Source organism: Mesorhizobium sp. M2E.F.Ca.ET.219.01.1.1 (assembly GCF_004016445.2).
Classification (GTDB): Bacteria; Pseudomonadota; Alphaproteobacteria; order Rhizobiales; family Rhizobiaceae; genus Mesorhizobium.
The window spans coordinates 1,635,795-1,748,004 of record NZ_SADT02000001.1 but is presented as its reverse complement, the minus strand read 5'-3'; the positions used below and the strand labels follow the sequence as shown (position 1 = coordinate 1,748,004).

Annotated in this window: 110 protein-coding genes, 4 tRNA genes and 1 pseudogene (2 of these 115 only partly in view); 53 read left to right on the top strand and 62 right to left on the bottom strand. The window is 63.3% G+C overall.

The genetic code is table 11. The annotated features are described in order from the left end of the window. The 3 genes from parE to EN862_RS08240 all read left to right on the top strand — a co-directional run. On the top strand, window positions 1-19 hold the end of the coding sequence (gene parE, locus EN862_RS08250) for a DNA topoisomerase IV subunit B (RefSeq protein WP_127863623.1). It extends 2,036 nt beyond the left edge of the window; 19 of the gene's 2,055 nt are visible here — the last part of the coding sequence; its start codon lies off the left edge, out of view; it ends in the stop codon at window positions 17-19. A 43-nt stretch (window positions 20-62) separates the two neighbouring features. Then, window positions 63-2,144, top strand: coding sequence for an FUSC family protein (locus tag EN862_RS08245; RefSeq protein ID WP_127863622.1), 2,082 nt, complete (start codon window positions 63-65; stop codon window positions 2,142-2,144). Window positions 2,145-2,231: 87 nt separating this feature from the next. Further along, window positions 2,232-2,669, top strand: coding sequence for a VOC family protein (locus EN862_RS08240; RefSeq protein WP_127863621.1), 438 nt, complete (start codon window positions 2,232-2,234; stop codon window positions 2,667-2,669). 16 nt (window positions 2,670-2,685) lie between these two features. Here the strand turns inward: EN862_RS08240 and EN862_RS08235 are convergent, their stop codons facing one another. Then, on the bottom strand, window positions 2,686-3,807 hold the full coding sequence (locus tag EN862_RS08235; RefSeq protein WP_127863620.1) for a DUF2336 domain-containing protein: 1,122 nt from the start codon (window positions 3,805-3,807) through the stop codon (window positions 2,686-2,688). A gap of 150 nt (window positions 3,808-3,957) precedes the next feature. Between EN862_RS08235 and EN862_RS08230 the strand changes: the two genes are divergently transcribed. After that, on the top strand, window positions 3,958-4,410 hold the full coding sequence (locus EN862_RS08230; RefSeq protein WP_127863619.1) for a MaoC family dehydratase: 453 nt from the start codon (window positions 3,958-3,960) through the stop codon (window positions 4,408-4,410). Further along, window positions 4,410-5,291 (top strand): CoA ester lyase, encoded by an 882-nt coding sequence (locus tag EN862_RS08225; protein WP_127863618.1) that lies wholly within the window; start codon window positions 4,410-4,412, stop codon window positions 5,289-5,291. The genes EN862_RS08230 and EN862_RS08225 overlap by 1 nt, the downstream gene beginning before the upstream one ends. Window positions 5,292-5,293: 2 nt before the next feature. Here the strand turns inward: EN862_RS08225 and EN862_RS08220 are convergent, their stop codons facing one another. Continuing rightward, window positions 5,294-5,968: an isoprenylcysteine carboxylmethyltransferase family protein gene (locus EN862_RS08220; protein ID WP_127863617.1), complete on the bottom strand. Its 675-nt coding sequence runs from the start codon at window positions 5,966-5,968 to the stop codon at window positions 5,294-5,296. 140 nt (window positions 5,969-6,108) lie between these two features. On the opposite strand from EN862_RS08220, the gene EN862_RS08215 reads away from it, so the two are divergent. Next, window positions 6,109-6,867, top strand: a complete 759-nt coding sequence (locus EN862_RS08215; RefSeq protein WP_245519523.1) for a TetR/AcrR family transcriptional regulator — start codon at window positions 6,109-6,111, stop codon at window positions 6,865-6,867. 5 nt (window positions 6,868-6,872) lie between these two features. On the opposite strand, the gene EN862_RS08210 is transcribed toward EN862_RS08215, so the two are convergent. Then, window positions 6,873-7,457 carry a nitroreductase gene (locus EN862_RS08210; protein WP_127863616.1) on the bottom strand — a complete coding sequence of 195 codons (585 nt, stop codon included), beginning with the start codon at window positions 7,455-7,457 and terminating at the stop codon, window positions 6,873-6,875. A gap of 171 nt (window positions 7,458-7,628) precedes the next feature. Between EN862_RS08210 and EN862_RS08205 the strand changes: the two genes are divergently transcribed. Continuing rightward, on the top strand, window positions 7,629-8,594 hold the full coding sequence (locus EN862_RS08205) for a hypothetical protein (RefSeq protein ID WP_127863615.1): 966 nt from the start codon (window positions 7,629-7,631) through the stop codon (window positions 8,592-8,594). A 15-nt stretch (window positions 8,595-8,609) separates the two neighbouring features. On the opposite strand, the gene EN862_RS08200 is transcribed toward EN862_RS08205, so the two are convergent. Further along, window positions 8,610-9,551 (bottom strand): 1-acyl-sn-glycerol-3-phosphate acyltransferase, encoded by a 942-nt coding sequence (locus EN862_RS08200; protein ID WP_127863614.1) that lies wholly within the window; start codon window positions 9,549-9,551, stop codon window positions 8,610-8,612. Between the two features lie 83 nt (window positions 9,552-9,634). Continuing rightward, on the bottom strand, window positions 9,635-11,611 hold the full coding sequence (gene thrS, locus EN862_RS08195) for a threonine--tRNA ligase (protein WP_127863613.1): 1,977 nt from the start codon (window positions 11,609-11,611) through the stop codon (window positions 9,635-9,637). A gap of 220 nt (window positions 11,612-11,831) precedes the next feature. Here thrS and EN862_RS08190 point away from each other — a divergent pair, with 220 nt between their 5' ends. After that, a complete protein-coding gene (locus tag EN862_RS08190; protein ID WP_245519522.1) occupies window positions 11,832-12,671 on the top strand; it encodes an SAM-dependent methyltransferase in 840 nt (279 codons plus the stop codon). 6 nt (window positions 12,672-12,677) lie between these two features. On the opposite strand, the gene blaOXA is transcribed toward EN862_RS08190, so the two are convergent. Then, complete coding sequence (gene blaOXA, locus EN862_RS08185) at window positions 12,678-13,490, bottom strand: class D beta-lactamase (protein WP_127863612.1); 813 nt, start codon at window positions 13,488-13,490, stop codon at window positions 12,678-12,680. Window positions 13,491-13,632: 142 nt separating this feature from the next. After that, complete coding sequence (gene yidD / locus EN862_RS08180; protein ID WP_127863611.1) at window positions 13,633-14,001, bottom strand: membrane protein insertion efficiency factor YidD; 369 nt, start codon at window positions 13,999-14,001, stop codon at window positions 13,633-13,635. A 309-nt stretch (window positions 14,002-14,310) separates the two neighbouring features. On the opposite strand from yidD, the gene EN862_RS08175 reads away from it, so the two are divergent. After that, entirely contained in the window at window positions 14,311-15,216 is a 906-nt protein-coding gene (locus EN862_RS08175) for a LysR substrate-binding domain-containing protein (RefSeq protein ID WP_127863610.1), read from the top strand. A 9-nt stretch (window positions 15,217-15,225) separates the two neighbouring features. Here the strand turns inward: EN862_RS08175 and EN862_RS08170 are convergent, their stop codons facing one another. Continuing rightward, window positions 15,226-15,672, bottom strand: a complete 447-nt coding sequence (locus EN862_RS08170) for an iron-sulfur cluster assembly scaffold protein (RefSeq protein ID WP_127863609.1) — start codon at window positions 15,670-15,672, stop codon at window positions 15,226-15,228. A 236-nt stretch (window positions 15,673-15,908) separates the two neighbouring features. On the opposite strand from EN862_RS08170, the gene folE reads away from it, so the two are divergent. The 3 genes from folE (at window position 15,909) to EN862_RS08155 (ending at window position 18,088) form a co-directional block, all read left to right on the top strand. After that, a complete protein-coding gene (folE, locus tag EN862_RS08165) occupies window positions 15,909-16,541 on the top strand; it encodes a GTP cyclohydrolase I FolE (protein WP_127863608.1) in 633 nt (210 codons plus the stop codon). Window positions 16,542-16,579: 38 nt separating this feature from the next. Next, window positions 16,580-17,038 carry a phosphoribosyl-AMP cyclohydrolase gene (gene hisI, locus EN862_RS08160; RefSeq protein WP_127863607.1) on the top strand — a complete coding sequence of 153 codons (459 nt, stop codon included), beginning with the start codon at window positions 16,580-16,582 and terminating at the stop codon, window positions 17,036-17,038. An 84-nt stretch (window positions 17,039-17,122) separates the two neighbouring features. Further along, window positions 17,123-18,088 carry a patatin family protein gene (locus EN862_RS08155; protein WP_127863606.1) on the top strand — a complete coding sequence of 322 codons (966 nt, stop codon included), beginning with the start codon at window positions 17,123-17,125 and terminating at the stop codon, window positions 18,086-18,088. Window positions 18,089-18,250: 162 nt separating this feature from the next. Here EN862_RS08155 and recJ read toward each other — a convergent pair whose 3' ends face one another. The 5 genes from recJ to EN862_RS08130 all read right to left on the bottom strand — a co-directional run bounded on the left by recJ (window position 18,251) and on the right by EN862_RS08130 (window position 24,375). Further along, on the bottom strand, window positions 18,251-20,035 hold the full coding sequence (gene recJ / locus EN862_RS08150; protein WP_127863605.1) for a single-stranded-DNA-specific exonuclease RecJ: 1,785 nt from the start codon (window positions 20,033-20,035) through the stop codon (window positions 18,251-18,253). A gap of 138 nt (window positions 20,036-20,173) precedes the next feature. Further along, window positions 20,174-21,157: a class II fructose-bisphosphatase gene (gene glpX / locus EN862_RS08145; protein ID WP_127863604.1), complete on the bottom strand. Its 984-nt coding sequence runs from the start codon at window positions 21,155-21,157 to the stop codon at window positions 20,174-20,176. Between the two features lie 187 nt (window positions 21,158-21,344). Beyond that, complete coding sequence (locus EN862_RS08140; RefSeq protein WP_127863603.1) at window positions 21,345-22,658, bottom strand: homoserine dehydrogenase; 1,314 nt, start codon at window positions 22,656-22,658, stop codon at window positions 21,345-21,347. Between the two features lie 43 nt (window positions 22,659-22,701). Then, complete coding sequence (locus tag EN862_RS08135; protein WP_127863602.1) at window positions 22,702-23,919, bottom strand: LL-diaminopimelate aminotransferase; 1,218 nt, start codon at window positions 23,917-23,919, stop codon at window positions 22,702-22,704. A 48-nt stretch (window positions 23,920-23,967) separates the two neighbouring features. After that, window positions 23,968-24,375 (bottom strand): hypothetical protein, encoded by a 408-nt coding sequence (locus EN862_RS08130; RefSeq protein ID WP_189400854.1) that lies wholly within the window; start codon window positions 24,373-24,375, stop codon window positions 23,968-23,970. Window positions 24,376-24,472: 97 nt separating this feature from the next. Here EN862_RS08130 and phaC point away from each other — a divergent pair, with 97 nt between their 5' ends. The 4 genes from phaC to EN862_RS08110 all read left to right on the top strand — a co-directional run bounded on the left by phaC (window position 24,473) and on the right by EN862_RS08110 (window position 28,696). Beyond that, window positions 24,473-26,308 carry a class I poly(R)-hydroxyalkanoic acid synthase gene (gene phaC / locus EN862_RS08125; protein ID WP_127863601.1) on the top strand — a complete coding sequence of 612 codons (1,836 nt, stop codon included), beginning with the start codon at window positions 24,473-24,475 and terminating at the stop codon, window positions 26,306-26,308. Between the two features lie 326 nt (window positions 26,309-26,634). Further along, complete coding sequence (locus EN862_RS08120; protein ID WP_245519549.1) at window positions 26,635-27,810, top strand: YcbK family protein; 1,176 nt, start codon at window positions 26,635-26,637, stop codon at window positions 27,808-27,810. 427 nt (window positions 27,811-28,237) lie between these two features. Then, window positions 28,238-28,312: transfer RNA gene (locus tag EN862_RS08115), tRNA-Glu, on the top strand. A gap of 138 nt (window positions 28,313-28,450) precedes the next feature. Beyond that, window positions 28,451-28,696 (top strand): hypothetical protein, encoded by a 246-nt coding sequence (locus EN862_RS08110; RefSeq protein ID WP_128192795.1) that lies wholly within the window; start codon window positions 28,451-28,453, stop codon window positions 28,694-28,696. A 107-nt stretch (window positions 28,697-28,803) separates the two neighbouring features. On the opposite strand, the gene EN862_RS08105 is transcribed toward EN862_RS08110, so the two are convergent. After that, entirely contained in the window at window positions 28,804-29,097 is a 294-nt protein-coding gene (locus EN862_RS08105) for a hypothetical protein (RefSeq protein ID WP_127863598.1), read from the bottom strand. A 198-nt stretch (window positions 29,098-29,295) separates the two neighbouring features. On the opposite strand from EN862_RS08105, the gene EN862_RS08100 reads away from it, so the two are divergent. Then, window positions 29,296-29,982 (top strand): aspartyl/asparaginyl beta-hydroxylase domain-containing protein, encoded by a 687-nt coding sequence (locus tag EN862_RS08100; protein WP_127863597.1) that lies wholly within the window; start codon window positions 29,296-29,298, stop codon window positions 29,980-29,982. Window positions 29,983-30,055: 73 nt separating this feature from the next. Here the strand turns inward: EN862_RS08100 and EN862_RS08095 are convergent, their stop codons facing one another. From EN862_RS08095 to EN862_RS08085, 3 genes are all read right to left on the bottom strand, one after another. Further along, window positions 30,056-30,355 carry a DUF982 domain-containing protein gene (locus EN862_RS08095; protein ID WP_127863596.1) on the bottom strand — a complete coding sequence of 100 codons (300 nt, stop codon included), beginning with the start codon at window positions 30,353-30,355 and terminating at the stop codon, window positions 30,056-30,058. Between the two features lie 214 nt (window positions 30,356-30,569). Then, the gene (locus EN862_RS08090) at window positions 30,570-30,806 is read right to left on the bottom strand and encodes a hypothetical protein (RefSeq protein WP_127863595.1); all 237 of its coding nucleotides are present in this window, start codon (window positions 30,804-30,806) and stop codon (window positions 30,570-30,572) included. A 113-nt stretch (window positions 30,807-30,919) separates the two neighbouring features. Continuing rightward, window positions 30,920-31,315 carry a hypothetical protein gene (locus tag EN862_RS08085; RefSeq protein WP_127863594.1) on the bottom strand — a complete coding sequence of 132 codons (396 nt, stop codon included), beginning with the start codon at window positions 31,313-31,315 and terminating at the stop codon, window positions 30,920-30,922. A gap of 170 nt (window positions 31,316-31,485) precedes the next feature. Between EN862_RS08085 and map the strand changes: the two genes are divergently transcribed. After that, window positions 31,486-32,313, top strand: a complete 828-nt coding sequence (gene map, locus EN862_RS08080; protein ID WP_127863593.1) for a type I methionyl aminopeptidase — start codon at window positions 31,486-31,488, stop codon at window positions 32,311-32,313. A gap of 320 nt (window positions 32,314-32,633) precedes the next feature. Here map and EN862_RS08075 read toward each other — a convergent pair whose 3' ends face one another. Beyond that, the gene (locus tag EN862_RS08075; RefSeq protein ID WP_127863592.1) at window positions 32,634-33,494 is read right to left on the bottom strand and encodes a LysR family transcriptional regulator; all 861 of its coding nucleotides are present in this window, start codon (window positions 33,492-33,494) and stop codon (window positions 32,634-32,636) included. A 183-nt stretch (window positions 33,495-33,677) separates the two neighbouring features. On the opposite strand from EN862_RS08075, the gene EN862_RS08070 reads away from it, so the two are divergent. The 19 genes and pseudogenes from EN862_RS08070 to EN862_RS07980 all read left to right on the top strand — a co-directional run bounded on the left by EN862_RS08070 (window position 33,678) and on the right by EN862_RS07980 (window position 50,764). Then, window positions 33,678-34,385 carry an alpha/beta hydrolase gene (locus EN862_RS08070; RefSeq protein ID WP_245519521.1) on the top strand — a complete coding sequence of 236 codons (708 nt, stop codon included), beginning with the start codon at window positions 33,678-33,680 and terminating at the stop codon, window positions 34,383-34,385. 180 nt (window positions 34,386-34,565) lie between these two features. Then, entirely contained in the window at window positions 34,566-35,390 is an 825-nt protein-coding gene (locus tag EN862_RS08065) for an oxidoreductase (RefSeq protein ID WP_127863590.1), read from the top strand. A gap of 50 nt (window positions 35,391-35,440) precedes the next feature. Further along, window positions 35,441-36,289: an alpha/beta hydrolase gene (locus EN862_RS08060; RefSeq protein WP_127863589.1), complete on the top strand. Its 849-nt coding sequence runs from the start codon at window positions 35,441-35,443 to the stop codon at window positions 36,287-36,289. 60 nt (window positions 36,290-36,349) lie between these two features. Beyond that, entirely contained in the window at window positions 36,350-36,880 is a 531-nt protein-coding gene (locus EN862_RS08055; protein WP_127863588.1) for a VOC family protein, read from the top strand. A 131-nt stretch (window positions 36,881-37,011) separates the two neighbouring features. Continuing rightward, a pseudogene (locus tag EN862_RS08050) lies at window positions 37,012-37,243 on the top strand (type I methionyl aminopeptidase); the annotation flags it as partial. Window positions 37,244-37,274: 31 nt separating this feature from the next. Further along, the gene (gene radC / locus EN862_RS08045; protein WP_127863587.1) at window positions 37,275-38,036 is read left to right on the top strand and encodes a DNA repair protein RadC; all 762 of its coding nucleotides are present in this window, start codon (window positions 37,275-37,277) and stop codon (window positions 38,034-38,036) included. Window positions 38,037-38,302: 266 nt separating this feature from the next. Continuing rightward, window positions 38,303-39,481: a PfkB family carbohydrate kinase gene (locus EN862_RS08040; protein WP_127863586.1), complete on the top strand. Its 1,179-nt coding sequence runs from the start codon at window positions 38,303-38,305 to the stop codon at window positions 39,479-39,481. A 66-nt stretch (window positions 39,482-39,547) separates the two neighbouring features. After that, entirely contained in the window at window positions 39,548-40,324 is a 777-nt protein-coding gene (locus tag EN862_RS08035) for a glutamine amidotransferase (RefSeq protein WP_127863585.1), read from the top strand. A 28-nt stretch (window positions 40,325-40,352) separates the two neighbouring features. Beyond that, window positions 40,353-41,123, top strand: a complete 771-nt coding sequence (locus EN862_RS08030; protein WP_127863584.1) for an ATP-binding cassette domain-containing protein — start codon at window positions 40,353-40,355, stop codon at window positions 41,121-41,123. 32 nt (window positions 41,124-41,155) lie between these two features. Continuing rightward, on the top strand, window positions 41,156-42,142 hold the full coding sequence (locus EN862_RS08025) for an autoinducer 2 ABC transporter substrate-binding protein (protein WP_127863583.1): 987 nt from the start codon (window positions 41,156-41,158) through the stop codon (window positions 42,140-42,142). Between the two features lie 68 nt (window positions 42,143-42,210). After that, window positions 42,211-43,137, top strand: a complete 927-nt coding sequence (locus tag EN862_RS08020) for an ABC transporter permease (protein ID WP_245519520.1) — start codon at window positions 42,211-42,213, stop codon at window positions 43,135-43,137. Then, on the top strand, window positions 43,134-44,093 hold the full coding sequence (locus tag EN862_RS08015) for an ABC transporter permease (protein ID WP_127863581.1): 960 nt from the start codon (window positions 43,134-43,136) through the stop codon (window positions 44,091-44,093). The genes EN862_RS08020 and EN862_RS08015 overlap by 4 nt, the downstream gene beginning before the upstream one ends. Continuing rightward, window positions 44,093-45,409 carry an ArgE/DapE family deacylase gene (locus EN862_RS08010; protein ID WP_127863580.1) on the top strand — a complete coding sequence of 439 codons (1,317 nt, stop codon included), beginning with the start codon at window positions 44,093-44,095 and terminating at the stop codon, window positions 45,407-45,409. The genes EN862_RS08015 and EN862_RS08010 overlap by 1 nt, the downstream gene beginning before the upstream one ends. 207 nt (window positions 45,410-45,616) lie before the next feature. Continuing rightward, window positions 45,617-46,504 (top strand): cytochrome c oxidase subunit II, encoded by an 888-nt coding sequence (locus EN862_RS08005; protein WP_127863579.1) that lies wholly within the window; start codon window positions 45,617-45,619, stop codon window positions 46,502-46,504. Window positions 46,505-46,521: 17 nt separating this feature from the next. Further along, the gene (gene ctaD, locus EN862_RS08000) at window positions 46,522-48,291 is read left to right on the top strand and encodes a cytochrome c oxidase subunit I (protein ID WP_127863578.1); all 1,770 of its coding nucleotides are present in this window, start codon (window positions 46,522-46,524) and stop codon (window positions 48,289-48,291) included. Then, window positions 48,288-48,992, top strand: a complete 705-nt coding sequence (locus tag EN862_RS07995; protein ID WP_127863577.1) for a cytochrome c oxidase subunit 3 — start codon at window positions 48,288-48,290, stop codon at window positions 48,990-48,992. The genes ctaD and EN862_RS07995 overlap by 4 nt, the downstream gene beginning before the upstream one ends. Before the next feature lie 9 nt (window positions 48,993-49,001). Beyond that, window positions 49,002-49,724 carry a heme-copper oxidase subunit III family protein gene (locus tag EN862_RS07990; RefSeq protein ID WP_127863576.1) on the top strand — a complete coding sequence of 241 codons (723 nt, stop codon included), beginning with the start codon at window positions 49,002-49,004 and terminating at the stop codon, window positions 49,722-49,724. Window positions 49,725-49,733: 9 nt separating this feature from the next. Beyond that, window positions 49,734-50,132 (top strand): cytochrome C oxidase subunit IV family protein, encoded by a 399-nt coding sequence (locus EN862_RS07985; RefSeq protein ID WP_127863575.1) that lies wholly within the window; start codon window positions 49,734-49,736, stop codon window positions 50,130-50,132. Between the two features lie 158 nt (window positions 50,133-50,290). Beyond that, window positions 50,291-50,764: an aminoacyl-tRNA deacylase gene (locus EN862_RS07980; protein ID WP_112127566.1), complete on the top strand. Its 474-nt coding sequence runs from the start codon at window positions 50,291-50,293 to the stop codon at window positions 50,762-50,764. 42 nt (window positions 50,765-50,806) lie between these two features. Here EN862_RS07980 and EN862_RS07975 read toward each other — a convergent pair whose 3' ends face one another. The 4 genes from EN862_RS07975 to tig all read right to left on the bottom strand — a co-directional run bounded on the left by EN862_RS07975 (window position 50,807) and on the right by tig (window position 55,090). Then, window positions 50,807-51,625 (bottom strand): DUF2189 domain-containing protein, encoded by an 819-nt coding sequence (locus EN862_RS07975; RefSeq protein WP_127863574.1) that lies wholly within the window; start codon window positions 51,623-51,625, stop codon window positions 50,807-50,809. A 474-nt stretch (window positions 51,626-52,099) separates the two neighbouring features. Continuing rightward, window positions 52,100-52,480 carry a cytochrome c family protein gene (locus EN862_RS07970; RefSeq protein ID WP_127863573.1) on the bottom strand — a complete coding sequence of 127 codons (381 nt, stop codon included), beginning with the start codon at window positions 52,478-52,480 and terminating at the stop codon, window positions 52,100-52,102. A gap of 370 nt (window positions 52,481-52,850) precedes the next feature. Beyond that, the gene (locus tag EN862_RS07965) at window positions 52,851-53,414 is read right to left on the bottom strand and encodes a hypothetical protein (protein WP_245519519.1); all 564 of its coding nucleotides are present in this window, start codon (window positions 53,412-53,414) and stop codon (window positions 52,851-52,853) included. Window positions 53,415-53,602: 188 nt separating this feature from the next. Next, a complete protein-coding gene (gene tig, locus EN862_RS07960) occupies window positions 53,603-55,090 on the bottom strand; it encodes a trigger factor (RefSeq protein WP_127863572.1) in 1,488 nt (495 codons plus the stop codon). 342 nt (window positions 55,091-55,432) lie between these two features. On the opposite strand from tig, the gene EN862_RS07955 reads away from it, so the two are divergent. Continuing rightward, a tRNA-Leu gene (locus EN862_RS07955) sits at window positions 55,433-55,517 on the top strand. Here EN862_RS07955 and EN862_RS07950 read toward each other — a convergent pair. The 4 genes from EN862_RS07950 to EN862_RS07935 all read right to left on the bottom strand — a co-directional run bounded on the left by EN862_RS07950 (window position 55,518) and on the right by EN862_RS07935 (window position 58,691). After that, complete coding sequence (locus EN862_RS07950; RefSeq protein ID WP_127863571.1) at window positions 55,518-55,994, bottom strand: TIGR02391 family protein; 477 nt, start codon at window positions 55,992-55,994, stop codon at window positions 55,518-55,520. It abuts the tRNA gene before it with no gap. Next, a complete protein-coding gene (locus EN862_RS07945) occupies window positions 55,991-56,521 on the bottom strand; it encodes a DUF5343 domain-containing protein (protein ID WP_281035839.1) in 531 nt (176 codons plus the stop codon). Before EN862_RS07945 ends, EN862_RS07950 begins: the two co-directional genes overlap by 4 nt. Before the next feature lie 473 nt (window positions 56,522-56,994). Then, window positions 56,995-57,576: a GDYXXLXY domain-containing protein gene (locus EN862_RS07940; protein ID WP_127863570.1), complete on the bottom strand. Its 582-nt coding sequence runs from the start codon at window positions 57,574-57,576 to the stop codon at window positions 56,995-56,997. After that, on the bottom strand, window positions 57,573-58,691 hold the full coding sequence (locus tag EN862_RS07935) for a DUF2157 domain-containing protein (protein WP_127863569.1): 1,119 nt from the start codon (window positions 58,689-58,691) through the stop codon (window positions 57,573-57,575). The genes EN862_RS07940 and EN862_RS07935 overlap by 4 nt, the downstream gene beginning before the upstream one ends. Window positions 58,692-58,925: 234 nt before the next feature. Here EN862_RS07935 and EN862_RS07930 point away from each other — a divergent pair, with 234 nt between their 5' ends. The 8 genes from EN862_RS07930 to EN862_RS07895 all read left to right on the top strand — a co-directional run bounded on the left by EN862_RS07930 (window position 58,926) and on the right by EN862_RS07895 (window position 65,757). Further along, the gene (locus EN862_RS07930) at window positions 58,926-59,066 is read left to right on the top strand and encodes a DUF1127 domain-containing protein (protein ID WP_082056373.1); all 141 of its coding nucleotides are present in this window, start codon (window positions 58,926-58,928) and stop codon (window positions 59,064-59,066) included. Window positions 59,067-59,117: 51 nt separating this feature from the next. Continuing rightward, window positions 59,118-59,258: a DUF1127 domain-containing protein gene (locus tag EN862_RS07925; protein ID WP_082056374.1), complete on the top strand. Its 141-nt coding sequence runs from the start codon at window positions 59,118-59,120 to the stop codon at window positions 59,256-59,258. Between the two features lie 419 nt (window positions 59,259-59,677). Continuing rightward, window positions 59,678-61,087: a methylenetetrahydrofolate--tRNA-(uracil(54)-C(5))-methyltransferase (FADH(2)-oxidizing) TrmFO gene (trmFO, locus tag EN862_RS07920; RefSeq protein WP_127863568.1), complete on the top strand. Its 1,410-nt coding sequence runs from the start codon at window positions 59,678-59,680 to the stop codon at window positions 61,085-61,087. Window positions 61,088-61,272: 185 nt separating this feature from the next. Next, window positions 61,273-61,704, top strand: coding sequence for a PqqD family protein (locus EN862_RS07915; RefSeq protein ID WP_127863567.1), 432 nt, complete (start codon window positions 61,273-61,275; stop codon window positions 61,702-61,704). A 5-nt stretch (window positions 61,705-61,709) separates the two neighbouring features. Further along, window positions 61,710-62,786, top strand: coding sequence for a hypothetical protein (locus tag EN862_RS07910; protein WP_127863566.1), 1,077 nt, complete (start codon window positions 61,710-61,712; stop codon window positions 62,784-62,786). After that, window positions 62,783-63,523 (top strand): glycosyltransferase, encoded by a 741-nt coding sequence (locus EN862_RS07905; protein WP_127863565.1) that lies wholly within the window; start codon window positions 62,783-62,785, stop codon window positions 63,521-63,523. The genes EN862_RS07910 and EN862_RS07905 overlap by 4 nt, the downstream gene beginning before the upstream one ends. Continuing rightward, window positions 63,524-64,258: a glycosyltransferase family A protein gene (locus EN862_RS07900; RefSeq protein WP_127863564.1), complete on the top strand. Its 735-nt coding sequence runs from the start codon at window positions 63,524-63,526 to the stop codon at window positions 64,256-64,258. 74 nt (window positions 64,259-64,332) lie between these two features. Continuing rightward, window positions 64,333-65,757 (top strand): nucleotidyltransferase family protein, encoded by a 1,425-nt coding sequence (locus EN862_RS07895; RefSeq protein WP_193771560.1) that lies wholly within the window; start codon window positions 64,333-64,335, stop codon window positions 65,755-65,757. 90 nt (window positions 65,758-65,847) lie between these two features. Here EN862_RS07895 and EN862_RS07890 read toward each other — a convergent pair whose 3' ends face one another. The 7 genes from EN862_RS07890 to yajC all read right to left on the bottom strand — a co-directional run bounded on the left by EN862_RS07890 (window position 65,848) and on the right by yajC (window position 72,734). Next, window positions 65,848-66,798, bottom strand: coding sequence for a sterol desaturase family protein (locus EN862_RS07890; RefSeq protein ID WP_189400857.1), 951 nt, complete (start codon window positions 66,796-66,798; stop codon window positions 65,848-65,850). After that, a complete protein-coding gene (locus tag EN862_RS07885) occupies window positions 66,798-67,223 on the bottom strand; it encodes a hypothetical protein (RefSeq protein ID WP_127863561.1) in 426 nt (141 codons plus the stop codon). Before EN862_RS07885 ends, EN862_RS07890 begins: the two co-directional genes overlap by 1 nt. An 81-nt stretch (window positions 67,224-67,304) precedes the next feature. Beyond that, a complete protein-coding gene (locus EN862_RS07880) occupies window positions 67,305-68,150 on the bottom strand; it encodes a phytoene/squalene synthase family protein (protein WP_245519548.1) in 846 nt (281 codons plus the stop codon). Between the two features lie 18 nt (window positions 68,151-68,168). After that, complete coding sequence (locus EN862_RS07875) at window positions 68,169-68,558, bottom strand: Mth938-like domain-containing protein (RefSeq protein ID WP_127863560.1); 390 nt, start codon at window positions 68,556-68,558, stop codon at window positions 68,169-68,171. Between the two features lie 132 nt (window positions 68,559-68,690). Beyond that, window positions 68,691-71,240: a protein translocase subunit SecDF gene (gene secDF / locus EN862_RS07870; protein ID WP_127863559.1), complete on the bottom strand. Its 2,550-nt coding sequence runs from the start codon at window positions 71,238-71,240 to the stop codon at window positions 68,691-68,693. Window positions 71,241-71,329: 89 nt separating this feature from the next. Next, window positions 71,330-72,343: a hypothetical protein gene (locus EN862_RS07865; protein ID WP_127863558.1), complete on the bottom strand. Its 1,014-nt coding sequence runs from the start codon at window positions 72,341-72,343 to the stop codon at window positions 71,330-71,332. A 52-nt stretch (window positions 72,344-72,395) separates the two neighbouring features. Next, window positions 72,396-72,734 carry a preprotein translocase subunit YajC gene (yajC, locus tag EN862_RS07860; RefSeq protein WP_041004168.1) on the bottom strand — a complete coding sequence of 113 codons (339 nt, stop codon included), beginning with the start codon at window positions 72,732-72,734 and terminating at the stop codon, window positions 72,396-72,398. A gap of 266 nt (window positions 72,735-73,000) precedes the next feature. Here yajC and EN862_RS07855 point away from each other — a divergent pair, with 266 nt between their 5' ends. Then, the gene (locus tag EN862_RS07855; RefSeq protein WP_127863557.1) at window positions 73,001-73,873 is read left to right on the top strand and encodes an ATP-binding protein; all 873 of its coding nucleotides are present in this window, start codon (window positions 73,001-73,003) and stop codon (window positions 73,871-73,873) included. A 3-nt stretch (window positions 73,874-73,876) separates the two neighbouring features. On the opposite strand, the gene EN862_RS07850 is transcribed toward EN862_RS07855, so the two are convergent. Beyond that, window positions 73,877-74,698: an AraC family transcriptional regulator gene (locus EN862_RS07850; protein WP_127863556.1), complete on the bottom strand. Its 822-nt coding sequence runs from the start codon at window positions 74,696-74,698 to the stop codon at window positions 73,877-73,879. Window positions 74,699-74,809: 111 nt separating this feature from the next. On the opposite strand from EN862_RS07850, the gene EN862_RS07845 reads away from it, so the two are divergent. Then, entirely contained in the window at window positions 74,810-75,700 is an 891-nt protein-coding gene (locus tag EN862_RS07845; protein ID WP_127863555.1) for an NAD-dependent epimerase/dehydratase family protein, read from the top strand. Window positions 75,701-75,799: 99 nt separating this feature from the next. Here the strand turns inward: EN862_RS07845 and EN862_RS07840 are convergent, their stop codons facing one another. From EN862_RS07840 to EN862_RS07780, 13 genes are all read right to left on the bottom strand, one after another. Then, window positions 75,800-77,320, bottom strand: coding sequence for a peptidoglycan DD-metalloendopeptidase family protein (locus tag EN862_RS07840; protein WP_127863554.1), 1,521 nt, complete (start codon window positions 77,318-77,320; stop codon window positions 75,800-75,802). A gap of 261 nt (window positions 77,321-77,581) precedes the next feature. Beyond that, a complete protein-coding gene (locus EN862_RS07835) occupies window positions 77,582-78,235 on the bottom strand; it encodes a protein-L-isoaspartate(D-aspartate) O-methyltransferase (protein ID WP_127863553.1) in 654 nt (217 codons plus the stop codon). Window positions 78,236-78,248: 13 nt separating this feature from the next. Next, entirely contained in the window at window positions 78,249-79,007 is a 759-nt protein-coding gene (surE, locus tag EN862_RS07830; RefSeq protein WP_127863552.1) for a 5'/3'-nucleotidase SurE, read from the bottom strand. 4 nt (window positions 79,008-79,011) lie between these two features. Then, window positions 79,012-80,316, bottom strand: coding sequence for a serine--tRNA ligase (gene serS, locus EN862_RS07825; RefSeq protein WP_127863551.1), 1,305 nt, complete (start codon window positions 80,314-80,316; stop codon window positions 79,012-79,014). Between the two features lie 205 nt (window positions 80,317-80,521). Beyond that, window positions 80,522-81,388: a twin-arginine translocase subunit TatC gene (tatC, locus tag EN862_RS07820; protein WP_127863550.1), complete on the bottom strand. Its 867-nt coding sequence runs from the start codon at window positions 81,386-81,388 to the stop codon at window positions 80,522-80,524. Next, window positions 81,385-82,095, bottom strand: a complete 711-nt coding sequence (gene tatB / locus EN862_RS07815; protein ID WP_127863549.1) for a Sec-independent protein translocase protein TatB — start codon at window positions 82,093-82,095, stop codon at window positions 81,385-81,387. Before tatB ends, tatC begins: the two co-directional genes overlap by 4 nt. Before the next feature lie 82 nt (window positions 82,096-82,177). After that, window positions 82,178-82,396 carry a twin-arginine translocase TatA/TatE family subunit gene (locus tag EN862_RS07810; RefSeq protein WP_095815328.1) on the bottom strand — a complete coding sequence of 73 codons (219 nt, stop codon included), beginning with the start codon at window positions 82,394-82,396 and terminating at the stop codon, window positions 82,178-82,180. A gap of 179 nt (window positions 82,397-82,575) precedes the next feature. Next, window positions 82,576-83,331: an SMC-Scp complex subunit ScpB gene (gene scpB / locus EN862_RS07805; RefSeq protein ID WP_127863548.1), complete on the bottom strand. Its 756-nt coding sequence runs from the start codon at window positions 83,329-83,331 to the stop codon at window positions 82,576-82,578. Then, window positions 83,328-84,128 carry a ScpA family protein gene (locus tag EN862_RS07800; RefSeq protein WP_127864020.1) on the bottom strand — a complete coding sequence of 267 codons (801 nt, stop codon included), beginning with the start codon at window positions 84,126-84,128 and terminating at the stop codon, window positions 83,328-83,330. Before EN862_RS07800 ends, scpB begins: the two co-directional genes overlap by 4 nt. Window positions 84,129-84,190: 62 nt before the next feature. After that, a complete protein-coding gene (gene nagZ / locus EN862_RS07795) occupies window positions 84,191-85,210 on the bottom strand; it encodes a beta-N-acetylhexosaminidase (RefSeq protein ID WP_127863547.1) in 1,020 nt (339 codons plus the stop codon). 132 nt (window positions 85,211-85,342) lie between these two features. Next, window positions 85,343-88,843, bottom strand: a complete 3,501-nt coding sequence (locus EN862_RS07790) for an SPOR domain-containing protein (protein WP_127863546.1) — start codon at window positions 88,841-88,843, stop codon at window positions 85,343-85,345. A 103-nt stretch (window positions 88,844-88,946) separates the two neighbouring features. After that, window positions 88,947-90,704: an arginine--tRNA ligase gene (argS, locus tag EN862_RS07785; RefSeq protein WP_127863545.1), complete on the bottom strand. Its 1,758-nt coding sequence runs from the start codon at window positions 90,702-90,704 to the stop codon at window positions 88,947-88,949. A 61-nt stretch (window positions 90,705-90,765) separates the two neighbouring features. Beyond that, window positions 90,766-91,995: a deoxyguanosinetriphosphate triphosphohydrolase gene (locus EN862_RS07780; protein WP_127863544.1), complete on the bottom strand. Its 1,230-nt coding sequence runs from the start codon at window positions 91,993-91,995 to the stop codon at window positions 90,766-90,768. A gap of 70 nt (window positions 91,996-92,065) precedes the next feature. On the opposite strand from EN862_RS07780, the gene erpA reads away from it, so the two are divergent. The 3 genes from erpA (at window position 92,066) to EN862_RS07765 (ending at window position 93,727) form a co-directional block, all read left to right on the top strand. Continuing rightward, entirely contained in the window at window positions 92,066-92,413 is a 348-nt protein-coding gene (erpA, locus tag EN862_RS07775; RefSeq protein ID WP_127863543.1) for an iron-sulfur cluster insertion protein ErpA, read from the top strand. 162 nt (window positions 92,414-92,575) lie between these two features. Continuing rightward, a complete protein-coding gene (gene xth, locus EN862_RS07770; RefSeq protein WP_127863542.1) occupies window positions 92,576-93,370 on the top strand; it encodes an exodeoxyribonuclease III in 795 nt (264 codons plus the stop codon). A 63-nt stretch (window positions 93,371-93,433) separates the two neighbouring features. Beyond that, window positions 93,434-93,727 (top strand): hypothetical protein, encoded by a 294-nt coding sequence (locus EN862_RS07765; protein WP_127863541.1) that lies wholly within the window; start codon window positions 93,434-93,436, stop codon window positions 93,725-93,727. Window positions 93,728-94,030: 303 nt separating this feature from the next. Here EN862_RS07765 and EN862_RS07760 read toward each other — a convergent pair whose 3' ends face one another. The 9 genes from EN862_RS07760 to EN862_RS07720 form a co-directional block, all read right to left on the bottom strand. Continuing rightward, window positions 94,031-94,858: a tetratricopeptide repeat protein gene (locus EN862_RS07760; RefSeq protein WP_127863540.1), complete on the bottom strand. Its 828-nt coding sequence runs from the start codon at window positions 94,856-94,858 to the stop codon at window positions 94,031-94,033. After that, entirely contained in the window at window positions 94,845-96,569 is a 1,725-nt protein-coding gene (gene ilvD, locus EN862_RS07755; RefSeq protein WP_127863539.1) for a dihydroxy-acid dehydratase, read from the bottom strand. The genes EN862_RS07760 and ilvD overlap by 14 nt, the downstream gene beginning before the upstream one ends. A gap of 291 nt (window positions 96,570-96,860) precedes the next feature. After that, window positions 96,861-98,138 (bottom strand): OmpP1/FadL family transporter, encoded by a 1,278-nt coding sequence (locus EN862_RS07750; protein ID WP_127863538.1) that lies wholly within the window; start codon window positions 98,136-98,138, stop codon window positions 96,861-96,863. Between the two features lie 361 nt (window positions 98,139-98,499). Continuing rightward, the gene (locus EN862_RS07745) at window positions 98,500-101,283 is read right to left on the bottom strand and encodes a valine--tRNA ligase (RefSeq protein WP_127863537.1); all 2,784 of its coding nucleotides are present in this window, start codon (window positions 101,281-101,283) and stop codon (window positions 98,500-98,502) included. Between the two features lie 213 nt (window positions 101,284-101,496). Continuing rightward, entirely contained in the window at window positions 101,497-102,315 is an 819-nt protein-coding gene (locus tag EN862_RS07740) for a PopZ family protein (RefSeq protein WP_127863536.1), read from the bottom strand. Window positions 102,316-102,544: 229 nt separating this feature from the next. Then, window positions 102,545-103,924 carry a TolC family outer membrane protein gene (locus EN862_RS07735; protein ID WP_127863535.1) on the bottom strand — a complete coding sequence of 460 codons (1,380 nt, stop codon included), beginning with the start codon at window positions 103,922-103,924 and terminating at the stop codon, window positions 102,545-102,547. A 185-nt stretch (window positions 103,925-104,109) separates the two neighbouring features. Continuing rightward, entirely contained in the window at window positions 104,110-104,781 is a 672-nt protein-coding gene (locus EN862_RS07730) for a protein-L-isoaspartate O-methyltransferase (protein ID WP_127863534.1), read from the bottom strand. Between the two features lie 92 nt (window positions 104,782-104,873). Next, window positions 104,874-104,947: transfer RNA gene (locus EN862_RS07725), tRNA-Cys, on the bottom strand. A 175-nt stretch (window positions 104,948-105,122) separates the two neighbouring features. Next, on the bottom strand, window positions 105,123-105,383 hold the full coding sequence (locus EN862_RS07720; RefSeq protein WP_095815344.1) for a PGPGW domain-containing protein: 261 nt from the start codon (window positions 105,381-105,383) through the stop codon (window positions 105,123-105,125). A gap of 206 nt (window positions 105,384-105,589) precedes the next feature. Here EN862_RS07720 and EN862_RS07715 point away from each other — a divergent pair. Together EN862_RS07715 and EN862_RS07710 are read left to right on the top strand one after the other, a co-directional pair. After that, window positions 105,590-105,664 (top strand) — tRNA-Asn (locus EN862_RS07715). Between the two features lie 81 nt (window positions 105,665-105,745). Continuing rightward, window positions 105,746-106,540, top strand: a complete 795-nt coding sequence (locus tag EN862_RS07710; RefSeq protein WP_127863533.1) for a hypothetical protein — start codon at window positions 105,746-105,748, stop codon at window positions 106,538-106,540. 288 nt (window positions 106,541-106,828) lie between these two features. Here EN862_RS07710 and EN862_RS37345 read toward each other — a convergent pair whose 3' ends face one another. The 6 genes in view from EN862_RS37345 to EN862_RS07685 are tightly spaced (at most 44 nt apart) and all read right to left on the bottom strand, a layout consistent with a single transcriptional unit that may run on beyond the window. Then, the gene (locus EN862_RS37345; RefSeq protein WP_281035838.1) at window positions 106,829-106,960 is read right to left on the bottom strand and encodes a hypothetical protein; all 132 of its coding nucleotides are present in this window, start codon (window positions 106,958-106,960) and stop codon (window positions 106,829-106,831) included. Window positions 106,961-106,971: 11 nt separating this feature from the next. Next, window positions 106,972-108,030, bottom strand: a complete 1,059-nt coding sequence (locus tag EN862_RS07705) for an SGNH/GDSL hydrolase family protein (protein ID WP_127863532.1) — start codon at window positions 108,028-108,030, stop codon at window positions 106,972-106,974. A gap of 33 nt (window positions 108,031-108,063) precedes the next feature. Then, window positions 108,064-109,902 (bottom strand): carbamoyltransferase, encoded by a 1,839-nt coding sequence (locus EN862_RS07700; protein WP_127863531.1) that lies wholly within the window; start codon window positions 109,900-109,902, stop codon window positions 108,064-108,066. A gap of 10 nt (window positions 109,903-109,912) precedes the next feature. Next, window positions 109,913-110,104 (bottom strand): hypothetical protein, encoded by a 192-nt coding sequence (locus EN862_RS07695; RefSeq protein WP_127863530.1) that lies wholly within the window; start codon window positions 110,102-110,104, stop codon window positions 109,913-109,915. A gap of 44 nt (window positions 110,105-110,148) precedes the next feature. After that, window positions 110,149-111,741, bottom strand: coding sequence for a hypothetical protein (locus tag EN862_RS07690; RefSeq protein WP_127863529.1), 1,593 nt, complete (start codon window positions 111,739-111,741; stop codon window positions 110,149-110,151). Continuing rightward, window positions 111,716-112,210, bottom strand: the final stretch of a protein-coding gene (locus tag EN862_RS07685) for a class I SAM-dependent methyltransferase (protein ID WP_189400864.1). The gene runs 699 nt beyond the window's last position; only the last 495 of its 1,194 coding nucleotides appear in the window; its start codon lies off the right edge, out of view; the stop codon is at window positions 111,716-111,718. The genes EN862_RS07690 and EN862_RS07685 overlap by 26 nt, the downstream gene beginning before the upstream one ends.

Here is a 112,210-nt window from a genome sequence, read left to right as displayed (position 1 = left end):
GGACGTGCTGGATATCTGAACGCCGTCCGGTCAATAACAGGCTCCGATATGGAGACGGGCATGTGACCTGGACGCGGCTCAAAGAGCTTGCCGAAGCATCGCTGAGCGGCCTGACACAGCCGACCCGTTCGGATTGGATTTTCGCACTGCGCACGGTTTCGGCGGGACTGATCGCGCTTCTTGCCGCTTACGCGCTGAGGCTCGACCATCCGCAATGGGCGATGATGACGGTGTTCATCGTCGCCCAGCCGGTGGCCGGAATGGTGTTGGCGAAGGGCTTCTACCGGCTGCTCGGCACGCTGGCCGGCGGCCTGGCCGCGATCGGTGTAACATCCCTATCCGGTACCAATCCCTGGCTGCTGGTCACTGTCCTGGCGCTCTGGGTCGGCATCTGCACGCTCGTATCCTCTCTGCTACGCAACCCGGAGGCCTATGGCGCGGCGCTTGCAGGCTACACGGCGATGATCATCAGCCTGCCGGCGCTCGGCCAACCGATTGTCGTTGTCGACCTCGCCATCGCGCGCTGCGCCGAGATCGTGCTTGGCATCCTATGCGCCGGTGTGACGAGCCGGCTGATCCTGCCGAAGCTCGCGGCTGACGCCATCATTTCCAGGCTGAAGCGCAGCATCCTCGATCTCGCGGAATATGCGTCCGGGGCTTTTTCCGGCGGCGATCCGGCAAGCCTTGCCGCGCTCCAGCGCAAGCTGATCACCGACGCCCAGACGCTCGCTGAAATGCGCACCTATGCGCGGCTGGAAGCGCCGAGTTTCGCCCCCCGCGCCCATCCGGTGAGGCGCACCATTGGTCAGCTTCTGTGGGCGCTGTCGGCGGCCCGCACGCTGCACAGCCACCGCGCGCCGAAGAATGCGGCGCTCATCCCCATGCGACGCGACTTGAAAGCCTTTGTCGGCGAGCTGGCTGCGACACCCGGCGCGCTCGACGACACGGGCCCCTGGGTGGCGCGGCTCGACGCGATCGCGAGCAAGGCCAGAGAGGTGCCGGGGCTGCCCGACGATGCCAGTACAATCGATGACGCCGAGGACAAGGTAGGCACCATCACTCGCCTCACCATTGCCGGCGATTTTGCCGAAGCGCTGAAACAGGTGTTGGACGGCCTCGAGGCGCTTCGCTCGCCCGTCTCCCGGAAATCGAATGAGGGAAGCCAGCCGGCTCTGGTCGTCCACCGCGACTATCAGGCCGCATGGCGCAACGCCGTGCGCGCCGCGCTCGCGACGCTGCTCGTTGCAGTCTTCTGGCTGACGACCAAATGGTCGGAAGCAGCCGGCACCGTTATCCTTGTCGCAGTGGTCTCCAGCCTGTTCGCGGCGCGCCCCGATCCCGTGCAATCCGCTTGGGGTTTCTTCGCCGGCACCCTTATCGCGCTGCCCTTTGCCTTTCTGGTCGGCCAGGTCGCGCTGCCGGCGCTGCCCGGCTTCGGCTGGTTCACGCTCTTCGTCGTGCCGATCCTGGTGCCTGCGGCGCTCGGCATGGCCAATCCACGTCATGTCGGCGTCGCCACCGCTTTCGCCATCAACTTCCTCGCCTTCCTCAGCCCGCATCAGCAGATGATCTATGATCCTGGACCATTCTTCGCGGGCTCGGCCTCGATCCTGGTCGGCATCCTGATCGCCATCGGCGTCTTCATCGTCGTTCTGCCTGCCGATCCGTGGGTCACCGTGGAGCGTATCTCGCAGGCGATGCGCGAGGATCTGGCGCGGCTTTGCCTGCATGAGCGGATACCTCGGCGTTCGGCTTTCGAAAGCCTCGCCTATGACCGGATCAATCAGTTGATGCCGCAGGTGCAGCGAACGGGCCGCAGGGGCGACCCCATTCTTGGCGGCAGCATCGCCGCCGTCACCGTCGGGCTGGAGGTGCTGCGGCTTCGCCATGCGCAACTGAACTCCGCCGTACCGCGCGAGACAGTCGAATCCATCGGCAATTTTCTGCGCGGCCTGGCGCGCGAATTGTTGTTCCGGCGGCCGGGCGAGCCGCAGACCGCGACCATCGCGGTGGCTAGGCAATATGCGGCCAGCATCGGCGAACGCAGCGATCGGCTCGAAATGCTGCGGATCGCCGCCTCGCTGCGCATCATCGCCGCGGCGATGGAAGACTATCCGGATTTCTTTGCCAAGGGCCGCGCTTGAACAATTCGGGGCCATGTCGCGTTTCAGGTCGGACCGGTTTGGAAATGGTTCCTTGTTGGATTGGTCGACACTTTTTAGGTTGGACACATGGCGCTCAAACGGATGGACAACGTCGGAATCGTCGTCGAAGACCTGAATGGGGCGATTGATTTCTTTCGTGAGCTCGGCCTTGAACTCGAAGGACAGGCGTTGATCGAAGGAGAATGGGCCGGACGCGTCACTGGACTGGGCGATCAGCATGTCGAGATTGCTATGATGCGCATGCCGGACGGCCACGGCCGGCTCGAGCTGTCCCGCTTCCTCAGGCCACCGGTGGTGGCGGACCATCGCAACGCCCCGGTAAACGCCCTGGGCTATCTCCGCGTCATGTTCGCCGTGGACGACATCGACGACACGCTGGAGAGGCTTCGCAAGCGTGGCGCCGAGCTCGTCGGCGAAGTCGTCCGGTACAAGGACGCGTATCGGCTCTGCTACATCCGTGGGCCTGAAGGGCTTCTCATCGGACTTGCCCAGGAACTCAGCTGAAACCTGATATGTGTCCTTAGGCCGCGGCGATCGCGAGCGCGTGTCCGCGCGCGTTTTCACGCAGCGCGTCGAGATGGATCGACTTCACCAGCCCGGCGAGATCGCCTTCGGCCGATTGGCCGCCAAGTTCCTTCAGCATCAGCCAGCTCACTTCCTGCACGCCGGCGAGACGCCGGCCATTGGCGACCTCGCGCCAGATCTTGAGCGCGCGCAGGATGACGGCATGCGTGGCCGGCGCAAGCCCGGCGCTGCGGAACAGTGCCTGCAGCGCCACGTCGTGCCCGCCGGCCAGAAGCGCCGTTACCCTCTGCTCGGACTGTCGGGCAAGCGCCACCAGCGTCGAACCGAAGAAGTCGACCTTGCCATGGGCAATGGTCCGGATGATGAAGCTGGCGGTGAGGTCGCCGCGCAGCCGCAGATGCTCGATCAACGCTGCATGCTCTTCCATGCGCGTTCCCTCGATCAGTGTTACCGAGGCCTTCACGCAGGCGTCGCGCATCACGCGATCGGCGCGCGCGGCACCCATCATCGCCAGCACAAGTGGCGACCCTTTCAGGGTCTCGCCAAGCTTGACCAGCAACATATGCCGGCAGTCGGCCGGCAGGCGCCGATCGGCGATCAGTGCCTCGCGCACCAGCGGCACGTGGCCATGCCGCTCGGCCATGCGGCGGAAGCTGAGCGAAGCGATCTCCGCGCCGCTGTTCCCGACCAGCGCCGCGCAGGCCTCCGCCTCGCCGATCTCGGCGATTGCCGCCGCCAGCGACATCGAGACGACCGGCCGGTTGGCGATCAGCTTCTGCGTCGCCTTCTGGCCGCAGGCGACGCGCTCGACAAGATCGCCATCGGTAAGCAGCGGCGAACGCGCCAGCACCAGCGCCGCCACTTCCGGCTGATCGGCGGCCAGCGCGCTGATCACCTGCGGCGGCGCGTGATGGCTCATCGACAGCGCCTCGGCGAGCGCCAGGCGCACCTTGGCGGAAGCATCATCCAGAAGCAGCGTCAGCGCCGCCTCTGCGGCACAGCGGTCCTCGAACGGCAGATCGGAATTGATATAGGCGCGCGCCAATGCGCTCGCGGCGGCGGCGCGCTCGGAAACCCTTGCCGTATCAATCCATTTTAGAAAGTGCGAAACAACCATGCCGACCTGCTACGCCCTGCCGGAATGTCCCCGGCCCCGCTGTGAACGGTAGGCTGGAAATGGTTTACGAACGGTTCACCATATTTCTTAACCGGCTTGATGGAGGCGCGGCCAACGCCTATCAAGCGGTGGAATTGGAGGAGGTCGAGCATGGCCGGGCTTTATCTGGAAGAGTTTGTTGTCGGCCACGTCTTCCACCACACGCTGCGCAAGACGGTGACCGAGAGCGACAACATGTTGTTCTCGGTGATGACGCTGAACCCGCAGCCTTTGCACATCGATTTCGACTTTGCGGCGAAAACCGAATGGGGCAAGCCGCTGGTGAATTCGCTGTTCACGCTCGGCCTGATGATCGGCATTTCGGTGAACGACATCACCGTCGGCACGACGGTCGCCAATCTCGGCATGAAGGAAACGGTGTTCCCGCACCCCGTTTTCCACGGCGACACCATCCGGGTCGAGACGACGGTCGTCTCGCTGCGCGAGTCCAAGTCGAAGCCCGATCGCGGCATCGTCGAGTTCGAGCACCGCGCCTACAATCAAAATGACGTTCTTGTCGCCAAATGCACAAGGCAGGCGATGATGCTGAAGAAGGCTGCCTGATGCGCTCGCTGCTGTTCGTGCCCGGAGATTCCGCGCGGAAGCTGGAAAAAGGCTTCACGGCCGGTGCCGACGTGGTCATCGTCGATCTCGAGGATTCCGTGGCGGCTGCCAACAAGGTTGCGGCGCGCGCGACCGCGGCTGGTTTCATCTCGAGCCAAATGCGCCAGACAGGCTCGATCGTCTATGTGCGGGTCAACGACCTTTCGACGGGTCTGACAGACGATGATCTGGCCGCGCTGGTTCCTGCAAAACCCGACGGCATCATGCTGCCCAAGTCGAACAGCGGGCAGGATGTCCAGCAACTCGCGGCAAAGCTTCGGGTCCACGAAGCCGAAAGCGGACTGCCGGACGGCGGCATAAAAATCCTACCGATCATCACTGAGACCGCGGCAGGCGTCCTGGCGGCGGCAAGCTATGCCGGCGCAAGCGCGCGGCTCGCCGGCCTGACCTGGGGCGCGGAGGATTTGTCGGCCGCGATCGGTGCGCGCACGGCCCGCGACGAGAACGGCCGCTATACCGACGTGTTCCGCCTGGCGCGCACCTTGACCATCCTGGCCGCGGGCGCGGCGGAAGTCGCTGCCATCGACACCGTCTTTCCCGATTTCCGCGACATGGCCGCCTTCGAGAAAGAATGCCGCGAGGCAGAGCGCGACGGCTTCACCGGCAAGATGGCGATCCATCCGGCGCAGGTGCCGATCATCAACGCCGCCTTCACGCCGTCGGCCGAAGCGGTCGAGCGGTCTCGGGCGATCGTCGAGGCTTTCGCGGCGGCGGGAAATCCGGGCGTCGTCGGCATCAACGGCAAGATGTATGACAGGCCGCATCTGCGGCTGGCCGAACGGCTGCTGGCCCGCGCCAAGGCGTCGGGCACATCTGCCTGAGATTACCAGACCATCGGGATGAGTTTGTAGCGCACGCGCGCGGCGTAGTCGTCATAGCCCCGCAGGCCGGTCCGCAGGGTCTTTTCCTCGACGAAGGTGCGGATGGCGAGCAGGACGATGAAGACGAGGACCAACGCCAGCCCCCACCAGGAGCCGAGCACCAGCGCCGTTCCGGCGAAATAAACTATGGCGCCCGCATACATAGGGTGGCGTACATAGCCGTATGGGCCGGTGGTGATCACCTTCTGCCCACGCTCGTCCTGGATCTTCACGACAGGCGCCGCGAAACTGTTTTCCAGCATCGTGCGATAGCAGATCCAGATGCCGACGAGCAGGACCAGCATGCCGATCGCCTGCACCCAGACGGGAGCTTCCGACCAGCCGAAACGGAAGTCGAGCCCCATCAAGACCAGCCAGGCGAAGATGCCGAGCAGCAATATGCTCAGCACTATCTTGTCGGCCGCGGTCTGGGTCTTCTGGATCGGCGGGCGAAGGCGTTCATTCATCAGGCCTGGATCGCGCCGGGCGAGCGCCACGCCCATGGAAAGGCTCAGTCCGACCATCACGACTATGTACACCCAGGCACCCCACCAGTGCAGCGTTCCTGCAGACACGAACATCAGCGCGCCCATCACACCGAACCACACGAATGTCTGGAAAACCAATCTCGAGATCATGACGAACCTTCCATGGCATGCCGCCAGCCGCGATTTGGCCGAATCCGACCGGTAGTCTATTATACCGACCGACGGTCTATAACTCAAGGTACGCCCGGCACTCTGGACGAGAACGGCCGCCGCATGCACAAGGTTTCGCTATGCCCCGCATCATCAAGCATCCGGACATCAGGCGCGAAGAACTGCTGGACCATGCCCAGGCCCTATTCCTGGCGCGTGGCTACGACAAAGCGAGCCTCAACGACGTCATCGCGGCCGCCGGCGTCTCAAAGGGCGCCTTCTATCACTACTTCGCCTCCAAGGAGGCGTTGCTGGAGGCATTGGCCGAGCGTTTCGCCAGGCAGGCACTGGCCGGTGTCCAGAAGATTCTCGACGATCCGGACCTCGATCCGCTTGGGCGCCTGAACGCGCTCCTCGCGCAGTCGCGCCAGGCCAAGATCGAAACCGCGCCGGAAGCATGGGCGCTGTTCGAGACATTGTTTCGCGCGGAAAACCTGGTGCTTTTCCACCGCATCAACCTGGCCGCGAGCAAGTCCTTCTCGCCGATCCTGGTGGAGATCATCCGCCAAGGCGTCGAAGACGGAACATTCCGGACTTTCGATCCCGAGGGCGTTGCCGACATCGTCATGCAGTTCGGCCTGGCCACCCACGATGTGGTTGCCAAGGCGTTCGCCGGCGGCAGCGATGCCGACATGGACGTCGCGATCGAGGCGCTGGAGAGGCGTGTCAGGCTCTACGAGATCGCGCTCGACCGCATTCTAGGACTGCCGGACGGCAGCATCCGGATCGGTGAGCCCGGCTACGTGCGCGCCGTCATGACAGCGCGCCGCTCCAATCCTGCCGTCGGCGCGGGCGCATCGAAGGATCGTGAGTTGGCCCACGCTCCTTCGCGGCATTAGGCCGCTCATCCCGCCCAGGGACCGGTGTAGTCGGCATAGAGCTTGGCTGGATCGGGCCGAGGCCTTTCCGGCGCCGGGCTCTGGCAGGAGCCGATATGAACGAAGCCGACGACGCGCTCCTGCGGCGAGAGCCCGAGGATCGCCCTGCCCTCCGGCACGTCGGAGTACCAGTTGCTGATCATGTTGGTGCCATAGCCCAGCGCGTTGGCCGCGATCATCAGGTTCATGGCCGCCATGCCGCCCGACAGGAACATCTCCCATTGCGGGATCTTCGGGTTCTCCTTCGGCACCGACACGACGCCGATCACCAGCGGGGCGCGCGAGAAGCGCGCCAGCTCCTGGTTGCGCCTGCCCTCCGGCAACGGCCCCTCGCGCTGCTCGGCAAGTGCTGCCAGCTTCTTGCCGATCTCGATGCGCGCCTCACCGCGATAAAGGATGAACCGCCAGGGCTCGAGCCGGCCGTGGTCGGGAACGCGCGAGGCAGCCGTGATCATCGTCGCGATCTCGGCATCGCTCGGTGCCGGTTCCTTGAGGTCGGGGATCGGCGCGGAATTGCGGGTGAGCAGGAAGTCGATGATCGGCGACGCCATGGGCGCAAGTCTCCTCAGCATTCTATAGTACTCAATTTTGAGCTGAAGCACGCCATCGGGATGTCGGGCGGCTCGGGCGGTGGCGTTTTTGCGCCGGATAAGAAGCCGCCGCGCGGCGCGGCGCGCTTCTAGGCCTTGAAATTGCCACCGGCTTGGGCTTCAACGCAAGGCATGTTTGAGGGGACACTGCGCCTTTTCGTGATCGCGCTGGTCGCCGCGTTGTTCGCGGTGCCGGTTTCCTTCGCGCTGGCCCAGAACGCCAACGATGTCGGCGACCTCAAGCTTCCAGGCATTTCGAGCTACGCGACGCCGAAGACAGGAGCACCGCTGGCGCTTGGCAATGGCGGCGCCATCACCCTGTCGGCGCAACTGACCGACAAGGGCGCCGACATCACCCGTGGCATTGTCTGGCGGGTGTTCAAACCGCAACCGTCCAGCGACGGCAAGCTTCCGATGGTGGCCTCAGCCCATGGCGGCACGGCCGTGTTCCAGCTCGACCCCGGCAGCTATCTCGTCCACGCCTCTTATGGACGCGCCGGCGCCACCAAACGCATCACCGTCGGCAAGGACGCCAGGCGCGAAAGCCTCGTCCTCGACGCCGGCGGCCTCAAGCTCGACGCAGTGACCTCCGGCGGCGCGCCCATCCAGTCGAAGAAGCTGCGCTTCTCGATCTATGAAGACCATCCCGCCGCAAATGGCGACCGCGCGCTGATCGCCCCCGACGTCGCGCCGAACACCGTGGTGCGGCTGAACGCCGGCACCTACCACGTCGTCTCCACCTATGGCGCGGTCAACGCCGTGATCCGCTCCGATATCCGCGTCGAGGCCGGCAAGCTGACCGAGGCAACCGTCGAGCACCGCGCCGCCGAGATGACGATGAAGCTGGTGCGCGAGCCCGGCGGCGAGGCCATTGCCGATACGTCCTGGTCGCTGCTCAACGAGAGCGGCGACCCGATCAAGGAAGCGGTCGGCGCCTTCGCCTCGATGGTACTGGCCGAGGGCCAGTACACGATCATCGCCAAGAACCGCGACCGCATCTACCAGAAGGATTTCACGGTCGTCGCCGGTCAGAACCAGGAAATCGAGGTTCTGGCCAATGAACAGTCCGCGATCGACCCTGAAGAAGGCGCGGACTAAAACAAGCTCACGCTTTCAGGCCGCCTTGCGTATCCGCTTCGGCAGGAACGGCACGCGGCCACGCTGCGCAGCAGGCGCAGCCAGGTCAAACACCGCGCGGTAGAGGCGGTCGAGCAGCGCCTTGCGGTCGCGCAGCGGCTCGAGGTCGCTCCATGTCAGCACATCGCCGATGCGCACCTCGATCTCCTTGCCCGACAGGCGGGCAAACTCACGGATAAGCAAGGAAAGGCGCAGCGTCAGCGATGTCCTGCCGATGAATTTGGCCACGCGGTTATCGCGCTCGGCCATGTTCATGGGGCCGCTGACGAGGTGGAACAGCCGGCCGTTCTGGCCGGAAAAGTGCATCGGGATCACAGAGGCCTTGGCCTCCTGCACCAGCTTGGCCGGGAACATCTTCCATGGCAGGTCGATGGCGCGACCGAACACCTTTGGCGCGGTGGCGACACCACCAGCGGGGAAGATTACTATAGTGACGCCTTCCTTCAGCAGCCGCACCGCTTCGTGGCGCATTGCCATGTTGTTCTTCAGTGCTTCCTTGGTTTCGGAAAAGTCGACAGGCAGCGAAAAGGGCTCCATCTCGCGGATCCTGAGCAGATCCTTGTGGATCATGACCCGGAAAGGCCGACCGATCTGCTCGACCAGCGACAGCACCGCAATGCCGTCGCCGATGCCGAAAGGATGGTTGGCGACGATGACCAGCGGTGTCTCCGGCAGCGCCGCCGGCGGCCACTGCACGGCGTTGCGGACCTTGACGTCGATCAGTTCCAGCATACGGCTGAACACGCGATCGCCGGTCGGCACCACCTGCCGGCGCCAGAAATCATAAAGCACGGCGAAGCGATCGCGCCCCGACAGGCCCTCGACGGAATGGATGAACCAGCGCGTCAGCACCGGCTGATGCAGGTTGGCATAGGAGAGCTCGGGAAAACGTCTTTCCCGCAGTTTCAATTTGAGCATGGCGGCTCGTTACAGGGCTGGCGTGACAGGCATATGAAAATGGCGGTGGACCGGCCACCGCCATTTTGGAAAGTGTTGGTATGTCAGGCTGCCGCGCGACGCTTGCGATCCGGCGAGACCGCCTCGTCGGCGAGAGCCTTCACCGCATCGCCGAGCTTCAGCGATTCCTGGTCGCGCGAGCCCAGGCGGCGGACATTGACGGTTTCCTCCTCGGCCTCGCGCTTGCCGCAGACGAGAATGACCGGCACCTTGGCGAGCGAATGCTCGCGCACCTTGTAGTTGATCTTCTCGTTGCGCAGGTCGGCCTCGGCGAGCAGCCCCGCGGCCTTCAGCCGGTCGACGACTTTCAGTGCGTATTCGTCCGCATCCGAGGTGATCGTCGCCACCACCACCTGCAGCGGCGCGAACCACAGCGGGAAATGGCCGGAATAGTTCTCGATCAGGATGCCGAGGAACCGCTCCATCGAGCCGCAGACGGCGCGATGCACCATCACCGGCTGCTTCTTTTCCGAATCCGAGCCGATATAGAAAGCGCCGAAGCGCTCCGGCAGGTTGAAGTCGACCTGCGTGGTGCCGCACTGCCATTCGCGGCCGATGGCGTCCTTCAGCACATATTCGAACTTCGGCCCGTAGAAAGCGCCCTCGCCCGGATTGATCGAGGTCTTGATGCGGTTGCCGGAGCGCGTGCGGATCGTGTCCAGCACGTTGCTCATGATCGCCTCGGCATGGTCCCAGGCCTCATCGGTGCCGACGCGCTTGTCCGGCCGCGTCGACAGCTTCACGCTGACCTCGTCGAAGCCGAAATCGGCATAGGTCGACAGGATCAGATCGTTGATGCGCAGGCATTCGGCGGCGAGCTGCTCCTCGGTGCAGAAGATATGCGCGTCGTCCTGCGTGAAGCCGCGCACGCGCATCAGCCCGTGCAGCGCGCCCGATGGCTCATAGCGATGCACATTGCCGAACTCCGCAAGTTTTACGGGCAGTTCTCGGTAAGACTTCAACCCATGCTTGAAGATCTGCACATGGCCCGGACAGTTCATCGGCTTCAGCGCGAAGACGCGGTCGTCGTCCGTGTCGTCGCCGGCGACGGTCACCTTGAACATCGCGTCACGATACCAGCCCCAGTGTCCCGAGGTCTCCCACAGGCTCTTGTCCAGAACTTGCGGCGCGTTGACTTCCTGATAGCCATGCTCGTCCAGGCGGCGGCGCATGTAGTTGATCAGGTTCTGCACCATCTTCCAGCCCTTGGCGTGCCAGAAGACGACGCCCGGGCCTTCTTCCTGGAAATGGAACAGGTCCATCTCGCGGCCGAGCTTGCGGTGGTCGCGCTTCTCGGCCTCCTCCAGCAGCGTCTGGTAGGCGTCGAGCTGCGCCTGGTCAGCCCACGCGGTGCCGTAGATGCGCGTCAGCATCGGATTGTTGGAATCACCGCGCCAGTAGGCACCGGCCACCTTCATCAGCTTGAAGGCGTTGCCGATCTGCCCGGTCGAAGCCATGTGCGGACCGCGGCAGAGGTCGAACCAGTCGCCCTGCGCGTAGATCTTGAGGTCCTGGTCTTCCGGAATGGCGTCGATCAGCTCGAGCTTGTAGCGCTCGCCCTTGTCGGCGAACACCTTTTTAGCCTTCTCGCGCGACCAGACTTCCTTGGTGAACGGCTTGTTGCGCTGGATGATCTCGCGCATCTTCTTCTCGATCACCGGGAAATCGTCCGGCGTGAACGGCTCGTTCCTGGCGAAGTCGTAGTAGAATCCGTTCTCGATCACCGGTCCGATGGTCACCTGCGTTCCCGGCCAAAGCTCCTGCACGGCCTCGGCCAGCACATGCGCCGCATCATGGCGGATGAGCTCCAGCGCGCGCGGATCCTCGCGGGTGATGATCTCGACCTTGCCGGACTTGCCGAGCGGATCGGAAAGATCGCGCAAGGTACCGTCGAGGCTGTAGGCGACAGCTTTCTTGGCCAGCGACTTGGATATCGACTCGGCAAGCGCCGCGCCGGTCAGCGCCGCGTCGTAGTCGCGGACCGAGCCATCGGGAAATGTCAGGGAAACGGAATTCGGCATCAGGGTTCTCCTATCCAGTCCCGCAAACGAGCGCGGGTGGTGAAATGCATGTCGCAGGATGCTTTGCCGCATGCAGAGGGTTAGCCGGAGGCGTCCGGCAAGCGGCGCGGTTTTAGAGGCAGTGTCGCGCCAGGTAAAGAGCGGCTCGTCAGGAAATGTCGCCAGTGATGTCGCGAGCGCTTCGCGCGGGCTTGTGAACGCCGCGCGGCGCGGCTTGTATATGGACATGGAAGACGCATCACCCAGCCGAACCGCCCTGCGCGTCGCGCGCTTGCGGGCTCTTCATCAATTTTCACCGCAGGCGGCGCTGTTTCGCGATCCCTATGCGCTTGCGATTCTGGGCGAGGCCGCGCCGAGCGCCGGGGAACTCTCGCAGGAAGACGAGCATGGCCGTCGCATGCGCCTATTCGTTACATCACGCGCCCGCCTTGCCGAAGACTGGCTGGTGGCGGCGGTGCGGCGCGGCGTCCGCCAGGTCGTGGTGCTTGGCGCCGGCCTCGACACCTTCTCGCTGCGCAATCCATATCCGGACGTCACAGTGTTCGAGGTCGATCATCCGGCCACACAGGCCTGGAAACGCCAACGCATCGCCGAGGCCGGTCTTGCCGAGCCGGCCGGCGCCGCCTTCGTGCCGGTCAATTTCGAACACCAGAGCCTGGCAGGGGAACTGGCGGCGGCGGGCCTGAAGCCGGATGAGCCGAGCTTCTTCATCTGGCTGGGAGTCGTGCCCTACCTGACGCGCGAAGCGATTTTTGCAACGCTTGGCTACATTGCCGGCGTCGCCGGCTCGGAAGTCGTCTTCGACTACAGCGAGCCGGCCGGGAACCGCGACGCCGCGGGCCGGGCGACGCTTGCCTTCTACGCGGCGCGCGTCGCGGCGATCGGCGAGCCCTGGATCAGTCTCTTTGTTCCCGATGAGTTGGCGAAGGCCCTCGCCGATCTCGGCTTCAATGATATCGAGGATCTCGACAGCGGCGACATCACCGCCCGTTTTGCCAGGTCCCCGAGCACGAAAAGCAATTCCGGCGGACACATCCTGCGCGCCCGCCGCAGCATCTGAGAAAAACTACTTCAGCAGTTGCGGCAGGTCTTTGAGAAAGCTTGCTCGCGTCGCGAGACCCTTCGGCATGTCGGTACGCTTGGCATCGACGACCAGCCTTGCAAAGACAATGCGACGGTCATTTTTCTCGGCCCAGCCGACGAACCAGCCGAGAGACCGTTTGCCGTCCTGGCCGAGCCTGGTGCTGCCGGTCTTGCCTTGCACGGTCCAGTCCCCTGCCGCGAAGGTCGGCAGGATCGCCCTGGTCATCTCATGCGCCTTCGCCGACACCGGTATCTTGCCGGCGAGCAGCTGGCGCAGGAACGCCGCCTGCTCGACCGGCGATATTTCGAGCGAGGAATTGATCCAGGATTGCGTCAGCCCATTGTCCTTGCCGGCATCGCCAGAGACGTCCTTGTTGCCATAGCTGAATTTCGAAACGTAGCCGGCGAATTGCGCGCCGCCGAGCCGCCGTGTGATCTCGCGCGAGTACCAGACGATGGAATCGCGTTCCCAGATCGTCGGATCGACGGTCTTCTGGTCGCGCTTTGCCGCCTTGAATTCCGGCTTGTAGTCCCAGCTCGGCCTGTGCGCATCGCTTAAGATTCCGGCATCGTAGCCGATCAGCGCGAGCGGCACCTTGAACGTCGAGGCCGGACTGACGCGCTGGTCGCAGACGCCGTCCTGGTAAAGCGTGGCGCCGCTTCGCGCGTCCTCGATCAGCGTGCAGCGGATGTCGTTGAGCGGCGCCGATTGCGCCCGCACCGGCAAGCCGAGCATCCAGGCCAGAAGGAACAGGACGATGGCAAAAATGAAGGGATAGCGGTCCATCTGGCGCATGGCGAAGTCACTCCGGTATGAGATTGCAGGAGCGGCTTAGCGAGGCGACTTGTCTCGATTTTGTCTCAAATTGGCAATGTTTGTGCAGCTTCGCGTTAACCCTACCGGACCGTTAAAGTGCGGGCCGCGTAACGGCAAGCAATCAGATTTCGGGGTCGCCGCGCTTCTTGCCGATTTGCCAGTAGCGCCAGGGCGCGAACCAGAGATATCGCGCCGCAAGCGTCTCCGGCACGCGGTCGATGCCATGCGTTCCAAACGGCCCGCAGCGTAAGATTCGGAACAGGCCCATCCAGCCGCCGGCCCACAGGCCGTGGCGGGCGATCGCCTCATGCGCGTATTCGGAGCAGGTCGGCAGGTGCCGGCAGCTGTTGCCGACGAAGCCCGAGAGCGTCAGCTGATAGAGGCGCACGAGCGAAGTGCCAAGGATGCGCCCGGGCGTCTTGCGCCATGGCCCCGGCCAATTGCGTCCCCGCTGGATCCGCGGGTGCGTATGTCCGTGATGGTCGCCCATCGCTCCGCAGCCTGTTTCACTGCGCGATAGATGTGGGCTTCGACGCTGAAACGCAATGCCCTCAAGGCCTGGAGCGCCGGATGGGATGGCTGCCGCTCCATGGGCGATGGTGAGGGGGAAGACCGCGACAGTCATGGTGGCCTCCGCGCGCGGCTCCGCCATGCCATTGGAAGGTCGCGATCCGTATCACGTCGCTTAAAATGGCCAGGAACTCGTTCATGGGGTCTCCTTTGAGACGGATTAGACTGCCGCTGGCCTTCCTCCTCAAACGAGTATAATTTCCGTCTCGGATAACTTGAGGTTATGCGAATGAAGCGGGGCCGCCTGCCGCTGACGGCGTTGAGAAGCTTCGAGACGGCCGGCCGGCATTTGAGCTTCAGCCGGGCGGCAGAGGAGCTTTATGTCTCGCAGGCCGCCATCAGCCGGCAGATACGCGAGCTCGAGACCTTTCTGGGCAGACCGCTGTTTCTGCGCCTCCATCGCCGTGTCGAACTGACGGATGCGGGACATCGGCTGCTCGGCCGACTGATCAGAAGCTTCGACGATATCGATCGCGTGCTTTCGGAACTCGCGGCCTCGCCGGCGCAAGCCGTCGTGCGCGTCAGCGTTGAACCGTCGCTTGCCGCGGTGTGGCTGGTGCCACGGCTCAATCGCTTTCGCCAACTTCGACCCGATATCGACGTTTCCCTTGAAGTCGATCCACGGCCGATCGAGTTCCGCAGCGACCAGCCTGAGCTCGCCTTGCGTTTCAGCGCTCATGCCACCTCATGGCCGCGCAGCGAGGCCGAGCACTTGGCCTCGACCGTCGATTCACCGGTCCTGTCGCCGGCGTTGCTGGCCTCGGGTCCTCCCCTGGAAAAGCCGATTGACCTTCGCCATTACACGCTGCTGCATGAGGAAAATCGGCAAGGCTGGGCGCGCTGGTTCCAGGCGGCCGGCGTGCCTGTCGAGGCGGTCCCCGCGCGCGGCCCGATGCTGACCGACGTCTCGCTTTCCAAACAGGCCGCGCTGCTCGGCCATGGGGTGGCGCTCGGCGATCTCCTGCAGGTCGGCGAAGAGCTCGCGTCAGGCACTTTGATCAAGCCGTTCGCTATCGATGTCGCTTCCGGCGCCTACTGGCTGGTGGCCAGGAGTTTGAAGAACCTGCCGGAGTCGGCCAAGGCTTTTGCTGACTGGGTGAGAAGTGAATTCGCTGTAACCAGGGGAGCGGCCTAAGCCCTGTCCTCAAGCCGCATGTCCGGCGCGTTTCTTCTCGATCTGGCCGATCGCGTCGACCACCGCGTCGAAGGTCAGCATGGTGGACGCGTGGCGCGCCTTGTAGTCGCGCACCGGTTCCAGATATTTGAGGTCGGCGAAGCGGCCTTCCGGCGGCGCGCCGTTTTCCTTGAGCATCTTCAGCATGGTCTCGCGCACGGCACGCAATTCGTCGGCCCTGGCGCCGACCACATGCTGGGCCATGATCGACGACGAGGCCTGGCCGAGCGCGCAGGCCTTCACGTCGTGGGCGAAATCGGTGACCACATCGCCATCCATCTTGAGGTCGACGGTGACGGTCGAGCCGCACAATTTGGAATGTGCCCTGGCCGTCGCGTCGGCATCGTCGAGCCGGCCGATCCGCCCTATATTTCCGGCGAAGCCGAGAATTTTCGCATTGTAGACGTCGTCGATCATATTTTTCCAATCCGTCGCCGCCCAGCGAACAGGCTTTGCCGCTCTCGCGTCTTCCTTTCGCTCCGTCAGAACCATATATAATGGTGGCAGTCGGGCATCGACAAGGCGATGACAGGCCATTGTCCCTGCCCACATGTTCACGCCGCTTGCGGGATGGAAATGGGCGATTTTCACCCAAAAGGTCGTGGTCCGTTCAACTCGTCCCACCATTGAGTGGGACTACGGGAGACGCCTTTATGGATGCCGTCATCAAGAAAATCATGCCCCCGTCCGAATACATGGAAAAGCCGGTCACCGACCGGCCGAGCGAGGCCGAGGTCGAGGCCGCCGTGCGCACGCTGCTGCGCTGGACGGGCGACAATCCGGATCGCGAAGGCCTGATCGACACGCCCAAGCGTGTCACCAAGGCCTTCCGCGAAATGTTCAACGGCTATGATATGTGCGCGGCCGACGAGCTCGGTCGCACCTTCGAGGAAGTTGCCGGCTATGACGATCTCGTCATCGTCAGGAACATAAAATTCCATTCGCATTGCGAGCACCACATGGTGCCGATCATCGGCAAGGCGCATGTCGGCTATCTGCCGGACGGCAAGGTCGTCGGCTTGTCCAAGATCGCACGCGTCGTCGACATCTTCGCGCATCGCCTGCAGACGCAGGAGGCAATGACCGCGCAGATCGCCGGCGTCATCCAGGACGTGCTCAACCCGCGCGGCGTCGCCGTCATGCTCGAGGCCGAGCATATGTGTATGGCCATGCGCGGCATCCGCAAGCAGGATTCGACCACGCTGACCTCCACTTTCACAGGCGTCTTCAAGGACACGCCCGAGGAGCAGGTCCGCTTCGTCACCATGGTGCGCGCCGGCGGCTGATGACCGGCCGTCGCCGGCCAAACATATAAGGACCGGCGATGTCGGCACTGCAGTTCCCGAAAGCTCCGTCAGACAAGAAGGCGCTGGAGGAAGGTTCTGTTCTTTCTCCGCGCTTCGATGCCGCAGGCCTCGTCACCGTCGTCGTGACGGACGCCGCTGACGGCATGCTGTTGATGGTCGCGCATATGAATGCCGAAGCGCTGGCGCTGACGCTCGAAACCGGCATCGCACATTACTGGTCGCGCTCGCGCAGCGCGCTGTGGAAGAAGGGCGAGACCTCCGGCAATTTCCAGCACATCGTCGAGATGCGCACGGATTGTGACCAGGACGCGATATGGTTGCGCGTCAAAGTGTTGGGCCACGACGCAACTTGTCACACCGGTCGGCGTTCCTGCTTTTATCGGACGGTGGGGTTCAACGACGGCAAGGCGACGCTTGCCGACGATGGCAGCAAACCGCTGTTCGATACGGACCAGACGTATCGGAAGCCGGTGTGAACCATTCAATATTCACAAACCACGCAGATTCACTATTCTCAAATATCCTTTTGATAGAAGGGATATGGGACAAGGGAGATCGTGATGCTCGAATGGGCGTCATTGCGCAGCAAACCTGACGTTCGGGAGGCCAACGGTCCCGCATCGTCCGGCGGCTTGCCCGATCCTAACCCCGGCAGGAAGACCGGCATCTCGTTGGCGCTCGGCGGCGGCTGCGCGCGCGGCTGGGCTCATATCGGCGTGCTCCGCGCGCTCGACGAAGCCGGCATCGAAGTGTCGATGATCGCCGGCACCTCGGTCGGTGCCCTGGTCGGTGGCTGCTACCTGGCCGGCAAGCTCGACGAGCTGGAAGAGTTCGCCAGGAGCCTGACCAAGCGGCGCATCTTCGGCCTGCTCGATCTCAATCTGCGCGGCAGTGGCCTGTTCGGCGGCATGAAGCTCGACCAGCGCCTGCGCGAGCATCTCGACGGCGCCCGCTTCGACGACCTGTCGAAACCCTTTGTCGCCGTTGCTTCCGAAATACGCACCGGCCACGAGATCTGGCTGTCGAGCGGCTCGCTCGTCACCGCCATGCGCGCTTCCTACGCGCTGCCCGGCGTCTTCGAGCCGGTGGCCTGCAACGGCCGCATGCTGGTCGACGGCGCGCTGGTCAATCCGGTGCCGGTCTCGGTCTGCCGCGCCTACGAGCAGCCGCTCGTCGTGGCGGTCAACCTGCATTACGATCTGTTCGGACGCGCCGCCGTCATCAAGCACAACGCCGGCGAGCTGGTCGTCGAGAAAGACGCTCCGCGACCCGGCCAGTTCAATCCCCAGTCGCACCAGAGCCGCCTTGGCATCACCGGCGTCATGGTCGAGGCCTTCAACATCATCCAGGACCGGATTTCGCGCGCCAGGCTGGCCGGCGATCCGCCCGACATGTCGCTGCAGCCGAAACTCAGCCATATCGGCCTGACGGAATTCCATCGCGCCGACGAGGCGATCAGCCTCGGCTACCAGGCGACGATGTCCCAGATCAGCGAACTGACTCGGCTGCAGTCCGTTCTGGTGTGAATTCCCGGTGCGGCACCGCTCTAAGGTGTGTCGAGATTCAGGTTAGGCCGAGTCGAAAATGGTGGTTTCCGAGAACCGGAGCGGAGCGTACTTTTCGTACGTGAGCACCGGAAGCGCAGGAAGCCGCCATTTGCAGGCCGGCCTCACCTGAATATCAACACCTTAAGCAAGCGCCGCATCGCTGATGCGAAACTGCACCGTGCGGTTGCCGTTCCAGTAATTGCCCGACAGCGAACCGGCGATGTGCACGGTTCTGCCCCTGTTCTTGAACAGGAATTCGCCGAGCGCGGTGTCGACGGCACGGAAGGCGATCGCCTGGATGTTGCCGCCGCTTTGCGATTGCAGGTCGACGCGAATGTGATTGGTTCCGATCGCGCGCGCGTCGGTCAGCCGGTGGCGCGGCAGCACGAATACCGGCGCGATGTGCCCGGCGCCGAACGGCCCGGCTTTCTCCAGCGCATCGAGCAGCGCGATGGTGGCGCCCTCCGCGGCCAGCGCGCCGTCGATCGCCAGGCTTTCCTCGTTCTGCAGCCGGAAGACATCGGCCGCGGCGCGCTCCTCGAAAAAGGCGCGCAGTTCGCCGAGCTTGGCGCGCTCGACGGTGATGCCTGCCGCCATCGCATGGCCGCCGCCCTTGACGATCAGCCCGGCATCCGCTGCCTCGCGCACCAGCCGGCCAAGATCGAAGCCGGTCACCGAACGGCCGGAACCCGTGCCGATACCGGTCGAATTGAAGGCGATGGCGAAGGCCGGCCGGCGCGCATAGTCCTTGAGCCGCGAGGCAATCAGCCCGACAATGCCCGGATGCCAGCTGTTGCTGGCGGTGACGATGATTGCCGGACCGTTGCCGCCGGCAAGCTCGGCATCAGCCTCGGCGCGCGCCTGCGCCAGCATCTCCTGCTCCATCTGCTGCCGTTCCTGGTTCAGCCGGTCGAGCGTCTCGGCGATGCTTGCCGCCTCGACGGGATCGTCGGTGGCCAAAAGCCGGCTGCCGAGCGCCGCATCCCCGATACGGCCGCCCGCATTGATGCGCGGCCCGATCAGGAAGGACAGATGGAAGGTGTTGATCGGCTCGCCGATGCGCGAGACCCGCGCCAGCGCCGCCAGCCCCTCATTCTTCTGCTGACGCAATACCTGCAACCCCTTGACCACGAAGGCCCGATTGACGCCGGTGAGCGGCACCACGTCGCAGACCGTTGCCAGCGCCACGAGGTCGAGCAGCGAAAGCAGGTTGACTGGCGCGGCGTTCGGCAGCCGTTCGCGCAGCAGCTTTGCCGTCTGGACCAGGCACAGGAAGACGACGCCGGCGGCGCACAGATGCCCCTGCCCCGACAAATCGTCCTCGCGATTGGGATTGACCACGGCCACCGCCGGCGGCAGCGGCCCGCCGACCTGGTGGTGGTCGAGCACCACGACGTCGGCGCCGGCTTCTCTGGCCGCTTCGATCGAGGCCGCGCTGTTGGTGCCGCAATCGACGGTTACGATCAGCTTCGCGCCGCGCGAGATCAGCTCGCGCATCGCTTCCGGATTGGGCCCGTAGCCCTCGAAGATGCGGTCCGGGATATAGATTTCGGACGGCACCGAAAAATGCGTGAGAAAGCGTTTCAGGAGCGCCGACGAGGCGACGCCGTCGACATCGTAGTCGCCGAAGATTGCCACTTTCTCGCGCGCGACGATCGCATCGGCGAGCTTCGCCACCGCTTTCTCCATATCGGTCAGCGATGCCGGATTCGGCAGAAGCTCGCGAATGGTCGGGTCGAGGAAGCGCTCGGCCTGCTCCGCGCTGACGCCGCGCCCGGCAAGCACCCGCGCTACGATATCGGGCACGCCATGGCCCTGCGCGATCGCCAAGGCGGCCATGTCCTGCCGCTCGGTCAGCCGGTGTTGCCAGGAAACACCGGTCGCCGACTGCCTGACATCGAGGAAGAACCGTTTCTCGCCCGTCATGCGACGCGCCGTCTGCACATCATCCTGGGCAGATATCAATATGCGACGGCGGGAGCAATTGCAGGGAAGTGAGCAATTCGGGGAAAACTATGGAGGGTCTTGCCCGAATTGCCGCAAAAGCCTCCAGGCGAGGTGAAATCAAAACTTGTCCAGATCCTGGTGGCGCGCCTTGATCTCGCGCACCGTGCGCGAGGACGAGCGCAGCACGATCGTGTGAGTGGTGATGAAGGTGCGGCCGAACTTCACCCCATCGAGCAGGTTGCCGTCGGTGACTCCGGTCGCCGCGAAGAGCACGTCGCCGCGCGCCATGTCCTGGGCGCGATAGACGCGCTTCGGATCGGAAATGCCCATCTTCTCGGCCCGCGCCACCTTCTCCGGCGTGTCGAGGATCAGCCGGCCCTGCATCTGCCCGCCGGTGCAGCGCAACGCTGCCGCCGCCAGCACGCCTTCCGGCGCGCCGCCGGTGCCGAGATAGATATCGATGCCGGTCTCGTCTGGGTCGGTGGTGTGGATGACGCCGGCGACATCGCCGTCACCGATCAGCCGGATCGCCGCGCCCGTGGCGCGCACGGCGTCGATCAGCTTGGCGTGACGCGGCCGGTCGAGGATGCAGGCAGTGATGTCGGAAACCGCCACGCCCTTGGCCTTGGCCAGGTTGGCGAGGTTTTCAGCCGGCGAAGCGTCGATGTCGATCAGGCCTTCCGGATAGCCGGGGCCGATGGCGATCTTGTCCATATAGACGTCGGGCGCGAACAGCAGGCTGCCCTTTTCCGCGATAGCGATGACCGCAAGCGCGTTAGGCAGGTTCTTGGCGCAGATCGTGGTGCCTTCCAGCGGATCGAGCGCGATGTCGACGGCCGGGCCTTTGCCGGTGCCAACCTCCTCGCCGATATAGAGCATCGGCGCCTCGTCGCGCTCCCCCTCGCCGATCACCACCGTGCCCTTGATGGCGAGGCGATTGAGCTCCTGGCGCATTGCGTCTACCGCCACCTGGTCGGCGGCCTTCTCATCGCCGCGCCCGCGCAGCCTGGCGGCCGCGACGGCGGCCCGCTCGGTGACGCGCACCACTTCCATGGTGAGGATCCGGTCGAGGCCGGCAGCAATGTTCTGGGCGATGTTCATGGATTACGCATTCCTCGTTGTCTGTTTGCGTCGAGCAATCCCAGAACGATTGAGCGCCGGAATTGCTCCGCCTCCCGCCAGAGGCGGGCTCCTTCTGGCAAAGCTCCATGACAACGGCAAGACTTGGCCCGTCAATTTTTCGAAATGACAGCAAAATCAATCGATTGAAGACGGAATCGGACCTGACTTATTCCGCCCGCTCGATGCGGATCACTTGCGGCTTGTCGGTCAGATGACCGTCCTTGGTGATGCCTTCGACCGCCTTGCGCACCGCCGCTTCCGTCGTTTCGTGGGTGACGAGGATGACCGTCTTCTGCGCCTGCGTTTCCGTGCCGGCCGCTTGCTGAACGATCGATTCCAGCGAGATGTCGTTGTCGGCCATGCGCTTGGCGATGGCAGCGAAGACACCGGTGCGGTCATGCACGGTCAGCCGGATGAAGTAGCCGCCGGCATGGCTGCGCATCTGCGCCTTCTTGTAAGGCTTCAACTCCTTCGCCGGCCAGCCGAACACCGGCGCGTGCTGGAAGCCGGGCCGGCTCTTGGCGATATCGGCGATGTCGCCGATCACCGCCGAGGCGGTGGCATTGCCGCCGGCGCCTGGGCCGGAAAGCAGAAGCTCGCCCAGAATGTCGGTCTCGATCGCCACGGCGTTGGTGACGCCGTGCACCTGCGCGATGACCGACGCCGTCGGCACCATCGTCGGATGGACGCGCTGCTCGATGCCGCTGTCGGTCCGCTGAGCGACGCCGAGCAGCTTGATGCGGTAGCCGAGGTCGGCCGCCGCGCGGATGTCGGCCTGGGTGATGTTGGAGATGCCTTCCATATAGATGTCGTTGGCGGCGATCTTCGTGCCGAAGGCAAGGCTGGTCAGGATCGACAGCTTGTGCGCCGTGTCGTGCCCTTCGATGTCGAAGGTCGGATCGGCCTCGGCATAGCCCAGCCGCTGCGCGTCCTTGAGGCAAGCATCGAACGAGATGCCCTCGGCTTCCATGCGGGTCAGGATGTAGTTGCAGGTGCCGTTGAGGATTCCGAAGACACGCGTCACGGCGTTGCCGGCCATCGCCTCGCGCATCGTCTTGATGACCGGGATGCCGCCGGCCACCGCCGCCTCGTAATTGAGCAGCACGCCCTTCTTCTCGGCGATCTCGGCAAGCGCCACGCCATGCTTGGCAAGCAGCGCCTTGTTGGCGGTCACGACATGCCGGCCCGCCTCGAGCGCCGCCTTGACCGCCAGCCGCGCCGGCCCTTCGTCGCCGCCGATCAGCTCGACAAAGACGTCGATGTCGGCCTTTTCGGCCATCTTGACCGGATCGTCGAACCATTTCGCGGCGCTGAGATCGATGCCGCGGTCGCGTTTCTGATCGCGGGCCGAAACTGCCGTCACGACGATGTCGCGGCCGCATTGGCGGGTGAGCTCCGCCGCCTTGTCGCGCAGCACGCGCGCCACCGAGGCGCCAACCGTGCCGAGGCCGGCAATTCCAACACGCAACGCTTCAGCCATGTCCGGCGACGCCCCTCAAAAATTCCGTAGATATTAGGCAGACTCAGCGCCGAGCGGCGAGCGGCACCACATTGTTGGGCTGCTTGGCGGTCGATGCCAGGAAGCGCTTGATGTTGCGCGCGGCCTGACGGATCCGGTGCTCGTTCTCGACCAGCGCCACGCGCACATAATCGTCGCCGTGCTCGCCGAAGCCGACACCCGGCGCCACCGCGACATCCGCGTGCTCGATGAGCAGCTTGGAGAATTCGAGCGAGCCGAGATGGCGGAACTGTTCCGGGATCGGCGCCCAGGCGAACATCGAGGCAGCGGGCGCGGGTATGGTCCAGCCGGCGCGGCCGAAGGAATCGACCATCACGTCGCGCCGCTTGTGGTAGACCTCGCGCACCTCCTCGATGTCGGCGCCGTCGCCGTTCAGCGCATGCGCTGCCGCCACCTGGATCGGTGTGAACGCGCCATAGTCGAGATAGGACTTCACGCGTGTCAGCGCCGCGATCAGCCGCTCGTTGCCGACAGCGAAGCCCATGCGCCAGCCCGGCATGGAGAAGGTCTTCGACATCGAGGTGAACTCGACGCAGATATCCATCGCGCCCGGCACCTGCAGCACCGAAGGCGGCGGATTGCCGTCGAAATAAATCTCGGAATAGGCAAGATCGGAGAGGATGATGATGTCGTTCTTCTTCGCGAAGGCGACCACGTCCTTGTAGAAGTCGAGCGAGGCAACCAGCGCCGTCGGGTTCGACGGATAGTTGAGGATCAGCGCCAGCGGCTTCGGGATCGAATGGCGGATACCGCGCTCGACCGCCGGGATGAAGCCGTCATCGGGCTCGACCTGCAGCGAACGGATGACGCCGCCCGACATGATAAAGCCGAAGGCATGGATCGGATAGGTCGGATTGGGGCACAGGATCACGTCGCCCGGCGCGGTGATCGCCTGCGCCATGTTGGCGAAGCCTTCCTTTGAGCCCAGCGTCGCCACCACTTGCGTGTCGGGGTTGAGCTTCACGCCGAAGCGGCGGGCATAGTAGTTGGCTTGGGCGCGGCGCAGGCCCGGAATGCCGCGCGAGGACGAATAGCGATGCGTGCGCGGATCGCGCACCACCTCGCACAATTTGTCGACGATGGCTTTCGGCGTCGGCAGGTCCGGATTGCCCATGCCAAGGTCGATGATGTCGGCGCCGCGCGAACGGGCGCTGGCCTTCAGCCGGTTGACCTGCTCGAACACGTAAGGCGGAAGCCGGCGGACCTTGTGAAATTCTTCCATGTTAGTTCCAGACGATCGAAGGGGGCGCTTTCGGCGCGCGATATAAACCTAATTGCAGTTAGGGTCGAGGGTCGGGTCGCATTTGCCCTCGATCTGCTTCAGCGTGTCGTCGCCATGCGTCTTGGCAAGCGTCTTCAGCGCCGCGGAATTCGTCGGCGCCTTGACGCTGCCGCCCTTGGCAGCCTGCGCCTGCTGCTCGGCCTTGAGCCTAGCCAGGTTCGCCGCGGTCTCCTCCTTGGTGAGCTGCTTGGCGGCCACCTGCGGGGGAATGTTGAGATTCGGGTAGGAGCCGGTGTCCTTGGGGCCTTCGGTCAAGGCGGTCGGCGCTGCATTGTTGGTGCTGGTGCTCGTGCAGCCGCCGGCGGGCAACAGCACGCCGACCAGCCCGGCCAGCACCGCCTTGCGGCAGATCGAACCCGGCCTGAGAAAAAAAGTCCCGCCAACATTAATCGTCATATTGTTTTCCTGGCAGCCGGGTTACAGCGAATTGGACCCGGTCAGATGTCCCATGGTAATATGTCAAGAAAACGCTCCGGGAGGAACCCCGCGGACCATGTCCAAACCTGACGATTCGGACAAAGCGGAAAATGGCGGACCTTCGGCCATCGAGCAATATCTGGTGAAGGATCCCGAACGCTTCGCCTTGAACATGGCGCGCATGATCGAGCAGGCCGGCAAGGCGGCTTCCGCCTGGACCGAGCCGCGCGAGAAAGGTGAGGTGCGCGACCATGTCGCCGAACCGGTCGTCGACATGGTCAAGACCTTCTCCAAGCTGTCGGAATACTGGCTGGGCGACCCGCAGCGCGCGCTCGAAGCGCAGACGCGGCTGTTCGCCGGCTACATGACGGTCTGGGCGAACGCCATCCAGAAGGTCAATCCCAACACCGAGGCGCCGCCGGACGCGGTTCAGCCCGAGCGCGGCGACAAGCGCTTCCAGGATCCGGAATGGGGCCGCAACGCCTTCTTCGATTTCCTCAAGCAGGCCTATCTCGTCACCTCGCGCTGGGCGAACGAGCTCGTCGAGCATGCCGAGGGCCTGGACGACCACACCCGCCACAAGGCGAGCTTCTACGTCAAGCAGGTGTCGAACGCGATCGCGCCGTCGAACTTCATCCTGACCAATCCGGAACTGTTTCGCGAGACTGTCGCCTCCAACGGCGAGAACCTGGTGCGCGGCATGAAGATGCTGGCCGAGGATATCGCCGCCGGCCGCGGCGACCTGAAGCTGCGCCAGGCCGACTACACGCCCTTCGAAATCGGCAAGAACATCGCCACCACGCCCGGCAAGGTCATCGGCCGCAGCGATGTCGCCGAAATCATCCAATACGATCCGGTGACGGAAACGGTGCTGAAGCGGCCGCTGCTGATCTGCCCGCCATGGATCAACAAATTCTACATCCTCGACCTCAACCCGCAGAAATCTTTCATCCGCTGGGCGATCGAGCAGGGCCACACGGTCTTCGTCATCTCCTGGATCAACCCCGACGAGCGCCACGGCGCCAAGGGTTGGGAAGCCTATATCCGCGAAGGCCTGCAATACGGCCTCGACATGGTGGAGAAGGCGACCGGCGAGAAGGAAGTCAACGCCATCGGCTATTGCGTCGGCGGCACGCTGCTTGGTGCGGCCCTTGCTCTGCTGGCGCAGGAAGGCGACCACCGCATCAAATCGGCCACCTTCTTCACGACGCAAGTCGATTTCACCTATGCCGGGGACCTCAAGGTCTTCGTCGACGAGGACCAGGTCGCCGCCGTCGAGCGCTCGATGAGCGAAAAGGGCTATCTTGAGGGCACCAAGATGGCGACCGCCTTCAACATGCTGCGCTCGGGCGACCTGATCTGGCCCTATGTCATCAACAACTACATGCGCGGCAAGGAGCCCCTGCCCTTCGACCTGCTCTACTGGAATTCCGATTCCACGCGCATGGCGGCGGCCAACCACTCCTTCTATCTGCGCAACTGCTATCTTGAGAACAATCTCTCGCGCGGCACGATGGAGCTTGCCGGCCGCACGGTGTCGCTGGCCGACATCACGATCCCCGTCTACAACCTTGCCACGAAGGAAGACCACATCGCGCCGGCGCTTTCGGTGTTCCTGGGCTCGCGGTTCTTCGGCGGCGACGTCGAATATGTGATGGCGGGTTCCGGCCACATCGCAGGCGTCGTCAACCCGCCTGCCGCCAAAAAGTACCAGTACTGGACCGGCGGCAAGCCGGTGGGCGACTTCAACGCGTGGCTTGCCGCCGCGAACGAGCATCAAGGCTCCTGGTGGACGCACTGGCAACACTGGATCGAGAACCAGGACAACATCCGCGTGCCCGCCCGCAAACCCGGCAAGCATATGAAAACCTTGGGGGATGCGCCGGGCACCTATGTCAAGGTGCGTGTGTAACGGATTGTAATGTCTGGTGAGTTGACGGGCCGCCAAAACAGGGCGAAATGGTGGCGTCAATCGTTTCACGGCCTCAAATCAGCGTTCGAAGCAGATAAATTTCGAGGCTTGCAGATTCGACACATATCCCGTTTCCGGTTGGGAACAGGAGGGTTATCGCAGCGCAATGCTGGAGTGGCGCGGCGATGACGGACCGACCGGATGCCGAGGGGGAATTTATTTTGAAATCAGCAGGTTGGCGTCTTGCACGAAAGGAAGGTCGCAGCATAGCGGCGGCGCTTTTCGCCGTGCTTCTGGCCTCCTGCACATCGACCGGCGACCCGACGATGTCGGTCGTTTCGCCTGCCTACAATTCAACCGCCACCGAAATGAGCGCGACATCCGGCGCCAAGGCGGCAACAACCGCCGATTCGTCGGCTCAGGCGGCATCCGCGACTGCCGATGCGGCAGCGACCGTGATGAGCGAAGGCGACACGCCTTTGCCCGAGAAGGTCGCCTATGTGCCGGAGACGCGGCCGCAAGCCGCCTTCCCCGCCGTCGTGGTGCCCGCCGGCGCCGCCGCGATTGCCGGCAACACACCGCAACCGCTGGTTCAGCCGGCGCAAACGGCGGAACAGACGCAAGCCGTGGCCCAGCAGATCGCCGCCGGCGATGCCGCCGCCATTGCGTCCAAGGCGCAGGCGACCACGCAGGCCATGAGCAACGGCGTCTATGTGACCGCGGGCGAGCCGGCGCAGCCGCAGGTCGCCGCGCCGAAGAAGAGCCTGTTCGCCTCGCTGTTCAGCACCACGCCGGCATCGGCAGCACCCGCGCCGCTGATCAACAATTCGCGCTCCGGCGACCAACCGGCGGCGCAGGCCAAGACCGCAACCGACGCGCCGGCTCCCGCCAAGCCGATCGTTGAGCTGGCCTCCGCGACGCCGGCCGCAAAGCCGGTGCAACTCGCCTCGCTCGACGACCCGAGCTATCACATCACCGGCGCCGACGCGCTGCCCGGCGTGCGCCAGACCGCGCTGTTCGAGATCAAGCGCAAGTCCGGCATCGACGACGAGAGCGACGTCGACCTCAACGAGGACGAGGGCGGCGGCGGTTCCTATCAGGTGGCCTCGGCCGCCGGCATGGCAAGGCTCGCGCCCAACGGCCTTCTGAAGCAGAACGAAAGCGTCGACGTCGCCTGCCTGAAACCGTCGCTGGTGCGGGTGCTGAAGACGATCGAGGGTCATTTCGGCCGCAAGATGGTTGTCACCTCCGGCTACCGCGACCCCTCGCGCAACCGCCGCGCCAACGGCGCCAAGAACTCGCTGCACATGTACTGCGCCGCCGCAGACATCCAGGTGCCCGGCGTCTCGAAATGGGAGCTGGCGAATTATGTCCGCACGATGCCCGGCCGTGGCGGCGTCGGCACCTACTGCCACACCGAATCCATCCATGTCGACGTCGGCCCCGAGCGCGACTGGAACTGGCGCTGCCGTCGCCGCAGCGGCGGTGGAGAAGACGGCTGATATTCGGCTTGGCCCAGGCATAGCACGCTGCTCCAACAAGCCGTCGGGGCGTTCGCGATTGGCCAAAGTCTTCCGAGCTTCGTCATCCACGGGCGGAGCGGGAGCGAAGCGGACGCGCAGACCCGAGGATCCATTCCGTTACCTCGACCGTGGAATGCAGCGGCGCAGATTCTGCCCGGTTGCAACGCTCATAGGTAACGGAATGGATTCTATGGTCTGCGCCGCGTCGCTTCGCTCCTTGCTCCGCCATAGAATGACGATCGCGAGGGAAGTCCCGACTAATCTCCAGGGTGCGCAAAAAGCGAGATCGCAAACTGTGCCTGCCCCGAAAGCCGGCTGTTGCAGCCCTTTGAAAAAAGTTGTCGCATGTGGCGGCAGATGGGTTGCCGGTTGCCAACAACGCAATTATAAGCCGCTTCGTCTGAGCGCGCCCATCGTCTAGCGGTTAGGACACCGCCCTTTCACGGCGGTAACAGGGGTTCGATTCCCCTTGGGCGTACCAGACTTATCTCCCCTGAACAGCTGCAAAATCCGGCACCTCGCGCTTTCCGGCTGAAACCCGTCATTAACGGCGTTATTGGGTGACGCATGTTGGCAACGATCAGACGGTGTAGAGTTCTGCCTCGACATGGAGGCGCGGATGAACCTGCTTCGGACAGCGCTCTTATGCGTTGCAATGACCGGCCTGGCCGGGCTGCAGCCCGCCCGCGCCGAAGATCAGCCCACCCAGCCGAACGGCGACGCGGCGCAGCCGCCCGTTCATTGCCAGGGGCAGAATTGCCTGCCGCCGAAGGACGACCCCGCCCTGGAATGCAAAGGGCAGGATTGCACGCCGGCTCCGGCGACCGACCAGCCGGCAGGCCCGGAGATTAAGAAAGTCAAGTGAGAGGCAGCGGGCACTTTGCGGTGGAAACGGAATGCCGCCGCCCTCGCCAGGTCACGTTGACGCTCCAAAAAAGCAGGCACCCGGCAGAGCGAAGCGGCGAGCGCAGATCAATCCGGAATCATCGGCGCCGGCTCTTCGCACCGATAGACCATGCACCGCCCGTCACTGGCCGTGACATAGTCGACCATCGGCACGTAGGGGGCATCGCACTCGTTGCCGAATTGGCGGACATAGCGCTCATAGGTGTTCGCCCCGGTGGTCAGCACCACCGCATGCCGGCTCCGGATCAGCGCCTGGGTCTGCGCGCAGGTCATTTTGCGTGAGTCGGGCCGTGCATCGGCGAAATTTGTGGCGGCAACGATCATCGCTGCCGCGCAAAACGCAATCCTGCGCATGGGCATGGTGGCATCCTCGCAAAACATCGTATCGTTAAGTTCGCATCTGGCGACGCCGCTCCGCAACGGTGGCGCGGTCACGATGCAGCGAGCGAAGCCTTGAAAAGGCAGGGGAGGCCCCGCCTGTTGACAACCATACAAATCTCCGTGAGCGACGCTCGCAAACAATATCCCACTATATAACAGCCTCGTTGAGGTAATGAGATGACAGGCGCCTACGATCTCGGAACCAACCTGGTCCGCCGTATTTATGAAAAGCGCATAGATGCGCCGGCCATTCTTGATGCCGGCACGCATTTTCCCAATGCAGCGAAGTTCGCCGCCGCCTGGCAGGACATCCGCGACGAGGCGCTGGCGGCAAAGCTGAACAAAGCGCCGCGTTTCCACGACATCATGCCGGAGCAGGCCGATATCTCAGCCAATGACGGTCTCGACTGGCGCATGTTCGTGCTCAAAGCCTATGACATGACGGTCCCGGAAAACCTCGCGCGCATGCCGGTGCTGAGCCGGCTGCTCACCGAATGCCCCGAGGTCAAGTCGGCGGCCATCTCGTTCCTCGCCCCGCACAAGCACATCCCGCCGCACCGCGGACCATTTCGCGGCATCATGCGCTTCCATCTCGGCCTCGTCATCCCGAAGCAGCCGGATGGCCGCCCGGCAACGATCATGATGATCAACCATGAGGAAAGGCGCATCGCCGATGGCGAATGCATGCTGTGGGACGACACGTTCGAGCACGAAGTCACGAACAACTCGGATCAGCCGCGCGTCGCTCTCCTGCTCGACGTGTGGCGTCCGCAAATGCCGCTGGATATGGAGATCCTGTCGCGCGTGATCGTGCGCGGCGTCCAGGTGGGAATGCGCTACCGCGGCGTGTCGTTCGGCGGCTGAACCAGTGCGATCAACGCCTTGTGCATGTCGCCCGTAGATACGGTCTTGGGAAAGACCTGGACGAAACAAAGACTCAGGCGCGCGCCTCGCGATGCGTCCCTGCCCTGCGCTTGCCGAGAAACATCGCGTCCCTCGCCAGCAGTCCGCTGACGCGGCAGAAGGTTGCAAACGCCCGGCATGCTTCCTCGGTGCTGGCCACATCGACCGTCGCCCCGAAGCAGGCATTGAAGGCCGCTTCGTAGATCTTGCCCTGCCGGCGCTTCGGCCAATCCTGCAGGAAATCGAGCGCCTGCTCGACACTGTAGATTTCCTCGACCGGCAGGCCGGGCGCGGGCGTGATGCGCACCGGCACCTCGAATTGCAGTCTGTCCATTCCCTGTCTCCCGAACTGGCGCAGCCCCAGCAACGCCGCTCGATGTGAAAAGTTGCTTTGGCGGCCTTCTGACGCAGGAATGTGACCTCAGTGCGGTCAACAATCGGTTCACGGATGCGTCGGGCCGGCGGCCGGCCAATCCGCGCAGGCCAGGTGACAGGGCGACACAACCCGCGCAGCCCTGCCCCCTGTCCCTTCCACCATGCCTTTGCCGCTACTGATTGGCCGGGTCCGTCTCCGCGTCATAGGCCATGCGGATGACCACCATCAGCACATAGGCGGACGGCAGTGCGAAGATGGCGCCGAGCACGATCGCCGCCGTTCCTTCCATGCGAAGGGTGGCGGCAACGGCCCAGCAGACGGTGCCGATGCAGATCACCGCCTGAACCGCCAGGAAGCAGGCCGCGGCCGCCGCGCGGGTGAGTGTCTTGAACGTCTTGATGCGTTGCATTGACGAAAATCCGAATTGATGCGCACGCGACCGGCGGACGGCCGGCGGCCGTCGCCGGATCGCGACGCGAAGGAATGTTTTGATTTGAATGCCGCGCTCAGCGGCCAGGGGATTCATGCGGCGGGCGGTGCGCGTGGCTGGTTGGCGCGCGAGCCGGTTGCGCTCGCCGACAGGGGCGTGACGCCCATCTCGGCTGGCAACACCTGGCCGATAACCAGAAAATCGGCTGCGGGCGCAAGCACGCCGGGATTGCCGCCGTCAGGCTTTACGGGAAGCGGCCGGCTGGCCCGAACCTCGAGTGCCTGCGCCTTGCCGGAGGTCCTGAGCAGCGCGATCGCATCGCCCTGGCGGGCGGCGCTGATGCTGGAGCCACCCTGGAGCGAGACGGCCGACGCGGAAATTCCGGCCTGGGCAAAGCCCAGCAACGCAAGCATCAGCAGCGCCATCAGGCCCGCAAAAGCGGTCCTGACCGGCAGCAGCTTCGATCTTTCGCGTTCAGGTGCCGTCAAGGCAATCTCCGGATCCAGGACCCGCCCTAACCCATGGAATGGCCGAAGGAAAGCCGCAATGGACGGCGCGCTCGCACTTCGTCCTTGAACCTTGCGGCTTCCGGTGCCAAATCTGGGGCAGATTTTGGCACTCGGCTCCCTTTGGAGCCAACGCCGGTAAACGGACAAAAATGGTTACCTATCTCGACGCCGCCACGGCCCCCCTTCGAAACACCGGTCAAATAAGGCTCTATGGCGAGGAAGGTTTTGCCGGCATGCGCAAGGCCTGCGATCTCACCGCGCGCTGCCTTGATGAGTTGGTGCCAATGGTCAAGCCCGGCGTGACAACCGAAACCATCGATCGCTTCGTCTTCGAATTCGGCATGGACCATGGCGCATTGCCGGCAACGCTGAACTATCGCGGCTACACCAAGTCGTCCTGCACCTCGATCAACCATGTCGTCTGCCACGGCATTCCCGACAACAAGCCGCTGAAGGATGGCGACATCGTCAACATCGACGTCACTTACATCCTCGACGGCTGGCACGGCGATTCCTCGCGCATGTACCCGGTCGGCACCATCAAGCGCGCCGCCGAGCGCCTGCTCGAAGTGACCTATGAGTGCCTGATGCGCGGCATCGCGGCGATCAAGCCCGGCGCCCGCACCGGCGCCATCGGCGCCGCGATCCAGACCTACGCCGAAGCCGAGCGCTGCTCGGTGGTGCGCGACTTCTGCGGCCACGGCGTCGGCCAGTTGTTCCACGATGCGCCGAACATCCTCCACTACGGCACCGCTAACGAAGGCGTCGAGATGCGGCCGGGCATGATCTTCACCGTCGAGCCGATGATCAATCTCGGCCGACCGCATGTGAAAGTGCTGTCGGATGGCTGGACCGCGGTCACCCGGGACCGCTCGCTGTCGGCGCAGTACGAACACACGATCGGCGTCACCGACAGCGGCTGCGAGATCTTCACGCTGTCGCCGAAAAAGCTCGACCGGCCTGGTTTGCCGGCCTAAGCTTCACCCGAAGCCTTGAGGTCAGCGCGCTTAGGCCAAAGTCGACGACGAGCGGGCGTTCTTTTCCGAAGTTGGAGCACCTCGCTGCGGCGCTTGCGCATCCCCTTCAACGCGGCGTCCGGCATCCCGACCGAGCGTCGAGGCACCAGCGGAATCAGCACACCGTTCCTCAAGGCCTTCCTTGATCGCTCCGCGCAGCATGCGACTATGATCGAATTCCAGGCAACCGGGCACTGGATCGCCGAGGATCGACCGGCCGAGACGACTGCAGCGATCTTGGTGTTTTCTTCGGGAAGCTTGAGTCATTTGCGGGCCGCACATCATGCCGTCGCGTTCACGAGATGGGCCGATACCGTCGAGATGAACGCGCGAAGACGCTGAAGGCGCCGCAAGTCCCGGTGGTATCCCATCCAAATGTCTCGCGCCGGCGGCGGCGTCGGCAGTTCCAGTCTGCGGATACCCGGGATCTGATTGCCGACCACGCGTGGCAGGACAGCGATGCCGACGCCTTGCCTGCACATGCGCCCCTGGACGTTGCGGTTGTTCGATCGCAGGACCGGTCTCGCGTTGGGGAAACTCTCGATGAGCCACGCGATGTCGGGGAAATGGCCGGTGGATGTGTCATGGGTGATCAGCCGGAAACCGGTCCCATCGCCATATTTGGGATCAGGAGACCCCTCGGCGATGTAGACGCCGTATTCGAGCTTCAAAAGCCGCCGCTGAACGACATCGGCAGTGTTGAACGGAACGATACGGAAAGCGACGTCGGCCTCCCGCTGGGCGAGGTTGAACAGGCGCGTGCCGGTCAGGACCTCGATGTCGACATTGGGGTAGGCTTTCGCGAAATCCGCCAGGATGGGAGGCAGGACATAGGCCCCAAACCAGTCCGCTGACGAAATGCGCAGACTGCCTTTGAGATTCTGCTCGTGCCCCGCAAGCCGGCGCTCCATGGCCAGCGCGCCCTCCTCCATCTGCTCCGCCAGCGCGATGATCCCGTGGCCCTCGTCGGTCAGAACAAGACCGTCCGCTGTCCGCTGGAAAAGCGTGTGGCCGATCGACTGCTCAAGTGCGCGAAGGCGCCTGCCGACGGTCGGATGGCTTGTCTGAAGAGAACGCGCGGCGCCGCCGAGCGTGCCGGATCGCGCAATAGCAAGAAAGATTCTGACGTCACTCCATTTCATGCGACCACCCACACAAAACTGAACGCCGAGAATACATTTCTGTCAGTTAAAGAACAAATCTAAGCACCTAGATTCCCACCATCGGTCGATCGGACCGTCTCTCGTGTATCACCTCATGTCATTCGGAAGGATCGGCAAATGTCTCTCAAGTCTCTCTATTTCGGTGCTGCGGCTTTTGCAGCGGTGTTGGGCGCGCCCTCCGCTTTCGCGCAGCCGGCCCAAAATGTGATTTTGGTCCATGGCGCGTTGGTCGATGGCAGCGGCTGGAGGGGCGTTTATGAGCGTCTGGTCGCCAACGGCTTGAAAGTCACGGTCGTTCAGGAACCGAACACTTCGCTGGCGGATGACGTTCAGGCGGTTCACCGCGCTATCGAGCAGCAAAATGGGCCGGTCGTCCTCGTCGGCCACAGCTATGGCGGTCAGATCATCACCGAAGCCGGCGTCGACCCGAAGGTTTCGGCACTTGTCTATGTCGCGGCCCTCGTCCCCAATGTTGGCGAGGGCGTGGGCGATCTGTTTGAGAAGTGGCCGAGCCCGACCGCGGATGCGTTCAAGCCGACTTCTGACGGCTTCCTGCTGTTCGATCCCGGGAAGTTCCGGGCGGGATTCGCCGCTGACCTATCCAAGGCCGAGACGGATTTCATGACTGACTCGCAGGTGCCGGTTTCGGCGAAAATCCTCGGAACCAAGACGCAGCACGTGGCCTGGAAGACCAAGCCGAGCTACGGCATCGTGGCCGGGCAGGACATGGCTATCAGCGCCGAGGCGGAGCGGTCTATGTACGAGCGGGCAAGTGCCAAGGTCACCGAGGTGCCCGGTGCCAGCCATGCGGTTTACATCTCGCATCCACGCGAAGTCGCCGATGTCATCGCCGAAGCGGCGAGCAAATGAAGCCGATGCCCTGATGTTCAGGCTCAGGGCCGCGGAAGTTTCGTGACCCATGCGCCGAAGCCACCCCTGTGGCTTCGGCATCGCGACCGGCCAACTCATCGGCGCGGCTCTCGGTCGATCATGGCCGATTCGCGGCGGCGACAGCGTGGCGTCGTCTGAAAACAACTCGGAGAAAAAGTAGTGAAAACTTGGCTCATCACAGGCTGCTCAAGCGGCTTCGGCCAGCGGCTCGCGCTCGCTGCGGCACAGCGCGGCGACCGGGTCATCGCGACGGCCCGCAATGTCAAGACGATCGAGGCAATGGCCGAGCCTTTCGGCGGCCGCATGATCACCTTGCCGCTCGACGTGACCGATGCGGCGGCAGCCAAGGCAGCGGTGGCAAAGGCGGTCGAGACCTTCGGCGGGTTTGACGTGCTCGTGAACAATGCCGGCTACGCGCTGTTCGGCGCGATCGAGGAAGGCACGCCCGAGGAATATCGGCCGATGTTCGAGGTAAACGTCTTCGGTCTGATCGAAACCACCAGAGCCGCGCTACCGGCCCTACGACGTTCGGGCGGAACAATCGTCAACATGTCGTCCGGCGCTGGCATCGAGGGCCGTGGCGGCGGAGGCTATTACCACGCCGCCAAGTTTGCCGTGGAAGGGATTTCCGAAGCGCTCGCCGGCGAACTGAAGCAGTTCGGCATCCGCTTGCTGATCGTCGAGCCCGGGCCGTTTCGCACCGATTTCCTTGGCCGTTCGATCACGATAGCGGCCAACGAGATGCCGGAATATGCCGCGACCTCGCGCAAGCACTATCGCGAAACCAACGACGGCAATCAGGCGGGCGATCCCGACAAGGCGATCGCGGTGATCCTGCAGGCTGTCGACGCCGATGACGCCCCGCTTCATCTGCCGCTCGGTCCGATCGCGCACGCGATCGCCGAGCGAAAGCTGGCTTCCTTCCGCAGCGATATCGACGCCTGGCGCGACATCACGATCGCCACCGATTTCGACCAGCCCTGAGCGCTGGCCGCGAGCTCCGTTTGAACGTCAACATCGATTGGAAAGCGATCATGATCGCAACTTTGAAAGGGTTTACCCAGCAGCTGGTGCCGGTGAATGGCATCAAGATCAACGCCGTCACGGGAGGCTCGGGCCCGCCGATCCTTCTGCTTCACGGTTGGCCGGAAACATGGTGGGAATGGCACCATGTGATGCCGCGGCTCGCCGAGCATTTCAGCGTGGTGGCCATGGATCTGCGCGGCGCGGGCTTTTCCGACTGCCCGCTTGACGGCTATGACAAGGCCACGATGGCGCGCGACGCGCACGAGGTCATGGTTGCCCTTGGGTATGAACGCTACGCTGTGTGCGGCCATGACATTGGCGGAATGGTGGCGTTGCCGCAGACCGCCATCTATCGGGAGGCCGTTACCCGCCTGGCCATCCTTGATGTTCCGCTTCCCGGCTGGACTGGATGGGAGGCGACAACCGCCAGGCTCTGGCACTTCAGCTTCCACATGAACCGGGATCTGCCCGAGCGCCTGATCCATGGCCGTGAATATGACTATGTTTCGACCTTCATGGCGGAGCGGTTCTACGATCACAGCACCTACAATCCGGCTGACATCGAGATCTACGCCAAGGCGATGGCGCTTCCTGGCCGCACGCGTGGCGGCATGGAATGGTATCGCACCCTCGCGGCGGACCATGCGGCCGCGCTCGAGTACAAGAAGCAGCCGCTCGAGATACCGGTGCTTGGCCTGGGTGGGGACCATCGCTTCGGCGCGCAGATGGTCCCCATGCTCAAGGAGTTCGCCACCAATGTGACGGGCGGCTCGATCGCCAGGTGCAGCCACTATGTCGCGGACGAGCGGCCGGATGAAGTTGCCGCCGCTCTGATCGATTTTCTGAAGACCAATTGAAACTCTGCGCCGGCGCCGTCGTGGGCCGGGCGAATCGACCAAACAAGAATGGAGACTGTCATGAGCGCACCCGTCATTCGCGGCGTCAATCATATCGGCATCACGGTGCCCGACATCGAAGCAGCAAAATCGTTCCTGGTGGAAGCTTTTGGCGGCCAGGTGATCTACCAGTCCTTCGGACCGCAGGATCCGCCGCGGCGGGGACCCGAATTCGAGCGGGCCGTCGGCGCGTTCCCCGGAACGGTCGTGCGTGCGCAGGCGATGGTCAAAATCGGAACCGGACCCGACATCGAGCTCTTCGAAATGCACGGTTCCGAGCAAGCTCTGCCGACCCGGGCGAGCGACTTCGGCATTACGCACTTCGGTGTCTACACCGACGACATCGACGCATCGGTCGAGCGCTTCGAGAAGGCGGGAGGTACACCCCTCACCGCGCCGCGCGCTATTCCCTACGCAACCGAGAAAGGTCCCGGAAACAAGGTCTGCTATTGCCGTATGCCGTGGGGCACAACGATGGAATTCATCACCACGCCGGATCGCATGGCCTATCACGACCAGACGGATCTGCGCAGGTGGCAGGACGAGGCCTGAGCTGGGCGCGAAAAGGGACCCGCATCAGTTAGGTCGCGGCGATGCTGACGCGCTGGGAAGGTTCGACGAGTGCGCAGCCGCGACGGCTGTCGTGACGGATCGGCCGCGCCGGCGGTCAGCCCATCCGAACGGGCACCGTCAATGAAGGCGGCGAGACGCGGCCCGGCACGATCTTCACCGTCGAGCCGATGATCAATCTCGGCCGCCGGTATGTGAAGGTTGCTCTCCGACGGCTGGACGGCGGTCACGCGCGACCGTTCGCTCTCGGCGCAACACGAGCACACGATCGGCGTCATCAACACCGGCTGCGAGATCTTCACGCTGTCGCCGAAAAAGCTCGACCGCCCCGGCCTGCCCGCCTAAGCTTCACCCAAAGCCTTGGGGGTTAGCAGTCATGGGCAAAGTCGACGACGAGCGGGCGTTCTTTTCCGAAGGCTGGATCGAGCCGCCTAAGGCGGCGCTGAAAAAGGCCGCGCCCATCGAGAAGCCGCATTATCACGGCCATCGCGACCGCCTGCGCGAACGCTTTGCGTATGGCGGGCCGGACGCTCTGCCCGACTACGAACTGCTCGAGTTGCTGCTGTTCCGGCTGATCCCGCGCGTCGACACCAAGCCCATCGCCAAGGCGCTGATTGCCCGCTTCGGCTCGCTGGCCGAGGTGCTCGGCGCGCCGGCATCCCTGCTCGAGGAAGTCAAAGGCATCGGGCCGACCGTCGCGACCGACCTCAAGGTCGTCGCCGCTGTTGCCCAGCGCATGGCGCGCGGCGAGGTGCGCGGCCGCGAGGTGCTGTCCAATTGGACGCAACTGCTCGACTATTGCCGCTCCGCCATGGCCTTCGAGACCCGCGAGCAGTTCCGCATCCTGTTCCTCGACAAGAAGAACGGGCTGATCGCCGACGAGGTGCAGCAGACCGGCACCGTCGACCACACGCCAGTCTATCCGCGCGAGGTGGTGAAGCGCGCGCTCGAACTCTCGGCCAGCGCCGTGATCCTGGTCCACAATCACCCTTCGGGCGATCCCACACCGTCCCGCGCCGACATCGAGATGACCAAGCAGATCATCGATACGGCCAAGCCCCTCGGCATCGCCGTGCACGATCACATCATCATCGGCCGCAAGGGCAACGCCTCGATGAAGGGCCTGCTGCTGATCTGATCTGCTGCCGGAGATTGCCACGGCTTGGCCGGCTACCGCAGATCGGACCATGCGCCTGCCAATGACTGGCGCGGCCTGCCGGGCAAGGCGCAAAAAGGCTGGATTTGAAAATAGTTCAATTGCGCAACGACTGATCTCCGTGACGGCGCTCACGCGGATCAATTTTCTGTCTATTAAGGATAGCGGCGGCCTATTTGGAAGATAATTCCATTGAGGCCTTTCACATCCACTGCTAGCGTTTGAAACGCTTCAAGTGGATCACGCCTTTGCAACGCAAACGCCCGACCATTGCCGATGTCGCACGAGCCGCCGGTGTTTCCATCGGCACGGTCTCAAACTTCATCAATGGCACGGCCGGCCTCAAGGAAGGCACGCGAGAGCGCATAGAGAAGGCGATCGCCGCCCTGATGTACCGGCCGAGCTCGTTTGCGCGCTCCCTGCCCGGCCGTGCCCCGCAGCGGCCGAAGAATCTCGACCATCTGCCCAGGCTCCTGGTCGCCGGACGGGTGAGCGTCGACTTCCTCTGCCGCGTCGAGGTGCTGCCGCATCGCGACGACCGGATCACGGCCAGCCATATCGACAAGGCGCTCGGCGGCCCCGCCGCCAATCTCGCGGTTGCCGCGGCCGGCGTCGGGGCGCCCTACGCGCTTGACGTGGAACTGGCGACGGCGGTTGGCGAGGACGCGGAGAGCGACTGGGCGCTGGGCGAGCTTTCCAAGCTGGGCGTGCACGCCTTGCCAATCCGCAGCACGCCCAACAACCGGCTCTCGCAGGCGATCGTCATTATCGAGCGCAACGGCAGCCGCACCATCATCAGCGAGCCTTTCGAGCTGGGCGAAGTCGACCTCACCGCCAATCTCGACATCCAACCCGAAAAGCGACCCGCGTGCCTTCACATCGAAGGCTTCCATTACGAGACGATGACGGCATCCATAGCGCGCTTCCACCAGGCCGGCTGGAAGGTGAGCCTGCATTCTGCCGGCCTGCCCAGGAGCGCGCGCACGCCTGAAATCTTCGCGCAGATGGTCAGGCAGATCGACCTGACCTTCATCAATGATGTGATGATCAGGGAGATCTACGGATTTCGCACGCGCATGGCGACCATGATCGAAGAGGTTCGCCTCATGCTGTCGCGCATCAAGCCGCGCGGCACGGTCGTGCTCACCCTCGGCGAGTTCGGCGCGGTGGTGTTTCCGGCGACCGGCGGACCGCAGATCGAGGTGCCGGCGCTGCCCGTCAACCGCGTGGATGCGACTGGCGCTGGCGACAGCTTCGCCGGCATCTTCCTCAGCCTCTGGCTGCATGGCGCGTCGCTGGAAACCGCGGCCCGCTACGCCGCGATCGGCGCCAGCCTGACGACGACGGTCGAAGGCGCGCAAGGCTACATCGCCGACTTCGCGACACTGAAGGCCACCGCTGCCGCGAGCGACGTGATGGCCAGCTAGGTCAATGGCTTACCGGCCCAGGCGGCTGGCAGGCGACCAACAGGCAATATCGGGAGAACATGGGTCATGGCGAAAACAAAAGTCCTTCTGGTCGGCGAGAGCTGGATGAGTTCCGCCACCCACTACAAGGGCTTCGACCAGTTCGGCAGCGTCACCTTCCATCTCGGCGCCACGCCTTTGGTTAACGCCTTGAAGGACAGCGAGTTCGATCTTGAATACATGCCGGCCCACGAGGCGGTCGAAAAGCTGCCTTTCACCATGGAGGGCCTGTCGCAATACAAGGCGATCATGCTCTCCGATATCGGCGCCAACTCGCTTTTGCTGCATCCCGGTGTGTGGCTGCACGGCAAGACCGTGCCCAACAGGCTCAAGCTGCTTCGCGACTGGACGCGAGGCGGTGGCGGCCTGGTCATGATCGGCGGCTATTTCAGCTTCCAGGGCATTGACGGCAAGGCCCGCTGGCACCGCACGGCCGTCGAGGACGCGCTGCCGGTGACCTGCCTTCCCTATGACGACCGGCTCGAAATCCCCGAGGGCTTTCGGCCTCAAATCACCGGCCGCAGGGATCATGCACTCTTTGCCGGCATCGAGGGCGAATGGCCGATCCTGCTCGGCGCCAACGAGGTCGTTGCCCGCGACCGGGACGACGTCGAGATACTGGCGCGGCTGCCGCAGGACCAGGGCGGTCATCCGCTGCTGGTCACCGGGCGCCATGGCGAGGGGCGCACCCTGGTCTGGACGTCCGATATCGGCCCGCACTGGCTGCCGAACAGCTTCGTCGAATGGCCCGGCTATGCGCGGCTTTGGACCAACGTGCTGCGCTGGGTCAGCATGGCCGTCTAGCCTATCCACGAATGCCGGAGAAACCGTCATGACGGCACCATTTCTCGTCGCCAGGAACATCGGCAAGCGCTTCGGCGCGCTGACTGCCCTTGCCGATGTCGATCTGGAAATCCGGCCCGGCGAAGTGCTGGCGCTGCTCGGCGACAACGGCGCGGGCAAATCGACTTTCATCAAGATCCTAGCGGGCGCCCATCCGCCGAGCGATGGCGAACTTCTGATCGAAGGCAAAGCGGTGGCGTTCGCCTCGCCCAAGGATGCGGCGGCGTCCGGAATCGCGACGATCTTTCAGGAACTGGCGCTTTCGGAGAACCTCTCGATCGCCGAGAACGTGTTTCTCGGCCGCGAATTGAAACGCTCCATTTTTGGCATCCCTTTTCTGAAACGCGCCGAGATGCGCCAGCGCGTCGACGGACTTTTGCAGGAGCTCGACGCCCATATCTCCGATCCCGAGGCCCCGGTCGGCAGCCTGTCGGGCGGCCAGCGCCAGGCCGTCGCTATCTGCCGGGCGCTCAATCTCAACGCCCGGCTGGTCATCATGGATGAACCGACGGCCGCCCTTGCCGTCGCCGAGACCCGCAAGGTGCTGGCGCTGACTCGTCGCCTTGCCGGCCGCGGCTGCGCCGTCGTGCTGATCAGCCACAACATTTCCGAAGTCTTGGAGGTTGCCGACCGGATCGTGGTGTTCCGGCGCGGCCGCAAGGTGGCCGAACGTCTGGCCGCCGAGACCAATCACGAGGAAGTCGTTTCACTCATAACAGGCGCCCATCCCGACGTGCGGGCGCTCGAAAAAACAAACTGAAACGCACGTCATTCCAGAGAGGATCACACACAATGCTTTCACAACTCAGGAAAGTGCTCGCGGCCTCCGCGCTGTCGTTCGTCGTCGCGACGGCGGCGCATGCGGCAGACAAGCATAAGGTCGCCTTCGTGCCGCAGCTTATCGGCATCCCCTATTTCAACGCCATGGAGGCCGGCGGCAACCGAGCCGCCAAGGATCTCGGCGTCGATTTCGTCTATTCCGGTCCAGTCGACACCAACCCGGTCGACCAGTTGCAGATCGTGCAGAACCTGATCGACCAGGGCGTCGAAGCGGTCTCGGTCTCCGTTCTCGATGCTTCGAGCATCGCCCCGGTGGTGGAGAGCGCCAAGGCCAAAGGCATCAAATTGTTCACCAGCGACAGCGACGCGCCCGACAGCGGCCGCGCGGTCTATGTGGCGCAGGCGACAGACGAGGGTCTCGGCACCACGATCATCGACGAACTGGTCAAGCGCGTCGGCGAGGACGCCACGATCGGCATCGTCTCCGGTGAGGCGACCGCGTCCAACCTCAACGCCTGGATCGGCTTCATGCAGAAGGAAGCCGCCGCCAAGTATCCCAAGCTGAAGCTGCTCGCCCCGCAATTCGCTGGCGGCACGGCCGAGCGCGCCGCGCAGATCTCGGGCGACCTCATGGCCGCCAATCCCGATATCAAGGCCATCATCGCCGTCGCATCCTCGACCTGCCCGGGCGTTGCCCAGGCGATCGAGACCGCCGGCAAGATCGGCTCGGTTATCGGGACCGGTTACTGCAGCCCGAACACCGCCCGCTCCTATCTGAAGAGCGGCGCCTTCGGCTTCACCGTGCTGTGGGACCCTGAACAGCTCGGCTACCTGACGGTCTGGGCCGGCAAGCAGCTTATCGACGGCAAGAGCTTCGAGGCCGAGAACAAGATCGCCGGCCTGGACAAGCCCGCCACCTATGATGCCGCCAAGGGCATCCTGCTGCTCGGGCCGCCGGCCGTCTTCACCAAGGACAATGTCGACAAGTTCAACTTCTGAGCCCTGACGTGAGCGCGGTGCGGCAGTCTGGAAGCGGTGTCTTCTCCATGAACGGGCGGGAGTGGTCTTTGCTTGTCGCCTGTTTGCTGGCGATCGCCATCTTCTCTGTCGCATCGCCGCACTACGCGACCCAGGGCAACGCGGTCACCGTGCTGCGCAACAGCATCGAGCTGCTGCTGATCGGCCTCGGCATGACCTTGCTGCTCGCCATGGGCGGCGTCGATGTCTCGATCGGCATCGTCATGGGCCTCGCGGCCATCGCCATCGGCCGCATTCTTGGCGCCGATGGCAGCCCGTTCGTGGCGCTTGTCGCGGGCCCGCTCGTCGGTGCGCTGCTGGGCTGCGTGACGGCCGCCGTCGTCGTCCTCGGCCGCGTTCCGGCCATCGTCGGAACGCTCGGCCTGCTTGGTGTCTACCGCACCGCCGTGTTTGCGCTGCTTGGCGGGCAGTGGCTTTCCGGCCTGCCCTCGAGCCTCAACGATCTGCTGGCAACCACCGTGCTCGGCATCCCCGTGCCGGCCCTGGTGATCGCCGTTGCCTATCTGATCGTCTGGCTGGCACTGCGGCGCACGCCCTATGGTTTGCATCTGCTGGCGATCGGCAATTCGGAAGAAAAGGCGCGGCTTTCGGGAATTCCGGTGATCAAGGTCAGATTCCTGACCTTTGTCATCAGCGGCGTCCTGACCGGCATTGCCGCCACCTTCTATGTCGCAACTTACCGCAACGTTGAAACGTCGATCGGCAGCACCTCGGCGCTGGATGCCATCGCCGCGGTCATTCTCGGCGGCACAAGCATATTGGGCGGCCGCTGCAGCCTGCTCGGCACTGTGCTTGGCGTGCTCCTGCTCAGAATCCTCCAGAATGGCCTGCTGCTCATCGGTGTCCCCTCGCTTTGGCAGCCGGTCGTCACCGGCGTGCTGATCATCGGTGTGCTCGGCTTCGAAGCGGTCTCCAATCGCCTGCCTCTTACCCGGTTCCAGCGAGCCCCCGCATGAGAACGCTTCGGAACCTGCAGGGCCCGGCCCTGACCCTGGCTTTGCTGTGCGCGCTGTGGCTGATCGTGATTGTCGGCCTGCTGGCGCTCAAGCCTTCCGTCTTCAATCTCGGCACCGTAACCACCATTCTTCAGTTCTCGACCATCCTGGCGCTGGTCGGCCTCGGACAGGGGATGGTCATCCTGGCCGGCGGCACAGGCATAGACCTGTCGGTCGGCGGCGCGGTTTCGCTCTCCGCCATCATTGCCCTGCTGTCGCTCAAGCTGGGCTTGCCGCCGGTCCTGCTGCCGGCCGTCTGCATCCTGACCGGCGCTATGCTCGGCGCCCTCAACGGATTGCTCGTGAACGGCCTGGCGCTGCTGCCCTTCATCGCGACGCTGGGCACCTTCTTCGTCTATTCCGGCGTGGCGCTTGCCGTCACCGGCGGCGCGGCCCAGTCGGGCGTGCCAGGATGGCTGCTTGTGTGGGGACGCGGTGTCGTCGCCGGCATTCCCGTGCCCTTCCTCACCCTGGCCATCCCCTGCTTCGCGCTGGCCGGCCTTGCGCTGATGGCGACGGCCTGGGGGCGCTGGATCTACGCGATGGGCTTCAACGAACGCTCGGCCAGGCTGGTCGGCATTCCTGTCGATCGCGTGCGCTTCATCCTCTACGCCCTGAGCGGCGCGCTCGCCGGCGCCGCCGGCCTGGTTTCGCTCGCCTGGCTCGGCAGCGGCAGGCCCAATATCGGCCAGAACCTCGAGCTGGAATCGCTGACCGCCGCGATGCTTGGCGGCATCGCCATCACTGGCGGGCGCGGCGGCGTCGGCGGCGTGTTCGCGGCCGTTCTGCTCCTGGTCACGCTCAAGACCGGCCTGCTGCAACTGAACATCAACACGGTCTGGCAAGTGGGGATCGTCGGCGCCCTTCTGGTGTTCGTCCTTCTTGCCGACCGGCTTTCCCAACGTTGGAGATCCTAATGCCTTCCATGGAAGAGACCATCGCCGCGCGCGTCGAGGCAGCGGCCGATCGCATCGTCGAGACGCTGAGCGATCTCGTCGCCTTCCCCTCGATCGTGAAATCCAATCCGAAAGAGGCCGGCCCGGGCGAGCGCGACTGCCAGCTCTATCTGCAGAAGCGCCTGGAGGCGCTCGGCTTCACCACCGATCTGTGGGACCCGGACGGCCCGGCGCTCTATGAAAAATACAAGGGACGCGCCGGCGCCAACAAGGGCAGGACTTTTGAAGGCCGGCCCAATCTGGGCGGCGTGCTGAAGGGCACGGGCGGCGGCCGCTCGATCATGCTGACCGGTCATATCGACGTCGTGCCGCCAGGCGCAGCCGGACACTGGGCAACCGATCCGTTCCGGCCCGTGCTGAAGGACGGTTTTCTGCATGGGCGCGGCACCGTCGACATGAAGGGCGGCGTCGCCTGCATGCTGATGGCGGTCGAAATCCTGAAAGGGCTCGGCGTCAGTCTTTCCGGAGACATCGTCTTCACCACCGTCGTCGACGAGGAGATCGGCGGCATGGGGTCGCTCGCCATGGTCGATCATGGCTTTCGCGCCGATGCCGGCATCATGACCGAGCCGACGGCAAACAGGATCGCGCCGCTCTGCCACGGCATCCTGTGGGGCAGGATCATCGTCGACGGCATCGGCGGCCATGCCGAGCTGACGCCGAACGCCTGGCATTCGAGCGGCCCGGTCGATGCCGTGCAGCTCTGCCGGCAGATCCTCGACGGCATCGACATCCTCAACCGGCGCTGGATGTTCGACCCCAGGAAGAACCATCCGCTGATGGACCTGCCCAACCAGATCATCGTCACCCAGATCAATGCCGGCGAGCACCCCTCCTCCATGGCTGGTCGCGGCGAGATCATCATCGACGCGCAGTACCTGCCGAGCGAGCATGACGAATTCAGGCTGGGCGGCAACGTCAAGCGCGAGATCGAAGAGCATATCGCCAATGTCTGCCAGGCGGACCCTTATCTGCGCCTGCACCCTGCCCGCGTCGAATGGATACTTGATGCCGACTGCGCCGAAATCCCCTCCGACAGTCCGTTCGTGAGTGTCCTCCAGGAAGCCGTGAAGGACGCCAATCTGTCGCCGGTGCTGAGCGGCTTCGGCGCGCATAGCGACATCGGCCTGCCGACAGGCCTCGGCAACACGCCGACCGTCAATTTCGGCCCCGGCGACCCGGCGCAGGCGCATCAGCCCAATGAGCGCGTTTCGGTGCGCGACCTCGTCGATTGCACCAAGGCAATTGCGATTGCCGTGGAGAAATGGTGCCGCTAGAGCAAGCTGAAGCCTGATCCCGAAAAGCGATGGCGCGGCATGGCATCCAGCCCCTGGCAGCCGCCGCCCTTGCGTCCCGAAAGCCTGCTCAAAGAGCAACATTTTGCCATCAGCTAGTCGGCTCTGGAATTTCAACCGGAAATCGAGCATGATGCGCTTGGCATTTCGGGACGCTTCGCGCGTTTGGAATGCCGGGAGGAACGGGACATGGCCGTTGTGCTTGTACTCGTTTTAATTGTCGTGGGCTCGGTGTTGTTCCACCTCCTGAGCCCATGGTGGTGGACGCCTATTGCCTCCAACTGGGACTATATCGACAACACCATCATCATCAGCTTCTGGATCACCGGCATCGTCTTTGCCGCTGTCGTCCTGTTCATGGCTTATTGCGTCCTCCGCTTCCGGCATCGGGAAGGCATTCGCGCAGTTTATGAACCCGAGAACAAGCGCCTCGAATCGTGGCTGATGATCGTCACCGCGGTCGGCGTCACCGCTTTGCTGGTTCCCGGCCTGTTCGTCTGGAGCCGCTTCGTCACGGTGCCAGGCGATGCGACCGAAATCGAGGTCGTCGCCCAGCAATGGCAGTGGAGCTTCCGTTTGCCGGGCAAGGACGGCAAGCTCGGCACTTCCGACACCCGCGACGTCACCGCTGACAATCCGTTGGGCGTCGCCCCCAAGGATCCGAACGGCCAGGACGATGTCCTGGTCGAAGCCGCCGATCTTCATCTGCCGGTTGGCAAGCCGATCAAGGTGCTGCTCCGTTCGATCGATGTGCTGCACGATTTCTATATCCCGGAATTCCGCGCCAAGATGGACATGATCCCGGGATCGGTGACCTATTTCTGGTTCACCCCGACCAGGACCGGTACCTTCCAGGTCCTATGCGCCGAGCTATGCGGCCAAGGGCACCCGCTGATGCATGGCGTGGTCGTGGTCGACACCGAGCAGGACTATCTGGCCTGGCTCGGCCAGCAGCAGACCTTTGCGCAACTGTCAGCGCCCCAGCAATCGGGCTCGGCGAACCAGCCGCCGGAAAAGATAATCGCGTCCAATCTGGGCGTCGCGGCAAACTCGAAACTTTCGAGGTCCGCACAATAGGGCACGGAGGTGCTCCAATGGTCGACGTCACACCCGCAGATGCCGTTCCGCCCGCCGAAGTTGGGGAGGTGGAACTCTACCATCCGCACAGCTGGTGGACGAAATATGTCTTCTCGCAGGATGCGAAGGTCATAGCGGTCCAGTACTCGGCAACGGCAACCGCGATCGGCCTTGTGGCGCTGGTTCTGTCCTGGCTCATGCGCCTGCAGCTCGGCTTTCCCGGCACGTTCGACTTCATCACGCCGGAGGCCTACTACCAGTTCATCACCATGCACGGCATGATCATGGTGATCTACCTGCTCACCGCGCTCTTTCTCGGCGGCTTCGGCAACTACCTCATCCCGCTGATGGTCGGCGCCCGCGACATGGTCTTTCCCTATGTCAACATGCTGAGCTATTGGGTCTATCTGCTCGCGGTGCTCGTGTTGGTGTCTAGCTTCTTTGCGCCGGGCGGACCGACCGGCGCCGGCTGGACGCTCTACCCGCCGCAGGCCATCATGACCGGAACGCCGGGCGGCCAGGACTGGGGCATCATCCTGATGCTCTCCTCGCTCATCCTGTTCATCATCGGCTTCACCATGGGCGGCCTCAACTATGTGGTCACGGTGCTGCAGGGCCGCACGCGCGGCATGACCCTGATGCGCCTGCCGCTCACCGTCTGGGGCATCTTCACCGCCACCGTCATGGCGCTGCTCGCCTTCCCGGCGCTGTTTGTGGCGTGTGTGATGATGCTGCTCGACCGCGCCCTCGGCACCTCATTCTTCATGCCGGCGATCGTCGAGATGGGTCAGCAATTGCAGCACAATGGCGGCAGTCCGATCCTGTTCCAGCATCTGTTCTGGTTCTTCGGCCACCCGGAGGTCTACATCGTCGCCCTGCCGGCCTTCGGCATTGTGTCCGACCTGATCAGCACGCATGCGCGCAAGAACATCTTCGGCTACCGCATGATGGTTTGGGCGATCATCGCCATCGGCGCCCTGAGCTTCGTTGTCTGGGCGCACCACATGTATGTCAGCGGCATGAATCCCTATTTCGGCTTCTTCTTCGCGACCACGACCCTGATCATTGCCGTGCCGACGGCGATCAAGGTGTATAACTGGGTGCTGACGCTGTGGCGCGGCGATATCCATCTGACCATACCGATGCTTTTCGCGCTCGCCTTCATCGTCACCTTCGTCAATGGCGGCCTGACCGGGCTGTTCCTCGGCAATGTCGTCGTCGACGTGCCGCTGTCGGACACCATGTTCGTCGTGGCCCATTTCCACATGGTCATGGGGGTCGCGCCGATCCTGGTGATCTTCGGCGCGATCTATCACTGGTACCCGAAAGTCACCGGCAGAATGCTGGACGAGACGCTCGGCCGCTTCCATTTCTGGGTGACCTTCGTTGGCGCCTACCTGATCTTCTTCCCCATGCATTATCTCGGCCTGATGGGCGTTCCGCGGCGCTACGCCGAGCTCACCGACATGACCATAATGACGGAATCGGCCCATCATCTGAACTCGTTCATCTCGATCATGGCCTTCATCGTCGGCTTCGCCCAGATGGTGTTCCTGTTCAACCTGATCTGGAGCATCCGGCATGGCCGCGAGGCCGGCGGCAACCCATGGCGGGCGACCACGCTCGAATGGCAAACGCCTGAGACGCCGCCGGCGCACGGCAATTTCGGCAAGGAACTGCCGATCGTCTATCGCTGGGCCTATGACTACAGCGTGCCGGGAGCCAAGGAGGACTTCATCCCGCAGAACGTGCCGGGCGACTTCGCTCCCTCGAGGGAGCCGGCATGAGCGTCATCCTAGTCTTTCTGCTGGTGATCGCCGGCTTCGCCGGATGGTGGCTTTCGCACCAGCGGCTGACGGCCAAGCCCTGGCTGGAGCAAGGCCTGGCCGGGGATTTCGTCGGTTTCGACCGGTCGGCGCTGCCCACCGCCAAGATCGGCCTCGGCGTTTTCCTCGCCGTCGTCGGCTGCCTGTTTTCGCTGTTCACCAGCGCCTATTTCATGCGCATGGGTCTGCCCGACTGGCAGCCGCTGCCGCTGCCGCGCCTGCTCTGGCTCAACACCGGCGTGCTGGTGCTTAGCAGCGTCGCCCTGCAATGTGCCGTGGCCGCCGCGCGCAAAGGCCAGATCGACAACGTCCGGCTGGGCCTAGCCACGGCGGGGCTCACGACGCTTGCCTTCCTCGTCGGTCAGTTGATGGCATGGCGACAACTGACCGGAGACGGCTATGTGCTCACGTCCAACCCGGCCAACAGCTTCTTCTACCTGATCACCGGCATGCATGGCCTGCACATACTCGGCGGTCTGGTCGGACTTGGGAAGACGAGCATAGGCGCCTGGAACGGAGCGCGGCCGGAGCGCCTTCGCCTCAGCGTCGAGCTCTGCGCCATGTATTGGCATTTCCTGCTTTTCGTCTGGCTCTGCATCTTCGCCCTGCTGGCGGGTTGGGCCGCGACCTTCATCGACATCTGCCAACGGTTGCTGACCTAGGAGACCGCGATGGCCGAGACGACCATGACGCATACCAGCCAGATGGAGCCCAGGCCCGCCGGTTGGCGCGGCATCGCCGCCGATTGGGCCTCGGACCAGCGGGCGTTCAAGAACGTGTCCTGGGGCAAGGCCATGATGTGGATCTTCCTGCTCAGCGACACCTTCATCTTCGGCTGCTTCCTGCTCTCCTACATGACGGCGCGCATTTCCACGCGCGTGCCGTGGCCCAATCCGAGCGAGGTCTTCGCCCTGCGCATCGGCGGTTCGGAAATCCCGCTGATCCTGATCGCCATCATGACCTTCGTGCTGATCTCGAGCAGCGGCACCATGGCCATGGCTGTCAATTTCGGCTACCGCCACGATCGCCGCAAAACCGCGATCCTGATGCTTTTGACCGCGGCACTTGGCGCGACATTCGTTGGCATGCAGGCCTTCGAATGGACCAAGCTGATCACCGAAGGGGTGCGGCCATGGGGCAATCCCTGGGGGGCCGCGCAGTTCGGCTCATGCTTCTTCATGATCACCGGCTTCCACGGCACCCACGTCACGATCGGCGTGATCTTCCTGATTATCGTGGCGCGAAAAGTCTGGCGTGGCGATTTCGACATCGGGCGGCCCGGCTTCTTCACCAGTCGCCGCGGTCGCTACGAGAATGTCGAGATCATGGGCCTTTACTGGCACTTCGTCGACCTGGTCTGGGTGTTCATCTTCGCCTTCTTCTATCTTTGGTGAGAGGCAGATATGGCAGAAGCAACCGCAAACGGTCTCGGACAACACGCACTGCACGCCACCCATGCGCAGGAAGCAGCGGCCGTCGCCACCACGGACACCCACCAGGAGCACCCGATCAAGCTCTACCTGGTGGTCTGGGCGTGGCTGTTCATCCTCAGCACATGCTCCTACCTGGTCGATTATTTCGGCATCCACGGCTATCTCAGATGGTCGCTGATCCTGATCTTCATGATGCTCAAGGCGGGATTGATCGTCGCCGTCTTCATGCACATGGCCTGGGAGCGGCTGGCGATGATGTATGCGATCATCCTGCCGCCGATATTGGTGCTGGTCTTCGTGACCATGATGGTTTTCGAAGCCGATTATACACTGCTGACCCGTATCGCGTTTTTCGGACCCGGGCCCTGACGCGCGCGACTGGGATCCATTCGCGGCCGCCGGAACCGCGGATGCCGGCGCCTTGAAACGACAGGCGGCCGATCCATTTTCCGGAGCAGCAACCGGGCGCAATCGTGATTGCCCCGTTTTGCGCATGCGTCGTGAACTCAAGCAAAAGGACGCGGATAATGACCATAGCAAACAGGCTGAGGCATTTTATCGACGGTAAGGGAATCCCGTACGACACCGTTGCGCATCACCGCACATCCACCAGCAGGCAGGCTGCCATCGCCGCGCATGTGCCCGGCAGCATCATGGCCAAGTCCGTGGTCGTTCACCACGAGCTCGGTTACGCGCTGGCCGTGGTCCCGAGCACCCACAGGATCGAGCTCGGCAAGCTGCAGGACGTCATGGACAAGCGCCTTGGGCTCGCTTCGGAGGACGAGGTGGTGTCGCTCTTCGATGATTGCGACATCGGCGCCGTACCGCCGATCGGCGCGGCCTATGACGTGCCGGTCATTCTGGACGAAAGCCTGCGCGATGCCGCCGATGTCTATTTCGAAGGTGGCGACCACAAGACGCTGGTGCATGTCAGCGGCAAGGATTTCCGCAACCTGACCACCGGCGCGCGCCAGGCGCGGTTCAGCCACCCGGCCTTCTAAGCGCTCCGGCACAGATCGCCAATACGCGGCGACAGGGCTTGCTTAAGTCGCCGGTCTGGGGTTGGCCGGCGGCTCCACGACCTTGCGATATACATGCCAGGTGGCGTGGCCGAGGATCGGCAGCACCACCGCCAGTCCGGCGAACACGGGCAGCGAACCGATGATCAGCCCAACGGCGACGATCAGTCCCCAGACGGCCATCACGATCGGGTTGGCCAGGACCACGCGCACCGACGTGTGGATGGCTTCATAGGCACCGACGTCGCGATCAAGCAGCAGCGGGAATGCCACCACGGTGGTGCACAACACGACCACGGCGAACACGAACCCTATGGCGTGACCCAGCACGATCAGCGTCCAGCCGCGCCCGGTGGCGAATATCTCGGCTATGAAGCTGGACAGTGACGCCGGCGGCTCGGGACCGAACAGTTGCTCGTAAAAAATCTTGGCGGTCAAAAGCCAGGCGATGAAGATCGCAAACAACATGATCCCGACCGCGGCGATGGCCGGCACCGCCGGGGAGTTCCTGACCTCGAATGCGTGCTGCCAGGATGCATCGAGCCCGGCCTCTCGTCTGCGGCTGATTTCGTAGAGTCCGATTGCCGCGAACGGGCCGATCAGCGCAAAACCCGAGACCAGCGGAAACAGCAGCGGCAGCGCGTTTGCGCCCGATGTCCACGTGGCAAGCACCACGCCGACGAGTGGATAGATCATGCACAGAAACACGATGTGCGAGGGTTTGACCATGAAGTCGTCGACACCGCGCTTGAGCGCGTCGAAAAGATCGGAAACGCCGATCTTTCTCACCCTGGTATGTTCCAGCGTTTCGCTGGCGCCTGCAATCACGTGAAAGCTTGCCATGACCGTTCCTCCAGATCGGGCCCGGCAAGGTCGCGGAATTCACGGTGCTACCGCTCTGCGTGATGGCCACGCAAACCGCGACCTGCACCGACCGCCAACATACTCCCTTGCGCCCGATTTGTCGTCATTTCATTGCCGCGGGTGCGGCAGTCGGCCAGGTCGGCGCACTGGCTCCAGAAGACTTTTTTCGATATTCTCCTGCAGCGTCGCGCGCCGCCTTTTTTGGGCGTGCAACGGGACGCTGTACCGCTTTGATGGGCCTACGGTCCTTTTCGAAAATCGATCCCGATTTTCGGGGCATACGCCCGGTCGAAGGTGAACGTGATGGACACGCGGACGCTTGTCATACTCGGCCTTGGCATAGTTGTCCTGCTGCTGTTGGGGTTCTTCGCGCTGCCGGCTTAGACGGCGCGCGTCGGGACCTTTCAACAGTGCAATTGGCGGACGACCAGCGATGGCGCCCGGAAGGGCCGTCTATTTGGAAAATTGCTTCAGATAGGCGATGACGTTGGCTATGTCCTTATCGTCCTTGAGACCGGGAAATGTCATCTTCGTCCCCTTGACCATTGCTTGGGGGGCGTGGAGGTAGGTCGTCAGGGTCGGCTCGTCCCATTTGACGCCGGATTTTCCAGCCGCGATCATGGCCGCGGAATAGGTGAAACCGGGATGCGTACCTGCAACCCGCCCGATGACGCCGTTCAGAGACGGACCGATCCTGTTCTGGTCCTGGTCGGCAACGTGGCAGACCTTGCATTTGGTGAAGACCTTCTCGCCCGCGGCGGCATCTTGCGCCTGCGATGGGCTTGCGAAGAAGGTCGTAGCGGACAAGACGATAAAAAGCGCTGTTGCACGCATCGCATTTCCTCCCTGATGGTCTCGTTTTGCGTCGGAACGATCGGCACCACACCGGCCCGCTTGCGTGCGCCACGCATTAGAGCAGAGGATCCCGGGCTTCTTCAGTGGAATTGCGGCACCTATATACCACAGAATCGCCCAAACGGATAGAAAAAGCCAGCTTTTGCCAAGGCTTAGGCCCGCACAATGCGATGCTCGATATCATCGGCAAGGTGTTCGGGCGCGCCATGACGACCGCCGAACTGGAAAGCCTGTAAGCATGTCTCCCGAAAAGTGGGATCCGGTTTCGGGAGAAAGACATGCGTAACATCAAAAACCTAAAGCGCATGGAGCGAATATGAAAGATCGCGATGCGCTTTAGGCGGCAAGGTCAAGGTGGATCGGTTTTGCAGCTCGCGGCGATCTGGCCGATCGCTTTGGAGAGACCAGCAAGCTCGAAATCGGCCTCGCCGCGCCCCGACAGGAGGCCGAAGCGCCATGACAGCGTCAGCCGGCTCGCTGAAACCAGGCGCTTGATGCCGTCGTCCCCGTCCCTGACCAGCGTTCTGCCGCGGGGGCCGACCGACCAGCTTTCATCGGTCTTGCCGCCGTCGACAATGACGGAGATCGTGATCTTGCGGCTGGCGGAGACCGGATCCTTGAGCTGCAGCCATTCGCTCCAGCGTGGTTCGCCATCGCGCCGGCAAGCTAAGGTCAGCACCGGGCTGTAGCCCAGCGCTCCGCCCCCTGTGATCAGCTTGTTGATGGCATGCAGCGAGGCCGTTATCTGGGCGTCGCTGCCGGCGTCGACGCGCCAATCGCCGAGATCCGGCTCTGTCCGGGCGCCTCCTTCAGCCGCCGCCAAGAGGAGCGACGGGACATCCGGCTCGGCGCGAACGCTCCCGCCGATCGCCGCCAACAAGAGCGTCGCGGCAACGACTAAGCCTCTTACCATGAACCCAGCCTCACAAATGCCTCCGACCCCGCGGACGCCATCGAAAACAGATAATCTTCAACGGTTGGTATCGCCAGCGGCAGACCATCAAGACAAGTTGCGTGTGTTGCCGCGCCGCCACAATGACATAGGCCTAATGAAAAAGGCCGCCCGGAGGCGGCCTTTCGAAATTGCGGTGCTGAAACCCGTTATTCGGCTTCCTTGGCGGCCTTCTTCTTCGGCGCGGCCTTCTTCTTCGGCTCTTCCGCCTCGTCGGCGACTTCGCCCGCCTCTGCCTTGGCTTCGGCCTTCTTCGAAGCCTTCTTGGCCGGCTTCGCCTTGGTCGCGGTCTCGGCTTCCTCGTCGTCGGCCATCAATTCGTCCTTGCCGACCTTGACGTCGTTCACCGAGATCTGGCCGAGAAGATAGTCGACAACCTTCTCTTCGAACATCGGCGCCCGCAGCGCGTTGATGGCTTCCGGATTGCTGCGATAGAACTCGAAGGCTTCCTGCTGCTGGTTGGCCGGGAAGCGGCGCACCTGCTCGAACAAGCCGCGCTGCAGCTCCTCGTCCGACACGGTGACGCCGGCCTTCTCGCCGATCTCGGCGAGCACCAGACCGAGACGCACGCGGCGCTCGGCAAGGCGCATATATTCGGCGCGCGCCTCTTCTTCCGTCGTCTCTTCGTCGGCGAAGGTTCGGCCGGCGGCCTCGAGGTCGCGGTTGACCTGTGCCCAGATGTTGTTGAACTCGGCCTCGACGAGCTTGGAGGGCGCCTCGAACGAATACGAAGCATCGAGCTGGTCGAGCAGCTGGCGCTTCACCTTCTGGCGGGTCATCGAGCCGAATTGGCTCTCGATCTGGCCGCGCACGATCTCGCGCAGGCGCTCGAGCGATTCCAGACCGAGATTCTTGGCCGTCTCGTCATTGACCTCGAGCTCGCCGGGCGCTGACACTTCCTTGACGGTGACGTCGAAGGTGGCTTCCTTGCCGGCCAGGTGCGCGGCCTGATAGTTCTCCGGGAACGTGACGATGATCTGCTTCTCGTCGCCGGCCTTCGCGCCGATCAGCTGGTCCTCGAAGCCCGGGATGAACTCCTTGGAGCCGAGCACCAGCGGCTGGTCGGTGCCAGCGCCGCCGGCGAAGGCCTCGCCACCGATCTTGCCGACATAGTCGATGGTCACGCGGTCGCCCTCGGCGGCCTTGCCGGTCTTGGGCTCGTAGCTGCGCGCCGATTCGGCAACGCGCTTGACCTGATCGTCGACTTCCGATTCCGGCACGTCATAGACCTGGCGCGTCACCTTGATGTCGGAGAAGTCCTTGATCTCGATCGCCGGGATGACCTCGTAATTGAGGCTGAATTCGAAATCGGTGCCGCCGGCCAGGATCTTCTCGGCTTCCTTCTCGTCCTCGGTCATGATCACTTCGGGCTGCATGGCGGCCTTCTCGCCGCGGCCGGTGATGATCGAACGGGTCGAGTCGTTGAGGATCTCGTTGACGACCTCGGCCATGAACGACTTGCCGTACATCTTGCGCAGATGCTGCACCGGCACCTTGCCCGGGCGGAAGCCGTTGATGCGCACCTTGTCGCGGGCATCGGTCAGCCGCGCCATCAGCTTGGCTTCCATGTCACCGGCCGGCACGGTGATCTTGATCTCGCGCTTGAGACCGGAGTTGAGCGTTTCGGTGACCTGCATCCTAGAACCTTTGTTTTAACGATGAGACTGCCAAACGGTCCTAGCCGTTTACAGCCTGCCGGTATGATGTTGCCGGAAATGGCTTTTGGTACGGAACCTGGCGATTTGACCGCTAATGCGGTTCAAATTCTCCTGAACTACGCTTTGCCAGATGCGAATAAGTCTTTGTTTTTCCTATAACTTTTCACATCTTGCAGAAGCGGAAACTCACGTTCCGTCACATTCGACACGCCTTTTGTCACAGGCTAGGCCAATTTTCAACTATCTTCGCGTCTAGCCGGATAAGCATGATCTGAGCCCCGACATTGACAGAATGATGGCTACATGGGATTGCCGGGGAAAGCGGATGTGGCGGAATTGGTAGACGCCCTGGATTTAGGTTCCAGTGCCGAAAGGCGTGGGGGTTCGAGTCCCTTCATCCGCACCACTAAGGCGCCTTCCTGTTTTCAAGCATACGCAATAGAACCGAAGCCACTGACAAATGATCAAGACATAGATCGATAGGGTCGATCAGAATGTCGTGGCCTCTCGGGTTTCGAATCGCCGACATCACTCCCGCAAAAACGTGCCGGAAACCGCTCTGCACGTTCTTGTCGCTCATCGACACGAGGTCGGTCAGCTTAATCTTTGGACCCGCGTCCTTGAAGGCATTCATCATGAGGCTGAACCCCTCTTCCTGAATACCAGACAGACTCTTCACTTCGTTCTCTATGCGCTTGAAGGCCTCGAAGGTGGCCTGCGAGTAGTGACCGTCGTCAAACAGTTTGAGTGAAACGGCGGCAATGTCAGAGTGGATGTTCCGTTCATCAAATGGGTGGACATCGCGGCTTTCTGCCGCCCGGGGCTCCCCATAGTTCATCACTCTCCGAGCAAGTTGCTCGAACCTTGAAAGCGGATCAGTCATGGAAGGAGGTTGGCCTTGATGCTCTTAAATATCGCATCGTAGGTCTCTTGGGTGCCGCCGGCAGGCAAATTGATTTCGATGCGCACCGTCAACGCCATGTCAGTCTTGGTAGCAGGTGGCGTAACAGAGTCAGCCGCAGAAGGGTTAGATACCTTCGACTGTGCAGCTGTCCTTCGAGACTTTGAAGTTGACGGCGCCCTTGCTGCAGTCGCTGGCCTAGCTGCGCCTCCTTTCTCATTTCCCAAACTCTCATGCCCGCCTAACTCACGCAGGGCAACAAACACGTTGGCTTGCCTCCCTCCTATGACGTCGCTCGTTTTGTCAGCTTGCCTGAAATACCCTACCAGCCGGCTACGGGTGAGAGTCCAAGCTGAGTCACCATGCAGCTCAAACAAATCCGCATACGCGCTCCTGACCAAGTCCGAAAAAGCCTTCTGAAATTCAGGCTCATCATGGGTCGTCATGACCTCGTGCCCTCTCTCAGTACGCTTACCCTCCTCATCAATAAGCTTTAAAAATTGCAGCACGTTGATAACGTAACTTTCGTTATTCGGGGCAAGGCCAAACTTTTTTTACGGTGTCTGAATTCACTGTCGCCGGAAAGTTCTTACGCAGGTAGCCGATCATCTGCGTAACGTTGCCTGCTCCCGAGATATAAGGATGCGTCGCCATCTTCTCCCCCAATTAGTTGCGGAGAAATTTCTAACTACTTCAGCTCATTTCGGCAACTTAGGAATTGCTTTGTCTACCAAAGCTCGCGCTCCTGCTCATCGACTCGGGTTTGTATAAGCCCAGAACGGTGAACGGTCATGGTCGCAAAGGCCGTTGACCTTCGCGCAGTCTCTACCGGGCTTGAACCGGTGTCAGCAGCCCCTCGAAACAGGAAAGGCGTAGCATGCTTCAGCTACACGATCCGCGCTCCTATCCCAAAATCATCGCGATACCCGGCAAAATTTCAAGGGTAACCGGAGCCGTCATCAAATATGGACTGCTGCACGCTTTAATAAAGCGGCTCCTCGAACAGCGTCTTGTCGCCGTCCATCAGCGCCTTGATCTGTGCGGTGCCGTCGGATGCGAGCGCAAGCTTGATGCCGAACGGCCGCACGCGAATATCGTCCTGGATCGTCATGCCCTCGCCTTCCGGCAGGTAGAAGCGGTCGATGCCATAGTCGGGCGCGATCGTCGCTTCCGGGTCACTAAAGCCCCAGCCGTCCACGACATGGCCGACAATGTCCGCTTCGCCCTCGCCCGCCGGTGACGGCGCCTGGCCGAACCAGGCGGTCGTCGGCTGCCAGTAGCCGTCATCGCCCTTCCTCAGCCGGACCACGATCGATGTGTCGTCGCTGGAGAGCTTGCCTTGCGGAATGTTGGCGATCAGCTTCACGGGGATGCGCGAGATGTTGTTGTTGAGCGAGATGTAATCGCCGCGCAGAAGATCGCGCGGGTCGACCGGTTGGACTTTCAGCAGCACCTCCTTGCCGTTGCGCAGGATCGCGGCGCGGCCGGCGATGATCCAGCTGAGAAAGCCGATCTGGACAAGCGCCAGCACCAGCGCGGAGATGATCAGTTTCTTGCCGGTCATGCTGTCGCTCCTGTTCCGGCAGGCGCTTTCATGCGCTTTTCGATGCGGATGATGACCAGCGCCAGTATGCCGAGCAGCACCGCCGCCGCGAGGAAGAAGCCGGCCGTATCCAGCATCGACCTCAAGGTCACGCTGTAGATGATGGCGAGCTCGAAGGCGAAGCCGGTATAGGCCAGCCAGCGCAAGCCCCTGCTCTCGCGCCCCGCCAGCATGATTGCCGCCACGATACTGGCCAGGGCCACGATCGAAGCGACGGCAAACCCGCTGTTGTAGGTGCTTTCATCCGCCAGCTCGAACTGGATGATCGCCATGCCGGTGAGGAAGCCGAGCAATGCGTGCAAGGGCAGCCGGCCGCCGAGCTGGAGGATCCTGTCGATCTGATCGCCCGCAAAGACCGAAGCGGCAAAGAGCAGCGCTGAGACGATGGCCAGCGACATGGCCACCGGAAGCGTCTCGCGGTCGGTCGCCAGCAGCACCAGATAGAGAATGACCGACAGGATGACGAGGTGCCGCGCGGCCCGGCTGCGCGTCCAGAACGAGACGGCGAAGAGGACGATCGCCACGACGATGAAGAGATGCGGGGTTTCCGCGCGCCAATAGAAGCCGAACCCCTTGAGGACCAGCCAGGCGTCGGCAATGCCGACCGCCGCGAGCGTCAGCGGGCTTGAACGCAGCGCGACCGCCGCTAGCGCCGTGCCGGCGCACCATGTCACCAGCGCCGAGGCCTCGTCGCCCGAAAGGTGGTACATCTGTCCGATCAGCGCGATCGATCCGCCGAACGCCGCCGCGGCAATGATCCACAGCGCCTCGCCGATCGCGGCATGGTCGCGCGTCTTCAGCACCGCGCCGCCGACATAGCCGGCAAGAATGACTGCGAACAGAGCCACCACGCGCAACAGGCGCGGGAAGGCCTCCCAATTGGCGGCGACGAAGATCAGGATCGCCGCGCCAAACAAAAGCGCCGCCATCATCGCCAGGATGGAGCCGAAGCTCAGCGACGCGCGCTCATTGGCGGCGACATCGCGCGTCAGTGCCTCCGCCGTGGCGGGATCGATCAGCCCGATCTCCCGCCAGCGGGCGATATCCGCCTTCACCCGTGTGGCATAGCCCGCCATGCATTTCCCCCAAGCCTGACGACTTCCTTAGTCGAAACAGCCAAACCGTTGACGCAGCGGCATTTTTCGATTCGGCCTTCTTTGTGACGCAGGCGTGAATGGCGATTAATGTTGCATTGCACAATTTGCATTGCTGCCATGCGCCAACGGCACTTTTAAACCGATATGATCCCACTTATTTTCTGTTCGTACACAAACGGAATGATCCGAACTAAAGACGAAACGAGAACTACCATGAACCTGATCCGCAACTACCGCAACTGGCGCCGCTACCGGGAAACCGTTTCCGAGCTGAACCGCCTGTCCAACCGTGAACTGACCGACCTCGGCATCAGCCGCAGCGACATCCACTACGTCGCCCGCAAGGCGGTCTAATCCGCTTCGGACCGCAAATGGTCCGAACCAGTTTTGAAGAGAGTTAAGACAATGAACCTGATCCGTAGCTACCGTAACTGGCGCGTTTATCGCGAGACGGTTTCCGAGCTGGGTCGGCTTTCGAACCGTCAGCTCCATGATCTCGGCATCGTTCGCGACGAGATCAAGATGGTCGCCCGCAAGGCGATCTAAGCAAGGAATTTCGCCAGGGTCGACCTCCTCCCCGACCCTGACGGATACGGTCAACCTTCACCTCCTCCCGAGGGTTGACCACTGAAACGGCGCCCGCCGGACCTCCTCCCCCGGCGGGCGTTGTTCAAGAAGCGAACGTAGTTCGTCTTCAAGCGAACGTAGTTCGTCTTCCAAGCGAACGCAGTTCGTCTTCCAGGGTTTCGCCCCCTTCTGAAACGGCGAAAGGAATTTCGTCAAAGCCGACCTCCTCCCCGGCGATGACGAATTAGGTCGATCTTCACCTCCTCCCGAGGATCGACCCCCAAAACGACACCCGCCGGACCTCCTCCCCCGGCGGGTGTTGTTGTTTTCGGCGCCAGCTTCTCGCCGCCGCCGCCCGGCAATTGCAATCGGGCCGCCAAGCGATTATTCCGACGCCCATGAGCAAAAATCCCATACACGTCGTCGGCGGCGGCCTCGCCGGCTCCGAAGCGGCATGGCAAATCGCCGAGGCCGGCGTTCCGGTCGTGCTGCACGAGATGCGCCCGGTGCGCGGCACCGACGCGCATAAGACCGACGGCCTAGCCGAGCTCGTCTGCTCGAACTCTTTCCGCTCCGACGATGCGCAGAGCAACGCGGTCGGCCTGCTGCATGCCGAAATGCGGCTGGCCGGCTCGCTGATCATGAGCGCCGGCGATGCCAACCAGGTTCCCGCAGGCGGCGCGCTGGCCGTCGACCGCGACAGGTTTTCCGACGCGGTCACCGCGAAGATCGAAGCGCATCCGCTGATCACCATCCAGCGCGAGGAAGTGCCTGGGCTGCCGCCGGCGGACTGGGACCAGGCGATCATCGCCACCGGTCCTCTGACGGCGCCGTCGCTGGCGCAGTCGATCGCCGAGGCGACCGGCGCCGACGCGCTTGCCTTCTTCGACGCCATCGCGCCGATCGTGCATTTCGACACGATCGACATGAACACCGCCTGGTTCCAGTCGCGATACGACAAGATCGGTCCTGGCGGCACCGGCAAGGACTACATCAACTGCCCGATGGACAAGGACCAGTACTTCGCCTTCGTCCAGGCGCTGCTGGACGGCCAGAAGACAGAATTCAAAGAGTGGGAAGGCACGCCCTATTTCGACGGCTGCCTGCCGATCGAGGTGATGGCCGAGCGCGGCGTCGAGACGCTGCGCTACGGCCCGATGAAGCCGATGGGCCTGACCAACGCCCACAATCCCTCGGTAAAAGCCTATGCCGTGGTGCAGCTCCGTCAGGACAATGCGCTGGGCACGCTCTACAACATGGTCGGTTTCCAGACCAAGCTGAAGCACGCCGAGCAGGTGCGCATCTTCCGCACCATTCCCGGGCTCGAGAATGCCGAGTTCGCCCGCCTCGGCGGCCTGCACCGCAACACCTACATCAACTCGCCGACGCTGCTCGATCCCTCGCTGCAGCTGAAATGGCGACCGGGCCTGCGCTTTGCCGGCCAGATCACCGGCTGCGAGGGCTATGTCGAAAGCGCCGCGATCGGCCTGCTCGCCGGCCGCTTTGCCGCCGCCGAGCGGCTCGGCCGGGCGCCCGCGCTGCCGCCGGCGACCACCGCCTTCGGCGCGCTGCTCAACCACATTACCGGCGGGCATATCGTGTCGGACGATGAGCCCGGCAAACGCTCCTTCCAGCCGATGAACGTCAATTTCGGGCTTTTTCCGCCGGTCGAAGCGCCGAAGACCGACGGCAAGCGCCTGCGCGGCAAGGACAAGACCGTCGCCAAACGTCATGCGATCACAGCGAGAGCGCTGGCCGATTGCCGCGAGTGGTTGGGACAGGCTCCCCGGACGGAAGCGGCTGCTTGATCTGGGCTGACGTCTCGCGTCCCTCCCAGCTTTGCCACCAGGCTACCAGACCAGCGGCGACCCCTTCACCGGCGACTACGGACCGCTCCGAACGAAGTTGCCTGGGATACTGTGACCAAGGAACGCTTCCCCCATACGGTCTCATAGTGTATCACCCCGCATTTACGGGGGCGAAGGGCGGTATAATGTCGGGCGTCGTCTTGGACGAAACAAATTTGTCGAGTGAGATCTTCGACGGTGAAGTCGTCGCGGTGAATTTTGCGACTGGCAAGTACTATGGCATGAAGGGAAGCGCGCAGCTCATCTGGGAGATGTTGCGCGAGCCCGTCGATCCCGCCATGATTGAGACGGCGTTGAGGACGGGTTATCCCGACTTGGACGACGACGACGTTGCTTCGGTGCAACGTTTCCTCGACCTCCTCGTGGAGGAAGGCATACTTCAGCCGGCCTCGCCGATCGCATCGCCAAAGCTGCCCGACATTTCCGGCCGTGCATCGTTCGTGAGGCCGGAGATGGAGATCCACACGGACCTGCAGGAACTGATTGTCCTCGATCCCATCCATGACGTGGATCCGGGCGGTGGATGGCCACTGAGGCGGGAATTGGGGGACAGCTGATCCGAATGGTCGAAGCCGCCGTCGATTCCCCTACGGCGCCTGCAGCATTCGTCCGCCGCGTCATTGCCGACGCGAGTTTCCGGTGGTCCGAATCCGGCGCTGAGCATTGCTTTCGCCTTGGCGGGTTGACGCTGCGGCTGCGCACATGCGGAACCGCGCTCGATCCGGTCATCCTGCCGGTTCTACGCCATGCGCAAACAACGGAAGCCACCACGGGAGACGGCTCGATCACTGTCTACGCCGTCTGGCATGAGGATGACGGCTTTGCTGCTCCGCCCGCCGAATGGCCCTTTGAAGCCGGCGAGGCCGACGCCGTCAACCGGACCGCGTGGGACGCAGAGGCCGGTGTCGCAGTCGTGTCCGACGAGAGCCGTGGAATCTGGCATCTGCACGATCTGTCCACCGGCACCGGCGTCTATTGGGTCGGAGCCGCAACCGGGCTGCCGGGCTGGGAATATGGATCGCCGCTCCGCCATCACATCCATTGGGGCGCGTTGGCCACCGGCCATGCGATGCTTCATTCCGCCGTTGTCGGCGAAAATGACGCGGGCGTGATGCTCGCCGGTCCGGGAGGTTCCGGCAAATCAACGCTGACGGCTGCCGCGATTTCTTCAGGGATGCAGACCACGGGCGATGATTTCGTGCTTGTGTCGCAGTCTGGAGCAAACTGGCGGAGCCACTCGCTTTTCGACACCATGAAACTCACTGGAATGGCGGAGACCCTCTTCAGCGGGCTTGCCGCGCAAGCGGTGAACCGGGACCGTCGCCCAAAAGAAAAGGCGCTCATCCCGATCAGCACGACGATAAAGGATGCACTGGTCCCGCAAATGGCGGTGAAGGCCCTTGTCTCATGCAAACTCACCGGCGAGGATGCTTCGGTAATCCGTCCCGCTTCCCGGTTCGAGATGATCCGCGCCATCTCGCCGAGCACGTCGAAAATCTTGCGGACCGGTCACAACGAGACATTCCAGCAGGTCGCCAGCCTGTCGCGGTCGCTTCCCTGCCATGAGTTTCTGATCGGCAATGATCCGATGGAGGCGACAGCCGTGCTGCGAGGGTTCCTGCGGGAACTGAGAGCATGAGCGACCGCCCAAAGATCAGCGTCATCATGCCGGTGCGAAATGGCGAGAAATACATCGCCGACGCGCTGAAAACCGTACTCGACCAGGCGTGGCCGGTGCAGGAAATCCTGGTGATCGACGACGGCTCGACCGATCGCTCGCGCGAGATCGTCGAGTCCCTGGCCTCGCGTTTCCCGGCGATCCGTGTCCTCGACGGGCCGCGGCGCGGCCCGGGGCCAGCGCGAAATGTCGGTCTGCGGATCGCCGGCGGCGAGTTCATCGGCTTCCTGGATTGCGATGACCTCTGGCCGTCCGACAAGCTGTCGCTGCATCTCGCGCGTTTCGCCCGAACACCTCATATGGATGTCGTTTCCGGCTTCGTCAGCTATTTCGATCGGCAGATGACGGATACTCCCGCACCCGATCCAGCGGCGATAACAGAAGAACTTTTCCATGTTCATCTGGGTGCAACCCTTTATCGCCGGACAGTCTTCGACCGGGTCGGGATGTTCGACGAAAACTTGCTGTATTCCGAAGACGTGGACCTCATGCTCCGGATTCGCGAAGCCGAAATTCCGATGACGATCCTGAACGCGGTGACCCTGTGCTACCGCCGGCACGCGGAGTCGATGACGAGCACTTATACGGTGGAAGAAAAGCGCGACTTCAACCGCGCCCTGATGTTGTCGCTCATGCGTCGGCGCAAGAGCGGCAGCACAAAGCCGTTGCCTCCCTTCAAGCATCTGATGGAGGAGTGAGTGGAAACGCCGTATTTCAGCGTCATCATTCCTGCGTGGAACGCGGCCACCACGCTTCATGAGACGCTCGACAGCATCGCGGAGCAGAACGACCTTTCGCAGCCGGAGGTTATCGTCGTCGATGACGGCTCGAGCGACCGCACGGTCGAGGTTGCTCAGTGCCATGCTTCGCATCCGCGCATAGTTAGAAAGGCCAACGGGGGAGCGCCGTCCGCATTCAATGTCGGCATAAAAGCCGCCCAGGGCGCGGTTCTTGCGTTCCTCGATGCCGACGACCTCTGGACGCCCGACAAGCTGGCCTTACAGAGGGCAGCGCTGGATTCCGATCCCTCGCTGGACGCCGTGCTTGGCCACAGCGAAACCTTCGAAAGCCCGGAATACCCCGCCGAAGCCTTTCACTCTCTCCACTATAAGAAAGGCCGCTATCCGGGCTACCTGGCGAGTTCGCTTGCGGTGCGGCGAAGCGCTGTCGAGCGGCTCGGCATCCTGTTCGATGAAAGCCTGCGCACTGGCTCCTTCATAGATTGGTACCGCAGAGCTATTGCCGCTGGCATGAAAATGACCATGCTGGACGAGACGGTTCATCGACGTCGCATTCGACCAGGCACGTTGTCCAGAAGGGTAGCCGTCGCCGGCGGCGCACCGGCCGGCATGGCATCTGATTTTCTTGAAATCGCACGCCGGGCGATCATGGCCAAGAGGGGTGATGATGATGGAGAAAGAGGGGGGCAATGAATTGGCCTCTCTGGTACCCGTCTCTTGATCGCGCCTGGCCCGCTGGCGATCACGAGCGCCTCCTGCTGGCCGCGGTGCACATCGATCCGGTGGCGGCCGAGAGGCAACTGCGCGCTTGGATCGGCACGCACGACCTGAACGACTGCACATTCAGCGAGCAGCGGTTGATCCTCGCCGCCTGGAACAGGCTCGGACCCGGTTTGAGGGATCTGCCGGATGCGCCGAGGCTTGCCGGGCTTCAACGGATGCTGTGGACGCGAACCATGCTTCTGATGCGAGAGTGCCAACCGGCATTCGCGGCGCTGGCTGCGGCGGACGTGCCGATGATGCTCATCAAGGGAGCCGCGCGTGCCGCTGATCCCGTTGGACGGGGTGGACGCTCGTTCCACGACCTCGATATCGTGGTCCCGAGGAACCGGCTGGGCGATGCCCTGGGCGTGTTCATTGAACTGGGCTGGGAGCCGTCGAGCGGTTCCAGCGCCGTGCGGATGCTGACGCTGGCAGGACGGCTGCGCAGCGTCAATCTTCACAAGGGCCGCTACGGCGACATCGATCTTCACGGCTGCATCTTTCGTCCGGGCCAGGGCAGTCTCGGCGACGATGACCGGGTCTGGGCGCGGGCCAGGCCGGTGGAGTTCAATTCGGTGGCCTGCGGACTGCCGGTCCGGGAAGACCTGGCGGTGATCGCCATCGCCAATGGCGGTCTCGATGCCCATGCCAACAGCGACTGGCTGGTCGATCTGTCCCGCCTGATCGTTGAATCCGGTTTCGATTGGAGGCTGTTTTCCGACGAAGTTCTCGCCCGCGACATTGTGGTGCCGGCAGTGATCGCGCTTGGCTGGTTGAAAGCGCGTGCAGGCTATGCGGTTGACGCAGAGGCGATGAGACGCTTCGAGGCGGCTCTTCCCGGGCCGATGGCCGCGTGGATGGCTTTCGTTCAAGCAAGGCCCAGGCAAAGTGAGACTCCTGCCGGTGCCGCCCTTCGTTGGCTTGCAAAGACGCGTCGCAAGTCGCTTGAGCTGGCCGAGTCCGAACCACGCGGCGAGCAGAAACCGAGACCGCGCCTGAAGACGAAATTCAGCAGGGGTTTGCCTGCCGGCCAGGGCGTGCTGCGCGCCGATCTGCCTCTCCCCGATCGCGCCGGCATTTTGCGCTTGCACATCCGATTGCCGGCGTCGGTGAAATGGCGGCGTCTCGCCTTCGAGATCAACAGCGACGCCGAGCATGTTGCCGCCTTCCATGTGCGCCCGAAGCTTCCGCGCGCGGAGACCGCATTGGAGGTCTTTTGCGAAATCCAGCTTGACACTCCCCCTGGCGCGACAAGGGTCTGGCTTGAAAGCCGGCCGCTGCGATCCGCACGAATGCTGACCGAGGAGAACGCCGCGCGCTACGCCGCGCCCCGCTTTTGGCTGATCAGCTCGGAATTTCGTCCCGACGCCCCTCCGGAGGCGCTCATCGACGGCATTTCACGCAAAGACCCCGCAAAGGGGACGCGATGAAAGGCTTGCTGATCTTGTCGAAGGATGGAGCGGCTCGACTTGGCTGTCGCCGAAGGTGGTATCGCGGCAGCGCCTTCCCCTTGGCGATCGCTATTCCGCCGGCTCGGCAGTCGCAGTCGGCAGGCCAGGCTTGCCGGCCTGGGAAGGATTTCGCCTGACATAGGCCGCCTTCAGCGTCTCCGACGTGTCGCGCGAGCCGTCATGGCTCCAGCCCGGCGGCTGGATGAGGTAGTTCAAGCGCTCACGAAGCGTTAGCGCCGGCGCCAGCGCATCCCTGAACATGCCGATCCATTCGTGGAACGCCACCTTCAGCGGGTTGAAGGTGCCGATGTTCTTGACGATGCCGTAGCGCGGCCGGTCTTCCTCCAACTCCTCGACGAAGGTGCCGAACATGCGGTCCCAGATGATCAGCGTGCCGGCATAATTGGCGTCGAGATAGCGCGGATTGGTGGCGTGGTGGACGCGGTGGTGCGAGGGCGTGTTGAAGACGAACTCGAACCAGCCCCACATCTTGCCGATCGTCTCGGTGTGGATCCAGAACTGCCAGACCAGGTTGAAGCCGAAGACGAAGGCGATCACCGCCGGATGGAAGCCGGCGAGCACCAGCGGCGCCTGCAGGATGAAGGTGAAGGTGAACAGTCCGGTCCAGCTTTGTCTCAGCGCTGTCGAGAGATTGTAGTGCTGGCTGGAGTGATGGTTGACATGCTCGGCCCACACCCAGCGCACGCGGTGCGCTATGCGGTGATAAACATAATAGCGCAAGTCATCGAGCAGGAAGGCAGCGACGAACACCCAGATCGACAGGCCGAGATTGAAGAAGCGGAATTGCCACAGCCACAGCAGCGCCCAATAGGACAGGACGCCGAGCAGCAGGCCGGCGACGACATTGCCGGTCCCCATCATCAGGCTGGTCAGCGTGTCGCGCGTCTCGAATGATCCCTTGGCGCGGCCGGTGCGCACCAGCCAGAGCTCGATCAGGATCGCCGCGACGAAGAAAGGAATCGCAAGCTGGGTGACCTGCGGGAAATTATACTCGTCCATCACGCCGCCTCCCGGATCCAATCGCTGGTCTGCAGGGCCGCCGCCACGGCTCGCGCATCGGCTTCGCCGTCAAAGACGAACCTGCCGCCCTTCCAGGTGAAATCGTTGAGCCGCAGCGACACCGCTTTCCCTTCCCTCGCCAGCGCCAGAATGTCGTGCGGCGTGACGATGCGCGTCAGAAAGCAGTCGCCGATGCTCTGGACAATGCCGCAGCGTCGCGGGCCGAGGTCGAGAAACGCGGCATGATTGTCGGCGTTCAGCCGCACAGCGCCAGGCTTCTCATCGGGAAAATCCTCGGCAAAGCGTGCGAGCGCCTGATCGGCGCCGGCAAGCGTCGCGGTTGTCGTGCCGCCGGTGAAATGCACGGCTGCGACCGACAATGCGATGCCGAACACGACTAGGACGACAAGGACTGGCAGGCTCATGGAAACGCGGCTCCTCCGGCGGCCCGCATTTCTTTGACGCGGGTCCACGCGACAGAACCCCTAGCACGATTGACGTTTACGTCAAAGGGGCCTCCAGCCCCGCATCGCGTGACGCAAGAGCAGCCAGTGCCGGCGCAGGATGGAAAGCGTCGCCGTGGCGCTGAGTGGCGACCTGCTCGTCTCCATTCTGTCGAGATAGGCGCGGGTCAGCGCCAACGGCAGGAAGGCCGGCCGCAACGAAACGGGAAGCGCCGCCGCACCTTTCTCGAACGCGTTGAGATGCTCCCGCGCCAGCGCGATCATCGCCACAACCGCGCGCTCGGCGGCGGCCCCGCCCCGGCCCTTGATGAACTCTTCCGGCGTCATGCCGGCTGCAGCAAGGATTTCTGCGGGCACGAAGCACTGGCCGCGCCGACGGTGCAGCGGCAGCAAAAGCAGCAGGCCAGTGATGGCCTGCGCGCAACCGGCCCGGCCGGCCAGTTCGGCAAAGCCTGGCGCCGCCACCGGATCGAGCACCAAGGCCGCAAGCTGGATCAGCGCTGCGGCCGTTTCGCCGCAATAGCCCTCGAGGTCGGTCCGCGACGGCATTGGATCGTCATAGAGATCGAAGATCCGCGCTTCGAGCATGTTCTCGAAAGCAGCCTTCGGAAGGTGGTGAGCGGCGATCGTCGCGCGCAACGCATCGGCGGTCGGGTGGCCTGTCCCGGCATCCCCGTCGGCTGCGATGACGTCGCGCCACCATTGCAGCCTGACCTCGCCCGGCAGCGGCTCGTGGATGCGATCGCGCACGCCGGCGATCTCGGCATTGAAGGCGTAGAGCGCAAGCAGCGCGCCGCGCTTGTCGGCCGGCGCGTAGAGCGCCGATAAATAGCGGTCATGGTCGGCGGCGCGCACCGCGTCCATGACGATGTCGCCATTGTCGACGATGTCGGGCGTGTCGGCCATTCAGTCGACGGCGATCAGCGCGGCGGCGACGGCGCGGTCTTCGGCGAGCAGAACATTGTAGGTCCGCACCGCCGCGCCCGTCGACATCGGGTCGGCGGAGATGCCGGCCTCCTTGAGCGCGGCGCGCAGCGCCGCCGGCAGCGGCCGCAAATCCTTGCCCATGCCGACCAGCAGTATCTCCACTCGGTCGGCTTCGGCGAGCAATTTGTCGAAGTCCGAGGCCTTCAGCGCCAGCGGATCGGCAGGTTCCCAGCCATGGATGCCCGACGGCATGACAAGCAGCGATCCGCGATGCGACATGTCCGCGAAGCGGAAGCCGCCATTGCCATAGGCCTCGATCGCCGCCTTGCCGGGGAAATGCGCCTCGCGGATGATGATGCCTTTGGCCATGGATCTAGAGCGTAACTCATCCGGCTCTAGAGCATGATCCCGGAAATTGGGAGCCGGTTTTCGGAAAAGATCATGCTCCAACAAAAGGTTAGATCAGGAGGACGGTTGGAACGTCCTCCTGATCCGGCAGCGTCAGGTCGTCAGGGCCTTGCCGTTCACCGGCTTCTTCTCCTCTTCGGCAGCGGCTTGCGGCCGCAACCGGAACAGGATCAGCAGCGGCGCGGCGATGAAGATCGACGAATAGGTGCCGAACACGACGCCGAACAGCATCGCCAGCGTGAAGGAGCGAATGACCTCACCGCCGAACAGCACCAGCGCCAGCAGCGCGAGCGACGTCGTCACCGAGGTGAGCGTGGTTCTCGACAGCGTCTCGTTGATGGCGTTGTTCAGGAGCTGCGGCAGCGGCATCTTCTTGTATTTTCTGAGATCCTCGCGGACGCGGTCATAGACGACGATGGTGTCGTTCAGTGAGTAGCCTATGATGGTCAGGATCGCAGCCAGCGACGACTGGTTGAACTCCAGCCCAGTCAGGACGAAGAAGCCGATCGTCATCACCACATCGTGCACCGTGGCGACGATGGCGCCGACCGCGAACTGCCATTCGAAGCGGAACCACACATAGAGCAGGATGCCGACCAGCGCGATCAGCATGGCGATCGTGCCCTGCTTGGCGAGCTCGCCCGATACCGTCGGGCCGACCACTTCAACGCGACGGAAATCATACTGGTCCTGCAGCTCGCCCCGCACCTTGTCGATGACGGTCTGCTCGGCATTCTCGCCGGCATCCTGCGTGCCGACGCGGATCAGCACGTCGTTCGGCGCGCCGAACTGCTGCACCTGGATCTCACCGATGTTGAGCTCGGACAACCGGTTGCGGATGTCGCCGAGGTCGGCGTTGCCCTGCTTCGCCTGCACCTCGATCATCGAGCCGCCCTTGAAGTCGATGCCGTAATTGATATCGATGGTCAGGAAGCCGACGACCGAAAGCACCGACAACAGGCTGGACAGAGCGAAGGTCCAGCGGCGGATGCCCATGAACGGGATTTTCGTGCCCGGCGGAATGAAGGTGACCGGCGCACGCGGCAATTCCTTCGGGCGAGCGCGGCGCAGCCAGATCGCAACCAGCATGCGGGTGAAGGTGAAGGCGGTGAACACCGTGGTCAGAATGCCGATCGCATAGGTGACAGCAAAGCCTTTGACCGGACCGGTGCCGAGGAAAAACAGCACGACGGTCGCGATCAGCGATGTAACGTTGGAATCGACGATGGTCGCCAGGGCCTTGGAGAAGCCGGTGTCGATCGCCTGAATGACTGAGCGGCCGTTTCGTCGCTCCTCGCGGATGCGCTCATAGATCAGGACGTTGGAGTCCACTGCCATGCCGATGGTGAGCACGATACCGGCGATACCCGGCAACGTCAGCGTGGCGCCGAGCAGCGATAGCGCGCCCACGATCATCGCCACGTGGACAGCCAGCGCGATGTTGGCGAGGAAGCCAAGGAAGCCGTAGGCGACGAACATGAAGGCGACGACGAGGACCGAGCCGATCAAACCGGCCACCTTGCCGGCATGGATCGAGTCCTGGCCGAGGCCCGGGCCGACTGTGCGCTCTTCGATGATGGTCAATTTCGCCGGCAAGGCGCCGGCGCGCAGCAGGACGGCGAGGTCGTTGGCGCTCTCTGCCGTGAAGTTGCCCGAAATCTGCCCCGTGCCGCCAAGGATAGGTTCACGGATGACCGGCGCGGAGATGACTTGATTGTCCAGCACGATCGCAAAAGGTTTGCCGACATTCTGCTGGGTCGCCTGGCCGAACCGCGTCGCCCCGCGGGAATTGAAGGTGAACGAAACGACCGGCTCGTTGGTCTGCGAGTTATAGGTTGGCGTCGCGTTCGACAGGTCTTCGCCCGACACGATGACGCGGTTTTCGACCAGATAAGGAACGGGAGGATCATCCTGCGAGTAAAGAACGGAGTCGCCGGGCGGCGGTCGATTTTTCATCGCGTCCTGGACCGGCACCGACGTATCGACCATCTGGAAGGTCAGCTTGGCGGTCTGGCCGATGATATCCTTGAGCCTTTGCGGATTTTGCAGTCCGGGCACCTGAACCAGAATGCGATCGTCACCCTGCCGCTGCACGATCGGTTCCGTGGTGCCGAGCGCGTTGACGCGCCGCTCCACCACCTCGATCGCTTGTGATAACGCCGTCGATGTGCGGTACTTGATACCCGCATCCGTGACAGTGAACTTCAGCAACCCGGGCTCGGAATCATCGAGCGTCATCGACTGGACGGAACCACCGCTAAAGAGCCCGGCCGTGACCGGGTTGGTTATCGGCTTCAATGCATTCTTTGCGGCGTCGACCTGGCTCGGATCGTTGATACGCACCTGCACGGTGCGGCCCGTGCCGCCAAGGCCGGTATATTGAATCTTGGCGTCGCGCAGCAGCGTCCTGATCTCGTCGCGCGTCGTCTCCAGTTGATCCTTGATCAGATCGTTCTGGTCCATCTGGAGCAGGATGTGCGAACCGCCCTGAAGGTCGAGGCCGAGCGTCATCTGCCGCTTCGGCACCCAGCTCGGCAATTGCGCCAGCATGCTTGCCGGGAAGAGATTGGGCGCGGCAAGGATCACTGTGACGGCCACGGCGAGCCAGATCAGGATCATCTTCAGGCGCGAGAAATAAAGCATTCGTTCTTATCCGTTCAGGCGTACAAGCGGCAGCGTTCCGCCATCGGCGAGGTTGTCAGCTATGGTTATCATTCCGACCACGGCCGGCCCTATCGCGCTTCCTCGACGATTGTCAATCTCGCCGGCAGCGCGCCGGTGCGCAACAACACGGCGAATTCCTTGGCGCTCGCGGCCGTGAAATTGCCCGATATCTGCACGGTGCCATGCTCGATCGGTTCCCGGATGATAGGCGCGGAAATCACCTGATCGTCCAGAATCACCGCAAACGGCTTGCCGATATTCCGCGTGGTCGCCCACTTGAAACGTTGCGTACCTTTGGAATCGAGCCGGAATGCGACGACAAACTGTTCTGTCGAACTGTCGTGTGTCGCTTCCGCGTCCAGCACGCTGTCGCCCGAGACAAGCACCCGGTCTTCGACCAGATAGGGAACTGGCGGATCGTCGTGCGTGTAAAGCACCGTTGAACCGGCAGGCACCCGGCCATTGACTGCGTCGTCCACAAGCATCGAAGTATCGACCAGTTGGAAGCTCAGCCGGCCCTGCCGCGCAAGGGTCTGCGCCAGGCCGTGCAGATCCGCAACGCTTGGCGCTTGAACCAGTATGCCGTCATCCGTCAACTGGACCGCGGCATCGGCCACGCCAAGTTCGTTGAGGCGATTTTTGATGACCTCGATCGACTGAGCGAGCGCCGCAGAGGTCCGATATTTTGCGCCGGCATCGGTCATGGTGAACTTCAGCAAGCCAGGCTCGCTGTCGTCGAGCGCAAACTCCTGGACCGGACCTTCCTTGCCGGCAATGGGATCGATAACCGCCTTGAGCGCCACCATGGCGGCCTCAACCTGCGCGGCATCGCTGATGCGCACCTGAACCGTAGGGCCGGATACAACAAGGCCGTTATAGTTGATCCTCGGTTCGGCGTCGCGAAGCAGCGTCCTGATCTGATCCCGCATTGCTTCCAGCCGGCGGCTTCTTACCTGGTCCGTATCCAGGTGAAGCAGAACATGTGCGCCCGGCACCGATGCAAAAACAGCCGGCGCGCCGAAGACCATCGAGACCAGGGCAAGCCCGATCAAAACGATCTTCAGGCGCGAAAGATGGACCATATGTTGCCGTTCGTCGGAGCCCTGCCCGCGGCCATCGCCGCCGGGATTTCGCCTACTTCTTGGCGTTCTGGTTCGCCACCGGCTCGCCCTTGACACGCACGTCCGAGATCGTCGAACGCAGCGCCGTCACCTTGGTTCCGCCGCCAAGGTCGATCTCCAGTTCATTGTCGTCGATCACCTTGGTCACCTTGCCGACGAAGCCGCCGCCGGTCACCACCGTATCGCCGCGGCGCACCGCCGAAAGCATTTCCTGGCGCTTCTTCAGCTGCGCGCGCTGCGGCCGGATGATCAGAAAATACATGATCACGAAAATCAGGACAAACGGCAAAATCGAGATGAACATGTCTGGCGAAGCGCCGACGCCCTGGGCGTATGCCGGTGTAACGAACATCAAGAAACTCCTGGATGGTGAAATTCCGCCGCGGCCGCCCCGCGAAAATTTGGCCGGAATATAGTCGGTAAACTTGCCAATGCAACTGCGCTGCGAGCCCAATCCGTTGCTTTTCCAGCCGGTTGCGGCGTGCTAGAGCGTCGCAGCGGAAGCGGCTTCGAGGCCACCGAAAGATCATGCTCCAACAAAAGCTTGGGCGTGGTTCTTGCAGCGATGTCATGGAAGCTGCTCCCACGCGCTGAAAGACCTCAACAAAAAGACCCAAAATGACCGACAGCCTGGACGCCTTGAACAAAAAGCTCGACCGCCTGATCGAGGCGGTTTCCCGCCTTGCCCCGCCGCCGGTGCCGGAGACCGATCTCGGCGTGGCGGACTGCTTCGTCTGGCAGGCGGATCCCGGTTTTCTGGAGCCCGTGCGCAAGGTCAACCGCGTCGACATCGGCCTGATCCGCGGTGTCGACCGCGTGCGCGACATCCTGCTCGACAACACCGAGCGCTTCGCGTCCGGCTATGCGGCCAACAATGTGCTGTTGTGGGGCGCGCGCGGCATGGGCAAGTCGTCCCTGGTCAAGGCCGTGCATGCCACCGTGAACGCTTCGGATAAGCTCGACAAGCCGCTGAAGCTGATCGAGATTCACCGCGAGGACATCGACACGCTGCCCAAGCTGATGGGTCTGCTGAAGGCGGCTCCCTATCGCTTCATCCTGTTTTGCGACGACCTCTCCTTCGACCATGACGACACCTCCTACAAGTCGCTGAAGGCGGCGCTCGAAGGCGGTGTCGAGGGCCGGCCGGCCAACGTCATCTTCTACGCCACGTCCAACCGGCGTCACCTGCTGCCGCGCGACATGATCGACAATGAGCGCTCGACCGCCATCAACCCTTCGGAAGCGGTCGAGGAAAAGGTCTCGCTCTCCGACCGTTTCGGCCTTTGGCTCGGCTTCCACAAATGCTCGCAGGACGAATATCTCGACATGATCGACGGCTATGTCCGCTATCACGACCTGGTCATCGAACCCGAGCAATTGCGAGCCGAAGCGCTGGAATGGGCGACGACGCGCGGCAGCCGTTCCGGCCGCGTCGCTTGGCAGTTCACGCAGGACCTCGCCGGCCGGCTCGGCAAGCCGCTGAAGGATTGAATGTCACTTGGGCGGCTGCGCCCGTCGCAAGTCGCGCGGCGTCTGGCCGATCTCGCGGCGCATCCAATACGCCAGATGTGACTGGTGCGCGAATCCGGTCAACGCCGCGACCTCGCTCGTGCTGAGATCGCCGCGTCGCAGCAGGACACATGCTCTTTCCACGCGACGGCGCAACACATAGCGATGCAAGGTGACGCCCATCGCCGCCTTGAACCATGTGCGCAAATGCGAGCTGCTCGCACCGGCAACCCGGCTCAGGCGATCGATCGAAAGCGGCTCATGGAGAGCGGCCTCGATGTGCTCCAGCACACGCTTGAGCTGAGCGTCCGAAAGCCGGTTCACGCGAATTATGTCTGGGCCATCGAGGCCAAGCAGCCTCACCGCAAGCGCAGCGCCAATGCTGTCGGCAAACAAAGAGCCACTTGGTGCGCCTGCCGCGAGATCGCTCTGCAGCGCTCGAGCGAGATGCTCGATGCGCTGGTCACGAAGCAGATGGCGGGTGTCGAGCCGCGATGTCCGCGCCTTGCCGCCAAGTTCCGCGGCGACCCTTTCCATCAAGGCCGGCGGCAAGACGATCTCCATCGTCTCGAACGGCGTTTCGGCCTCGAAGCCGCCTTCCTCGCCTGCCGGCACCAGGTCGATGTCGCCGGCACGCCTGACGAAATATCGCCCGACCTGATTGCAGTAGGAGCGCGTCGCCGCGCTTGCGTGCACCATGATGCGATGGTGCGGCGCCCGGGGCAGCCGATGCACGCCTGCCTCGACATGCCGGGAAACCATCGTGACTTCGGACGTCGATCGGGCCGGGGCGAACTGCGGAGGCATGCTCTCTCGATTCATGGCGAAACCTGTTCAAGATTTGGCAATTCCCGCGCGATTTTCAACGCCGCAACCCTGTACTCCCGCCTCTCCTTCAAACATGGAAGAGAGGTTGCCATGAGTTCGTATGTTGTTGTTGGCGCAGGCCCGGTTGGGCGCGAGACGGCTCGCCTTCTTGGCGAAGAGGGCCACGATGTCATCCTGACCAGCCGAAGCGTCGGTTCGAACGCGTTGCGCAATGTGCGCTCGATACAGGCCGACGCCACGGACGCCTCGGCGCTGTCGCGTGTCTGCCGAGGCGCCGATGCTGTGTTCATGTGTGCCATGGCCACATATCATCGCTGGCCAACCGACTTTTTCCCCATAATCGACGGCACCGTACGCGCCGCGGAAGCAGTCGGCGCCAAGCTCATCGTGCTCGGAAACCTCTATGGTTACGGCAAGAATGGCGACGACCCGCTTCGCTCCGACATGCCGCTGGACCCGAATTCGAAGAAGGGAACCGCCAGGACGATCATGTGGCAGCGCGCGGCCCGCGCCAGCGTGCCGGCGATCGAGATACGCTCCAGCGATTATCTCGGGCACGGCGCGATCAGCTACTTCTCGTTGATCGCCCTGCCTTCCATCATCGAGGACAAGCCTGTCGCCTTCATCGGCGACCTCGACGCCACTCATGCCTGGACCTTCACCAAGGACGTCGCCAGGACGCTCGTCGAGGCCTCCCGCTACTCGGGCGAATGGGGACGGGCGTTTCACGTTCCCTCGCAACACGCCTCGCCCAACGAGCTCATCCGCAAAACCGCGGCGATGCTCGGTCGGGAGGCTTCCGAGACCCGTTCCTATTCCGTCTCCGAGATGGAAGCGCTGGGCATGCAGGAGCTCATCGAGATGAGGTATCTCTTCGAGAGTCCCCTGCTGGTCGATTCCTCCGACGCCGAGACGCTTCTGGGCGTGAAGGCCAGCAGCCTCGAGGACATGATCGCCGACACGCTCCGGGATCATCTTTAAGCCCTGCATCCCGCGCAACTGAAAAAGCCCGCTCCTCGCGGAGCGGGCTGAAGACGGCGGGCCGGACTGGAGGTCAGGCGGCGCGCAATTGTTCTTGTTCTATTCGAGATAGCCGGACGGATCGACCGGCGCCGAGTTCTTGCGCACTTCGAAGTGCAGCTTGGGCGAGTCGGTGGTGCCGCTCATGCCGGACAGCGCGATCTCCTGGCCGCGCTTGACCTTCTGGCCGCGCTGCACCTCGATCGAGCTTGCATGGCCGTAGACGGTGACCAGGCCGTTCTCGTGTCGCACCAGCACGGTGTTGCCGAACTCCTTGAGGCCGTCGCCGGCATAGATGACGACGCCGTTCTCGGCCGCCTTGATCGGCGTTCCTTCCGGCACGGCGATGTCGACGCCGTCCTTGCCGGAGCCGAAGCTGGAGATCACGCGGCCGCGCACCGGCCAGCGCATCTTGCCGATGCCGGTCGCATCGGGCGCCTCCGCATTGTCGTCCTCGGCCTGCTGGATGACCTTGGCATCCTTCTTCGGCGGCGTGTAGGAGGCGAGCGTCTCGGTGGTCTTGGTCGCAGGCGGCGTTGTTGCCGTCGTCACCGGATCGACCGTGGGCTTGGCGGCCGCCGGCTTGGCAGCCGCCACGACGGTGCCGCCGGCCGGAACCTTGAGCGTCTGGCCGATCTTGAGCAGCCCGGCCTGCATGCCGTTGGCCTGCTTCAGCGCCACGACGCTGACGCCGGTCTTCCTGGCGATCGACGACAGCGAGTCGCCCTGCTGGACGGTATAGGTGCCTCCGGCGCCGGCAGGCTTCGCCTCGGCGACCTGCGGCGCGGGCTTGGGATTCTTGGAACCCGTGGCCGCTGCAGACGTGTCGACTTGGGCGGCCGACTTGCCGTCCTTGACCTTCGGTTGCTGCGGCAGCACCGCGACCTTTTCAGGAGCAGGCTGCTTTGGCGTGTTCGTCGGCTTGCCTTCGGCGACCTTCGGCTCCGCCTTGCTCGAATAGGCATAGGCGGGGATGACGATCTTCTGGCCGGACCGGATGCCCTTCTTCGGATCGATCCCGTTGACCTTGGCGATGGCATCGGCCGGTACATGGTAGTGCGCCGCCAGGCCCGAAAGCGTCTCGCCGTCCCGGACGACGATCTCGGTCGCATGCGGCGCAGCACTTGCGTTGCGGACCGCATCAGGCTCGGCCGTCTTGAAGGGCTTTGCGGCCGCCGCGACGGTGCCGGTGGCCGTCCTGTCGAGATGCGGCGCGGGAGCAAGCGCCGGAGCCGGCGCGAGAGCGGGAGCCGAAACGCTACGCATCGGCTTTGCCGTAGCCGGCGCCGAGGGCGGCGGCAATTGCTGGGTCGTGACCGGCTCGAGGCTGGAGCGGCTCACCGACTGGGTGTGCGTGCCATCGACCGGCGCAGGCGCGACCGTGTCGCCCGGATAGGGCTGGTCGACATTCTGCTTGTTGATGATGGCGCGCTGATTGTTGGTGGATGACGTGAAGACGTCATCGACACCGTTGAAGCGCATCGACTGGGAACTGCACCCGGCCGCCGCGCCGGCAATCATCAGGACAGCGCAACCGCGCGCCAGATTGCGTCTGTTTGCTTTCAAGTGATTGAATTGCATCGCACTAACCCGCACAGACCCGGTACAAACTGGCCCTAATTAAAGCGCGTTAATGTTACTGCCGGGTTAACCCCTTAGAATCCGACGAAAATTTTCTTAAAACATTTCGGGCCGCATGGGACGGGCCGAGATTCAGGTCAGCCCGAGTCGAGAATGGTGGTGTCCGAGAACCGGAGCGCAGCGTACTATCAGTACGTGAGCACCGGAAGCGCGGGAGACCGCCTTTCGCAGGCTGGGCGCACCCGAATATCGGCTCGTTCCCTAGATCACCGCGGCGACGCTGCGTAGGATCGGCTGCAGCCTGACCATGCCGATGTCCTCGCGCTCGAAGCGGCTGCCGACCTTGGTGAGCTTGGCCAGGACCTGCTCGCCCTCTTCCGGGCCGATCGGCGCGATGACGACGCCACCGCTCGACAATTGGTCGAGCAGGAAGCGCGGCAGACTGTCGAAGGCCGCCCAGGCGACGATGCGGTCGAACGGCCCCTCATTGGGCAGGCCGTTGGAGCCATCGGCCTGGCGGACGATGATGTTGCTGATGGCAAGCGCCTCGAAGCGCTGCTTTGCCTGCTCGGTGAGCGTCTTGTAGCGGTCGATGGTGATGACCCGCGCCGCGAGCCGCGACATGACCGCGGCCGTATAGCCCGAGCCGGTGCCGATCTCGAGCACGCGGTTCCCCGGCTCGATGTGAAGCGCCGCGATCACGGCCGCCTGCAGATCGGCGCCCTCGATCGCCTCGCCGCATTCGATCGGCAGCATGCCGTCCGACCAGGCGATCGAATGGAACTGGGCCGACAGGAAGCCACGCCGCGGCGTCGCCTCGAACGCGGCGACCAGCGCCTTGGGCGCCGTGCCCCTGCCTCGCAGCCTGAGCAGGAAAGCGGCAAACCCTTCGCGGTCGTCGATAGCCGTGTTCATGCCAAAACCTTATTTATGACAACGCCTTGGTCAGTTGATCGCGGAGTTCATGGGCGGTGAGGTCAAGCTGCAGCGGTGTCACCGACACCAGCCGGTTGCGCAGCGCATGAAGGTCTGTGCCCTTCTTGCCTTCAACCGGCTCGCGGCCGAAGCGCAGCCAGTAATAAGGCAGGCCGCGTCCGTCGCGCCGCTCGTCGACCCAGAGGCTGTGCACCAGCTTGCCCTGCGAGGTGACGACGGTACCTTCCACCTCGTCCGGCGCGCAGTTCGGGAAATTGACGTTGAGCAGCACGCCCTCCGGCAGCGGCGTTTCCACCAGCCGCTTGAGCAGACCCGGCGCCAGCGCCTCGGTCGTCTCATAAGGAACCACGCGATCCTCGCCGACATAGGAATAGGCCTGGCTCACCGCGATCGAGCGCACGCCGAGCAGCGCGCCTTCCATGGCGCCAGCCACGGTGCCGGAATAGGTCACGTCGTCGGCGATGTTGGCGCCGGAATTGACGCCGGACAGGATGAGGTCCGGCGGCCCGGGCAGGATTTTCTTCGTGCTCATGATGACGCAGTCGGTCGGCGTGCCGCGCACGGCATAATGCTTCTCGTCGATCTTGCGCAGCCGGAGCGGCTCCGAAATCGACAGCGAGTGCGCGTAGCCGGACTGGTCCTGCTCCGGCGCGACCACCCAGACGTCGTCCGACAGCGTACGGGCGATGCGTTCGAGCGACGCCAGCCCGTCGGCGTGGATGCCGTCGTCGTTGGTCAGGAGAATGCGCATCAAGTCATTTCGCTTCGATCTTGGCGAGACCACCCATGTAAGGCCGCAGCACTTCAGGAATCGTTACGCTGCCATCCTCATTCTGGTAGTTTTCGATGACAGCTATGAGGGCGCGGCCGACCGCCGTGCCCGAGCCGTTCAGCGTGTGGACGAAGCGGTTGCCCTTGCCGTCCTTGTCCTTGTAGCGGGCATCCATGCGCCTGGCCTGGAAATCGCCGCAGACCGAGCAGGACGAGATTTCGCGATAGGCGTTCTGCCCCGGCAGCCAGACCTCGATGTCGTAGGTCTTGCGCGCGCCGAAACCCATGTCGCCGGTGCAGAGTGTCATCGTGCGGAACGGCAGGCCGAGCCGCTTCAACACTTCCTCGGCGCATTGCGTCATGCGCTCATGCTCCGCGATCGAGCTTTCCTGGTCGGTGATCGAGACCAGCTCGACCTTGTAGAACTGATGCTGGCGCAGCATGCCGCGCGTGTCGCGCCCGGCCGAGCCCGCTTCCGAGCGGAAGCACGGCGTCAGCGCCGTGTAGCGCAGCGGCAGTTTTTCATGCGCTGTGATCTCCTCGCGCACGAGGTTGGTGAGCGGCACTTCGGCCGTCGGGATCAGGCCAAGCCGGCCATCGCCATGCCGCGTGAAGAACAGGTCTTCCTCGAATTTCGGCAGCTGGTTGGTGCCGAAAAGCACCTCGTCGCGCACCATCAGCGGTGGAATGACCTCCTCATAACCATGCTCGGTGGTGTGCAGGTCGAGCATGAACTGGCCGAGCGCGCGCTCCATGCGCGCCAGCTGGCTTTTCAGCACGGTGAAGCGCGCGCCGGACAATTTCGCCGCCCGCTCGAAATCCATCATGCCGAGTGCTTCGCCAATCTCGAAATGCTCCTTCACCCAGTTCGGGCGGGTCGGCACCTCGCCGACGATGCGCTTGACGACATTGTCGTGCTCGTCCTTGCCGACCGGCACGTCCTCCAGCGGCACGTTGGGCAGCACCGCAAGCGCGTCGTTCAGCGCCTTGTCGAGCTCTCGCTCGCGCGCTTCGCCATTCTGGATGAACGCCTTGATGTCGCTGACTTCACCCTTGAGCTTTTCGGCAAGTGCTGAATCGCCCGAGCGCATGGCGTTGCCGATCTCTTTCGAGGCGGCATTACGGCGCTCCTGCTTGACCTGCAATTCGCTGAGATGCGAACGCCGCGCCTCGTCCTTGGCGACCAGATCCTCGACCGTGGACTGCGCCTCGTCAGCCGACCACGAGCGCTTCACCAGCGCCTCGACAAGGGCCTTCGGGTTGTCGCGAATCCATTTGATGTCAAGCATGCTCGATCCTCAAAGCAATGCATGTCGCCCAGAAGTGTGTCGCGGTTCTGGGACAACGACATGCATCAAAACTAAGACTTAAAGCGCGTCGCTTGAATCCGTTTCAGCGCGACGCGCTTTAAGGATCGAGGGCGTAAACCGCATCCGCCATCGATGCAAGACGGCGGATAAGCGCGCCGCCTCGATTTCCCTGCCTTGCCGCCGGTTAGGTGGACGGCGCGTCCGGTGTCTTGTCGCCAGCGACCGAGCTGTTCGTCTCCGCCTGCTCCCGCGCCAGGCGGTCGCGCGCCTGGCTGCGCTCGATCATGCGCGAGGACCAGATGGCGACCTCGTAGAGAATGATCGTCGGAATGGCGAGGCCGCACTGGCTCATCGGATCGGGCGGCGTCAGCACCGCCGCGACCACGAAGGAAAGCACGATCGCCCATTTGCGCTTCTCGGCCAGCGCCTGCGACGACAGCAGGCCCACACGCGTCAAGAGGCTGGTCACCACCGGCAGCTGGAACACCAGGCCGAAGGAGAAGATCAGCGTCATGATCAGGCTGAGATATTCCGACACCTTCGGCAGCAGCGAAATCTGCACCTGGTCGTTGGTGCCGGCTTGCTGCATGGCGAGGAAGAACCACATCACCATCGGGGTGAAGAAGAAATAGACCAACGAGGCGCCCATCAGGAACAGGATGGGCGACGCGATCAGGAACGGCAGGAAGGCGTTGCGCTCGTTCTTGTAAAGGCCTGGCGCGATGAACTTGTAGATCTGCGTGGCGATCAGCGGGAAGGCGATCACCATGCCGCCGAACATGGCGAGCTTCACCTGGGTGAAGAAGAACTCCTGCGGCGCGGTATAGATCAGCTCGACCTTGTGCGGATCGAGGCCTGCCCATTGCGTCGCCCATTTGAACGGGATCACCAGAAGGTTGAACAGGCGCTTGGCGAAGAAGAAGCAGACAAGGAAGGCGACGAAAAAGCCGCCCAGCGACCAGATCAGGCGACGGCGCAGCTCGATGAGATGCTCGATCAGCGGCGCCGACGATTTCTCGATTTCTTCCCGCTCCTTGTCCGATACGCTCACTTGGCGGCTCCCGCCGTCTTCTTGCTGTCAGCTGTCTTCCTGGCGGTCGGCTTCTTGGCCGCGGCAGGCTTTGCCTCAGCCTTGGGCGCGGGCACGGCGGCTTTGGCCGGCACTGGCGTGGCCTTGGCCGGCGCCTTGGCGGCCTTCGGTGCCGTTGCCGTTTTCGCCGCTGCGCCGGTCGTCTTGGCCCTTGTGGTCGCCGCTTTCTTCGCCGGCTTGACCGCCAGCGGGGCCTCCGAAACCGATGCCGTGACAGAGGCGTCGGTCATGGCAGGGAAGATCGGGGCGGCCGGAGCAGGCTCGGTTACGCCGACGCCGGGCATGTCCGTCGCGCCGTTCTTGAGCGGCTCGGCCGCCTGCGGCGTCTCTGCCGCCGGCGCCGTCGGATCGGCGGCCGGCTTTGGCTTCATCATCGTGTCGACGCCGGCCCGCACATCGGCCGCTGCCTGCTCGAACGGATTGAGCTGCTTGCGCACCTCGTTCATCGGATTGAGGCTGCGCAGACTGTCGATCGAACTCTTGACGTCGTCGAGTTCGGCTTCCTTCAGCGCTTCGTTGAACTGCTTCTGGAAGTCGCCGGCCATGGCGCGCAGTTTCGCCGCGGTGCGGCCGAAGGTGCGCAGCATGTTGGGCAAATCCTTGGGCCCGACGACCACGATCATGACGACCGCGATCACCAGCAGTTCGCTCCAACCGACTTCGAACATGGCAATCTATTCCGACGAGTGCATGCCGCCCGCACATGCGAAGCGGTTTTGGGACAACGGCATGCTCAAACCAACAATCGGATCAGCTCTTGCTGACCTTTTCCTTGCCCGGCGAAACAGTCTCGTCGGCGCGGTGCTCGACGGTCCGCTTGTCGTCAACGTCGTCGTCAGCCATGCCCTTCTTGAAGCTCTTGATGCCCTTGGCCATGTCGCCCATCAGCTCGGGGATCTTGCCGCGGCCGAACACCAGAAGCACGATGACCAGCACGATCATCCAGTGCCAAATCGAAAACGAACCCATAACGATCTCTCTCGAATGTTTTCCCTCGGCGATGATCTATGCGTTTTCGCTCGGGGATTCAAACACAACCGCAATGAAGTTGATAAAATGGCTAGCGGATGTCACGCACTTTCGGCGTGAGCGCCTTGCTACGAATCCGCGCAGGCCTTGCTAATAGACCATTCGTGCCGGTTCCGCGGTCACTCTTCCGTGACGCGCGGCGTCAGCAGCCCGAGCTCCTCGAGATCGATATCGGTCAATTCATCCTCGTCCTCGGTCAGCGCGTCGGGATCGGCCGGCGGCACCGGCATCGAGAAATTGGCCGGCATGCGCGTCGAGAGCAGGCCAGCGCCCTTCAGCTCTTCCATGCCGGGCAGATCGCGGATCTCCTCCAGCGCGAAATGGTCCAGGAAGGCATCGGTGGTGCCATAGGTCACCGGCCGCCCAGGTGTGCGGCGGCGGCCGCGCATTCTGACCCATTCCGTTTCGAGCAGCGTGTCGAGCGTGCCCTTGGAGGTCTCCACGCCCCGGATGTCCTCGATCTCGGCGCGCGTGACCGGCTGGTGATAGGCAATGATCGCCAGCACTTCGAGCGCCGCGCGCGAGAGCTTCCGTTGCTGGACGGAGTCCCGGCTCATCAGGAAAGCCAGATCGCCGGCGGTGCGGAAGGCCCAGGCATCGCCGACCCGCACCAGATTGACGCCGCGCTTGGCATAGATCTGCTGCAGATCGGCCATCGCGGCGGCGATGTTGACGCCTTCAGGCAGACGCGCGGCAAGCTGCTTTTCGCTGACCGGCTCGGCGCTGGCGAAAACGATCGCCTCGGCCATGCGCACGGCTTCCGACAATTGCAGCCGCTCGGCGGGATTCTCGATCGAACCCTGCTCGGCCATTTCGTCTTCCGGCTCATCCTCGACCCTGAACGGGATGACCGAAGCGTTGGCGCGTTCGCTCATGATACCACCTCGACTGCCCTTGCACCTTGCGCGCGGCTGCGCAAATAGATCGGCGCGAACACCTGGTCCTGCCGCACTTCCAATTTGCCCTCGCGCACCATTTCGAGCGTCGCGGCGAAGGAGCTTGCCATGGCCGTGCGCTTCTCTTCCGGCGCCGCCAGATATTCGATCAGGAAGCTGTCGAGCGCCGTCCAGTCGCCGATCGAGCCGACCAGCCGCGCCAGCACCTCGCGCGCATCCTTCAGCGACCACACGGCGCGCCGGGCGATCGTCACATTGTTGATCGCCTGCCGCTGCCGCTGTTGCGCGTAAGCGGTGAGCAGATCGTAGAGCGAGGCCGAAAAGCGGTTGCGCTTCTCGACGATCACCATTTCCGGCATGCCGCGCGCGAAGACGTCGCGACCGAGGCGGTTGCGGTTGACCAGCCGCGCCGCGGCGTCGCGCATGGCTTCCAGCCGCTTCAGCCGGAATTGCAGCACCGCCGCCAGTTCCTCGCCGCTTTCGCCCTCCTCGCCCGGCTGTTTCGGAATCAAGAGCTTCGACTTCAGGAAGGCGAGCCATGCCGCCATCACCAGATAATCGGCGGCCAGCTCGAGCCTCAGCGCCCGCACCTTTTCGATGAAGGCCAGGTACTGCTCGGCCAAAGCCAGGATCGAAATGCGCGCCAGATCGACCTTCTGGTTGCGGGCAAGATGCAAGAGAAGATCGAGCGGGCCTTCGAAGCCTGCCACGTCGACGACCAGCGACGGGTCGCCGGTCAGGCGTGAATCGTCGTTCTCGGCCCACAGACGGTCCATCGGTGCGGCCTTCGCGGCCTTGCCTTCCAATGTCTCCGCCACTCGCCTTTCGTCCCTTCGGTTCAGGCCACCGCTTCGAAATAGGTGGCAAATTCCGCGCGTATCGCCGTTTCGTCGGCGACGTCGCGATCCTTTATATAGGTCAGCGCCCGCTCCGCGCGCTGCAAGGATTTGCCCGACAGCGCCGTCGTGCGCGACGCGATCCCCGACATTTCCTCGAAAACGCCGTTGCAGTGAAGGACGAGATCGCAGCCGGCCGCAAGGATCGAGGCCGCCTTTGTCGGGAAATCCCCAGAAAGTGCCTTCATCGACGTGTCGTCGCTCATCAGCAGCCCGTCGAAGCCGATCTCGCCGCGGATCACCTGATCGACGACCTTGGCGGACGTCGTCGCCGGATTGTCCGGGTCGACGGCGCTGTAGACGACATGCGCCGTCATCGCCATCGGCAGCTGGTTAAGCGCCTTGAACGGGGCGAAATCATGCCGGCGCAACGCATCGAGCGGCGTATCGACGGTCGGCAGCGCGAAATGCGTGTCGGCAAAGGCGCGGCCGTGGCCGGGAATATGCTTCATCACCGGAAGCACGCCACCGGCCATCAACCCCTCGGCCGAGGCCCGGCCAAGCTCGATCACGGCATTGGGCTCCTTGCCATAGGCGCGCGCGCCGATGACGTCGCTGGCGCCTTCCACCGGCACGTCGAGCACCGGAAGGCAGTCGGCGGTGATGCCCAGGCGGGAAAGATCGAAGGCATGCAGCCGCGCCAGCAGCCAGGCCGCGCGGCGGCCGGCCTCGCGATCATCGCGCCACAACGCGCCAAGCGCACCCCCGGCCGGATAATTCGGCGCCAGCGGCGGCCGCAGGCGCTGCACCCTGCCGCCTTCCTGGTCGATGAAGACAGGGGCATCCGGGCGCCCGACGCAGTCGCGCATCGCGGCGACGAGGTCGCGGATCTGCCCGGCCTCGCCGATGTTGCGCGCAAACAGGATGAAACCCCAGGGACGTTCGTCCCGATAGAAGCGGAGCTCGTCTTCGGTGAGGGATTTCCCGGCGCAGCCGAGGATCATGGATTTTGATTCGCTCATGCATGGAAGCTTAAGACTTTGAGCGAGCAAAGGGAATCACCCCTGCCCTCCGACCGGTCAAAGCCCACAACCGTCCACAACGAAAAGCCGGCGCGGCCTTTCGGCGGCGCCGGCTTTGGAAGCTGAAATCTATCAGCGCGACACGAAGCAGTTGCCGCCGGCGGCCTTGTAGCTCGTGCAAAGATTGATCGCATCGTTGCGCGACTGCGCCGGGACACGGACGCGGTAGAAGGTGCCCTTGCCCGCGACCTCGGCCTTGACGATGTTGGCGGTACGGCCGGAGAGCACGCTGCCATAGCGGCGCTGCAGATCCTGATACGTCGACTGGGCGCTTTCGACCGTCGGCTGCGAGGCGATCTGCATCGACCATGAGCCGCCGCGGGCTGCCGCCGCCGGATCGATGGAAGCGACCTGGTCCGGCTTGACCTCGCCGACGATATCGACCGGCTGGTCGGACGGGCGCGCCGGCGCCACCGGCACCACCGCCGGGGTGTTGGCCGACTGCGCCTTGGCTTCAGCCTTCTTCGTGGGCTTCGCAGGCTTGACGGTCGCCGCATCGGCCTGGCTCGTATCGGCTTGGCCCGCATTGGCCTGGCCCGTATTGGCCTGGTCCGTGTCGGAAGCAACGGTTCCCGTCTGCTGACCGTCGGAGGCCGGCGCGACATGCTGCGGTGCCGGATCGCTCGGCTCGGCCGCCGCGACCTTCGGCGCGGCCGGAGCCGGATCCTCGCGCGGCACCAGCGAGCCGTCAGGCTTGACCATCATGGTCTTCACCTTGCGCGGCGCGACGGCGACGACATCGTTGTTGTTGGCGGTGTTGGCCTCATCCTGCTGCAGCACCTGGGCGATGCGGTCTTCGGACTTCGGCGCCGGTGCCGCCGGCTGCGTGCTTGCCGGCGCGGCCGGCTGGACACTTTCGGGTGCAGCCGCCTGCTCGACGCCGGGCAATGCCGTGTTCGAACCGCCAGCGGCGTCAGTGCCGGCCGCGGCGTCGTTATCGTTGGGCGAAAGATCGACCACGCGGCTCGGCGGCGGTTCCTTCGAGGCCAGGTCCACGGGCTGCTCGGTGGTGTTCACCAGCTTCTGCTGTACCGGCTCGGCGGGCTTGGCCGCGCCGCCGCCCTTGGCGACCGCGTCATAAACCTTGTTGTCCTGGTTCGGCACCACCGCGCCACCTGGATTTTCGGGCTTCACCTTGATCGGCGAATTGTCGGCCTTGACGATCACCGGAGCCTCGCTGCCGCCCTTGCCGCCGAAGGAGAAGGCCAGCGCGCCGAGGCCGCCGAGAACCACCACGGCGCCGACCAGGGCCGCGATCATCATGCCGCGACGGCGCGGCTGCGCCGCTTCGCGTTCGCCAAGCCCGGGGATCGCCATCGACTCTTCGAGCTCAGGATCATAGTCGAGCTCATCGGCGGCGAACTCGTCCTGCTGCTGTACCGGCCGGCTGCCGGGCAGATCGTCGGCGTCGTAATCATTGGCGGCCGCGAAGGAAGCCGGAGCGGCCGGAGCCGCCTGAGCCTCGGCCCGCAGGTCGCGACGGTCATAGCCGTTGAAGCCGGCGCCGTAGGTTTCGTCGTCATAGCCGCGGTTCTGCACGGGCGCCGATGCGATCTCCGTCGCGTTCATGTCGGTGAGCAGGCTCGCGAATTCCGCGTCCAGATCGTCATAAGCGGCGGCGGCCGGCTGATCCTCCTCGAAGCTGAGCTCCGGAATGTCGAGGTCGTCCGCGAGCGCGACCACGCGCTCCGGAACATCGACGGTCTCGACGTCCGGCACCTCGTCATGCTGGCTGGGCTGCGGCGTGGCCATCGGGGCCTGCGCCGGCTTGGCATAGGCGGAATAATCCGGTGCCGGCTCGTTGCGATAAGCAGGCGCGGTCATCTGCAGCGGCACTGAAGGCGCTGCCATCTGCACCGGCGCCGCGGGGGCCGGCTGTGCCGCAAACGAGGCTTGCACAGGCGGAGCGGCGGTCGGGGTCGAACGGCTCCACGACCTTGTCTGCTCGACCGGCGTCGGATGTATCCAATCGGACGAATTTGCCGGAGACTTCGCCCTGGCGGCCGCCTGCTCGGTCTCGATACTCTTGGCGAAAGCAGCGCCGAACGCGTCGTCGTCGAATTCAATGCCCTGTTCGGCCGCAGAAGACTCGGTCCCGGAGGGTTCGGCCCTGGCCGAGGGCGCAAAATCCTGGCGGTCGAGCTCGCTGGCGAGCAGGTCGTCCAGATCGCTCTCGACCGGCTGAGCATCCTGCCTGTCCTGCGCCGGCTGGTGCTCGTCGAGATCCCAGTCGAGATCGTCGGCGGTCGCGTGCCCACCGGCGTGGCTCTCTGGTTCGGCAACCAGTCGTGGCGCGGGAGCAGGCTCCTTGATCGTGGGCATCGGCCGCGCGGTCATGGCGCCGAGCAGCGCGTTGAGCTCGTCCTCCAGGCTGCGCTCGCTGGCGGCCGGCTTTGCCGGTTCCACTGCCGCAACCGGAGCAGCGGCGACTGGTGGGACCGGAGCGGCAACGACCGGGGCCGGCGCGGCCGGCTGCAATACGGCGGCGGGCTCGACGGCCGGAGCTTGCGGCTCTTCGTTCAGCGCGTCGCGGAAGCTCAGCTCGAAATCGTCATCGAGGGTCAGCGCGGCGGAAGGTCCGGGCGCGACGGGTTCCGGCTCAGCGGCAAAGTGGGCGGCCTCCGCCTCTTCCACCGGCGCAGGCTCGTCGCCGAGCGACAGCTCCGGCTCCTGAAGGCCCTGATCCTGGCCGAGATTGATGTCATCGCTCAGCGCCTGGTCGAAATGACCGGCGAAATCATCCTCGGAAATCAGCGGAGCGGCTGCATGAGCTTCGACCGGCTCGACGGCCTGCGCATGCTGCTCGGGCTCATGGCTTTCAAACGACAGCTCGTCTTCGAGCGATATCTGGACCGCGCTATCGAAATCGGCGTCGAACGCCTCCTCGCTCGCGGCCTGCATGGCTTCGACGGCATCCTGACGGGCGTCCGCCGGCTCGTGATGGTCGAGCCGGAAATCCTGGTCCAGCGAAGCCGCCATTTCATGATCGATCGGAAGCTCATCTTCGACCGGCGAGATATCGAGCGAACTGGCGACGGCCTTGTCGAAATCATCGTCGAAAGCGACTTCCGGCTCGGGAGCTGCCTGCGGCTCCGGCGCGAAACGCTCAGATGCGAAATGCGCCTCTGGCGCGGCTTCCGGCTCAGCGGCGACCTGCGGTTCTGGAACGAACTGCGGCTCCGGCGCGGGCGCCACGGCGAAGTCGGCGTGATCAGCCGCGTCGTCAAAAACGAAATCCTGCTCGAAGGACGCCGTCAGCTCGTCGTCATTCGCGGCGGTGCTGGCGGCCTCGAAGGCCGGCTCACGGCTGATCTGATGGATGGCAGCCTGCTGAGCGACCGGCGCGCTTTCCTCGACGGAATCGAACTCGCCCATCAACTCCTTCTCGAGGTCGATATCGAAGTCGTCCGCCGCAGGAGCCTGGTTAGCCGGCATGGTTTTCTCGGCCGCGGGGGCCGGCTGCCTGACCGGCTGGCGCGGATCGAAACCCATGATCCGGGTCAGCTCCGCGAACGGATCATCGTCGGCGATATTGTTGTGGTCGGCTGCTTTCAGCGGGGTTCTGTCTGCCATTATTGTTCCCGAACTCGCACACAGTCGGACGCCATGGACGTCGCGCAGGGTTGGCCCTTACCAGCGCAATGTGGGCAAAAGGTGACAGGTTTTTTAGTTAAACCTAACGCATTTCGGTAGGCGCGTCAGCCCCGATCAGCGTCAGGCCGGAGGTCAAGACATCCGAAACAGCCTGCACCAGCCCTAGTCTGGCATAAGTTGATTCTCGGTCGTTAACCTTAACAAAACGTAAGTCCTGGTTGTCGTGGCCGCGATTCCACTGTGCATGGAAGCCTGAAGCCAGGTCATAGAGGTAGAATGCAAGCCGGTGCGGCTCGAGCGAAAGCGCCGCGGATTCGATCAGCCGCGGATATTCAGCCAGCTTCCGGATCAGCGCGATTTCGCCCTCGTCGGTCAGCGCCGCCACCGAGGCCGTGAGCCGGTTGCGGTCGAAATTCGCCTCGCCAAGCTGTTCGCTCGCCTGCCGGAAAACCGAATGGCAGCGCGCCGAAGCGTACTGGACATAGAACACCGGATTGTCCTTCGACTGCTCCGTCACCTTGGCAAAGTCGAAATCGAGCGGCGCGTCGCTTTTCCGGTAGAGCATCATGAAGCGGACCGCATCGCGGCCAACCTCTTCGATGACGTCACGCAAAGTGACGAAATTTCCTGCCCGTTTGCCCATTCGGACCGGCTCCCCGTCCCGAAACAGCTTGACCAGATTGCAAAGCAGAACCGTCAGCTTGACCTTGTCATCGGCAACCGCGCGCGCCAGCGCCTCCAGCCGCTTCACATATCCGCCATGGTCTGCGCCGAGCACATAGATCAGGTCGACGAAGCCGCGCTCGACCTTGTCCTTGAGATAGGCGACGTCGGCGGCAAAATAGGTGAACGAGCCGTCCGACTTGACCAGCGCCCGGTCCATGTCGTCGCCGACCGCGGTTGAGCGGAACAAAGTCTGCTCGCGGTCTTCCCAGTCGTCCGGCTTCTCACCCTTCGGCGGCGGCAGCGTGCCCTTGTAGATATGCCCTTTGAGCGTCAGGTCGGCGATCGCAGCCCGGATCTTCCTGGCGTTGTCGGCATGCAGCGTGCGCTCTGAGAAGAACACGTCATGGTGCACATTAAGCAGCGCCAGATCCTCGCGGATCATCGCCATCATCGCATCGATCGCGCGATCCTTGACGATCGCCAATGCTTCGTCGTCCGGCATCTGCAGCAGGCTGCGGCCGAATTCCTTGGCCAATGCCTGGCCGACGGGAACTAGGTAGTCACCTGGATAATAGCCAGGCGGGATCTCGCCGATGTCGTCGCCGAGGGCCTCCCGATAGCGCAACAGCACAGACCGGCCGAGAACGTCGATCTGGCCGCCCGCGTCGTTGATGACATATTCCTTGGTCACGTCGTAGCCAGCGAAGGCCATAAGGTTGGCGAGCGCATCACCGACGACGGCGCCGCGGCAATGGCCGACATGGAGCGGGCCGGTCGGGTTGGCCGAGACATATTCGACATTGGCCTTGCGGCCGCCGCCGATCTTCGAGCGGCCATAGTTGCGCCCTTCGCCGAGCAGCGCCGCCAGATGCGTATGCCAGAAGCTGTCCTTCAGCCTGAGGTTGACGAAGCCTGGTCCGGCAACGTCGGCCGAGGCGATGTCTGCATCGGCCCTCAGCACCTCGACGAGCTTTTCCGCCAAAGCGCGCGGGTTCTGTCCGGCGGGCTTGGCCAGCACCATCGCCGCGTTGGTGGCGAGATCGCCGTGGCTGGCGTCGCGCGGCGGTTCGACCGTGATGCGTGACAGGTCGAGGGCGGCCCCATCCTTGTCCTTCAGGTCAAGGGTTTCGACGGCTTTTACGATCCGCGCGTTGAAATCGGCGAAGATATTCATTGGAAGTGCTCTGGGCTTTAAGAGGCGACCGGCTCAATGGCCGGCAAAATCGAGGCTCGCCCTAGCTCAAATCCGGCGTATGGTCAAACAGACGCCGATGTTCCTTCAGCGCATAGGTGTCGGTCATGCCTGCCAGGAAGTCGGCAACGCTGCGCGCCTTGATGCGATCCTCGGCCCGATCGAGCCCCTCGCGCCAGCCGTCGGGCATGGCGCGCGGATCGGCGAAATAGACGTCGAACAGCTCGCGCACGATGCGCTCGGCTTCGGAGCGCACGCGCATCACCTCGGCGTGCCGGTAAAGATGCTTGTAGAGAAAGGCCTTCAGTTCCTTCTCGGCCGCCGCCATGCCTGGCGAAAATGTCACCAGGGTCTCGCCCGCCATCCGCACCGCATCGGCGCTGTCCGGCTTCAGGCGTTCGATATTGGCGGTGGTCGATGCGATGACATCCTCGACCATCAAGGTGATCTGCCGGCGCATCAACTCGTGGCCGGTGCGGACATCGTCAAGCTGGGGGTATTTGGCGCGCACGCCCTTCAGGATCGAGCCCGGCAGCCCGACGCCTCCCAGCATGTCCAGCGTCAGCAGACCGGCGCGCAGGCCATCGTCTATGTCGTGGGTGTTGTAAGCGATATCATCGGCGATCGCGGCGCACTGCGCCTCGATGCCGGCGAAACGGTCGAGCTCGAGATCATGCAGTTCGGAATAGTCGCGGATCGCCTGCGGTACCGGACCTTTGAGCCCCTTCCCGCTCGCGTCGGTCAATGGACCGTTGTGCTTGACCAGCCCTTCCAGCGTCTCCCAGGTGAGGTTCAGCCCGTCGAATTCGGCATAGCGCCGCTCAAGCCGCGTGACCACGCGCAGCGACTGCGCATTGTGATCGAAGCCGCCCCAGGCGGCCATCTTCTCGTTGAGCGCGTCCTCGCCTGTATGCCCGAACGGCGTGTGGCCGAAATCATGCACCAGCGCCACGGCCTCGGCGAGATCCTCGTCGCCGCGCAAGGCCCGCGCCAGGGCACGCGCGATCTGCGCAACCTCGATCGAATGCGTCAGCCGCGTGCGGTAATGGTCGCCCTCATGCGCGACGAAGACCTGGGTCTTGTGCTTCAGCCGGCGGAAAGCGGTGGAATGGATGATGCGGTCGCGATCGCGCTGAAAGGGCGTGCGCGTCGGGCTTTCGGCCTCCGGGAACAGGCGCCCGCGCGAACGCGCCGGGTCGCTCGCATAGACGGCGCGCGGCCGGTAGCCGAACCCGATGTCGCCGAGAGCATCCTTGCCCCGCTGCTCTTCCATTGACCCGCCAGTTGACTTGGCCCCGCCTGCTTCATACCTATCATGTGAAACCGAAAGCAAGGTGACGCCGATGGGCGCGGATGCCAAGACTGCCATGAAGGTCGAAATGACCGACGCCGCGGCAAAGCGGATCGCCAGGATCGTGGCCGGCGAACCCGGCAAGACGGCTCTGCGCGTCTCCGTGGAAGGCGGCGGCTGCTCCGGCTTTTCCTACAAATTCGACCTCGTTGCAGGTGCGAACGAAGACGATGTCGCCATCGAGAAGGACGGCGCGACCGTCCTGATCGACGACCTGTCGCTGGTCTATATGGGCGGCTCGGTGATTGACTTCGTCGACGATCTGATGGGCCAGTCCTTCCAGATCAGGAACCCGAACGCGGTCGCCTCCTGCGGCTGCGGCACCAGCTTCTCCATCTGATCGACCGAAAACCTGCAAGCCCATGACCGGTGTGAACCGGGTGGCGCGTGGCTGTCCCCGGCTATTGGCAGGAATGCGAATGGACGGCCTTTCGAAAGGTCCGTACAGGCAATACGATCCGCTTCGTCGAACGCCTTCCGTCCGAACAGCATCGAGGCCTGCATGAAGATCGTCACCTGGAACATCAACGGCGTTCGCGCCCGCATCGGCAACCTCACCCACTGGCTGACCGAAAGCGCGCCGGACATCGTCTGCCTGCAGGAGATCAAGACGGTCGACGACCAGTTCCCACGCGCCGAGATCGAGGCGCTGGGCTACAATGTCGAGACCAACGGCCAGAAGAGCTTCAACGGCGTCGCCATCCTGTCGAAGCTTCCCTTCGACGAGGTCAACCGCGGCCTGCCAGGCGATGACGAGGACGACCACGCCCGCTTCATCGAAGGCGTCTTTTCGACCGACCAGGGCGCCCTGCGCGTCGTCTCGCTCTATCTGCCGAACGGCAATCCGATCGACGATGAGCGGAAGTTCTCCTACAAGCTCGCCTGGATGGCGCGGCTGGAGCGCTGGGCGGAAGAGCGGCTGCGCCTGGAAGAGGCGCTGGTGCTGGCCGGCGACTACAACGTCATTCCCGAACCCGCCGATGCCCGCTTCCCGGAAAACTGGCTGGGCGATGCGCTGTTCCAGCCGCAGACGAGGCAAGCCTTCCGCCGGCTGAAGAATCTCGGCTTCACCGAGGCGGTGCGGTCGGTGACGGACTCGGCCGGTGTCTACACTTTCTGGGATTATCAGGCCGGCGCCTGGCAGAAGAACAACGGCATCCGCATCGACCACCTCTTGCTGTCGCCGGAAGCCGCTAACCGCTTCTCGTCGGCCTCGGTGGAAAAGCACGTCCGCGCCTGGGAGAAGCCCTCCGATCACGTGCCGGTCGCGATCGAGCTCAGGCTGCAGCCGGCCTGAGCCGTTTCTGGACCAGATATCGCCACAAATCCGGTTTTTGATGCGGATTGCTGTGGGGGTTGAATGGCGATCCGTTATCTTATCTGGCCGGTCGGCCTTGCTTTGGCGCTTGCCGCGCCGACGCTATCGCTGGCGGCGCCGACCTGCCTTGCCAACGGCAAGTCTTTCAATGTCGGCGAGACCGCGTGCCTGACGCTGGCCGGCGAGAGCCACCTCGCCCGCTGCGACATGGTTCTCAACAACACGTCCTGGACCAGGATCAAGGACGAATGTCCGGGAGAGGCGCCAAAACCGCACCCGACGTCGATCTCGACGCCGACGCCTGGTCCCGCCCCGACGGAGCCGACCGAGAACTGAGGCGCTGCCGATCAGCCCAATACAGAGTACGGTATGCACAGGTAACTGATCGGGCCGAGGCTTGATTGCCATGTGGTGCCCCCAATCCGTCGCTGCTTCGCAGCGCCACCTTTCTCCCCTCCGGAGGGAAAGGAAGGGAGCGTTGCTGGACGAGCGTTGATGGCAAAAAGTTTGGCGCCTTCCTCTACCCCGTCGATCGGGGGAGAGGTGGCTCGGCGAAGCCGAGACGGAGTGGGGGTCGATCAGCGCCGCATAAGACGATGCATGCGCCCGCCGCCATGCACGCTATCGCCAAACCTGCGCTTACTGGTCGCCGTTGTTGCCCTTGGTCAGGATGTCGTCGGCAAGCGAGATCGCGGTACGGCGATCGGCCTCGCCGGCCGCGGCGAACGCCTCTTCCTGCATGTTGCGGATCCAGGGCTGGTCGGCCGCCGGAGCCCGCTCGAGTGCTGCCGTCATCATCGCCAGGCCGCGCACGATCTTGCCGCTCTGGAACAGGAGGTTGCCGAGCGTCGCCTGCGCGCCGGCATGGCCCTTCTCGGCTGCCAGTTGCAGCCAGCGGCCGGCCTGCTTGACGCTGGCCTTCACGCCGCCCTCGCCCTTCAGGAACATGCGGCCGATCTCGAACTGGGCGTTCGGATTGCGATAGTTGGCGGCGGCGCGCATGTAATATTCCTGCGCCGCCACGTCGTTCTCCTCGACCGGCGTGCCCGGAATGCCCTTGCGCAGATAGTCGCCCAGCGCCACCAGCGCGTCCGACACATAGCTTTCTTCCGGCGAGCCGGGCTCGACATCCTGGTCGACGATTTCCGAGAAGAACTTGAAGGCCGCATAGTCGTCGCGCGTCACGCCGTCGCCCTCGGCATACATGCGCGCAAGCTTCCAAGTGGCGCCGATCTGACCGTTCTCGGCGGCATATTTATAAGCTTCGACCGCCTGGTCCTTGTGGCCGCTCTTGTAAGCGGAGAAGCCGAACTGGAACACCGCCCAAGGGCTCGACTGCGGCTTCACGCCGGTCTTGTCGTCGAACACCTTGTCGTCGAAGGCCATGGCCTGCCCGACGGCGCCCAAGGTCGCCAAAGCGACCAGTGCCGAAAAGACAGACGACCTCAACACCTCAGATGTCCGCATAGCAGTGCGTTTCTTTGGCCGCGCCCGGATGGGTCACCGCACCGTCGCGGGCCGACCCTACGGTCTGCGCATATTTCCAGATCGCGCCGGACTGATAGTCGGTCTTGCGCGCCTTCCAATTCTTTGCCCGGGCCGCCAGCTCGGCGTCCGACAGGGCCACTTCGATCGTTCCGTTCACGGCATCGATCGAGATCACGTCGCCATCCTTGATCAGCCCGATAGGTCCGCCGACCGCCGCCTCCGGTCCGACATGGCCGATGCAGAAGCCGCGCGTGGCGCCCGAGAACCGTCCGTCGGTGATCAGCGCCACCTTGCCGCCCATGCCCTGGCCGTAGAGCGCCGCCGTCGTCGACAGCATCTCGCGCATGCCCGGACCCCCGCGCGGCCCCTCGTAGCGGATGACGAGAACCTCGCCCTCCCGGTAGTTGCGCTGCGTGACCGCTTCGAAGCACTCCTCTTCCGAATCGAAGCAACGCGCCGGCCCTGAGAATTTCAGTTCCGACATGCCGGCGACCTTCACGATCGCGCCTTCGGGGGCAAGGTTGCCCTTCAAGCCCACAACGCCGCCTGTCTTGGTGATCGGCAGATTGGCGGGACGCACAACATCCTGGCTCTCATTCCAGGAAACGTGCTCCATATTTTCGGCCAAAGTGCGGCCAGTGACCGTCATGCAGTCGCCGTGCAGATAGCCATGGTCGAGCAGCGTTTTCATCAGGAGCGGAATGCCGCCGGCCTCGAACATGTCCTTGGCGACATATTTGCCGCCGGGCTTGAGGTCGGCGATATAGGGCGTCTTCTCAAAGATCGCCGCCACGTCGAAGAGGTCGAACTTGATGCCGGCCTCATGCGCGATCGCCGGCAGATGCAGCGCCGCATTGGTTGAGCCGCCAGTGGCGGACACCACGGTCGCCGCGTTTTCCAGCGCCTTCAACGTAACGATGTCGCGCGGCCGGATGTTTTTGGCGATCAGCTCCATGACCTTTTCGCCCGAGGCGAAATTGAAACGGTCGCGCATCTCGTAGGGCGCCGGCGCGCCGCAAGAATAGGGCAGCGCCAGGCCGATCGCCTCGGCGACGGTGGCCATCGTGTTGGCGGTGAACTGGGCGCCGCAGGAGCCGGCCGAAGGACAGGCCGCCTGCTCGATCTCGAGCAGTTCGGCGTCGCTGATCGTGCCGACCGAATGCTGGCCGACGGCCTCGAACACGTCCTGCACGGTGATCTGCCGGCCGCGATAGCTGCCGGGCAGGATCGAGCCGCCATAGATGAAGATCGACGGCACGTTGAGGCGCACCATCGCCATCATCATGCCGGGTAGCGACTTGTCGCAGCCGGCAAGCCCGACCAGGGCATCATAGCAATGACCGCGCATGGTGAGCTCGACCGAATCGGCGATCACCTCGCGCGACACCAGCGACGACTTCATGCCCTGGTGGCCCATGGCGATGCCGTCGGTGACGGTGATGGTGCAGAACTCGCGCGGCGTGCCGTTGGCGGCAGCAACGCCCTTCTTGACCACCTGCGCCTGGCGCATCAGCGAGATGTTGCAGGGCGCCGCCTCGTTCCAGCAGCTGGCGACGCCGACAAGTGGCTGCGCGATCTCGGCCGCCGACAGGCCCATGGCATAGAGGTAGGAACGATGCGGTGCGCGCGCCGGACCTTCGGTCACGTAGCGGCTGGGCAGCTTGGCCTTGGAGATTACCCTGGCGTCCATACTCGTCCTTGCCGCACACCCCGCGGCCGGTCCCATCGCCGGGCCAACCTGGCACGCATCCCGAGACCTATCCGGGTTGCTCCGGGTTTATGGCGGGAAATGGGCAGTTCCCTCTGCCGGACTTGTAGCGCGGGGGTTGTTCATAAACTGTTGCCAAAACGTCACAATCGTATAAGGCGCCGGCTGTGACGCGAATATGCAACATCGGGCCGAGAATGATGCTGCGACCGCCGTCCTCCAACGAGAAAAAGCCGGGCATAACCCGGCCTTTTTTTGTTCAAATTGAGATAGTTACCACTTGACCTTAACGGATCCTGAAATGGCCGACACGAGGTCGTTGCCGAAGTCGGCAGTATAGTCGGTGCCGTAGGTAACGCCATCGGAGCCAACGACCGAATGGATATGTCCGCTGGTAAGCACGCCCAACGCGCCGCCGAAGCGGAGTTCCACGTTTTTGGTGGGGGTGTAGGCCACGCCGGCGCTTACCGTCCACGTATCCGTCTGCGCGCTGAGACCGGTGGTCGTGCCGCGATCCCAGCTGATCCCGGCAGCCCCGCTCCATTGATCGTTGAACTTGTGACCGATGCCCGCGGAGACCGTCCAGCCGTCGCGATAGAGGAGGTCAAGCGAAGTAGCGCGGACAGGACTTGTCGTGGTGCAAGCAAGAAGGCCTTTTGTCGAGGTCGGGCAAAAGGGGATGCTCTGCAGCACGCTCCAGTCCACCCACTTGATCGATCCGAATGCCAACCATCCAGGCGCAATGCCGGATTGAAGCTTCAATTCGACTGATTGAGGCACCTCGGAGAAACCGTATACGTCAGTTACTCTGCCGAGGATCGGGTTCGTCGGGTCTATAAAGGCGGGGACTTGTGTTAGGTCAAGCGTTCCGCTCAGGTTGTCGAGCTTGACGGCCGAGTTGTAGACAAGGCTCGCGCGCAGGGCGATGTCCGGAATTTCGTAAGCGACACCGGCGCGCCATCCCCACCCGTCTCCTTCGAGATCAAGGCGGCCAATGCCGGTGCCGAGGAAGGCCGGGAGCGGTGCAACCAATTGCTCCTTGAACCCGGAAACATCTTCATGAAACACGCCGCCGATGAATCGAAACTGTCCTTTGCCCAGGTCCATCTTGTACGAGCAGGTTCCGCCCAAGGCCTCGCTTTTGACCTTGGTCACGATATTGCCGTTCGCACCGGCCCAATTGGCGCCAGGATTGCTGTACGCACCGATCGGTTGGCCGTAGTCGAAAAGACAGTCGATAGGCCCGACGCCAGCCTTGATGCCAGCGCTCGGCACCCAATAGCTTTCCGTGTCGCGGGCACTGTTAGAGAAGCCCAGCGCGTTAAGCGGGCCGTCGGCCGGATTCGAGTCCTTCACGTTCTTGAGGTCACGTTGCGGCATCACATAGGTGCCGGTGACCTCGCCAGTGATCTGCGCCGGATCGAAAAGCAGATCGATATCGTACCAACCCCGCTCCAGTCCGCCGGCATTCGCCGGGGTGACCACGGAGCCAATCATGGCCAGCGAAAAGCAGCCTGCCCCCAGCAGCGCTTTGAGCCGCAGATTGTTCATGGAAATCCCTCCCCAAATACAAGTGGCTCAAGCTAGAACCAATTCGGGTTAACGACGCAACAATGTTTTCAAGGGCTGTACACGTACACCTTGACAAGGCGTATTCTTGCCATGGTGAGGGGCGCCGCGATTGGCGCATAAACCGCGCTTACCGACCTCGAACGACCGAAAAAATCCGGAAAACCCACCCAAAACAGGCCAAAAACAGCCGATTTTGAGCCTCAGAAGGCCCATTGTTACATTATGGCAACAATGGGGCGCAAACTTTCCGTTTACGTCAAAATTAACGTGGCGGAATGCCTATTTTCGAGGCAGCTAACGTACCGGAAACCACCTCCGCACTGAGGGCGATTCTTGCCGTTCAGCCGGCGTCGCGAACCCTGGTCAAAGCCACCGATAGCTTCTCCTGCGCCTCGCGGTATTCGGCGAGCTTTTCGCGCTCGGCCTCGACCACCTCTTCCGGCGCGTTGGCGACGAACTTTTCGTTGGAGAGCTTCTTGTGCAGGCGCGCGATCTCTTCGGTGACCTTCGCCAGTTCCTTCTGCAGTCGCGCGGCTTCGGCCTGGAGATCGATCAGGCTGCCGAGCGGCAGGCTTATCGTCGCCTCGTTGAGCACGATCTGGGCCGAGCCCTTTGGTGACGCGTCTACCAGCGCGATATCGCCGACGCGCGCCAGCCGCTTGATCGCTTGGGCGTGGCGCTCAAGCCTTTCATGCGTCAGCGTGTTGGCGCCGATCACCATCAGCGGCGCGATCGCGGCCGGCGGCACATTCATCTCCGAACGTACCGAGCGGATGCCCGAGACCAGATCGACCAGCCAGTTGATGTCGGCGGCGGCCTCCTCGTCCTCGAAGTCGGGCGACGGCCAGGCGGCGTGGCAAAGCAGCGAGGAGCGCTCCTTGCCCTCGCCAGCGGTCTGCGCCCACAGCTCCTCCGTCATGAACGGCATCATCGGATGCAGGAGCTTGTAGATCTCGTCCAGCACGAAGGCGACGCAAGCCCGGCTCTCGGCCTTGGCGGCCTCGTCCGTGCCCATGAACACCGGCTTCAACAGCTCCAGGTACCAGTCGCAGAACAGGTTCCAGACGAAGCGGTAGGCAGCAGTCGCCGCCTCGTTGAAACGATAGCTGGTGATGCCTTCGGTGACCGCGCGCGCCGCCCGCGTCAGTTCGGTGAGGATCCAGCGGTTGACCGGCAGCTTGGCGTCGTTCAGCCAGAAATCGTCGTTGCGCGCGACCTCGTTCATCTCGGCAAAGCGCGTCGCGTTCCACAGCTTGGTGCCGAAATTGCGGTAGCCGGCGATGCGCGCCGGATCGAGCTTCACGTCGCGCCCTTGAGCCGCCATCACGGTCAGCGTGAAGCGCAGCGCGTCGGCGCCATATTCGTCGATCAGGTCGAGCGGATCGATGACGTTGCCTTTCGACTTCGACATCTTGGCGCCGTTCTTGTCGCGCACCAGCGCATGCACATAGACGGTGTGGAACGGCTCCTCGTCCATGAAGTGCAGGCCCATCATCATCATGCGGGCGACCCAGAAGAAGATGATGTCGAAGCCGGTCACCAGCACGTCGGTCTGGTAATAGGTCTTGAGCTCGGGCGTCTGGTCGGGCCAGCCCAGCGTGGAGAACGGCCATAGCGCCGATGAGAACCAGGTGTCCAGCACGTCCTCGTCGCGGGTCAGGATCTCGCCTGGCTGGAAGTTCTCCAGCTTGTCCTCGACCCAGGCCTTCCACGGCCCTTCCAGCGCCAGGTAATATTCGACCGCCGAGGCCAAAGCCTCTTCCTCGGTCTTCTCGACGAAGACATGCCCGTCCGGCCCGTACCAGGCCGGAATCTGGTGGCCCCACCAGAGCTGGCGCGAAATGCACCAAGGCTGGATGTTCTCCATCCAGTCGAAATAGGTCTTTTCCCAGTTCTTGGGCACGAAATTGGTACGGCCCTCGCGCACCGAGGCGATCGCCGGCTTGGCGAGCTCGGCGGCGTTGACATACCACTGGTCGGTCAGGAACGGCTCGATCGGCACGCCGCCGCGGTCGCCATGCGGCACGGTATGCCGGTGCGGCTCGATCTTGTCGAGGAACCCGCCGGCCTCCATCAGCTCGACGATCTTCTTGCGGGCAGCGAAGCGGTCGAGCCCGTCCAGCTCGTCCCACACGGCCTGGCGCTCCGGCGTGACCTCGAGACCGGCGAGGAAATCCTCATTGTCTTTGAGCTTGATGGCGGCTTCGACCGTCAGGATGTTGATTGCCGGCAATTTGTGGCGCTTGCCGACCTCGAAATCGTTGAAGTCGTGCGCCGGCGTGATCTTGACCGCACCGGAGCCCTTCTCCGGATCGGAATACTCGTCGGCGACGATCGGTATCTTGCGGCCGACGATCGGCAGCACGACGCTGCGGCCGACGAGATCGGTGAAGCGCTCGTCCCCCGGATGCACGGCCACGGCCGTATCGCCGAGCATCGTCTCGGGACGCGTCGTCGCGACCGTGATGAAGGTCTTCGGGTTCTCCGGGTCGAACGCTTCGCCTTCGATTGGATAGCGGAAGTGCCAGAGATTGCCGTTGACCTCATGCTGCTCGACCTCGAGGTCGGAAATGGCGGTCAGCAGCTTCGGGTCCCAGTTCACAAGGCGCTTGTCCTTGTAGATGAGGCCTTCCTTGTAGAGCGTGACGAAGACTTCCAGCACGGCCTTGGACAGGCCCTCGTCCATGGTGAAGCGTTCGCGCGACCAATCGGCCGAGGCGCCGAGGCGCTTCAACTGGTTGAAGATCGCGCCGCCGGATTCGGCCTTCCACTCCCAGACTTTCTCGATGAACTGCTCGCGCGTCAGATCGCGGCGATGGATCTGCTTTTCCATGAGCTGGCGCTCGACCACCATCTGCGTGGCGATGCCGGCGTGATCCATGCCGGGTTGCCAAAGCACGTTCTTGCCGCGCATGCGCTCGAAGCGCACGAGAATGTCCTGCAGCGTGTTGTTGAGCGCATGCCCCATATGCAGCGAGCCGGTGACGTTCGGCGGCGGGATGACGATGGTGAAAGCTTCCGCCCCTTCCTCCGCGCCCGCGCCGGCCCGAAAGGCGTCGGCCTCTTCCCAGATTTTGGCGATCTTCGGCTCGACGGCTTTGGCGTCGTAGGTCTTTTCAAGCATGGAGGAGGTCCGAACTGTCGGTAACAAGCGTCCGGTGTAAATCGGAAGCTCTTGGCCGAGTCAACCGCGAGAGCAGCAATCACCGCCACAGATAGGCCTGCCCTCGACCAGCGACAATCCCGGCCGAGCGGGAGCAAAGCGCGCTCACCTGACCAGCCTTGAACAAAAGCACCGCCCGGAGGGCGCGCTTTTCAGCTTACGTGCTGCGGCAACCTACTGCGCGCCGCGCGCCACGCGCTCGATCTCTTCGCGCACCAGCCTTTCGACCAGCGTCGGCAGGTTGTTGTCGAGCCAATCCTGCAGCATCGGCCGCAGCATCTCTTCGGCCATTTCATCGAAGCTCTTCTTGCCGCGGCTGGCAAAGACATCGGAAAGTTCACCGAAGGCAGCCGCAACCTGCCTGCCCGTGTGCTCGGAAAGGATCGCGGGACGAGACGGCTGAGCCTCAGGCGCGGATACCTGGGGAGCGCCGGCATGCACGGCGGCTTCGACCGCGGGCTCTTCCTTGTCGATCTCGACCCGCGGCACGGCTTCCGGCGCGCGGACAGCCGGCTTCGCGGTAACCGTGCTGCCGCCGGCAGCGGCGATTTCCCGCCGCCAATCGGCGACGATGGTCTCGGCGGTCTGCGGCGCGTTTGCAGCGGCGGGCCTGTTGGCGGCTGCCGGCGGGCTCGGCTCGACCGCGCGCCTGGCATCGGCCTCCGCCGGGGTCGCCGGCGCCGGCGCTGCCTTCACCGGCTCCGGGCGAGCCTCGGCGCGCGCAAGCACGGGATCAGTCGCTGCAAGTTGGGCCTGGACTTCCGCCAGCGTCGCCGGCCTGCGGGGGCCGGGTTCGGCATGCAGTTCGGAACGAAAGGCGTCGACCTCGACAGCGGGAGGCGTGTTGACGACGGCCGGTTCCAGGTCCTGGCGCAGTTCACCGGCCTCGGCCGGCTGCTTGCGACCGGTGTCGCTGTCCTCGATGATCCTTCGGATGGAAGCCAGTATCTCTTCCATGGAAGGTTCGCGCTGCGCGCTGCTTGCCGTCGCCATCGTCACATCCGCCGCCCTTGTGACCCGTTACGCAATTCCGTCCTGCCCGGACCGGAATTCGAATCAATGGCGACAGCGTAACCGACCGATCGTCATCCGAGAATCCCCAATCTGGGGACTCGTTGGATTTCAACAGATTAGGCGAAGCGCAACCCGATCAGCCATCCACAAAAGACAAACGCCGCGCATCCAATGGACGCGCGGCGTTTGTCAAAGCTCGGATCGGAAATCAGCGTCCGTCAGGCGTGCGCAGTCCGAACCACTTGTCCTTGACGGCGTTGTAATGCTCTTCCGGCCTGTATTTGGTGACCGCCAGACCCAGGCGATCGACCGACAGCCGGCCCATCGCCGACAGGATGGCGTAGCTTGCCACCACTACGTCGCGTTCGGAGCTCGCCTGGTTGATCTTGGCGGTGATGACCGCGTTCTGCGCGTTCAACACGTCCAGTGTCGTGCGCTGGCCGACATTGCGCTCCTCGATGACGCCGTTGAGCGCCAGCTGAGCAGCGTCGATGACCTGCCTGTTGGCATCCACGCTTTCGCGCGCGGCGACATATTGCGTCCAGGCCGAGACCACGGCCTGGCGCACCTGGTCGCGGCTGACGTCAACCTGGATGCGCGCTTCGCTGAGCGATTCCTTGTTTTGCCGAACCAGCGCTTCAGTCCGCCCGCCCGAATAAATCGGAATGGTCAGCGTGGCGCCGATATTGGCGGACGTCGAAGTGCCGTTGGTGCCCCTGAAGTCGGGAACGGAGTGGCTGTAATTGTCCGAAACGCCGGCCGAGGCCGTCACCTGCGGCAGCAGCGCGCCTTCCGATGATTTCACCGAAAACGCCGCCGCATCGACGAGGTGCTGGGTTGCCAGGATGGCCGGATGCTCGGCGGAAGCGACGGCCAGCGCCGAATCGAGGTTGCCCGGCAACAGCTTGCCCAGCGGCGAGGCCGCTTTGAGCTTGCCCGGCTCGTCGCCGACGATCTGATGATAGGTGGCGGCGCTCGCCAGCGCCGTCGCGCGGGCGGCGCTGAGCTGCGCCACGGCCGTGGCGCGCGAGGCATCGGCCTGGGCGACGTCGGTGCGGGTGCCCTCGCCGACCTCGAAGCGCGAGCGGGCGGCGCGCGCCTGCTCGGTCAGGAACTGCAGGTTCTGCTCGGTCAGCACCGCGACCTGCCGATCGCGAATCACGTCCATATAGGCGCTGGCCGCGTTGAACAGGATGTTCTCTTCGGTGTTGCGCAGGCTCTCGACCGAAGCCTTCACCTGCGATTCGGCGGCGGCGACATTGTTCTTTGTCTGAAAGCCGTCGAACAGCGTCTGATTGATTTGCACGCCGAAGCTGCCCGTGGTGATGTTCTGGGTGGCCCCCTGCGCATGGGTGCTGGTGTAGTCGATGCTGCTCGAACCGGTGACGGTCGGGCGCCAGCCCGACTTGGCGATGGCCACGCCCTCGTCAGTCACGCGTACGCCGGCACGAGCGGCGTTGAGCTGCGAATTGTACTGGTAGGCTTTGGCGAGCGCGCCCGTAATGGTCTCGGCGGAGGCGGCCAGCGGCGACAGCGCCGTCGCGGAAACGAGAATAGCTGCTAAAACTTTTTTGTGTCGGGGCGGCACGTTATTTCCCTCATTCGTTTACATGGGAACCACGCCACGTCAGCCTACCCTTACGGATCGGCCGGCGCCGCGTTGTTTATCGTTCCCCCGCTGACGGCCTCCCGCAAACGCTCGGTTAACCAAATCAGCAACGATTGTCAGGCGCAAGCGATCATGACAGCGCCTTCGCTGCAAGGCAAAAACGCTCAGAATTCAAACGCGTGAGCACGTTCGAAGCCCGGTAGTGGCTTAATTGCCGCATTAAAGGCCCGTCTTCCGGTTACAACCCCCCCTGCTTTAAAAAACAGCCGGGCCACGCCAGAGTTGCCTTGTCCTTCGACCGCAACCAGGCGTCCATCTTGCGCAAGCTGGTCGAGCAGCGACGGCGGCACTTCCTCGACGCTGCCGCCGATGAAGATGACGTTGTACGGCGCTTTAGCGGCATGCCCTTGCGGCAAAGGCCCGGTGATCACCGTGACATTTTGGCAGCCGAGGCTGGAAAGTGTGGATCTCGCGGTCTCGGCCAGCGCGGGATCGCTCTCCAGTGCCACGACCGACCGCGCCAGCCTGGACAGCAATGCGGCGGAATAGCCGCTGCCGCAGCCGACATCGAGCACCGAATCGCTCGCGTCGATCTCGGCCAATTGCAAAAGCTTGGCAAGCGGCGACGGCTCCATCAGGTAGCGCGCGGCGCCATTCGCGCCATCGGAAATGCGGATATCTTCGTCGATATAGGCCAGATCCTGTTGTCCGGCGCCGACAAAGGCCTCGCGCGGGACGGTCAGCATCGCTTCGATGAGCGGCGCGCTGGTGACATCGGTGGTGCGGATCTGGCCATCGACCATCTTCACGCGGCGTTCGGAGAAATCAGCGCTCATGTCCCAACAATCCGCTCCCCGCGCCAAACGCGCGGCTCAACTTCAACCGGAACCCCCGCCCCGGCGCGGTTGCGCTGGAGCCCGCAAGCATCTGGAGGCCTCGCCCGGAATCGAACCGGGGTGCAAGGATTTGCAGTCCTCTGCGTAACCACTCCGCCACGAGGCCTCGCAATGCTCCCGGCGTTCCGAGCGAACTCATTATGTTGACGCTCAAGGGTCGTCAAGCGCCGGCGCGTCATTCCCGACGCTTTCACGTAGAGCGGCGAAAATGGTGATTACCAATCGGTTGTGATGGCTGGAGCATCGCAGTCGCCGAGCCGGTGGCCCGCCGCCGGGGCTCCTCAGTCGGGTCGACGCCGGCGTTCCCACCAGACGACGAAACGCCGCCGATGACGCCGGATCATCGCGAATTCATAGGAAAGCACTAGGAGACCGAGCGGAATCATCCAGAAGCCGAGAATCGGCAGAAAGCCAAGAATCCCGCCAAGGGTGAGCAGCATGCCAATCACGATTCGCAAACCGCGCGAGCGCGGCATCGTGAATTCGCGGCCGAAGATCGAGATCTTCCGCGCCGGGGCGTTGTCGTCGTCAGCTGCCGTCATTCAAAACCAAATCCTATCCACGGGCAAAGCCAAAAGGCGATCACCGGCCGCTTTGTTCCCTGCCGGTGTGAAGCCCTTCATATGTGGGCACGCCGAACGATGGCACAAATAGCCGCATCAAAAACTGGAGAAAAATTGCGAATTGCTTCTTTGCAAAGCCGAAAGGTGTTTGCTATAGGCTGCGCCACTCACGTCAGAGCCTCCGTTCCCCGGTAGCTCAGTGGTAGAGCAACCGGCTGTTAACCGGTTGGTCGCTGGTTCGAATCCGGCCCGGGGAGCCAAACATTTCCAAGACTGCCTACGCCTGGCCCGCTTTCGACCGCGGCCGCGCAAAAATGCGGTAAACTCGGACGGCCGCCGTCATGGCCATTGTGCGGCCAATTTCGCTTCGCCGCTTGGCCGCCCTGCCCGGCCTCCACTCGGACCTTTGCCCTACCCCCTGGACGCTCTGTGCGCGAACCGATCGGGCCGCGACCTCCCGAACGCGCATCAACGTCGTCGAGCGTAGGATCGTCGCCTTCCAGCCAAATTCGCGCCATGCGCGGATGAAGGTGAAGCGGATCATAGATCACCCTTCCTCAGATCCGAAATTCTGGATCCATCGTTTGAAGGCCGGAATTTTGGCGACCATTTGCTCGCCTGACCGCCGACCTTGGTCCGCCTTGCCGCACCCGGAGATCGCCACATATTATCGCCGAGGTCGGGGATCACTGATGGCGGGACTGCTTATTGCTTGGGTAATTGGGACGTTTTTGTATTTCAAGATCGTGATCGATTGGGCGTTTGACGCCGATATCATGATCAGCGCAGCCGTTTTGATAGCAATACTGGATGGGCTGTCGACGATCTTCATCGGAGCCCTTCATGCCGTTCAATTGTTAAATTACGACTGGACGACGAGCTCCGTACTTGCAGGATTTCGGTCGGTAATGACGAAAAACTTAACCGTTATCGTTGCTACCATTCTCTTTAACGTCGTTTGCGCGCGCCTGATAATATTTGGGTTTTCCAAAGATCTGAACCATGAGATTCAGAATTTCTGCAAAAGCGGCTGCTTCGTGCACGGGACTATTGTAAAATTCACCCTCATCGTTGTGTTTCCTCTATTGCTGCACTACGCCATCCTGGTCTTTGGAACATACCGAACCGCTAAATAGATTAGCCGGTTCGCTTGCCCTCGTGATCAGTGCCCCACCCTCTTCACTTTCGCTGGCGCGGAAAGCCCGGGGCGACCTTCAAGACAAGCAGGATTCAAGCGCCGCTTCCACGGGATGGAAAAGCCGACATATCTCGCCTTTTCGCAAGGGGCCGGCTCAAGAAGCTTAGCCTGCTCAGGTTCACGAAGGCTGTGCGACAGCACGGTTGCCGGAGGCGGATCCAGGCAGGACCGATGAAGCAACAAAGGCGCAATATCCCACTGTTTCCCCCGCTGCCCGTCCTTCTCGCTACCAGAGGGGATAGTTGTCTTCGGGGTCAGCCTCTTCTTTGCCCTTCCGCCCTCGGACGCGCCCGAGAAGCAATGCCGCCGCGGCGGCAACCAGCACGGCAATCCCTGTCCACACGACAAAGCTGTTCATGGCTCTCCAGCCTAAAAAATGAGAGGCGTCCCGCCCTTAGTCGAATCGAGAAGACCGCTGTCGACAATTGCACCGGCGATGATCCTCGCTGCCGCATCCGCCCCCTTCTCGGAGAAATGGACCTCGTCCTTGTAGTTCTCATTCATGATTATCGCGCCTTCCTCCGGATAAGCCAGCGCGCCGTGCAGATCGACGACCGGCACCTCCAGCGCCTTGCCGATATCGTCAACGACACGGCGATGCTCCCAGACGGCGCCCGGCATAGGATCCTGAGCGCTTTCCTGCCGGTAGTTCGGATTCACGAGAAGAACCCGCGCTCCTGCAGTCTTTGCCAGAACAACCAGGCTTGTGAGGTTTGCACGAAAGGCGACCGGCGGATTGCCCGCGATGTGCTTCGAATTGCGGCGCCCGCCTCCACGCCGCCGCACGACGTTGCCAACATAGGCAGTCGCGAGGTTCTGCCGTCTCTTGAACCAACCGTAGAATCCGCCGCCCATAGCCGGCTCGAACCACGAGCACGAATATTCCCTGTAGTCGCGGGACAGGTTCGCCAGGCGACGGGGATGAACATCATTGTGAGTGTAATAGTAGACGATAAGATCTGGCCGCAAAGGCACCACGTGGAAGAGCAGCCTCAATATGTTCTCGATCGAGGTATAGCCGCCGACACCCGCGTTGATAACTTCAATGTCGGTGTCCGCCAGCATGCTCCTCAAATGCTCACCGAGGCGATAAGGGTAGGTGTCGCGGTCGTCGTCTATGCCCGTGCAATAGGTTGACGACTCGCCCATGCAGACGACCCTGAAACGGTCTTCCGGCTTGGGCACCACAATTTCAGCCCCGCGAAATCCAAGACTGTTATGCATGGATTTGCCGTCCCCGGATCGCCAAGCGGGATTCAATTCGTAAAGCGTGTAGGGATGCGGACACACCAGCGGCGGGGGGCAGCCGAGCCATTTGGCGATCCGCCCGGGATAGCCAATCTGCAGCAATGCCCGATCGCCGAAGATCATCACCAGGCCCTTCAGCGCGGCACGCTGCGCCCTCGAGCGCTTCTTGGCGACACTCATCTCAAGCTCCAGGCACCTAGCAAGGACATAAGTTCAATCAGGCTCGAATTCGTTGCGATAGTCCACGGCAAGCGTCGTGTCCTGCGCCGACTTTTGCAGCACGCAATTGCCAACCACCAGCATATCCAGATCGGTGCCCATGAAGCATCGGAACGCATCCGACGGCGTGCACACGATCGGCTCGCTCCGCACGTTGAAGCTGGTATTGACCAGGACGGGACAGCCGGTGAGGGCCTCGAACCGGGAGATCAGCGCGTGGTAAAGCGGGTTGGTGTCCGGATGGACTGTCTGAACCCTTGCCGAGTAGTCGACATGTGTCACCGCCGGTATTTCGGAGCGCCGGACATTGAGCTTGTCGATGCCGAACATCGCCGCTTCCTGAGCGGTCATCTCGCGTCGCCGGCTCTCCTTGACCGGGGCAACGAGCAGCATGTAGGGCGAATCGGCATCCAGCTCGAACCAGTCGGACACTTTCGTCGACAGCACCGATGGCGCGAAGGGGCGAAAGCTCTCCCGGAACTTGACCTTCAGGTTCAGCGTCTTCTGCATCTGGTCGGAACGTGGGTCGGCCAGGATCGACCTGCCGCCGAGCGCCCTGGGTCCGAACTCCATCCGACCCTGGAACCAGCCCACGGCCTTGCCGGATGCCAGCGCGGCCGCCGTCGTGTCGACGAGCCGATCGGTCGGCATGATTTCGAACACGGCCTTGAGGCCGGTGAGTTGCCTCTCGATCTCGTCCTGGCTGAATTCCGGCCCCAGCAGGCTGCCTCGCATCGAATCCCGAACGGCGGGCACGCGCCGTCCGCCCAGCTTCATGTGCCAGGCGGCGAGGGCTGAGCCAAGCGAGCCGCCGGCGTCACCCGCGGCGGGCTGGATCCACAGCCTCTTGAAGGCGCCGTCCCTGAGCACCTTGCCGTTTGCCACGCAATTCAGTGCGACGCCGCCCGCCAGGCATAGATTGGGGATCTGGAATTCACGCGCCAGGCTTCGGGTAAGCCGCAGGACAATCTCGTCCGTCACCGCCTGGATAGAGGCCGCCATATCCATGTGGAAGTCAGTGAGCAGGTCGGCATCGGGCCGCCGCACCGGTTGGCCGAACAGGCTGGCGAAGCGCGCGTTCGTCATCTTCACGCCGGTCGCATAGTCGAAATAGCTCTGGTCGAGGCGGAAGCTTCCGTCATCCTTCAGGTCGACCAGCCTTTCCAGGATCAGCGACTTGAACCGTGGCACGCCGTAAGGAGCAAGGCCCATCACCTTGTATTCGCCACTGTTTATCTTGAAGCCGAGATAATAGCAGAAAGCCGCGTAGAGCAGCCCGAGCGAATGGGGAAAGTGCAGTTCCCTCACCACATCGAGCTTCGAGCCCCGGCCGATCGCTACCGTGGTCGTGGCCTTCTCACCCACGCCGTCAAGCGTCAGAACCACGGCCTCCTCGAAGGGCGAGGGAAAAAAGGCGCTGGCTGCGTGGCTCAGATGATGCTCGCAAAACAGAATCCGTGACGCGTCGACGAAACCGGGGTCGATCCTTTTCAATTCGTCATGGATGATCCGCTTCTGGAACAGCTTGCCGCCGAGCCAGGCGGGCATGGCCTTGCGAAAGGTCGGGAAGCCCTGCGGCGCGGCGTCGACGTAGGTGTCGAGCAGCCGGGAAAATTTGAGCAGCGGCTTTTCATAGAAGACGACGTGCTCGACGTCCTTCAAGGCCACGCCGCCGATCTGCAGGACGGAGCGGACGGCGTTCGAGGGGAAGCGCTCGTCGTGCTTGCGACGGGTAAAGCGCTCTTCCTGCGCCGCGGCGACAATGGCGCCGTCGACGACAAGGCTGGCCGCGCTGTCATGGTAGAAGGCGGATATGCCGAGGATGCTGGTCACGACCGAGCCTTCAATACTGACGGGTCATCGAGTTTGCGTCATTGCCGGGCTGCCTGGCGATCCAGAATGTGTCGCTTGGCGCTCTTGGCCGAAGCGCCTTGGTGAGCCGGCGAACCAGGCCTGCCGGCAGGATCACGCCATAGAACACCAGCGCGGATATCAGGTCCGAAAACCAGGCGCTTGATTGAACTTTGTCCGACATTTGTCCCCTTCCCCGTCAAGGCGCCGCGGTTCATTTCGCGGGCATCATGCCACGCGGATGGTCTTTTCAGGCCGTTTGCCCGCGCTGGAAACATCATTTGCATCCGCGCTCGAAGGCTTCCGCACCAGAGCCTCGAACTCCTCGAACCGGTCGGGCCGCAGCCGCTCGATATAGTCGAGCGCCTGGCCCGAATTGTCACTCGAATGCACCGTGTTGAGATGCTTCTTGCCAGCGAGCTTCGCCGTCTCTCTTCGCAACCTCTTCTTGAGCAGAAGGCGTTTGTTATCGACGAAGGAGCGCTCGACCCTGACCTCAGTGGGCATCGGCAGCGGATCGGGGTCGAAGGTGACGATAAAGTGGGCCGGCACGCCGGCCGGCTCGCTGTCTTGCGTCGACACCCAGTTACCGCCCCGGAACAGCGAGGCGATCTCCATGCGACGCTCCACGGGTATCGTTTCCGACAGGCGGATCTGGAAGCCTTCCCCGGCCAGCATGGTTTCGATCGGGCCGACCAGATCGTATTTGAGGGCGGCTTCGCGAATGATGAACACGGCAAGCCCCGGCAGATAAGGTGATGTGACCGCGTATCTCGACCGCACGAATTCACTGGTTCTGGCAAGAAAATTGACCGTCTCGCCTTCGGGGAACCATTTTTCGCGCCGCAAAAGCGCTTCCATATCCCCCAATGTGCGAACCCGGCTGACGTTGGCGCCGTCGCAAAGCCGCATGAGTTCGGCGAAGCGCGCCTCGTCGTCCCAGGTTTTCGGCAGAAGCGCCTCCCCCTCACCCAGCAGCAAGGGCTGTCTGTGGAAGAGCAGATGGTAGCAGTAGCTCAGGAGGGCATCCGCAGCAGAGGGACGCCACTCTCCCGCCTCGCCTCGCTCGCGCCGCTGCAGCAGGTCGAGCGCCCGCGGCGGCGGCAGATAAGCGACATTGCCGTCCGAATGCCCCGGCACGCTGAACGGCGTGTAGATATCGAGAGGCAGCGTGCCGAAGCGGGCCGTCACGCGCCGCACCAGCTCGCTGGCATCGTCGTTGTGCACCAGGAGATCGATGTCCCCCGCCGTCGACGGATCCTTGATCTTCTGCGCCGACCGCAGCGTGCTGTAGCGTAGGTCCGCGACGGACGCGAACATCTCCGTGATGTCACGCCCGAGCGCGGCGTAGTATTTGGCGCTGCGCTGCCTGCGCGACGTGTTCTCGAACACCAGCCATTGGGAATGGCTGCCGGCTTCGGTGCGGATTGTCACCTGTCCCCGCAGGACAAGCCGCCGACGCCGCATGTGGTTGACAAGGTGAATGCCGCCGAGGAGCAAACGCACGCCGGGTCGTACCAGCAACAGCTTCGCGCCGCCGACATGCTTCAGGTCCTTCGAATACAGGGCACGGACGGACGCGCCCTCGAGCAGGACGACATCGGCGTTGTTGCGACCGACGTCCCTCACGTTCCGATAGGTGAACCGGAGTTCGTCAGCCGATGCCGGACCGCGGCCATAGGTTGCGACATCAACGGCGCCGGCCCGGCGGACCGCCTCGCCAACGTGGCCATCTCCCGACAGGAAGACGGCGACTTTCTTGCCGCCGAAGACCTCGGACGGCGACAATTTCGTTCTAAGCTGACTTGAGACCGTCGCCATGGTTTTCCGCGTGAATCCGTTGCCAGTGCCGGCTGTCGAAGAATTCGTAGTTCCCATCGTTGCGAACCACTGTGTGCTTTAAATCGAGGGTCTCGCAAAACCGAAACCACCGGTCGTACCACGTGGTGAGGAAGTCCGGTGTATCGTAGAGCGCGTAAAGGATATCGCGCCGCAGCGGGACGACTTCCTGTTTTTTCCGCTTCAATTTCTCCGCAGCCAGTTGCGCCCGCAATCGCGCCTTGGGCGTCATCAGCGTGAACATCGAGACCTGCTCGGCACTGCGGAAAAGCTCCGCCGCGGGATCGCGCTCGTATGTGCCCAGCGCGCGATCGAAAGGCCGCAGGAAATCATAGTGCAGGACCACGTGCGCGAGCTCACCGGTCGGCAGGCGCCGCATCTCGTTCGCGTCGGCCTGCGCTGTCACCTCGGCGGGCAGACCCAATGACCGCCGGAAAGCCTCATCGCCGAT

Excerpts from the sequence above, each read along its gene's own strand:
- EN862_RS07760 (WP_127863540.1), bottom strand. The coding sequence starts at position 94,858 with ATGCGGACATCTGAGGTGTTGAGGTCGTCTGTCTTTTCGGCACTGGTC.
- surE (WP_127863552.1), bottom strand. The coding sequence starts at position 79,007 with ATGCGCATTCTCCTGACCAACGACGACGGCATCCACGCCGACGGGCTG.
- EN862_RS07865 (WP_127863558.1), bottom strand. The coding sequence starts at position 72,343 with ATGGTCCATCTTTCGCGCCTGAAGATCGTTTTGATCGGGCTTGCCCTG.
- yidD (WP_127863611.1), bottom strand. The coding sequence starts at position 14,001 with ATGGGCGACCATCACGGACATACGCACCCGCGGATCCAGCGGGGACGC.
- EN862_RS07925 (WP_082056374.1), top strand. The coding sequence starts at position 59,118 with ATGAACCTGATCCGTAGCTACCGTAACTGGCGCGTTTATCGCGAGACG.
- radC (WP_127863587.1), top strand. The coding sequence starts at position 37,275 with ATGGGCAAAGTCGACGACGAGCGGGCGTTCTTTTCCGAAGGCTGGATC.
- glpX (WP_127863604.1), bottom strand. The coding sequence starts at position 21,157 with ATGAACATCGCCCAGAACATTGCTGCCGGCCTCGACCGGATCCTCACC.
- EN862_RS07975 (WP_127863574.1), bottom strand. The coding sequence starts at position 51,625 with ATGGCAAGCTTTCACGTGATTGCAGGCGCCAGCGAAACGCTGGAACAT.
- EN862_RS08210 (WP_127863616.1), bottom strand. The coding sequence starts at position 7,457 with ATGGCGTCGCCGATCATCGACTTCCTGCTCACCCGCAATTCCGCGCCG.
- recJ (WP_127863605.1), bottom strand. The coding sequence starts at position 20,035 with ATGACGGGCGAGAAACGGTTCTTCCTCGATGTCAGGCAGTCGGCGACC.
- argS (WP_127863545.1), bottom strand. The coding sequence starts at position 90,704 with ATGAATATCTTCGCCGATTTCAACGCGCGGATCGTAAAAGCCGTCGAA.
- ilvD (WP_127863539.1), bottom strand. The coding sequence starts at position 96,569 with ATGGACGCCAGGGTAATCTCCAAGGCCAAGCTGCCCAGCCGCTACGTG.
- EN862_RS08140 (WP_127863603.1), bottom strand. The coding sequence starts at position 22,658 with ATGGCTGAAGCGTTGCGTGTTGGAATTGCCGGCCTCGGCACGGTTGGC.
- trmFO (WP_127863568.1), top strand. The coding sequence starts at position 59,678 with ATGAGCAAAAATCCCATACACGTCGTCGGCGGCGGCCTCGCCGGCTCC.
- EN862_RS08035 (WP_127863585.1), top strand. The coding sequence starts at position 39,548 with ATGGCGAAAACAAAAGTCCTTCTGGTCGGCGAGAGCTGGATGAGTTCC.
- EN862_RS07965 (WP_245519519.1), bottom strand. The coding sequence starts at position 53,414 with ATGGTAAGAGGCTTAGTCGTTGCCGCGACGCTCTTGTTGGCGGCGATC.
- EN862_RS07890 (WP_189400857.1), bottom strand. The coding sequence starts at position 66,798 with ATGGACGAGTATAATTTCCCGCAGGTCACCCAGCTTGCGATTCCTTTC.
- EN862_RS08010 (WP_127863580.1), top strand. The coding sequence starts at position 44,093 with ATGCCTTCCATGGAAGAGACCATCGCCGCGCGCGTCGAGGCAGCGGCC.
- EN862_RS07745 (WP_127863537.1), bottom strand. The coding sequence starts at position 101,283 with ATGCTTGAAAAGACCTACGACGCCAAAGCCGTCGAGCCGAAGATCGCC.
- EN862_RS08130 (WP_189400854.1), bottom strand. The coding sequence starts at position 24,375 with ATGACGATTAATGTTGGCGGGACTTTTTTTCTCAGGCCGGGTTCGATC.
- EN862_RS07935 (WP_127863569.1), bottom strand. The coding sequence starts at position 58,691 with ATGGCGGGCTATGCCACACGGGTGAAGGCGGATATCGCCCGCTGGCGG.
- EN862_RS08235 (WP_127863620.1), bottom strand. The coding sequence starts at position 3,807 with ATGGTTGTTTCGCACTTTCTAAAATGGATTGATACGGCAAGGGTTTCC.
- EN862_RS07985 (WP_127863575.1), top strand. The coding sequence starts at position 49,734 with ATGGCAGAAGCAACCGCAAACGGTCTCGGACAACACGCACTGCACGCC.
- EN862_RS07695 (WP_127863530.1), bottom strand. The coding sequence starts at position 110,104 with ATGTCGGACAAAGTTCAATCAAGCGCCTGGTTTTCGGACCTGATATCC.
- EN862_RS08205 (WP_127863615.1), top strand. The coding sequence starts at position 7,629 with ATGTTTGAGGGGACACTGCGCCTTTTCGTGATCGCGCTGGTCGCCGCG.
- EN862_RS07990 (WP_127863576.1), top strand. The coding sequence starts at position 49,002 with ATGGCCGAGACGACCATGACGCATACCAGCCAGATGGAGCCCAGGCCC.
- serS (WP_127863551.1), bottom strand. The coding sequence starts at position 80,316 with ATGCTTGACATCAAATGGATTCGCGACAACCCGAAGGCCCTTGTCGAG.
- EN862_RS07845 (WP_127863555.1), top strand. The coding sequence starts at position 74,810 with ATGAGTTCGTATGTTGTTGTTGGCGCAGGCCCGGTTGGGCGCGAGACG.
- EN862_RS07950 (WP_127863571.1), bottom strand. The coding sequence starts at position 55,994 with ATGACTGATCCGCTTTCAAGGTTCGAGCAACTTGCTCGGAGAGTGATG.
- hisI (WP_127863607.1), top strand. The coding sequence starts at position 16,580 with ATGTCGGCACTGCAGTTCCCGAAAGCTCCGTCAGACAAGAAGGCGCTG.
- EN862_RS07905 (WP_127863565.1), top strand. The coding sequence starts at position 62,783 with ATGAGCGACCGCCCAAAGATCAGCGTCATCATGCCGGTGCGAAATGGC.
- EN862_RS08200 (WP_127863614.1), bottom strand. The coding sequence starts at position 9,551 with ATGCTCAAATTGAAACTGCGGGAAAGACGTTTTCCCGAGCTCTCCTAT.
- xth (WP_127863542.1), top strand. The coding sequence starts at position 92,576 with ATGAAGATCGTCACCTGGAACATCAACGGCGTTCGCGCCCGCATCGGC.
- EN862_RS37345 (WP_281035838.1), bottom strand. The coding sequence starts at position 106,960 with ATGAACAGCTTTGTCGTGTGGACAGGGATTGCCGTGCTGGTTGCCGCC.
- EN862_RS08030 (WP_127863584.1), top strand. The coding sequence starts at position 40,353 with ATGACGGCACCATTTCTCGTCGCCAGGAACATCGGCAAGCGCTTCGGC.
- EN862_RS07740 (WP_127863536.1), bottom strand. The coding sequence starts at position 102,315 with ATGGCGACGGCAAGCAGCGCGCAGCGCGAACCTTCCATGGAAGAGATA.
- EN862_RS08155 (WP_127863606.1), top strand. The coding sequence starts at position 17,123 with ATGCTCGAATGGGCGTCATTGCGCAGCAAACCTGACGTTCGGGAGGCC.
- blaOXA (WP_127863612.1), bottom strand. The coding sequence starts at position 13,490 with ATGCGCCAGATGGACCGCTATCCCTTCATTTTTGCCATCGTCCTGTTC.
- EN862_RS07835 (WP_127863553.1), bottom strand. The coding sequence starts at position 78,235 with ATGAACACGGCTATCGACGACCGCGAAGGGTTTGCCGCTTTCCTGCTC.
- map (WP_127863593.1), top strand. The coding sequence starts at position 31,486 with ATGGTTACCTATCTCGACGCCGCCACGGCCCCCCTTCGAAACACCGGT.
- secDF (WP_127863559.1), bottom strand. The coding sequence starts at position 71,240 with ATGCTTTATTTCTCGCGCCTGAAGATGATCCTGATCTGGCTCGCCGTG.
- folE (WP_127863608.1), top strand. The coding sequence starts at position 15,909 with ATGGATGCCGTCATCAAGAAAATCATGCCCCCGTCCGAATACATGGAA.
- EN862_RS07780 (WP_127863544.1), bottom strand. The coding sequence starts at position 91,995 with ATGGAAGAGCAGCGGGGCAAGGATGCTCTCGGCGACATCGGGTTCGGC.
- EN862_RS08225 (WP_127863618.1), top strand. The coding sequence starts at position 4,410 with ATGCGCTCGCTGCTGTTCGTGCCCGGAGATTCCGCGCGGAAGCTGGAA.
- EN862_RS07800 (WP_127864020.1), bottom strand. The coding sequence starts at position 84,128 with ATGGACCGTCTGTGGGCCGAGAACGACGATTCACGCCTGACCGGCGAC.
- ctaD (WP_127863578.1), top strand. The coding sequence starts at position 46,522 with ATGGTCGACGTCACACCCGCAGATGCCGTTCCGCCCGCCGAAGTTGGG.
- EN862_RS08105 (WP_127863598.1), bottom strand. The coding sequence starts at position 29,097 with ATGCCCATGCGCAGGATTGCGTTTTGCGCGGCAGCGATGATCGTTGCC.
- EN862_RS07875 (WP_127863560.1), bottom strand. The coding sequence starts at position 68,558 with ATGGCCAAAGGCATCATCATCCGCGAGGCGCATTTCCCCGGCAAGGCG.
- EN862_RS08025 (WP_127863583.1), top strand. The coding sequence starts at position 41,156 with ATGCTTTCACAACTCAGGAAAGTGCTCGCGGCCTCCGCGCTGTCGTTC.
- EN862_RS08090 (WP_127863595.1), bottom strand. The coding sequence starts at position 30,806 with ATGCAACGCATCAAGACGTTCAAGACACTCACCCGCGCGGCGGCCGCG.
- EN862_RS08055 (WP_127863588.1), top strand. The coding sequence starts at position 36,350 with ATGAGCGCACCCGTCATTCGCGGCGTCAATCATATCGGCATCACGGTG.
- EN862_RS07930 (WP_082056373.1), top strand. The coding sequence starts at position 58,926 with ATGAACCTGATCCGCAACTACCGCAACTGGCGCCGCTACCGGGAAACC.
- erpA (WP_127863543.1), top strand. The coding sequence starts at position 92,066 with ATGGGCGCGGATGCCAAGACTGCCATGAAGGTCGAAATGACCGACGCC.
- EN862_RS07690 (WP_127863529.1), bottom strand. The coding sequence starts at position 111,741 with ATGGCGACGGTCTCAAGTCAGCTTAGAACGAAATTGTCGCCGTCCGAG.
- EN862_RS07750 (WP_127863538.1), bottom strand. The coding sequence starts at position 98,138 with ATGAACAATCTGCGGCTCAAAGCGCTGCTGGGGGCAGGCTGCTTTTCG.
- EN862_RS07720 (WP_095815344.1), bottom strand. The coding sequence starts at position 105,383 with ATGACGGCAGCTGACGACGACAACGCCCCGGCGCGGAAGATCTCGATC.
- EN862_RS08075 (WP_127863592.1), bottom strand. The coding sequence starts at position 33,494 with ATGAAATGGAGTGACGTCAGAATCTTTCTTGCTATTGCGCGATCCGGC.
- EN862_RS07810 (WP_095815328.1), bottom strand. The coding sequence starts at position 82,396 with ATGGGTTCGTTTTCGATTTGGCACTGGATGATCGTGCTGGTCATCGTG.
- EN862_RS07970 (WP_127863573.1), bottom strand. The coding sequence starts at position 52,480 with ATGCGTGCAACAGCGCTTTTTATCGTCTTGTCCGCTACGACCTTCTTC.
- EN862_RS07710 (WP_127863533.1), top strand. The coding sequence starts at position 105,746 with ATGGCCATTGTGCGGCCAATTTCGCTTCGCCGCTTGGCCGCCCTGCCC.
- nagZ (WP_127863547.1), bottom strand. The coding sequence starts at position 85,210 with ATGAGCGAATCAAAATCCATGATCCTCGGCTGCGCCGGGAAATCCCTC.
- EN862_RS07850 (WP_127863556.1), bottom strand. The coding sequence starts at position 74,698 with ATGCCTCCGCAGTTCGCCCCGGCCCGATCGACGTCCGAAGTCACGATG.
- EN862_RS07705 (WP_127863532.1), bottom strand. The coding sequence starts at position 108,030 with ATGAGTGTCGCCAAGAAGCGCTCGAGGGCGCAGCGTGCCGCGCTGAAG.
- thrS (WP_127863613.1), bottom strand. The coding sequence starts at position 11,611 with ATGCCGAATTCCGTTTCCCTGACATTTCCCGATGGCTCGGTCCGCGAC.
- yajC (WP_041004168.1), bottom strand. The coding sequence starts at position 72,734 with ATGTTCGTTACACCGGCATACGCCCAGGGCGTCGGCGCTTCGCCAGAC.
- phaC (WP_127863601.1), top strand. The coding sequence starts at position 24,473 with ATGTCCAAACCTGACGATTCGGACAAAGCGGAAAATGGCGGACCTTCG.
- EN862_RS08110 (WP_128192795.1), top strand. The coding sequence starts at position 28,451 with ATGAACCTGCTTCGGACAGCGCTCTTATGCGTTGCAATGACCGGCCTG.
- EN862_RS07855 (WP_127863557.1), top strand. The coding sequence starts at position 73,001 with ATGACCGACAGCCTGGACGCCTTGAACAAAAAGCTCGACCGCCTGATC.
- tatB (WP_127863549.1), bottom strand. The coding sequence starts at position 82,095 with ATGTTCGAAGTCGGTTGGAGCGAACTGCTGGTGATCGCGGTCGTCATG.
- EN862_RS08170 (WP_127863609.1), bottom strand. The coding sequence starts at position 15,672 with ATGATCGACGACGTCTACAATGCGAAAATTCTCGGCTTCGCCGGAAAT.
- EN862_RS08175 (WP_127863610.1), top strand. The coding sequence starts at position 14,311 with ATGAAGCGGGGCCGCCTGCCGCTGACGGCGTTGAGAAGCTTCGAGACG.
- EN862_RS07980 (WP_112127566.1), top strand. The coding sequence starts at position 50,291 with ATGACCATAGCAAACAGGCTGAGGCATTTTATCGACGGTAAGGGAATC.
- EN862_RS07995 (WP_127863577.1), top strand. The coding sequence starts at position 48,288 with ATGAGCGTCATCCTAGTCTTTCTGCTGGTGATCGCCGGCTTCGCCGGA.
- EN862_RS08240 (WP_127863621.1), top strand. The coding sequence starts at position 2,232 with ATGGCGCTCAAACGGATGGACAACGTCGGAATCGTCGTCGAAGACCTG.
- EN862_RS08015 (WP_127863581.1), top strand. The coding sequence starts at position 43,134 with ATGAGAACGCTTCGGAACCTGCAGGGCCCGGCCCTGACCCTGGCTTTG.
- EN862_RS07885 (WP_127863561.1), bottom strand. The coding sequence starts at position 67,223 with ATGAGCCTGCCAGTCCTTGTCGTCCTAGTCGTGTTCGGCATCGCATTG.
- EN862_RS08215 (WP_245519523.1), top strand. The coding sequence starts at position 6,109 with ATGCCCCGCATCATCAAGCATCCGGACATCAGGCGCGAAGAACTGCTG.
- EN862_RS08190 (WP_245519522.1), top strand. The coding sequence starts at position 11,832 with ATGGACATGGAAGACGCATCACCCAGCCGAACCGCCCTGCGCGTCGCG.
- EN862_RS07730 (WP_127863534.1), bottom strand. The coding sequence starts at position 104,781 with ATGAGCGCTGATTTCTCCGAACGCCGCGTGAAGATGGTCGATGGCCAG.
- EN862_RS07840 (WP_127863554.1), bottom strand. The coding sequence starts at position 77,320 with ATGCAATTCAATCACTTGAAAGCAAACAGACGCAATCTGGCGCGCGGT.
- EN862_RS08230 (WP_127863619.1), top strand. The coding sequence starts at position 3,958 with ATGGCCGGGCTTTATCTGGAAGAGTTTGTTGTCGGCCACGTCTTCCAC.
- EN862_RS08120 (WP_245519549.1), top strand. The coding sequence starts at position 26,635 with ATGTCGGTCGTTTCGCCTGCCTACAATTCAACCGCCACCGAAATGAGC.
- EN862_RS08060 (WP_127863589.1), top strand. The coding sequence starts at position 35,441 with ATGATCGCAACTTTGAAAGGGTTTACCCAGCAGCTGGTGCCGGTGAAT.
- EN862_RS08005 (WP_127863579.1), top strand. The coding sequence starts at position 45,617 with ATGGCCGTTGTGCTTGTACTCGTTTTAATTGTCGTGGGCTCGGTGTTG.
- EN862_RS07915 (WP_127863567.1), top strand. The coding sequence starts at position 61,273 with ATGTCGGGCGTCGTCTTGGACGAAACAAATTTGTCGAGTGAGATCTTC.
- EN862_RS08220 (WP_127863617.1), bottom strand. The coding sequence starts at position 5,968 with ATGATCTCGAGATTGGTTTTCCAGACATTCGTGTGGTTCGGTGTGATG.
- EN862_RS07765 (WP_127863541.1), top strand. The coding sequence starts at position 93,434 with ATGGCGATCCGTTATCTTATCTGGCCGGTCGGCCTTGCTTTGGCGCTT.
- tig (WP_127863572.1), bottom strand. The coding sequence starts at position 55,090 with ATGCAGGTCACCGAAACGCTCAACTCCGGTCTCAAGCGCGAGATCAAG.
- EN862_RS08100 (WP_127863597.1), top strand. The coding sequence starts at position 29,296 with ATGACAGGCGCCTACGATCTCGGAACCAACCTGGTCCGCCGTATTTAT.
- scpB (WP_127863548.1), bottom strand. The coding sequence starts at position 83,331 with ATGAGCGAACGCGCCAACGCTTCGGTCATCCCGTTCAGGGTCGAGGAT.
- EN862_RS07940 (WP_127863570.1), bottom strand. The coding sequence starts at position 57,576 with ATGACCGGCAAGAAACTGATCATCTCCGCGCTGGTGCTGGCGCTTGTC.
- EN862_RS08135 (WP_127863602.1), bottom strand. The coding sequence starts at position 23,919 with ATGGAAGAATTTCACAAGGTCCGCCGGCTTCCGCCTTACGTGTTCGAG.
- EN862_RS08095 (WP_127863596.1), bottom strand. The coding sequence starts at position 30,355 with ATGGACAGACTGCAATTCGAGGTGCCGGTGCGCATCACGCCCGCGCCC.
- EN862_RS07790 (WP_127863546.1), bottom strand. The coding sequence starts at position 88,843 with ATGGCAGACAGAACCCCGCTGAAAGCAGCCGACCACAACAATATCGCC.
- EN862_RS07910 (WP_127863566.1), top strand. The coding sequence starts at position 61,710 with ATGGTCGAAGCCGCCGTCGATTCCCCTACGGCGCCTGCAGCATTCGTC.